Source organism: Paenibacillus sp. CB74, from assembly GCF_055687625.1.
Map to the genome: position 1 here is coordinate 806,144 of NZ_CM146009.1, position 115,343 is coordinate 921,486.

The 115,343-nt window shown below is 46.2% G+C and carries 117 protein-coding genes and 1 riboswitch (2 of these 118 running past the window's edge); of the genes, 101 read left to right on the forward strand and 16 right to left on the reverse strand.

Annotation, left to right across the window (positions count from 1 at the left end; all coding sequences use genetic code 11):
• The 4 genes from ACX9NY_RS03680 to ACX9NY_RS03695 form a co-directional block, all read left to right on the forward strand.
• Positions 1-25: the 3' end of a ThuA domain-containing protein gene (locus tag ACX9NY_RS03680; RefSeq protein ID WP_017687549.1), read on the forward strand. 704 nt of this gene lie to the left of the window's left edge; 25 of the gene's 729 nt are visible here — the last part of the coding sequence; the start codon falls outside the window, past its left edge; it ends in the stop codon at positions 23-25.
• Between the two features lie 331 nt (positions 26-356).
• On the forward strand, positions 357-653 hold the full coding sequence (locus ACX9NY_RS03685; protein WP_253442681.1) for a winged helix-turn-helix transcriptional regulator: 297 nt from the start codon (positions 357-359) through the stop codon (positions 651-653).
• Positions 654-847: 194 nt separating this feature from the next.
• The gene (locus tag ACX9NY_RS03690; protein ID WP_472477131.1) at positions 848-1,579 is read left to right on the forward strand and encodes a hypothetical protein; all 732 of its coding nucleotides are present in this window, start codon (positions 848-850) and stop codon (positions 1,577-1,579) included.
• A 197-nt stretch (positions 1,580-1,776) separates the two neighbouring features.
• A complete protein-coding gene (locus tag ACX9NY_RS03695; RefSeq protein WP_017687552.1) occupies positions 1,777-2,490 on the forward strand; it encodes a hypothetical protein in 714 nt (237 codons plus the stop codon).
• An 86-nt stretch (positions 2,491-2,576) separates the two neighbouring features.
• Here ACX9NY_RS03695 and ACX9NY_RS03700 read toward each other — a convergent pair whose 3' ends face one another.
• Positions 2,577-3,293 carry a Crp/Fnr family transcriptional regulator gene (locus ACX9NY_RS03700; protein ID WP_339235547.1) on the reverse strand — a complete coding sequence of 239 codons (717 nt, stop codon included), beginning with the start codon at positions 3,291-3,293 and terminating at the stop codon, positions 2,577-2,579.
• 430 nt (positions 3,294-3,723) lie between these two features.
• Here ACX9NY_RS03700 and adhE point away from each other — a divergent pair, with 430 nt between their 5' ends.
• From adhE to ACX9NY_RS03785, 17 genes are all read left to right on the forward strand, one after another.
• Positions 3,724-6,336, forward strand: coding sequence for a bifunctional acetaldehyde-CoA/alcohol dehydrogenase (gene adhE, locus ACX9NY_RS03705; protein WP_472477134.1), 2,613 nt, complete (start codon positions 3,724-3,726; stop codon positions 6,334-6,336).
• Positions 6,337-7,203: 867 nt separating this feature from the next.
• A complete protein-coding gene (gene pflB / locus ACX9NY_RS03710) occupies positions 7,204-9,462 on the forward strand; it encodes a formate C-acetyltransferase (protein WP_339235542.1) in 2,259 nt (752 codons plus the stop codon).
• An 89-nt stretch (positions 9,463-9,551) separates the two neighbouring features.
• Positions 9,552-10,304 carry a pyruvate formate-lyase-activating protein gene (gene pflA, locus ACX9NY_RS03715; protein ID WP_339256232.1) on the forward strand — a complete coding sequence of 251 codons (753 nt, stop codon included), beginning with the start codon at positions 9,552-9,554 and terminating at the stop codon, positions 10,302-10,304.
• Positions 10,305-10,496: 192 nt separating this feature from the next.
• The gene (locus ACX9NY_RS03720) at positions 10,497-11,864 is read left to right on the forward strand and encodes an ABC transporter substrate-binding protein (RefSeq protein WP_472477136.1); all 1,368 of its coding nucleotides are present in this window, start codon (positions 10,497-10,499) and stop codon (positions 11,862-11,864) included.
• A 51-nt stretch (positions 11,865-11,915) separates the two neighbouring features.
• The gene (locus ACX9NY_RS03725) at positions 11,916-12,800 is read left to right on the forward strand and encodes a carbohydrate ABC transporter permease (protein ID WP_472477138.1); all 885 of its coding nucleotides are present in this window, start codon (positions 11,916-11,918) and stop codon (positions 12,798-12,800) included.
• Positions 12,800-13,630: a carbohydrate ABC transporter permease gene (locus tag ACX9NY_RS03730; RefSeq protein WP_472477140.1), complete on the forward strand. Its 831-nt coding sequence runs from the start codon at positions 12,800-12,802 to the stop codon at positions 13,628-13,630. The genes ACX9NY_RS03725 and ACX9NY_RS03730 overlap by 1 nt, the downstream gene beginning before the upstream one ends.
• Positions 13,631-13,662: 32 nt before the next feature.
• Positions 13,663-15,498 carry a cache domain-containing sensor histidine kinase gene (locus ACX9NY_RS03735; RefSeq protein WP_472477142.1) on the forward strand — a complete coding sequence of 612 codons (1,836 nt, stop codon included), beginning with the start codon at positions 13,663-13,665 and terminating at the stop codon, positions 15,496-15,498.
• Positions 15,495-17,126 (forward strand): response regulator transcription factor, encoded by a 1,632-nt coding sequence (locus ACX9NY_RS03740; RefSeq protein ID WP_472477144.1) that lies wholly within the window; start codon positions 15,495-15,497, stop codon positions 17,124-17,126. Before ACX9NY_RS03735 ends, ACX9NY_RS03740 begins: the two co-directional genes overlap by 4 nt.
• A 28-nt stretch (positions 17,127-17,154) precedes the next feature.
• Complete coding sequence (nagZ, locus tag ACX9NY_RS03745) at positions 17,155-18,792, forward strand: beta-N-acetylhexosaminidase (RefSeq protein ID WP_472477146.1); 1,638 nt, start codon at positions 17,155-17,157, stop codon at positions 18,790-18,792.
• A gap of 274 nt (positions 18,793-19,066) precedes the next feature.
• Entirely contained in the window at positions 19,067-21,313 is a 2,247-nt protein-coding gene (locus ACX9NY_RS03750) for a stalk domain-containing protein (RefSeq protein ID WP_472477148.1), read from the forward strand.
• 294 nt (positions 21,314-21,607) lie between these two features.
• Positions 21,608-22,069 (forward strand): Fur family transcriptional regulator, encoded by a 462-nt coding sequence (locus ACX9NY_RS03755; RefSeq protein ID WP_339235519.1) that lies wholly within the window; start codon positions 21,608-21,610, stop codon positions 22,067-22,069.
• A 2-nt stretch (positions 22,070-22,071) separates the two neighbouring features.
• The gene (gene yidD / locus ACX9NY_RS03760) at positions 22,072-22,323 is read left to right on the forward strand and encodes a membrane protein insertion efficiency factor YidD (protein ID WP_091018158.1); all 252 of its coding nucleotides are present in this window, start codon (positions 22,072-22,074) and stop codon (positions 22,321-22,323) included.
• 478 nt (positions 22,324-22,801) lie between these two features.
• Complete coding sequence (gene metG / locus ACX9NY_RS03765) at positions 22,802-24,847, forward strand: methionine--tRNA ligase (protein WP_339235517.1); 2,046 nt, start codon at positions 22,802-22,804, stop codon at positions 24,845-24,847.
• A gap of 267 nt (positions 24,848-25,114) precedes the next feature.
• Positions 25,115-26,164 carry a metal ABC transporter substrate-binding protein gene (locus tag ACX9NY_RS03770; RefSeq protein ID WP_445252746.1) on the forward strand — a complete coding sequence of 350 codons (1,050 nt, stop codon included), beginning with the start codon at positions 25,115-25,117 and terminating at the stop codon, positions 26,162-26,164.
• 99 nt (positions 26,165-26,263) lie between these two features.
• The gene (locus ACX9NY_RS03775) at positions 26,264-27,022 is read left to right on the forward strand and encodes a metal ABC transporter ATP-binding protein (protein WP_339235515.1); all 759 of its coding nucleotides are present in this window, start codon (positions 26,264-26,266) and stop codon (positions 27,020-27,022) included.
• Between the two features lie 56 nt (positions 27,023-27,078).
• The gene (locus ACX9NY_RS03780; RefSeq protein ID WP_017687569.1) at positions 27,079-27,882 is read left to right on the forward strand and encodes a metal ABC transporter permease; all 804 of its coding nucleotides are present in this window, start codon (positions 27,079-27,081) and stop codon (positions 27,880-27,882) included.
• A gap of 49 nt (positions 27,883-27,931) precedes the next feature.
• Positions 27,932-28,645: a cytochrome c biogenesis CcdA family protein gene (locus tag ACX9NY_RS03785; RefSeq protein ID WP_339235511.1), complete on the forward strand. Its 714-nt coding sequence runs from the start codon at positions 27,932-27,934 to the stop codon at positions 28,643-28,645.
• A gap of 154 nt (positions 28,646-28,799) precedes the next feature.
• On the opposite strand, the gene splB is transcribed toward ACX9NY_RS03785, so the two are convergent.
• Positions 28,800-29,870 (reverse strand): spore photoproduct lyase, encoded by a 1,071-nt coding sequence (gene splB, locus ACX9NY_RS03790; protein WP_339235508.1) that lies wholly within the window; start codon positions 29,868-29,870, stop codon positions 28,800-28,802.
• 191 nt (positions 29,871-30,061) lie between these two features.
• On the opposite strand from splB, the gene mntR reads away from it, so the two are divergent.
• The 3 genes from mntR to ACX9NY_RS03805 all read left to right on the forward strand — a co-directional run bounded on the left by mntR (position 30,062) and on the right by ACX9NY_RS03805 (position 33,403).
• Positions 30,062-30,490 (forward strand): transcriptional regulator MntR, encoded by a 429-nt coding sequence (gene mntR / locus ACX9NY_RS03795; protein WP_062835284.1) that lies wholly within the window; start codon positions 30,062-30,064, stop codon positions 30,488-30,490.
• 210 nt (positions 30,491-30,700) lie between these two features.
• Complete coding sequence (locus tag ACX9NY_RS03800) at positions 30,701-32,311, forward strand: family 10 glycosylhydrolase (RefSeq protein ID WP_339235506.1); 1,611 nt, start codon at positions 30,701-30,703, stop codon at positions 32,309-32,311.
• A gap of 90 nt (positions 32,312-32,401) precedes the next feature.
• Complete coding sequence (locus ACX9NY_RS03805; protein WP_339235504.1) at positions 32,402-33,403, forward strand: patatin-like phospholipase family protein; 1,002 nt, start codon at positions 32,402-32,404, stop codon at positions 33,401-33,403.
• A gap of 58 nt (positions 33,404-33,461) precedes the next feature.
• On the opposite strand, the gene ACX9NY_RS03810 is transcribed toward ACX9NY_RS03805, so the two are convergent.
• Together ACX9NY_RS03810 and ACX9NY_RS03815 are read right to left on the reverse strand one after the other, a co-directional pair.
• Positions 33,462-33,794: a hypothetical protein gene (locus ACX9NY_RS03810; protein WP_339235501.1), complete on the reverse strand. Its 333-nt coding sequence runs from the start codon at positions 33,792-33,794 to the stop codon at positions 33,462-33,464.
• Positions 33,795-33,799: 5 nt separating this feature from the next.
• Positions 33,800-34,792, reverse strand: a complete 993-nt coding sequence (locus ACX9NY_RS03815) for a DUF1385 domain-containing protein (protein ID WP_062835280.1) — start codon at positions 34,790-34,792, stop codon at positions 33,800-33,802.
• A 213-nt stretch (positions 34,793-35,005) separates the two neighbouring features.
• Here ACX9NY_RS03815 and ACX9NY_RS03820 point away from each other — a divergent pair, with 213 nt between their 5' ends.
• From ACX9NY_RS03820 to ACX9NY_RS03840, 5 genes are all read left to right on the forward strand, one after another.
• Positions 35,006-35,584 carry a YqhR family membrane protein gene (locus ACX9NY_RS03820; RefSeq protein ID WP_339235499.1) on the forward strand — a complete coding sequence of 193 codons (579 nt, stop codon included), beginning with the start codon at positions 35,006-35,008 and terminating at the stop codon, positions 35,582-35,584.
• Between the two features lie 76 nt (positions 35,585-35,660).
• Positions 35,661-36,104 carry a type II 3-dehydroquinate dehydratase gene (gene aroQ / locus ACX9NY_RS03825; protein ID WP_339235497.1) on the forward strand — a complete coding sequence of 148 codons (444 nt, stop codon included), beginning with the start codon at positions 35,661-35,663 and terminating at the stop codon, positions 36,102-36,104.
• Positions 36,105-36,143: 39 nt separating this feature from the next.
• Complete coding sequence (locus tag ACX9NY_RS03830; RefSeq protein WP_339235494.1) at positions 36,144-37,217, forward strand: M24 family metallopeptidase; 1,074 nt, start codon at positions 36,144-36,146, stop codon at positions 37,215-37,217.
• Between the two features lie 314 nt (positions 37,218-37,531).
• The gene (efp, locus tag ACX9NY_RS03835; RefSeq protein WP_017687580.1) at positions 37,532-38,089 is read left to right on the forward strand and encodes an elongation factor P; all 558 of its coding nucleotides are present in this window, start codon (positions 37,532-37,534) and stop codon (positions 38,087-38,089) included.
• 191 nt (positions 38,090-38,280) lie between these two features.
• Entirely contained in the window at positions 38,281-39,534 is a 1,254-nt protein-coding gene (locus tag ACX9NY_RS03840; protein ID WP_339235492.1) for an aspartate kinase, read from the forward strand.
• Positions 39,535-39,621: 87 nt separating this feature from the next.
• Here the strand turns inward: ACX9NY_RS03840 and ACX9NY_RS03845 are convergent, their stop codons facing one another.
• Positions 39,622-40,371 carry a 2-phosphosulfolactate phosphatase gene (locus ACX9NY_RS03845; protein WP_339235489.1) on the reverse strand — a complete coding sequence of 250 codons (750 nt, stop codon included), beginning with the start codon at positions 40,369-40,371 and terminating at the stop codon, positions 39,622-39,624.
• Positions 40,372-40,634: 263 nt separating this feature from the next.
• On the opposite strand from ACX9NY_RS03845, the gene spoIIIAA reads away from it, so the two are divergent.
• From spoIIIAA to ACX9NY_RS03975, 26 genes are all read left to right on the forward strand, one after another.
• A complete protein-coding gene (spoIIIAA, locus tag ACX9NY_RS03850) occupies positions 40,635-41,639 on the forward strand; it encodes a stage III sporulation protein AA (protein ID WP_339235487.1) in 1,005 nt (334 codons plus the stop codon).
• The gene (spoIIIAB, locus tag ACX9NY_RS03855; RefSeq protein WP_339235486.1) at positions 41,632-42,150 is read left to right on the forward strand and encodes a stage III sporulation protein SpoIIIAB; all 519 of its coding nucleotides are present in this window, start codon (positions 41,632-41,634) and stop codon (positions 42,148-42,150) included. Before spoIIIAA ends, spoIIIAB begins: the two co-directional genes overlap by 8 nt.
• A gap of 29 nt (positions 42,151-42,179) precedes the next feature.
• Positions 42,180-42,383 carry a stage III sporulation protein AC gene (spoIIIAC, locus tag ACX9NY_RS03860; protein ID WP_017687585.1) on the forward strand — a complete coding sequence of 68 codons (204 nt, stop codon included), beginning with the start codon at positions 42,180-42,182 and terminating at the stop codon, positions 42,381-42,383.
• A 32-nt stretch (positions 42,384-42,415) separates the two neighbouring features.
• On the forward strand, positions 42,416-42,805 hold the full coding sequence (spoIIIAD, locus tag ACX9NY_RS03865; RefSeq protein WP_017687586.1) for a stage III sporulation protein AD: 390 nt from the start codon (positions 42,416-42,418) through the stop codon (positions 42,803-42,805).
• Between the two features lie 19 nt (positions 42,806-42,824).
• Positions 42,825-44,015, forward strand: a complete 1,191-nt coding sequence (spoIIIAE, locus tag ACX9NY_RS03870) for a stage III sporulation protein AE (RefSeq protein ID WP_339235484.1) — start codon at positions 42,825-42,827, stop codon at positions 44,013-44,015.
• Positions 44,016-44,046: 31 nt separating this feature from the next.
• Positions 44,047-44,877 (forward strand): stage III sporulation protein AF, encoded by an 831-nt coding sequence (spoIIIAF, locus tag ACX9NY_RS03875; protein ID WP_339235481.1) that lies wholly within the window; start codon positions 44,047-44,049, stop codon positions 44,875-44,877.
• A 15-nt stretch (positions 44,878-44,892) separates the two neighbouring features.
• Positions 44,893-45,531: a stage III sporulation protein AG gene (spoIIIAG, locus tag ACX9NY_RS03880; protein ID WP_017687589.1), complete on the forward strand. Its 639-nt coding sequence runs from the start codon at positions 44,893-44,895 to the stop codon at positions 45,529-45,531.
• A 66-nt stretch (positions 45,532-45,597) separates the two neighbouring features.
• Positions 45,598-46,416: a SpoIIIAH-like family protein gene (locus ACX9NY_RS03885; RefSeq protein ID WP_339235478.1), complete on the forward strand. Its 819-nt coding sequence runs from the start codon at positions 45,598-45,600 to the stop codon at positions 46,414-46,416.
• Between the two features lie 139 nt (positions 46,417-46,555).
• Positions 46,556-47,020, forward strand: a complete 465-nt coding sequence (gene accB, locus ACX9NY_RS03890) for an acetyl-CoA carboxylase biotin carboxyl carrier protein (RefSeq protein ID WP_036614903.1) — start codon at positions 46,556-46,558, stop codon at positions 47,018-47,020.
• A gap of 55 nt (positions 47,021-47,075) precedes the next feature.
• The gene (gene accC, locus ACX9NY_RS03895) at positions 47,076-48,419 is read left to right on the forward strand and encodes an acetyl-CoA carboxylase biotin carboxylase subunit (protein WP_339235475.1); all 1,344 of its coding nucleotides are present in this window, start codon (positions 47,076-47,078) and stop codon (positions 48,417-48,419) included.
• Between the two features lie 218 nt (positions 48,420-48,637).
• Positions 48,638-49,048: an Asp23/Gls24 family envelope stress response protein gene (locus ACX9NY_RS03900; protein ID WP_017687593.1), complete on the forward strand. Its 411-nt coding sequence runs from the start codon at positions 48,638-48,640 to the stop codon at positions 49,046-49,048.
• A gap of 146 nt (positions 49,049-49,194) precedes the next feature.
• Positions 49,195-49,734: an alkaline shock response membrane anchor protein AmaP gene (gene amaP / locus ACX9NY_RS03905; protein WP_339235472.1), complete on the forward strand. Its 540-nt coding sequence runs from the start codon at positions 49,195-49,197 to the stop codon at positions 49,732-49,734.
• Between the two features lie 14 nt (positions 49,735-49,748).
• The gene (locus ACX9NY_RS03910; protein WP_017687595.1) at positions 49,749-49,982 is read left to right on the forward strand and encodes a DUF2273 domain-containing protein; all 234 of its coding nucleotides are present in this window, start codon (positions 49,749-49,751) and stop codon (positions 49,980-49,982) included.
• A 221-nt stretch (positions 49,983-50,203) separates the two neighbouring features.
• Positions 50,204-50,656, forward strand: coding sequence for a transcription antitermination factor NusB (nusB, locus tag ACX9NY_RS03915; RefSeq protein WP_017687596.1), 453 nt, complete (start codon positions 50,204-50,206; stop codon positions 50,654-50,656).
• A gap of 117 nt (positions 50,657-50,773) precedes the next feature.
• Positions 50,774-51,631 carry a bifunctional methylenetetrahydrofolate dehydrogenase/methenyltetrahydrofolate cyclohydrolase FolD gene (gene folD, locus ACX9NY_RS03920; RefSeq protein WP_339235469.1) on the forward strand — a complete coding sequence of 286 codons (858 nt, stop codon included), beginning with the start codon at positions 50,774-50,776 and terminating at the stop codon, positions 51,629-51,631.
• 10 nt (positions 51,632-51,641) lie between these two features.
• Positions 51,642-53,006, forward strand: a complete 1,365-nt coding sequence (gene xseA / locus ACX9NY_RS03925) for an exodeoxyribonuclease VII large subunit (RefSeq protein WP_339235466.1) — start codon at positions 51,642-51,644, stop codon at positions 53,004-53,006.
• On the forward strand, positions 52,996-53,253 hold the full coding sequence (gene xseB, locus ACX9NY_RS03930) for an exodeoxyribonuclease VII small subunit (protein WP_017687599.1): 258 nt from the start codon (positions 52,996-52,998) through the stop codon (positions 53,251-53,253). The genes xseA and xseB overlap by 11 nt, the downstream gene beginning before the upstream one ends.
• Positions 53,246-54,151, forward strand: a complete 906-nt coding sequence (locus ACX9NY_RS03935; protein ID WP_445252836.1) for a polyprenyl synthetase family protein — start codon at positions 53,246-53,248, stop codon at positions 54,149-54,151. Before xseB ends, ACX9NY_RS03935 begins: the two co-directional genes overlap by 8 nt.
• A 283-nt stretch (positions 54,152-54,434) precedes the next feature.
• Positions 54,435-56,342, forward strand: a complete 1,908-nt coding sequence (gene dxs, locus ACX9NY_RS03940; protein ID WP_339235461.1) for a 1-deoxy-D-xylulose-5-phosphate synthase — start codon at positions 54,435-54,437, stop codon at positions 56,340-56,342.
• A gap of 22 nt (positions 56,343-56,364) precedes the next feature.
• On the forward strand, positions 56,365-57,210 hold the full coding sequence (locus ACX9NY_RS03945; RefSeq protein ID WP_339235458.1) for a TlyA family RNA methyltransferase: 846 nt from the start codon (positions 56,365-56,367) through the stop codon (positions 57,208-57,210).
• Between the two features lie 84 nt (positions 57,211-57,294).
• Positions 57,295-57,780 carry a hypothetical protein gene (locus ACX9NY_RS03950; RefSeq protein ID WP_339235455.1) on the forward strand — a complete coding sequence of 162 codons (486 nt, stop codon included), beginning with the start codon at positions 57,295-57,297 and terminating at the stop codon, positions 57,778-57,780.
• Between the two features lie 84 nt (positions 57,781-57,864).
• Entirely contained in the window at positions 57,865-58,314 is a 450-nt protein-coding gene (gene ahrC, locus ACX9NY_RS03955; RefSeq protein ID WP_017687604.1) for a transcriptional regulator AhrC/ArgR, read from the forward strand.
• A 54-nt stretch (positions 58,315-58,368) separates the two neighbouring features.
• Entirely contained in the window at positions 58,369-60,087 is a 1,719-nt protein-coding gene (gene recN / locus ACX9NY_RS03960; protein ID WP_339235453.1) for a DNA repair protein RecN, read from the forward strand.
• 120 nt (positions 60,088-60,207) lie between these two features.
• The gene (gene spoIVB / locus ACX9NY_RS03965) at positions 60,208-61,536 is read left to right on the forward strand and encodes a SpoIVB peptidase (protein ID WP_339235449.1); all 1,329 of its coding nucleotides are present in this window, start codon (positions 60,208-60,210) and stop codon (positions 61,534-61,536) included.
• Positions 61,537-61,730: 194 nt separating this feature from the next.
• The gene (gene spo0A / locus ACX9NY_RS03970; protein WP_062835258.1) at positions 61,731-62,537 is read left to right on the forward strand and encodes a sporulation transcription factor Spo0A; all 807 of its coding nucleotides are present in this window, start codon (positions 61,731-61,733) and stop codon (positions 62,535-62,537) included.
• A gap of 419 nt (positions 62,538-62,956) precedes the next feature.
• A complete protein-coding gene (locus ACX9NY_RS03975) occupies positions 62,957-63,913 on the forward strand; it encodes a GGDEF domain-containing protein (RefSeq protein ID WP_472477162.1) in 957 nt (318 codons plus the stop codon).
• Positions 63,914-64,178: 265 nt separating this feature from the next.
• On the opposite strand, the gene ACX9NY_RS03980 is transcribed toward ACX9NY_RS03975, so the two are convergent.
• Entirely contained in the window at positions 64,179-64,904 is a 726-nt protein-coding gene (locus tag ACX9NY_RS03980) for a hypothetical protein (protein ID WP_339235444.1), read from the reverse strand.
• 289 nt (positions 64,905-65,193) lie between these two features.
• On the opposite strand from ACX9NY_RS03980, the gene ACX9NY_RS03985 reads away from it, so the two are divergent.
• The 5 genes from ACX9NY_RS03985 (at position 65,194) to ACX9NY_RS04005 (ending at position 72,509) form a co-directional block, all read left to right on the forward strand.
• Positions 65,194-67,158, forward strand: coding sequence for an ABC transporter substrate-binding protein (locus ACX9NY_RS03985; protein ID WP_472477164.1), 1,965 nt, complete (start codon positions 65,194-65,196; stop codon positions 67,156-67,158).
• A 191-nt stretch (positions 67,159-67,349) separates the two neighbouring features.
• Positions 67,350-69,320, forward strand: coding sequence for an AraC family transcriptional regulator (locus ACX9NY_RS03990; RefSeq protein ID WP_472477166.1), 1,971 nt, complete (start codon positions 67,350-67,352; stop codon positions 69,318-69,320).
• Between the two features lie 159 nt (positions 69,321-69,479).
• Positions 69,480-70,517: an NAD(P)/FAD-dependent oxidoreductase gene (locus tag ACX9NY_RS03995; protein WP_472477168.1), complete on the forward strand. Its 1,038-nt coding sequence runs from the start codon at positions 69,480-69,482 to the stop codon at positions 70,515-70,517.
• A 331-nt stretch (positions 70,518-70,848) separates the two neighbouring features.
• Positions 70,849-71,499 (forward strand): hypothetical protein, encoded by a 651-nt coding sequence (locus ACX9NY_RS04000; protein WP_472477170.1) that lies wholly within the window; start codon positions 70,849-70,851, stop codon positions 71,497-71,499.
• A gap of 533 nt (positions 71,500-72,032) precedes the next feature.
• Positions 72,033-72,509 (forward strand): hypothetical protein, encoded by a 477-nt coding sequence (locus tag ACX9NY_RS04005; RefSeq protein WP_017687614.1) that lies wholly within the window; start codon positions 72,033-72,035, stop codon positions 72,507-72,509.
• A 119-nt stretch (positions 72,510-72,628) separates the two neighbouring features.
• On the opposite strand, the gene ACX9NY_RS04010 is transcribed toward ACX9NY_RS04005, so the two are convergent.
• Entirely contained in the window at positions 72,629-73,228 is a 600-nt protein-coding gene (locus tag ACX9NY_RS04010; protein ID WP_339235429.1) for a thymidine kinase, read from the reverse strand.
• Between the two features lie 175 nt (positions 73,229-73,403).
• Between ACX9NY_RS04010 and ACX9NY_RS04015 the strand changes: the two genes are divergently transcribed.
• Complete coding sequence (locus ACX9NY_RS04015) at positions 73,404-73,616, forward strand: hypothetical protein (RefSeq protein WP_472477173.1); 213 nt, start codon at positions 73,404-73,406, stop codon at positions 73,614-73,616.
• An 8-nt stretch (positions 73,617-73,624) separates the two neighbouring features.
• Here the strand turns inward: ACX9NY_RS04015 and ACX9NY_RS04020 are convergent, their stop codons facing one another.
• Complete coding sequence (locus ACX9NY_RS04020; protein WP_192133999.1) at positions 73,625-73,972, reverse strand: potassium channel family protein; 348 nt, start codon at positions 73,970-73,972, stop codon at positions 73,625-73,627.
• A gap of 63 nt (positions 73,973-74,035) precedes the next feature.
• Entirely contained in the window at positions 74,036-74,353 is a 318-nt protein-coding gene (locus tag ACX9NY_RS04025; RefSeq protein WP_472477175.1) for a DUF2627 domain-containing protein, read from the reverse strand.
• A 224-nt stretch (positions 74,354-74,577) separates the two neighbouring features.
• Here ACX9NY_RS04025 and lpdA point away from each other — a divergent pair, with 224 nt between their 5' ends.
• The 5 genes from lpdA to lipB all read left to right on the forward strand — a co-directional run bounded on the left by lpdA (position 74,578) and on the right by lipB (position 80,478).
• The gene (lpdA, locus tag ACX9NY_RS04030; protein WP_339256188.1) at positions 74,578-76,002 is read left to right on the forward strand and encodes a dihydrolipoyl dehydrogenase; all 1,425 of its coding nucleotides are present in this window, start codon (positions 74,578-74,580) and stop codon (positions 76,000-76,002) included.
• A gap of 139 nt (positions 76,003-76,141) precedes the next feature.
• Complete coding sequence (locus ACX9NY_RS04035; protein WP_472477177.1) at positions 76,142-77,170, forward strand: thiamine pyrophosphate-dependent dehydrogenase E1 component subunit alpha; 1,029 nt, start codon at positions 76,142-76,144, stop codon at positions 77,168-77,170.
• A 2-nt stretch (positions 77,171-77,172) separates the two neighbouring features.
• Complete coding sequence (locus tag ACX9NY_RS04040; RefSeq protein ID WP_062835245.1) at positions 77,173-78,159, forward strand: alpha-ketoacid dehydrogenase subunit beta; 987 nt, start codon at positions 77,173-77,175, stop codon at positions 78,157-78,159.
• 48 nt (positions 78,160-78,207) lie between these two features.
• Entirely contained in the window at positions 78,208-79,659 is a 1,452-nt protein-coding gene (locus ACX9NY_RS04045) for a dihydrolipoamide acetyltransferase family protein (RefSeq protein WP_339235415.1), read from the forward strand.
• 111 nt (positions 79,660-79,770) lie between these two features.
• Positions 79,771-80,478 carry a lipoyl(octanoyl) transferase LipB gene (gene lipB / locus ACX9NY_RS04050; RefSeq protein WP_339235412.1) on the forward strand — a complete coding sequence of 236 codons (708 nt, stop codon included), beginning with the start codon at positions 79,771-79,773 and terminating at the stop codon, positions 80,476-80,478.
• Positions 80,479-80,504: 26 nt separating this feature from the next.
• Here lipB and prli42 read toward each other — a convergent pair whose 3' ends face one another.
• Positions 80,505-80,606, reverse strand: coding sequence for a stressosome-associated protein Prli42 (gene prli42, locus ACX9NY_RS04055; protein ID WP_017687624.1), 102 nt, complete (start codon positions 80,604-80,606; stop codon positions 80,505-80,507).
• Between the two features lie 78 nt (positions 80,607-80,684).
• Between prli42 and ACX9NY_RS04060 the strand changes: the two genes are divergently transcribed.
• Positions 80,685-81,818 carry a tripeptidase T gene (locus tag ACX9NY_RS04060; protein ID WP_472477180.1) on the forward strand — a complete coding sequence of 378 codons (1,134 nt, stop codon included), beginning with the start codon at positions 80,685-80,687 and terminating at the stop codon, positions 81,816-81,818.
• Between the two features lie 145 nt (positions 81,819-81,963).
• Here the strand turns inward: ACX9NY_RS04060 and ACX9NY_RS04065 are convergent, their stop codons facing one another.
• A complete protein-coding gene (locus tag ACX9NY_RS04065; RefSeq protein WP_253438738.1) occupies positions 81,964-82,110 on the reverse strand; it encodes a Z-ring formation inhibitor MciZ in 147 nt (48 codons plus the stop codon).
• 122 nt (positions 82,111-82,232) lie between these two features.
• Here ACX9NY_RS04065 and ACX9NY_RS04070 point away from each other — a divergent pair, with 122 nt between their 5' ends.
• The 11 genes from ACX9NY_RS04070 (at position 82,233) to sigF (ending at position 90,944) form a co-directional block, all read left to right on the forward strand.
• Positions 82,233-82,826, forward strand: a complete 594-nt coding sequence (locus ACX9NY_RS04070; RefSeq protein WP_472477182.1) for an NUDIX domain-containing protein — start codon at positions 82,233-82,235, stop codon at positions 82,824-82,826.
• Between the two features lie 2 nt (positions 82,827-82,828).
• The gene (locus tag ACX9NY_RS04075; protein WP_339235403.1) at positions 82,829-84,049 is read left to right on the forward strand and encodes an endonuclease Q family protein; all 1,221 of its coding nucleotides are present in this window, start codon (positions 82,829-82,831) and stop codon (positions 84,047-84,049) included.
• 174 nt (positions 84,050-84,223) lie between these two features.
• Positions 84,224-84,853, forward strand: coding sequence for a stage II sporulation protein M (spoIIM, locus tag ACX9NY_RS04080; protein ID WP_339256176.1), 630 nt, complete (start codon positions 84,224-84,226; stop codon positions 84,851-84,853).
• A 107-nt stretch (positions 84,854-84,960) separates the two neighbouring features.
• Complete coding sequence (fur, locus tag ACX9NY_RS04085; protein ID WP_090922447.1) at positions 84,961-85,428, forward strand: ferric iron uptake transcriptional regulator; 468 nt, start codon at positions 84,961-84,963, stop codon at positions 85,426-85,428.
• A gap of 159 nt (positions 85,429-85,587) precedes the next feature.
• Complete coding sequence (locus ACX9NY_RS04090; protein WP_017687632.1) at positions 85,588-85,830, forward strand: DUF4227 family protein; 243 nt, start codon at positions 85,588-85,590, stop codon at positions 85,828-85,830.
• Between the two features lie 75 nt (positions 85,831-85,905).
• The gene (locus tag ACX9NY_RS04095) at positions 85,906-86,796 is read left to right on the forward strand and encodes a tyrosine recombinase (protein ID WP_339235398.1); all 891 of its coding nucleotides are present in this window, start codon (positions 85,906-85,908) and stop codon (positions 86,794-86,796) included.
• Positions 86,797-86,974: 178 nt separating this feature from the next.
• Positions 86,975-87,799, forward strand: coding sequence for a purine-nucleoside phosphorylase (locus ACX9NY_RS04100; protein ID WP_062835238.1), 825 nt, complete (start codon positions 86,975-86,977; stop codon positions 87,797-87,799).
• 304 nt (positions 87,800-88,103) lie between these two features.
• On the forward strand, positions 88,104-89,225 hold the full coding sequence (locus ACX9NY_RS04105) for a D-alanyl-D-alanine carboxypeptidase family protein (protein ID WP_472479207.1): 1,122 nt from the start codon (positions 88,104-88,106) through the stop codon (positions 89,223-89,225).
• A 143-nt stretch (positions 89,226-89,368) separates the two neighbouring features.
• A complete protein-coding gene (spoIIAA, locus tag ACX9NY_RS04110) occupies positions 89,369-89,722 on the forward strand; it encodes an anti-sigma F factor antagonist (protein ID WP_017687636.1) in 354 nt (117 codons plus the stop codon).
• Positions 89,719-90,174, forward strand: coding sequence for an anti-sigma F factor (spoIIAB, locus tag ACX9NY_RS04115; RefSeq protein ID WP_036672324.1), 456 nt, complete (start codon positions 89,719-89,721; stop codon positions 90,172-90,174). Before spoIIAA ends, spoIIAB begins: the two co-directional genes overlap by 4 nt.
• Before the next feature lie 14 nt (positions 90,175-90,188).
• The gene (gene sigF / locus ACX9NY_RS04120; RefSeq protein WP_036607856.1) at positions 90,189-90,944 is read left to right on the forward strand and encodes an RNA polymerase sporulation sigma factor SigF; all 756 of its coding nucleotides are present in this window, start codon (positions 90,189-90,191) and stop codon (positions 90,942-90,944) included.
• 101 nt (positions 90,945-91,045) lie between these two features.
• Here the strand turns inward: sigF and ACX9NY_RS04125 are convergent, their stop codons facing one another.
• Positions 91,046-91,960: an EamA family transporter gene (locus ACX9NY_RS04125; RefSeq protein WP_472477186.1), complete on the reverse strand. Its 915-nt coding sequence runs from the start codon at positions 91,958-91,960 to the stop codon at positions 91,046-91,048.
• A gap of 107 nt (positions 91,961-92,067) precedes the next feature.
• Between ACX9NY_RS04125 and ACX9NY_RS04130 the strand changes: the two genes are divergently transcribed.
• The 17 genes from ACX9NY_RS04130 (at position 92,068) to ACX9NY_RS04210 (ending at position 108,880) form a co-directional block, all read left to right on the forward strand.
• Positions 92,068-92,967 carry a helix-turn-helix transcriptional regulator gene (locus ACX9NY_RS04130; protein WP_472477188.1) on the forward strand — a complete coding sequence of 300 codons (900 nt, stop codon included), beginning with the start codon at positions 92,068-92,070 and terminating at the stop codon, positions 92,965-92,967.
• A gap of 578 nt (positions 92,968-93,545) precedes the next feature.
• Positions 93,546-94,202, forward strand: coding sequence for a stage V sporulation protein AA (locus ACX9NY_RS04135; RefSeq protein ID WP_339235392.1), 657 nt, complete (start codon positions 93,546-93,548; stop codon positions 94,200-94,202).
• A complete protein-coding gene (locus tag ACX9NY_RS04140; protein WP_339235389.1) occupies positions 94,183-94,611 on the forward strand; it encodes a stage V sporulation protein AB in 429 nt (142 codons plus the stop codon). The genes ACX9NY_RS04135 and ACX9NY_RS04140 overlap by 20 nt, the downstream gene beginning before the upstream one ends.
• Positions 94,612-94,635: 24 nt before the next feature.
• Positions 94,636-96,303, forward strand: coding sequence for a spore germination protein (locus tag ACX9NY_RS04145; protein WP_339235387.1), 1,668 nt, complete (start codon positions 94,636-94,638; stop codon positions 96,301-96,303).
• Positions 96,304-96,407: 104 nt separating this feature from the next.
• The gene (gene lysA / locus ACX9NY_RS04150) at positions 96,408-97,739 is read left to right on the forward strand and encodes a diaminopimelate decarboxylase (protein WP_472477191.1); all 1,332 of its coding nucleotides are present in this window, start codon (positions 96,408-96,410) and stop codon (positions 97,737-97,739) included.
• A 246-nt stretch (positions 97,740-97,985) separates the two neighbouring features.
• A complete protein-coding gene (locus ACX9NY_RS04155; protein ID WP_253438709.1) occupies positions 97,986-98,417 on the forward strand; it encodes a peptidylprolyl isomerase in 432 nt (143 codons plus the stop codon).
• Between the two features lie 183 nt (positions 98,418-98,600).
• A complete protein-coding gene (locus ACX9NY_RS04160) occupies positions 98,601-99,905 on the forward strand; it encodes a hypothetical protein (protein ID WP_472479209.1) in 1,305 nt (434 codons plus the stop codon).
• A gap of 190 nt (positions 99,906-100,095) precedes the next feature.
• Positions 100,096-100,262, forward strand: a riboswitch (FMN riboswitch).
• A gap of 319 nt (positions 100,263-100,581) precedes the next feature.
• On the forward strand, positions 100,582-101,685 hold the full coding sequence (ribD, locus tag ACX9NY_RS04165; protein ID WP_339235382.1) for a bifunctional diaminohydroxyphosphoribosylaminopyrimidine deaminase/5-amino-6-(5-phosphoribosylamino)uracil reductase RibD: 1,104 nt from the start codon (positions 100,582-100,584) through the stop codon (positions 101,683-101,685).
• Positions 101,686-101,711: 26 nt separating this feature from the next.
• Positions 101,712-102,380, forward strand: coding sequence for a riboflavin synthase (gene ribE / locus ACX9NY_RS04170; protein WP_150364570.1), 669 nt, complete (start codon positions 101,712-101,714; stop codon positions 102,378-102,380).
• A gap of 31 nt (positions 102,381-102,411) precedes the next feature.
• A complete protein-coding gene (locus ACX9NY_RS04175) occupies positions 102,412-103,644 on the forward strand; it encodes a bifunctional 3,4-dihydroxy-2-butanone-4-phosphate synthase/GTP cyclohydrolase II (RefSeq protein ID WP_339256167.1) in 1,233 nt (410 codons plus the stop codon).
• Between the two features lie 102 nt (positions 103,645-103,746).
• Complete coding sequence (ribH, locus tag ACX9NY_RS04180; protein WP_017687651.1) at positions 103,747-104,214, forward strand: 6,7-dimethyl-8-ribityllumazine synthase; 468 nt, start codon at positions 103,747-103,749, stop codon at positions 104,212-104,214.
• A 104-nt stretch (positions 104,215-104,318) separates the two neighbouring features.
• A complete protein-coding gene (locus tag ACX9NY_RS04185; protein WP_472477195.1) occupies positions 104,319-105,119 on the forward strand; it encodes a segregation and condensation protein A in 801 nt (266 codons plus the stop codon).
• Positions 105,088-105,744, forward strand: coding sequence for an SMC-Scp complex subunit ScpB (gene scpB, locus ACX9NY_RS04190; RefSeq protein ID WP_339256165.1), 657 nt, complete (start codon positions 105,088-105,090; stop codon positions 105,742-105,744). Before ACX9NY_RS04185 ends, scpB begins: the two co-directional genes overlap by 32 nt.
• Before the next feature lie 416 nt (positions 105,745-106,160).
• Complete coding sequence (locus ACX9NY_RS04195; RefSeq protein WP_342570558.1) at positions 106,161-106,898, forward strand: DUF2953 domain-containing protein; 738 nt, start codon at positions 106,161-106,163, stop codon at positions 106,896-106,898.
• 148 nt (positions 106,899-107,046) lie between these two features.
• Entirely contained in the window at positions 107,047-107,529 is a 483-nt protein-coding gene (gene ytfJ, locus ACX9NY_RS04200; RefSeq protein ID WP_307534717.1) for a GerW family sporulation protein, read from the forward strand.
• Between the two features lie 161 nt (positions 107,530-107,690).
• On the forward strand, positions 107,691-108,116 hold the full coding sequence (locus ACX9NY_RS04205; RefSeq protein WP_339235365.1) for a phage holin family protein: 426 nt from the start codon (positions 107,691-107,693) through the stop codon (positions 108,114-108,116).
• On the forward strand, positions 108,113-108,880 hold the full coding sequence (locus ACX9NY_RS04210; RefSeq protein WP_472477198.1) for a peptidoglycan recognition protein family protein: 768 nt from the start codon (positions 108,113-108,115) through the stop codon (positions 108,878-108,880). Before ACX9NY_RS04205 ends, ACX9NY_RS04210 begins: the two co-directional genes overlap by 4 nt.
• Before the next feature lie 25 nt (positions 108,881-108,905).
• Here ACX9NY_RS04210 and ACX9NY_RS04215 read toward each other — a convergent pair whose 3' ends face one another.
• The 4 genes from ACX9NY_RS04215 to ACX9NY_RS04230 form a co-directional block, all read right to left on the reverse strand.
• Positions 108,906-109,094, reverse strand: coding sequence for a hypothetical protein (locus tag ACX9NY_RS04215; RefSeq protein ID WP_339235359.1), 189 nt, complete (start codon positions 109,092-109,094; stop codon positions 108,906-108,908).
• A gap of 187 nt (positions 109,095-109,281) precedes the next feature.
• Positions 109,282-109,509 carry a hypothetical protein gene (locus ACX9NY_RS04220; RefSeq protein WP_472477200.1) on the reverse strand — a complete coding sequence of 76 codons (228 nt, stop codon included), beginning with the start codon at positions 109,507-109,509 and terminating at the stop codon, positions 109,282-109,284.
• Between the two features lie 174 nt (positions 109,510-109,683).
• Positions 109,684-109,953 carry a hypothetical protein gene (locus tag ACX9NY_RS04225; protein WP_339235354.1) on the reverse strand — a complete coding sequence of 90 codons (270 nt, stop codon included), beginning with the start codon at positions 109,951-109,953 and terminating at the stop codon, positions 109,684-109,686.
• 183 nt (positions 109,954-110,136) lie between these two features.
• On the reverse strand, positions 110,137-110,877 hold the full coding sequence (locus tag ACX9NY_RS04230) for a GT-D fold domain-containing protein (protein ID WP_472477202.1): 741 nt from the start codon (positions 110,875-110,877) through the stop codon (positions 110,137-110,139).
• A 189-nt stretch (positions 110,878-111,066) separates the two neighbouring features.
• On the opposite strand from ACX9NY_RS04230, the gene ACX9NY_RS04235 reads away from it, so the two are divergent.
• The 6 genes from ACX9NY_RS04235 to ACX9NY_RS04260 all read left to right on the forward strand — a co-directional run.
• Positions 111,067-111,726 carry a glycosyltransferase family 2 protein gene (locus tag ACX9NY_RS04235; RefSeq protein ID WP_472477204.1) on the forward strand — a complete coding sequence of 220 codons (660 nt, stop codon included), beginning with the start codon at positions 111,067-111,069 and terminating at the stop codon, positions 111,724-111,726.
• The gene (locus ACX9NY_RS04240; protein WP_472477206.1) at positions 111,704-112,795 is read left to right on the forward strand and encodes a glycosyltransferase; all 1,092 of its coding nucleotides are present in this window, start codon (positions 111,704-111,706) and stop codon (positions 112,793-112,795) included. Before ACX9NY_RS04235 ends, ACX9NY_RS04240 begins: the two co-directional genes overlap by 23 nt.
• On the forward strand, positions 112,779-113,417 hold the full coding sequence (locus tag ACX9NY_RS04245) for a hypothetical protein (RefSeq protein ID WP_472477208.1): 639 nt from the start codon (positions 112,779-112,781) through the stop codon (positions 113,415-113,417). Before ACX9NY_RS04240 ends, ACX9NY_RS04245 begins: the two co-directional genes overlap by 17 nt.
• 255 nt (positions 113,418-113,672) lie before the next feature.
• Positions 113,673-114,494 carry a hypothetical protein gene (locus ACX9NY_RS04250; RefSeq protein WP_472477210.1) on the forward strand — a complete coding sequence of 274 codons (822 nt, stop codon included), beginning with the start codon at positions 113,673-113,675 and terminating at the stop codon, positions 114,492-114,494.
• Positions 114,495-114,621: 127 nt separating this feature from the next.
• Entirely contained in the window at positions 114,622-115,101 is a 480-nt protein-coding gene (locus ACX9NY_RS04255) for a hypothetical protein (RefSeq protein ID WP_339235341.1), read from the forward strand.
• A 20-nt stretch (positions 115,102-115,121) separates the two neighbouring features.
• A protein-coding gene (locus ACX9NY_RS04260) for a hypothetical protein (RefSeq protein ID WP_240768054.1) crosses the window boundary here: on the forward strand, positions 115,122-115,343 show its 5' portion. The gene runs 111 nt beyond the window's last position; only the first 222 of its 333 coding nucleotides appear in the window; it begins with the start codon at positions 115,122-115,124; its stop codon lies off the right edge, out of view.

Below are 115,343 nucleotides of genomic sequence, written 5' to 3' on the forward strand. Positions count from 1 at the left end.
ACCATTTGGTGGCGTGCTGGTTTAATTCACAATTTGCTTTATTCCTAGAAAGGAATCATAAAATCTGGGATAACATATCCATACCAAGGAACCCTTCTGCAAGTCGATGATGACTGTGGCAGTTGGGTTCCTTTTGGGTAAGATAGTATTATGGGGAAGTTATACGATATTTCCCATGGTTACGAGGCGGGCTGTAAGGTATACTGGGATATAACAAGTAATACTTCTAAAATTTAAACTTTTTAGGGGCAGACGTTTTCTTTAATGCTTAAATATGTTATTATGAAATATACTAACAAAATGTAAGTTGAGTGATCTCTAAAGAGGTGATTAATGTGGAAGGTCAAGACTTGCGGATGTGTCCGCGTTTTGAGACGGCGTTTTCCTTTTTGGGCAAGCGCTGGAATGGTTTAATTATTCAAACGTTGATGAGTGGTTCGAAGCGATTCAAGGATATCTCCAATCTGATTCCATCCATGAGTGATAAGATGTTATCCGAACGGATGAAAGATCTGGAGGGTGAAGGTATTCTGGTTCGTCACGTCTATCCTGAGACGCCGGTTCGTATTGAATATGAACTGACGGATAAAGGTAGAGCGCTCCAGCCTGTCATGAACCAAATTCAAGACTGGGCTGAGAAGTGGGTTGACTAACGTCTAAGCAACATCACCCACTTTCGTTGCATGAATGACATAGACTCCTGATTTCTGTGGAAATCAGGGGTTTTTGTCTTAAAAATAACGTGGATCGGCGTTTTTCTCTTGGGCGTTGCACATGTTGTCATGAGTTGTAGTATAATCTATAGAAAATGGCCACAGACGGCCGGAGCGAAGGAGGCCCACTTGTCATGAGAGAAGAAAGCTTATCCCGTGAAGTACGCTACGGCAAGAAAGATATTGCAGAACTTGAGAGCGCATCCATTCAGGTCCATCTAATATACAAAAAAGCTGCAGAGTTATTTAAGCGCACAGCATACTCCCGTTCGGTTAAAGATGATCTGACCGAAGTGAATACACATTCTGTGAACAGCGATGGCCCGAGATTAGCTCCGGCTGTGCTGCAAAAATGGATTCAAACGTCCAGGGGCTGGAAGTGTATCGGATGTGAACTGAGACAACCTGATTCAACGATGTCTCAGATGGAAGAAACAATCGATGAAAAGCAGTTGCTTCTGGATATTGGAGAAGGTCGGTTGGTTCAAGCAGAAATGCTGATTCAGGCGGTTGTCTGGTCTCAATATGAGAAGATTCGAATGTTTGCACCCTGGCTTGGGGATGACGCCTTCTATAGCGTTCAGGAACTGGATGTCATCGCCCGTTATATTGTGCCTACCTATTTCTCTGAACGGCCTTTGCATGAGCAAGGCAAGGTGTTCAAGATACATCAACAATATGGGCAGATTCCGTTATATCAGGAGTATGTAGACGCACCTTCATGTTGCGTGCAGGTGGACGGAGGCTTGCTTGAAGGGCGATTGCTGACAGGTGTATATGTGTCTGAAGAACAGTTCTTCGGACTTAATCCATATCTGAAAGATGGAGATGGAGGACGGACATACATGCAGGCTAATGTCCAGTAACAGCATAACCAATGAAATCGAGAAAATGATTTAGATTGGAGAGCCTGTGTGCAGGCTCTCTTTCTTGTACAAGCCTTATTTGGAGAGGCACTCCCTTAAAAGTAACGGCTTTGACACTTTTTTTTGCTGAAGGTTGTGCCATAATAGAGGTTATGGACAACAGGGTGAATGATTTTACGCAGGGTGGTGTTACCTACATGATGAAGAAAATCCCCGGTTACATAGGTGTATGTTTGCTCTTACTGGCGATCTTGGCTGGTTGTAGTGAGACACAGCCTTCTGAACAGCCAATTGTCAAAGAGACAGAAACAGCGAATACGATTACAGTGGCTGTAGATGGCAGTACGTTTTTGCCTGATGCAACCAAGTCCATTAAGCGAGATTTTAGCGAGGGTTTGACACTCAAAAAGGCATTACTCAATAGCGGACTGGTTGATTTTACGGCAGATGGGAAACGGATACAATCCGTTGGTGAAGTTTCTCTGGATTCTTCGCTTAGCTGGGCTGTCAAATTGAATGGCAAGGACATTGAACAGGAAGATTGGGACATGGAGCTTCATGCCAAAGATGAAGTGATCATTTACGTGAAAGCCGCTGACAGTGGGGGGGATGGCGTTGCATATCAGACAACGTTACTCAAGGTGAGCGGTGGAAACATTATGCCAACCCTCAATCGTCAATATGCCGGAGTCTACGTTCAAGAGTGTACCGTTCGCGATGTGTTGAAGTCCAGCGGAATTGTAAGAATGTCAGAGAATAACAAATTCGTCGTTTCCGTCGAGAATGTCACACCCCGCATGAATGAGCGGTGGGTCATTATGGTGAATGACAAAGAACTAATGGAAAATGGTTTGGACATGAAATTGAATCCACGTGATGCGGTGAAGCTTGAATTGACCAATGCATCCTAAGCATACCAACAAGCCCAATCTCTATTTAGGAGAACTGGGCTTTTTTCATTAAAATTAAAGCAACATTCGATTAGCATAGTCAATTATTAAATACGACAGATCTCGTTCGGGCAAAGTTCACAGTGACAGATCCCTTGCAGCATCTTCAGATCTTTGATGACGATCATGCCATTGTCATATTCGATCGCATCTTTCTTGCGCAGATCGCTTAACATGCGGTTTACACTTTCACGGGTAGCTCCAATCATATTGGACAGGTCCGTGTGGGTAATTTTTTTATGAATAATGACATGCTCTCCATGAGGCTCACCATACGAATTCGACAATCGAATGAGGGTGGAGCAAAGCGCACCTGGTTTGCCATATAACATGAGATCCCGGAACTTCGTCTGTGTCAACCGGTGGTGGATGCCCATCCATTTCATAAAGTCGATCGCGAAGTCACAATGCTGGCAGATTAGCATCTCCAGGTCCTTATGCTCCAGTACACCGATCTCACTATCCTCCAGTACTTCCGCTGAGAAGGTGTGTTTCGAGCCAAAGAAGGGATCAGCCTGACCAATCATATCACCGGACTGATACATGTACATGATTAGTTCCTTGCCTTCATCCGTGGATTTGGTGATCTGGGCACGGCCCCGTTTCATATAATAAAGTTTGTCAGAGACGTCTCCTTCCCAGTACAGATGTGTACCTTCCGGATAAGTTCTATCTTTCATGGTAACCAGCAGATGGTTGAAATTCGCTTCCGAGAAACAGTTCGTATTGCCGCGTTTTTCCAGTACAGTTGTTAGTTCTAACATAAGTCTATCTCCCCTTTGTGTCCGTCGGATGGACTCCTGTAGTCTGCAGTAGCCTCCGAGGTTTGCCGCAAACCGTTGCCGTCCTGATCAGGGTCATCTCGGCCGGGAGGAAGGACGGTACAAATTGCGGTGGTTCAATTTTTAAGTTCAGTATATACCTAATCTTACCGTTTGAGGGGGAAGGAAAGGGGGCAAAAATGACGAAATTTCAAACATTGTGATTAAATTCACTTTTATTGGAGAGCATGATTTTTACAGCCCTATACTTTAAATAGGAAGTGAAAATGGTTGGATGAAGGACACTACAAAACTTAAATTAAATTTGTTATACTTTGTGAAAAAAATCACATAATTAAGTTTATGGTCATGTTACGATGTGAATGTAAAGAAGAGAGACAAACCAATACGAACCTTTAGGAGGATGAGGGAGATGGCTGTAAAGAACGAAGTCGCCCCAGCAAAAGAACCGACAGCAGGTCAGTATATTCAAACGTTAATCGACAAAGCGAATAAAGCACACGCCGCATTCATGAAGATGGATCAGATGCAGATTGACCGGATTGTGCAAGCGATGGCGCTTGCGGGTCTGGATAAACACATGATGCTCGCCAAGATGGCCGTAGAAGAAACAGGCCGCGGAGTATATGAGGATAAAATCACCAAAAATATATTTGCAACAGAATATGTCTACCACAGCATCAAGTATGACAAAACCGTAGGTGTGATTGAAGATAACGAGTATGAGAGCTTCCAGAAGATCGCGGAGCCGGTCGGTATTATTATGGGGATTACACCCGTCACGAATCCAACATCAACGACGATGTTTAAAGCACTGATCTCCATCAAGACGCGTAACCCGATCATTTTCGGTTTCCACCCATCTGCACAGAATTGTAGCCGCGAAGCTGCCAAAATCCTGCGCGATGCAGCGGTGAAGCATGGTGCTCCAGCGGATTGTATCCAATGGATTGATGATCCTTCCATGGATCGTACAAACGAACTGATGAATCACAATGATGTGGCTCTCATTCTGGCAACAGGCGGATCCGGCATGGTACGTGCAGCGTACAGCTGTGGTAAACCCGCACTGGGCGTAGGACCGGGTAACGTTCCTTGCTTTATCGAGAAAAGCGCGGATATCAATCAGGCAGTGACGGATTTGATCCTGTCCAAGTCCTTCGACAACGGTATGATCTGTGCTTCCGAGCAAGCGGTCATCATTGAAGAACCGATCTTTGATCAAGTGAAGAAAAAAATGATCGCGAATGGCTGTTACTTTGTTAACAAAGATGAAGCAGCAAAATTGACAGCAGGTGCAATTAACGCCGAGAAATGTGCAGTGAATCCGGTGATTGTGGGTCAATCTGCGGTGAGCATTGCGAAGTTGTGCGGTATTGAAGTTCCTGCAGGCACCAAAATTCTTGTAGCCGAGATTGAAGGGGTAGGTACCAAATTCCCATTGTCGGCAGAGAAATTAAGTCCGGTACTGGCTTGTTACAAAGTTAAAACGGCAGCAGAGGGAATTGAACGTGCAGCAGAAGTGGTTGCTTTTGGCGGTATGGGGCACTCCTCGGTGATCCACTCCACGAATGAAGAAGTGATTGGCAAATTCGCAGATCGTCTGCAAACTGGACGGATCATTGTGAATTCACCATCTACACATGGTGCCATCGGGGATATCTACAACACGAATATGCCATCATTGACACTGGGATGCGGATCATATGGACGTAACTCGACTTCTTCCAACGTAACCGCTGTGAACTTAATCAATGTGAAAAGGGTGGCTCGCCGTACCGTGAATATGCAATGGTTCAAAGTGCCGAACAAAGTCTACTTCGAAAAAGGGGCAACGCAGTATCTTGCCAAAATGCCTGACATCACACGTGTGGCGATTATTACGGATGCCATGATGGTGAAACTGGGATATGTTGAAAAGGTAGAACATTATCTGCGTCAACGCCAAATGCCAGTAGCAATCGAAGTATTCTCCGATGTAGAGCCAGATCCATCCACAACAACGGTAGATCGTGGAACCGAAATGATGCGCCGCTTCCAGCCAGACTGCATTATCGCACTCGGCGGGGGATCACCGATGGATGCTGCGAAAGCCATGTGGTTGTTCTATGAATATCCGGACACGGACTTCAACGATCTGAAACAAAAATTCATGGATATCCGCAAACGGATCTACAAATATCCACGTCTCGGCGTAAAAGCGAAATTTGTAGCGATTCCAACGACATCCGGTACAGGTTCTGAAGTAACATCGTTCGCGGTTATCACAGATAAAAATCAAGGGAATACTAAATATCCATTGGCCGACTATGAGCTGACACCAGACGTAGCGATTGTCGATCCGGAATTCGTATACTCTCTGCCTAGAACAGCCGTTGCAGATACAGGTATGGACGTACTGACTCATGCGATTGAAGCTTATGTGTCTGTCATGGCGAATGATTACACGGATGGCCTTGCAATCAAAGCGATTCAACTGGTATTCCAATACCTGGAGCAATCGGCACTGCAAGGTGACAAACTGGCACGTGAGAAAATGCATAATGCTTCCACCATTGCCGGTATGGCGTTTGCCAACGCATTCCTGGGCATTAACCACAGCTTGGCGCACAAATGGGGCGGTCAGTACCACACTGCACACGGACGCACCAATGCAATTCTGATGCCACACGTTATTCGTTACAACGCGAAAAAACCGACCAAATTTGCTTCGTTCCCGAAATATTCGCACTTTGTAGCGGATGAGCGGTATGCCGAAATTGCCCGGATTCTAGGATTGCCTGCACGTACAACAGAAGAAGGCGTAACCAGTCTTATTAATGCCATTCGCAAACTGAACAAAACATTGGGCATTGAAGAATCGTTCCAAGAAATCGGATTTGATGCCAAAGACTTCGAAGCACATGTAGATTATCTGGCAGACCGTGCCTTTGAAGACCAATGCACAACCGCCAATCCGAAGTTGCCGCTGGTAACTGAACTGGCTGATGTGTACCGCAACGCTTTCTACGGAAAGTTTGAATAATAAAGAACGAAGCCTGCCTTACGGCAAGAAGATCAGGGTTCCCCGAGAGGGGAGCCCCGATTGCCGTCTTTATAGAGGTTACACGAAGTTAAGTGAGCAAGTGAGACACTAACACGATGACGAACAGAGCAGAATGGGCAGAAAAACAGAAAAGCGAAGCATCTGTTTTTCAGGAGTATTTTAAGATTTGGTTTGCTCCGAGCATAGAGGAGCAAACGGGTTTTATAGAGGTTACACGGAATCCGTGATGTGGCCGTTTGAACTATTCCCTTTACACAACAACAGAGGGGCAGAACAAACCTAAAAAGCGTAATGCGTCTTTAAAATAAATTTTGAACTTTGTTGTTTTATCAGTTGAACTACACATGTACACGATAACGGAGAGGAGAGAAAAAACCTGAAGAAGCGGAGCGTTCGCCTTTATCAACGGATTTTCACCTTTGAAAAAGTGATCAAAAAATCCGGGGATAACAGCGATCGGAAGGTTGTTCTCTACTTGCAGTGGCCAGTGTACGGCACCTAATGTTCATTCGCTTTTTCAGTAAATTTAAATAGTGAGCAGCGATTGGAAGATTGTTCTGCCCGCGCAGTGGCTAAGTGTGAATCAACAGGGTTCAATAGGACACAGCGCAGGTGGAGTGAGTTAGTTCACTGACTTTGTGACAAAAATCACAGATGATGAAAGCCTCAAGACGTATACTGAAAATGTAAGAAAAACATTCATCCCGCGGTTCCGGTTCCCAAGTAGAGAGAACATGATCCGGTTTATGTGAAACAATTCACATTAATCGCGGCTCTGGGCACACAATGCTACGAATGAAGCAAGATGTTATGTGTCCAGAAATCCAAATTAGTGGAGGGATTAAGATGTCGGTGATTGAAAAAGATGTCAAACAACAAACAGGCTGGAGAAACTTTACCAAAGGAACATGGACCAAATCCGTAGATGTGAATGATTTTCTGGCACACAACTTGACTCCGTATTACGGTGATGAAGCATTCCTAGCAGGTGCAACCCAGAATACCAAAGAATTGTGGGAGATCGTATCTGATCTGACCAAAAAAGAACGGGATAACGGCGGTGTACTTGATGTTGATGTGAACACACCAGCGACTATTGTGTCTCACCAACCAGGTTATCTGGATCAATCCAAAGAACAGATTGTCGGCGTTCAGACCGATGCTCCATTCAGACGTTCCATTCAACCAACAGGCGGAATCCGGATGATGATTGATGCATGTGAAGCATATGGCTTCGAATTGCCTCAAGGCGTCATTGATATATTTACAAACATTCGCAAAACACATAACCAGGGTGTATTCGATGCTTATACTTCCGATATGCGTGCAGCGCGTAAAGCAGGGATTATTACAGGTCTGCCAGATGCTTACGGCCGTGGCCGGATCATCGGTGACTATCGTCGTGTAGCTTTGTACGGGGTAGACTTCCTGATCCGTAACAAAAAAGGCGAATTGAACGCACTCGAAGTTGATGTTATCGATGAAGATGTCATTCGACTGCGGGAAGAATTGTCTGAGCAGATTCGTGCATTGCAAGAATTGAAACAATTGGGTGATATGCACGGGTTCGATATTTCCTTGCCAGCGACTACAGCAAAAGAAGCGTTCCAATGGTTGTACTTCGGTTATCTCGCTGCCATCAAAGAACAGAATGGTGCTGCGATGTCACTGGGACGTGTATCTTCTTTCCTGGATATCTACATTGAACGTGATCTGCAAGAAGGCATTCTGTCCGAAGAACAGGCCCAGGAACTCGTTGACCATTTCGTAATGAAACTGCGGATTGTCAAATTCCTGCGTACACCGGATTACAACGAATTGTTCAGTGGAGATCCAACATGGGTGACGGAGTCCATTGGCGGTATGTCTGTGAATGGTGAAACACGCGTAACCAAAAACAGCTTCCGTTTCCTGCATACCCTGCACAACCTGGGTCCTGCACCAGAACCGAACCTGACTGTACTATGGTCCACGAAGCTTCCAGAAGCTTTCAAAGATTATTGCAGCAAAGTATCCATTGAAACCAGTTCAATCCAGTATGAAAATGATGACCTGATGCGTCCAATCTATGGTGACGATTACGGTATTGCATGCTGTGTATCGGCGATGAAGATCGGGAAACAAATGCAATTCTTCGGCGCTCGTGCCAACCTGGCAAAAGCTCTCCTGTATGCGATCAACGGTGGTCGTGACGAGAAATCCGGAGCACAGGTCGGACCGGAGTATCCTGCCATTACCAGTGAAGTGCTGGATTACAATGAAGTCATGAAACGCTTCAAACCAATGATGGAGTGGCTCGCGAAGCTGTATATGAACACCCTCAACGTCATTCACTACATGCATGATAAATACAGCTATGAGCGTATCGAAATGGCATTACATGACCGTGACATTGTACGTACGATGGCTTGTGGTATCGCGGGTCTCTCGGTTACAGCAGATTCACTGAGTGCCATCAAATATGCCAAAGTAAAACCAATCCGTAACGAACAAGGCATCGCTGTTGATTTCGAAATCGAAGGCGACTTCCCTTGTTACGGTAACAATGAAGATAGCGTGGACAGCATTGCTGTTGAACTGGTTGAGAGCTTCATGGGCATGATTCGTAAGCACAAAGCATACCGTAACGCAATACCAACACAATCCGTTCTGACGATCACTTCCAACGTGGTATATGGTAAGAAAACAGGGACTACACCGGACGGTCGTAAAGCAGGTGAACCATTTGCTCCAGGTGCGAACCCTATGCATGGTCGTGACAAAAAAGGTGCACTGGCTTCCCTTGGCTCTGTAGCCAAATTGCCTTATGAACACAGTCTTGACGGGATTTCCAATACCTTCTCCATCGTGCCAAAAGCATTGGGTAAAGAGGAGACTACACGTAAATCCAATCTCACTGCGATGATGGATGGCTACTTTGGTCAAAACGCTCATCATCTGAACGTTAACGTATTTGATCGTCAGCAACTGATTGATGCGATGGATCACCCGGAAAACTATCCGCAACTGACTGTACGGGTATCCGGATATGCGGTTAACTTCATTAAACTAACTCGTGAACAACAGTTGGATGTCATCAACCGTACGTTCCATGGCTCGATGTAAGTAATATGCAAGTAGAAGACCGCTAGAGCAAGACATTCCAACTCATATTAAACGCACAGCGGATGCGGATACAGAAAGGAAGAGGCAGCATGGTTAACGGACATATTCATTCACTCGAAACTTTCGGGACGGTTGACGGCCCAGGCATCCGCTTCGTGCTTTTTATGCAAGGATGTCTACTCAAATGTCAGTACTGCCATAACCCTGATACATGGGCGCTGGATGGTGGAAAAGAAATGACGCTAGAGGAGGTATTGGCTGAAATTGAGCCATATCTATCCTATTACCGCAGCTCAGGAGGCGGACTCACGATATCTGGTGGAGAACCAACGTTACAGGCCCACTTTGTAGGCGAAATCTTCAAAGAAGTGAAGCGGCGCTGGGGATTGCATACGACACTGGACAGCAACGGATTTAACGAACCGGAACGGATTCACGATCTACTGGATCACACAGACCTGGTTCTGCTGGATCTCAAACATATTGATGATGAGAAACATATCAAGCTGACAGGCAAGTCGAACGAGAGAACGTTGAAAACGGCCAAGTGGTTATCGGAGCAAGGTCGGAAAATGTGGATACGCCACGTGTATGTGCCTGGCATTCATAACGAGGAAGAGGATCTGCTTAACCTCGGACGGTTTATTGGAACATTAAATGGCGTCGAGAAGTTCGAAATTCTTCCATACCATCAGATGGGGATCTACAAATGGGAAGCACTCGGCAAAATATATCCACTGGATGGCGTTCCTTCACCAAGTGAAGAAGAAGTGGAGCGGGCGTATCGCCTAATCGAACAAGGTCGCCAGGAAACGGCTGGCGTGGCTTGTTCCGATAAGTGATCAACATTTATATATAACGTAAAAACCAAGAGCCAAGCAGCCCTTGCGAATATACTTCGCAGGGGCTGTTTTTTGTCCAGTGAAGGATTTTATCCCTCCATTGATGAATTGTCATCCTTACGATGTAAGCTCCGGCTTTTTATAATCAGAGTGTAAAGCCAAATGCTCAATATCTTGAGGAGGGTCAAACCGATGAAAAAAAGAATGACATTGCTGCTTTCATTATTGCTTATCACTTCATGGACTTTGGCGGGATGTGCAAGCTCAAGTAACGAGCCACAGCAAGGCGCAGGCAATACACCTGTGGAGGAGACAAGCAAGGAACCGGTTGAGATGCTCCTTCGGCACACGCAGGTGGGGGCTGACAAACAGAAACGATTGGCCATTCTGCAGGACGTTGTGGACAAAGTGGAGGGTGAGATACCCAATCTGACCTTTACGCTGGATGGTGTCGAATCCGATGTGAATCGCAAGGAGAAGCTTCGCGGGGAGATGGCGGCAGGTAACCCGCCGGATATATTTGAACTGTTCGGCAGCCCGGATTCCAAAGTGTATGCCAAGGAAGGTATGCTGCTTGATCTGACGCCGATTCTGCAAGAGTTGGGTATTCAGGACCAGTTTACATCCCTTGAGCCGTTTACGTATGAAGGTAAAGTATATGGACTGCCGATTGGCGGTTCGGGCGAAGGTTTTTTCTATAATAAAGAGTACTTTGAACAAAAAGGATGGAAAGCGCCAACCACCATGGCCGAACTGGACAATATACTGGCCGAGATTAAGGCTGATGGCAAAGTGCCGCTTGCTTCTGCATCCAAGGCAGGCTGGGTTCCGCTTATGTTAACCAACCACCTGTGGTCCCGCTATGCCGGGCCGGAGATTACCGCAAAGTTTGCAACAGGTGAAGCGAAGTGGACTGATCCGGGTGTTGTCCAAGGTTTTGCCAAACATAAGGAATGGGTTGATAAGGGTTATTTCAAAAAAGGTGAACTGGGCTTCGAATATGCCGAATACACCACGCAATTTACCAGCGGAGAAGCGGTATTAATGTATGACGGAACATGGAAATCATCTGTGTTCAAGGAAGGCCAAAGCGGGGAATCGCTCATTGGCAAGGTTGGATTCTTTAATATGCCTCCGGTAGAGAACGGAGCAGGTGATCAGACGTCCTTGATGCGGGATGTGAACAATGGATATGGATTCTCGGCAGCCGTGGCGGATGATCCGCAGAAGCTGGAAGCCGTTAAAGCTTTTATCAAAAATTTCTACAATGAAGATATGCAGGTTCGCGGCCTTGTGGAAGATGGTGTATTGCCTGCCATGAAGCTGGATGAAAAAGTGTTAACCGATAACATTACCGATGATCTGATGAAAGAAATTGTGGCCGTGCTTAATGCGTCCAAGACGTCGTTCCCGGCATTTGATGCACTCGTTCAGGCTGATGTGACGACAGAGATCAGTAATCTGCAGATTCAGAAGTTGATCGGTGGGCAGACTACGCCAGAGAAAATGGCAGAAGAACTGCAAAAGGTACAGGAGGAAGCAAACGCTTCAGTGGAATAAATCAATCTAAGTTGAAACTGCGATCGTTGAAGTGACTGAAGGAGGCTGACCATGAATACTTCACTCCGCAGCCCGTTAATCTATACGCTGTTTGTAATGCCAGCCCTGATTCTGTTTATCATGTTCTTTCTATATCCTATTGGCAGCTCCTTATATTACAGTCTGACGAGTTGGAATGGGGTTTCCGCTGAGCCACGTTTTGTGGGCTTATCCAATTATGTGAAGGCACTGACTGATGAACGATTTTGGATTTCCACACGGAATAACGGCTTTTTCATCGGATTTTCGGTACTGATTCAGGTACCTCTAATCGTCCTGTTTTCGCTACTGATTGCCAATGTGAAAAGGCTGAAAGGTCTGTATAAAACAGCTGTTTTTTTACCATCCATTATGTCGACAGCCGTGATCGGTATCTTATGGGGGTTCATCTATGAGCCCAACATCGGATTATTAAACAAAATGCTTCATGTGCTGGGCATCGATCCAATCTACTGGTTATCCGATAACCGATTTGCCATGTTGTCCATTTTGGTTACCAATGCCTGGCAGTGGACGGGATTTTACATTGTCATGGTACTGGCTGCCATACTGGCGATTCCCCGTGATTTGGATGAAGCAGCTGCAATCGATGGTGCAACGGCGGTACAACGTGCAATGCGGATAACACTGCCGCTGATTCGTCCGATCATTTCCGTCGTTATCATGTTGTCCATTGCAGGAGCTATGAAATCAGCTGACATCGTGATTGTCATGACCAAAGGTGGGCCCGCTGGGTCCACCGAGGTTCTGGCGACATACATGATCAAATATGCGATTACCAATTTCAAATATGGTTATGGCAATACCATTGCGGTACTGATCTTTGCTCTGACGCTTGTGCTTACTGCGATGTATCAACTGCTGGTGGCGAGAAAGAGCGAGAAGGTGGAATATTGATGGCGAAAAACATAAAAAGTAGTATACCTCATGTGTTGTTAATGTTGTATTTAATCGCGATTTTGTTTCCCTTTTTATTTGTGATTTTCTCGTCCTTCAAGCAGGATAACAATGAAATTGCCTTGAATCCGTTCGGTCTGCCGACAACATGGGAGTTTAACAATTATGTGGAGGCCTGGGTGAATGCGAAGATTGGCACGTATTTCTGGAACAGCCTATACATCTCAATTCTGTCTTCGGCGTGTACAATTGCACTAGGTGCGATGTTTGCTTTTGCCGTAACCCGGATGAGACACCGGAAATGGAGTGTATTTCTGTACAGCTTGATTCTGGCGGGCATGCTTATTCCCAACAATGCACTCATGCTGCCGATCTATCTACTTGTACGCAAAATGGGCATATTGGATACACATCTGGCATTGATCGTTCCCTATGTGGCGAATGCGATTCCCTTTACCATTATTATACTGGCGGCTTTTATGCGATCTCTGCCTGGTGAAATTGAGGAAGCGGCGGTTATGGACGGCTTGAGGGCTCCGGGTATCTTTGCTAAAATAGTGATACCTCTTACGGTTCCGGCTATTGTTACCGTTTTTATCGTTAATTTCCTCGGGAACTGGAACGAATTTTTACTCGCTAACTATTTCTTATCCACCGATAAATTGCGCACGCTGCCCGTAGGCATGGTCCAGTTTCGGGATCAATATCAGATGAACTATGCTCAGATGTCGGCAGGTATTGTATACAGCGTTGTACCTGTACTTGTGATCTACGCCATACTCCAGGAGAAAATTATAGAAGGAGTAACTGCAGGCGGTGTCAAAGGTTAATACCATGAACCAGTGAATAGGGAGAACGGGATATGAACTTGCGAATGAAGCTGGCCTTGGCATTTCTGCTGCTGATCATTGTACCGATGTGTGCGCTGGGCATTGGCATGTTTCTGGTCACATCACATACGATTGAGAAAAAATACAATCAACAGGCCGAATATGCGCTTCAGGCCATTAGTTACAATATCGAGAATGTATTTCAGCAGATTAATAATGTGACCGACAACGGGATAGCGACATCTGTTTTCCAGATGGCATTGAACGCGAAAGACCCGACTAAGCAGGATCTGGGCACCGGTAATCAGTTATCCCTGAATGCCAGCCAGCGCAATTTCCGTTCCCTTCTATATAATTATCCGTTCATCAGTTATGCCTTTTTATATGATTTGCGTTCTTCTGAGAACAACCAGATTGTCTCCATTTTCACCAAAGAGAATTTTCAAGCCCTTCCTTTTCAGCAATTCAAAGTGCATCCCTTATTCAACGAAATTCAGCAACTTAATGGCGTGCCCAAATGGCTCGCGCCTCTGGAGTATTCCGAATTAACCGGAGTAGAACCTGTTTTCACCCAGATCAGACTGGTCAAGGAACTCAGTTATTTTCAAAATATCGGCGTGCTTGTTGTTCAGATCAAAAAAGGAGAGATCGATCGGATCTTTCGTCACCTGCAAATCAGTGATTCGGCACAGGATACATCATTCCTGTTAATTAACGAGGAAGGACTGATCGTTTATGATCCTGCAGGGCGTTATAACGGTGAGAACATGCAGAACCTTGGAGCAGAATCCGGCAGTTACGGTCCCGGCTTTCGCAGCGTCAGAACGGTCTTTGACGGCAAGGAGAGCATCATTTCGCAATATCATCTGAAGAACTATAACTGGAGTCTCGTCAGTGTGACTTCATGGGAAGCCTTATCTGCGGAAACAAATGCTTTTGCAGGCTGGTCTGTCATTATTATTCTGTCGTGCCTGTTCGCCGCCATGATCTTTAATCTATTTTTCATGAATCGCATTACGGGCAATATTGCTGTACTTGTAAGATTTATGCGCCGTGTGGATGATGGTGATTTTAACGCAAGGGTGGAAGGTAAAGGTTTTGACGAGATGCAACTGCTGGCGCAAGGGTTCAATGAGCTATTGGAACGTATTGGGGGATTATTCCGTCGTGTTCGGGCTGAACAAGAGCAGAAGGCCCAAGCGGAACTACGTGTACTCCAAGCCCAGATCAAACCCCATTTTCTGTTTAACACATTGGAATCCATTAATGGATTGGCACTACGTGGCGAGGGCCGCAAAGTAAGCGAGATGGTGACCAGGTTGGGCAATATGCTTCGTATCAGCATTCAGGATCAGGAGGAGATTCCGCTGAGTGAGGAAATAAGGCATTTGCAGAGTTATCTGGAGATTCAACAGTACAGGTTCAGTGATTTGTTCGCCTATGAGATTGACATTCCAGCTCAGCTATACAGTTCAATTCTGCTCAAACTGACGCTCCAGCCTCTGGTGGAAAATAGCATTCAACATGGGTTTGAGGGAATCACCTATCCAGGTGTACTGCGGATAAGCGCATATGCAGAACGGGATCAACTTGTGTTATGTGTTGAGGATAATGGGATCGGTATTCCCCAGGAAATGCTCGCACGATTTGAGTACATGGCAGCAGATCCGCCGGAAGACATGCTGGTCAAAGGGACGGAATCATTATCATCCATAACGGAACGCCGGGGATTGGGATTACGAAGTGTGGCAGATCGAATTCGTATTCAATACGGGACCGGGTATGGCATATTCATATGTTCTGCACCGGGGTATGGCACTGTGATTCGATGCATCATACCATTATATGAGCAGGAGGAAGCCGGATGAATCTGACTGCAATGCTGGTTGACGATGAGCTCCCGATTCTGGAGAATCTGAACTACATCTTACCCTGGGAAGAGATGGGGATTGAAATTACAGGTACAGCGAGAAGCGGGGCAGAAGCGCTGGGGAAAGTAACAGAAATTCATCCAGACATTCTCTTATGCGATATTCGGATGCCGTCCATGGATGGATTGGAACTCATTCGGTTGCTGCGAGAGCAGGGTGAAACGTGTGAAATTATTTTGCTGACCGGTTATCAGCAGTTTGAGTATGCTCGGACTGCTATTCAATATAACGTGCATGAATACATATGCAAGCCCATCGATTATTTGAATCTGGAACATAAACTGCGTGAGCTTGCCGGGCAGATCCAGAAGAGACGTATGGAAAACGAATCGCAACGTTATCGCAGCCAAGAGATGGAAAGCTGGATCAGACACAAACATTTGATTGACCTATTGCGGGGAGAAGCACCGCAGAAAATTGCCTATCCTGCCTCTGTTCCTGAGTTCATAACAGCGGCAGCACCGTATACGTTGCTGCTGGTGGATGCGGTCGGTTATTTTCGCCATTCTATCGGCTGGTCCGAGCTTCAGCATGAGCGATGGCATGAGAACTTCAGTTCAAGACTTCGGGAAGTGGCAGAGAGCATGACGGGGGACTGTCAGATTCTTTCGACTCGCAAAGGTGAGTGGTGCATCCTGCTGGAGGCATCGGGTGAGTGGAAATGTCGTTCAGAGGAACTGGCCCATCAACTGTATCATGAATTGAATGCGATCGTATCCTTGAATTCAAGTGTGAGGATCAGGGTTGTTCAGGATGATGTGCCCGTGAACCGGGAAAGTAAAATTCTGGAGCGATACCGGCATTGTAAAAAAATACTGATGTTCCATTCGGAGAGTGAAGACAGGGTGCTAAGTTCGAGTTGTCCCGAAACCGCTTTATCGTATGATCACACGGCCTCCAAAGGGGCTAACTCATGGATTACAAGAGAGGATCTGGAACTGGTTACTCGGTGGATTCGACAAGGGAACAAGCAGGGTTTACGCGATGTATTGGATCGGCTTAAACAACGAATGGGGAATTCAGGACACACCTTCAATAGAATGGATGAAACCAATCTTCGTTTTATGCTTGTACACATGCTTCGGGAACTGCGCGAAGTACAGGCCATCGCTGAAGGGCATGAAGTGAATTATTGGAATGCACTGCAAGGGGCCGTGTCCATGAGGGAACTGCTTGAACTTGCAGAGGTTCTTACCCAAGCCTGTCAGGGCAAACAAACGCAGCCACGTCCTTCCGTATCGGAACTGATCCTGTCTGCTTGTGAGTATATGGATGCACGGCTGCAACAGGACTTGGGAATAGATGAAGTCTCCGATTGGCTCGGAATCAGTCCGGGATACTTCTGCCAGCTATTTAAAACTCAAATGGGTGTTACTTTTGTGGAATACATGACCCAGAAACGGATGGAAAGTGCCGCTTTATTGTTGAGTACAACCGAATGGAGCATTACAGCGATTGGGGAAGCAACAGGGTTCAAGGAGCGCCGTTACTTCTCCAAGGTGTTTCACAAACACTTCCACATGAAACCTTCGGAGTATAGACAGAGCAAACGACTGGGTTCATAGTGGCAACGGAAACGAGAGGAGAGGTCGAATGAAACCCTTGAATGAGCTGACATTGGAGCAAAAGGTGGGCCAATTGTTGATGTGTGGATTTCATGGTCAGCACGCAGATGAACAGATTACTCATTTAATTCGTGACTATCATATTGGAGGCGTCATTTATTTCCGGCGCAATGTGCACAGTGTAGATCAATTGACAAAGCTGTCCGCCGAACTGCAAGATATGGCTGCTGCATCGGGGGCATTTCCACTCATGATTTCGGTGGACCAGGAAGGTGGCATGGTTGCACGGATTGACAAAGAGGGAATGACGCAAGTGCCGGGTAATATGGCACTTGGTGCGACAGGCAATCCGGAATATACCCTGGCGTGTGCCCAAATTCTGGGGCGTGAGTTAAAAAGCATCGGTGTTGATATGAACCTTGCCCCCGTGGTTGACGTGAATAACAACCCGCTCAATCCGGTTATCGGTGTGCGTTCGTATGGTGAACATGCTGAAAGTGTGGCCGCTCATGGCGTAGCAGCCATCAGCGGATATCAATCACAGGGCATAGCTGCTACTGCCAAACATTTTCCGGGACATGGAGATACCGCCGTAGATTCTCATCTGGGTATGGTTACGGTACCTCATGATCGAAACAGATTGGAACAGATGGAGTTGTTACCGTTCCGCAAGGCGATTGAGGCCGGAGTTGATGCTATTATGACAGCTCATGTGATATTCCCTTCAATTGAGCCCGAGCCCATTCCGGCAACGTTGTCGCGTAAAGTTTTAACTGGTCTGCTACGCGAAGAAATGGGCTTTGAGGGCATTATTATTACAGACTGTCTAGAAATGCATGCAATATCCAAGCCGTATGGGGTAGCTGAAGCTGCCATTCGTGCTGTGGAGGCAGGAGCAGATCTGATTCTGGTAAGTCATACCCTGCAAGATCAGGTTGCTGCTGTGGAAGCCATTGTTCAAGCCGTTCGAACAGGGCGAATTACGGAAGATATCATTAACAAGGCACTGGAACGTATTATCACATGGAAGGCAGCGCGCTGCGGGTACCCGGACACTGGTCTTGATTCGCCTAAAGCAAGTGAAACGATCGAAATAACCGATGTTGAACCTGTTAATGACAATGAATCCACTGAACCCAGTGAACGAAACGAATCGACGCTGTTAAAGATTGCTTCAAGCAGCATTACCATCGTTCATAATGATGGACTACTGCCGTTGGACCCAGAGAAGGACGTGCATGTCATCTGGCCTGAGGTTGTGCAGCGGACAGAGGTGGATGAACCATGGTCCCATACAGAATCGCTTGGTATAGCGTTATCGCAACTGCGAGGCAGAGTTCGTGAACACAAGATTACAACTCAGCCCACCTATGATGAAGCAGATCGGATATTGGCTGAAGTGTCGGAGAGTGAGCAAGTTATCGTATGTACGTACACATCTGCAGGTCATCTTCCGAAAGGGCAACAGTATTTGGTTGAAAAGCTGAGTGAGAATCATTCGCTGATTGTCATTGCTCTGCGCAATCCATATGATCTGCTGGAGATTTCGAGGCCGGGAAGTTATGTGTGTACTTATGAGAATACACCAGCAGTCGTCCGGGCACTGTCCCAAGTGTTAACAGGGGGACTGCAGCCAACAGGGCGCCTGCCTGTCCGTTTGCGCTAGATCTATTCAATCCTTACATCTCTCTGTGATATGGTGCTGATAGACCATATGGCAGAGAGATTTTTTTTGTTGAAAGTTGTCAATGGGTAATTTTGGAATCCCATGCCGAAATGATTATGGATAGATAACTATTTTCATAGTATTTTCCTTCTATTAAAAGTTTACAATTCTCCTCTTAACTTTTTAGCAACTTTTCCCGGTTGCAAGCGTCTAATAATATGACTTTTTGAGGGGGATATTTATAAATGGGAGCAGAAGGAGCCAAAGACAAAGAATGAATTTGAAGAAGAAATTGTCCATACTTACCGCTTTTGCTGTTTTTCAGGCGTTTGCAGTGATTCCTGCCAATGCACAATCAGCAGATCAGAGCGATACTACACCAGTGAATACAGCCAAAGTTAAATCCGTGGAGGTTGTGAAGAAAGAACAAACCATCGCGGAATCCGAAGTGAAATCCGAAACAAACACGCCAACATCAAATAATGAAACAACTGAAGAAGTGAATCCGGAAACCAATGTTCCTACTGGAACAGATGTTACTCCAGTTGATCCGGTAGAGGAACCGACGGACGAAGAAGGTACAGCTGAGGAAACACCAGCACCTGCACCAGTAGAAGTAGAGCAACCGTCTACGGGGAGTTCATCTGTTGCTGGAGGCGGAGACCTTACTCTTTATATGAACAGTAATAAAATGATGCAAGATGGCAAAACATATCTTGCCGGGCAGCCAATGGCTGTTAAAAATGGTGTATCCTATGTAGCTATTCGTGCTCTCGTTGATCGGGTTGGCTATGATGTCAAATACGATAACACAACCAAAGAAACGATCATTATTAGTGGTGAAGATGAGCTGCGTTTCAAAACCAACAGCAAGATCTATACCGTTAATGGTGTGTCCAGAACGATGAAGGGCGCGGCTTATCAACAAAAAAATACGTTCATGGTGCCGTTGACTTCAATTACACAGGCTCTGGACATTACGTATAAAGTAAATCAATCTGCCAAAACGGTTGTATTGAATCTGAGTACCAAACCGGTAGCAAGCTTCACGGTACAAAAAGAGGTCTTTGCCGGAGAGCAGGTAACCTACACCACCAGATCCAGCTCTCCCAAGGGACTCAGCATTGTAGATGAGCGTTGGACAGGCCGTCAGGATTCATTCGACCAACCAGGTGTATACACAGTAACCTATGCGGTTCAGGATTCAAGTGGTCAATGGAGCGATCCGTATTCGGTTACGATTAAGGTTGAAAGACCGAATCTGCCACCTGTCGCAATGTTTACGACAGATAAAGAAGAATACAAAATGGGTGAGAAAATCACTTATATTGATCAAAGCACAGATGATGAGAACGCAATTGTTAAAACCGAATGGGATAATAATGCACTTGCATTCTTTGTTCCAGGACCGAAGACCGTAACGATTACAGTTACCGATAAACATGGTGCTAGTGATAGCTACACCAAGATGATCAACATTACGGGCGAAACGCTGTATAGTTTGTCCGACTTCAATCAATTGTTCACACCAGTTGGTGAGAAGTTCACTTTTGACGGTGGTGGAGTACCCGCATTGGAGAAAGTACCTTTCACTTATTATGATGAACCCAGTCTGCTGATCCGCAGTAACAGCCCGGAAACCGTGAATACAGAAGGCATTGTGTACAAGGAATCTTCCTTCGGACAGACACGATTCATGATTCACCATGTGAACAACACGGGCAAAAACGTGAAAATGTATGTTGTAGCGACAAACAACAATGCATACACGGCGTCCATTGAACAACAAAACATGGGCTTTGCAGGACCATCTCCTTTTGCAACGGTAGCTGGAAAGTTGTCCATTGATCGTTGGTTCCAGTCCATGCAGAATGGCACAGGACAAAAGAAAGTGTACATCCAGCCAGGAGAAAGCAAGCTGATTCTTAATGATCTGAGCGTTCTTCCGATGAAACAGGGACAAGTCATTTCCTTGTATTCGGATGTATTCAGTGACTATGAACTGGATTATAACATTATCATGATCGAAGAAAACAAAGACCCGATGGAAGTGTTGTCGAGCCTGCCGGTTCTGGATCGTGATGGTGTTCACAACCGCGGAACGTACCCGAATGCAACACGGATCATCACGTATGATCAAGAAATAGGATCGAAGCCTGCACGTCTTCCACTTGGAGACAATGCAAGTGATCCGAACCTTGTGGGAACGGACCCTATGGCTTACACAGAAGCTTCCAACGCAGGTAACTTCGGTGTATTGTACAAAATTACATTGAATAATGTTGCTCCGCGCACGTTGATTTCATTTAACCCTCGTGGAGGCAGATACTCAGGTGTGGCACTCGTGAACGGACAAGTTGTTCAGATTTCCACAGGTAAATCTGTAACTGCACCTAATGAGCAAAGCGTAATGTATCGCACAGGTTCATACGGCGAGAGTGTAACGATTCTCTTCTCGGCGGCACCAGGAAGTAACTTGCCTGTTAACCTGCTGTTCACGCCGCTTCCGTCTGAAAAGTAATATCATGAACATGCACGGACGGTTTGGAGTGAAAGCTTATATCATATATACCCGTTCACCCCAAAAGTCGCCCGAACGATTGATCATCTGAACCGTCAGGAAGGGACTCCATTAATATGTAATGTCATTAGCTCAAAGCTAAACGTAATGGCAATGCATGTGTATGGAGTCCTTTTTATGTGTTGTTGGAATGACCTAACCCGGTGTCTTCGTTGACTCTAATCGTAATTTGATGCATTATTAGATGTATACAGAAGAGGCAAAATGCTCGTAAGACAGGAGGTGCTTTAGATCATGCTGTCGACAGAACAGATTATTTCGACTATGTCCTCACAGGGGCTCCGCATTACTGATCAGCGGAAAACACTGGCCCGGTTATTTGCCGAGTCCCCCGGGTATCTTACACCCAAGGACGTCTATGAATATATGGGTAAGACTTACAGCGGACTGAGTTTTGACACAGTATATCGGAATTTGCGGGTGATGCAGGAACTGGGTGTACTGGAACAGGTCATCTTCGAAGATGGCGTTAAATTCAAAGCACACTGTAGTGAAGATCATCATCACCATCATATGATCTGTCTGAAGTGTCAGAAGACGTATCCTATTATTTTTTGCCCGATGCAGCTTGCGGATGCGCCTGAACAATTTCAGGTTGTGGACCACAAGTTTGAGGTGTTTGGCTATTGCAAGGACTGTGCTGAGCATGCTCCTGCCAAAGCGGCGTCGGGACATCACGCTCACGGGAAGCACTGACGATGAAGTTATCGCGCAGAATCGCTCAGGCACCCATTCGTGTGTACCGCAACTATATCTCTCCATTAACGCCGCCAACATGTCGGTTCTATCCGAGCTGTTCGGCTTATGCCATGGAGGCGATTGAAGTGCACGGTGCGCTCAAAGGCTCGTTGTTAACAGCGAAACGTATTGCCAAATGTCATCCGTTTCATCCAGGTGGTGTAGATCTGGTGCCACCAAAGGCGGAGAAGTCTACTCTGGTATCCGAGTAACGTTATAACCTGAAGTATTCGGGTGGCCGTGAAGCAAACTGGAATTGAAATCGAGGCTGCTGCCCACTTGACAAAGGGGCCCGCATTTCAGTATATTTTTCCTATATGTGCAAGTTCAAAAGTCTGGTTTTACTTTTTGAACAACTTCTATATGATTTCCAGTGAAGGGATAAGTACAGACACACCCCCAGTGCAGAGAGCCGGATGAGCTGAGAACCGGTCTGGGAGGAGGATGGAACATGGTCCCGGAGGAACCTCTTTCGAGCGTGCAGACAGCGATTTCAGAGCTGCTGTCGTAAGGCTGAGGCGTGATCCAGCGTTAATGGGCGGTCGAAGGACCGACAGAGCCTGTGTTTTGCGAAAAACATGGGGAATTTGGGTGGTAACACGTGAGAGCAACTCTCGTCCCATAGGGGCGGGAGTTTTTTGTGTTCTTTTTTAGTTGTTTTGGACGAAAGGATCACTGAAGCAGGACCATTTGAAGGAGGAGAAGTCATTCATGGCTGACCAAAAAACATTTTATCTGACAACCCCGATTTATTATCCGAGTGACAAATTGCATATTGGGCACGCGTATACAACTGTGGCGGGAGATGCGATGGTTCGTTACAAGCGTCTGCGTGGTTATGATGCTCATTATCTGACAGGAACCGATGAACATGGCCAGAAGATTGAGCGTAAGGCCCAGGAGAAAGGACAGACTCCGCAAGCTTTTATCGATGATATCGTTGTGGGAATCAAGGAACTATGGAACAAGCTGGACATTTCCAATGACGACTTTATCCGTACAACTGAAGAGCGTCACAAAACCGTCGTTCAGGATATCTTTGACCGTTTGCTGAAACAGGGAGATATCTACAAAGGTGAGTATGAAGGCTGGTACAGCATTCCAGATGAGACGTATTACACAGAGACTCAACTGGTGGATGTAGAGAAGAATGAGAAGGGCGAGATTATCTCAGCCAAGAGCCCGGATAGCGGACACCCCGTTGAATTGGTCAAAGAAGAATCCTACTTCTTCCGTATGAGCAAATATGCAGATCGTTTGTTGAAATATTATGAAGAGAACCCGGGCTTTATTCAGCCGGAATCCCGTAAGAACGAGATGATCAACAACTTCATCAAGCCGGGTCTTGAAGATTTGGCTGTATCACGTACTACATTTGAATGGGGTGTCAAAGTTAAAGGCGATCCAAAACACGTGGTCTACGTATGGATTGATGCACTGTCCAACTATATTACAGCTCTGGGCTATGGTTCATCCGATGCATCCCTGTATAACAAGTTCTGGCCTGCGGATGTACATCTGGTAGGTAAAGAAATTGTTCGTTTCCATACGATCTACTGGCCAATTATGTTGATGGCATTGGATCTGCCTTTGCCGAAGAAAGTGTTCGCACATGGCTGGTTGTTGATGAAGGATGGCAAGATGTCCAAATCCAAAGGCAATGTGGTTGATCCAGTGACTCTGATTGACCGCTATGGTCTCGATGCACTGCGTTATTACCTGCTGCGTGAAGTACCGTTTGGTTCCGATGGTACGTTTACACCGGAGAGCTTCGTAGAACGTGTAAACTCCGACCTTGCGAACGACCTGGGTAACCTGTTGAACCGTACAGTTGCCATGGTAGACAAATATTTTGAAGGCAAAGCCCCTGCGTTTGCATCGAATGTAACGGAATTTGATGCTTCGCTGGAAGAAGCAGGCCATGCTACAGTAGAAAAAGTGGAACAGGCGATGGAAAACCTGCAGTTTTCCGTAGCACTGACGGCGATCAGCCAATTTGTCAGCCGCACCAATAAATACATTGATGAGACGCAGCCATGGGCGCTGGCTCGTGATGAAGCAAAACGCGATGAATTGGCATCCGTTATGGCTCACCTGATCGAAAGCTTGCGCATTGCTTCAATTCTGTTGCAACCGTTCCTGACACGTGCTCCGCATAAAATCTGGGCACAGCTTGGCATTCAGGAAGGTGAACTCACGGCGTGGGATACAGCCAAGCAATGGGGGCTTGTTCCGGCTGGAAACGCTTTGCAAAAAGGTGATCCAATCTTCCCGCGTTTGGATTCCGAACAGGAAATTGCCTATATCTCAGAAGCGATGACTGGCGGCCAAAAAGCGGCACAGCCTGAAGCAAGTCAAGCAGAGGCTGGAGCTTCGGCAGCTGTTGAACCGGTAACTGCACCTGAAGGTACGGAAGAGATCGGCATTGACGATTTTGCTAAAGTTGAACTGCGTGTGGCTCAAGTCATCTCCTGCGAACCTGTCAAAAAAGCGGATAAGTTGCTGAAATTGCAGCTCGATCTGGGTTATGAGCAGCGCCAGGTTGTCTCTGGAATCGCAAAGTTCTATTCGCCAGAAGAGATGGTTGGACGCAAAGTCATCTGTGTAACTAACCTCAAACCGGTGAAACTTCGTGGTGAACTGTCTCAAGGTATGATCCTTGCTGCATCCCATGGCGACCAGCTTACACTTGCTACAGTACCAGACAGCATGCCTAATGGCGCACAAGTAAAATAAGAAGAATCAAATCATAATCCTTTTTTTATGAGTTATGAAATTGATTCAAATATTGTCGTATCTATAACTCAAGGTGGCCCGATGTAATTCGGGTCCCTTTTTTTATTGATATAATTTCGTATCTGACGGGTAGAGAACAAGCATATACTGTTATAACTCCGTACTTCAGGAAAGAATGAATAGGAAGGTATAGCTTGACAAGTGGGTTCATGTTACCTATAATTCTTTCAGTAATGTTTACGATTAAGAGATACGGAGTGAATCATAATGACATTTTATAAAGTGCAACATCAAGTTCCGGATAACCGGACAGGGAAGACAAGCAAAAGAGGCAATATGAAGTTACTGTGGACTGGTTTCCTTATTCTCAGTTTACTGGTATTGTCTGCATGTGGGCAGGATAACTCCAAGAGTGCGACGATTGTAGAAGGTAAGGTAAACGTGGTGACGACATTTTATCCTGTGTATGCTTTTACAGCTGCAATTGGTGGTGAAGATGCCAATGTTATTAACCTGCTGCCAACAGGAGTAGAACCACATGACTGGACTCCAAAGAGTCAGGATATTGTCAATACGTCCAAGGCACAGTTGTTTTTCTATAATGGAGCTGGACTGGAAGGATGGGTGCCTAATTTCCTAAAGTCGTTGAATAGCGATACAAAGGTGAAGTCTGTTGCCGTCAGCGAAGGCGTGAAGCTGTTGACCGCAGAGGGTGACGATGGGCACGGTCACGGCGAAGAGCATGAAGACGAACATGCAGATGAGGCTACCAGTGAAGAAGATGTCGCTGATCATCATATTGATCCACATACGTGGGTTAGTCCAAAATCTGCTATGATCATGGCTGAAAACATCAAAAATAGTCTGGTTGAGGCAGATCCTGATCACACAGCAGGTTACGAACAACGTTATGAAGAGCTTCGTACCAAGCTTGAGACGCTGGATCAGCATTTTACAGATGAATTGGCTAAAGTGCCAAACAAGGAAATTGTTGTCTCGCACCAGGCCTTCGGCTACCTTGCGCGTGATTATGGACTAACTCAGCATGCCATTATGGGACTTTCCCCGGATGCTGAACCGACAGGGCAGGATATTGTGAAACTTGCGAAACTGGTTAAAGATGAAGGCATTAAGTACATTTTCTTCGAAGAGCTGGTATCTGACAAATTGGCGAAAACACTGGCAAGTGAAGCAGGAGTGGAGACTATGGTTCTTAACCCTGTTGAAGGATTGACCAAGGAGCAGGCAACCAACGGGGATGATTATTTCACCCTGATGGAGAAAAATTTGCAAAATCTGCTGATCGCATTAAAATAAGATAGAATGAAGGATTCAGGTCGAAGAGTCTTTACCGTTCGCGGTGAAGGCTCTTAGAACGCTATGCAATCCTTATATATAATGAAGGGCGGCTTTGCCATGCAGCAAATCATGCCACTATGTCATGATCCAATTATAGAGATCGAGAAACTATCATTTTCCTACGGGGACCAGCGAGTGATTGAGAATCTCAATTTTATGGCCCAGGAACGGGACTTTGTCGGGATTATCGGTTCCAATGGGGCGGGAAAAACGACATTGTTGCGTATGCTGGTAGGACTTCTTCCTCCTGCGCAGGGAGATATCAAGCTATTCGGAGAGTCGATCCGCAGGTTCAAGGACTGGGAACGAATCGGGTATGTACCTCAAAAGAATGCGTTTAATCCGTTATTCCCTGCAACTGTTCGTGAAGTGGTTATGTCCGGTTTGTACAATAACAAAAACATGTTCCGTCGTATGTCTCGCAAATGTCAGCAACAGTGCACAGATGCGATGCAGGTTATGCGGATTGAAGATCTGGCGAATAAACGAATTGGTCAATTGTCCGGTGGACAGCAGCAGCGTGTTTTTTTGGCACGAGCGCTTATCAATCACCCGGATCTGTTGATTCTGGATGAACCCACAGTAGGTATTGATGCCGAATCACAGGCCAGTTTCTTTGAATTGATTACCCATATGCATGAACATCACCGCATGACTTTTCTGATGGTGTCTCATGATATGGATCGGATGGAGAGTTATCTGGGTTCTGAAGCTGCCGTAACGAATGGCAAAATTAATTTCCATGTTCGTCATTCGCATGAGGTACAGGATTGTGCAGAAACCAATCTGCAACATACCACTGCACAGGTACGCTAGCCGTATGTATGGCCCATTAGATTAGAGTAAGTAAGGCCGAAGGAGTCGTGTTTGTTTTGGAAATATTAATGAGTGATTTTTTTCAGCGTGCGCTGGCGGGTGGGCTGCTAATCGGCATTACCGCTCCGTTAATCGGATTGTTCCTGGTCTTGCGGCGGTTATCCATGATCGGAGACACCTTGTCTCATGTGACCATTGCCGGGGTTGCACTTGGATTCCTGATTGAAGTGTATCCCATTGCGGTGGGCTTGATATTTGCCGTGCTTGCTTCATTTGCGATAGAGAAATTGCGCAAAGCGTATAAGAGTTACGCCGAATTATCGATTGCCATTATCATGTCCGGTGGCGTCGCTCTTGCTTCCTTGTTCTTCACGCTGGGCAAAGGATATAATGCAGATGTCATGAGTTATTTGTTCGGCAGTATATATACCTTAGACGCTACGGATCTGAAGCTGGTAGGTGTGGTTACGCTGATCGTGGTGATTGTAGTGGCATTGTTACATAAGGAATTTTTCCTGCTCAGCTTTGAGGAAGATGCAGCAGCGGTTACAGGATTGCCTGTAAGAATTCTGAACATGTTAATCACTGTAATGACAGCACTCGTTATTAGTACGGCGATCAAGATTGTCGGCGCACTACTGGTGTCAGCGCTATTGACCATTCCGGTAGCGGTCAGCCTGTTAATGGCTCGAAGTTTCAAATCCGCGATAATTCTGTCCGTGGTGATCGGTGAAATTGCTGTAGTCCTTGGATTGGTTGTTGCAGGCATTTGGAACCTCGCACCTGGAGCAACGATCGTATTATTGCTGATCATGATGCTGATTCTGACGATGATTGGAAAAAAAGGGTTCCGAGCCTGACGACGGAACGAGCAAGCACGTGAGCCCGGGGAAGGGAGACATCCGCTTCATGCCTGATGTTAATGTATGGATGGCTTTTGTAGCAGGTTTGGTCTCATTTATATCACCATGCTGTCTTCCGTTGTATCCGTCATATCTCTCTTACATTACAGGGATGACGGTGCAACAATTGAAGGATGACCGCAATCAGCGAGAAGTCCGCTTTAAGACCATGACGCACACGCTGGCGTTTATTCTGGGCTTTTCGGCTGTGTTTTATTCGCTTGGCTTGGGTGCCGGACTGTTTGGCCAATTTTTCAATGATAACCGGGAACTGATTCGGCAATTGTCTGCGATTTTGATTATGCTTATGGGGTTATTTTTGCTTGGTGTGTTCAAACCGCAGTTTCTAATGAAGGAACGAAAGATGGATATGAAGTGGAAACCAGCAGGCTATCTGGGCTCTTTCATATTTGGTATCGGTTTCTCAGCAGGATGGTCGCCTTGTATTGGGCCTATTCTAACAGCGATTATTGCAATGGCTGCGAGTGAACCCACCACCTGGCTGGCGCTGATTACAGGTTATACTGCAGGGTTCGCCATCCCGTTCTTCATTTTGGCGTTTTTTATTGGTTCGACACGCTGGATCTTACGGTATTCCAATGTCATGATGAAAATCGGGGGAGCATTGATGCTATTCCTTGGAATATTGCTTTTTACAGACCAGATGACGAAGATTACGATCTGGTTGCAGCAGATTACACCAGACTGGATGATTATTTAAACGGATGAACTGAAATTAGATTTTTATTATGCATGATAAAGCAGGCTACATGTTAACCAGAGTCACTCTGGGTCATGTAACCTGCTTTTTAATCGTTTGGTGTGAATGTTTATACCAACATCACTATTCGTGCAGGGCAGTCCCGTTTTTTCGTTTAGGTGAAGTAATCAATATTGGCTAGTGGAAAATGTTCAAAGATCCGTTCCGTAATGAATTCGCGCAGCGCATCTTGCTGATCATCTTTATACACATACTTGTACTGGCCCCAGCGGCCCCATTTCATCTTGCGTTTCTCGATATCCATCTCCAGCTTGGTCTTAGGATAACGCTTTTCAATGGTCGCTTTGGCCGTTTTGGTAAAACGGTGCTGGATCATCTCAAACGTAAGGTCCTTGGTTGCTTCCTCTGGAAGTGTATCTGCCAGCTTCTGCAACAGCTCGGAATATCCTTCTTCCCAGCCCTCATACCACATAATAGGAGCGATAATGAAGCCAAGAGGGTAACCTGCGTGTGCAATTTTGCCAGCAGCTTCTATGCGTTCCTCAAATCTGGAGGTAGCCGGTTCAAAGTTTTTGATGACATAATCCGAATTGACACTAAACCGGATACGGGTGTGGCCGTTATGCTTAATGTTCAGCAACGGATCAACGTGATGATATTTGGTTACGAAGCGCAAGCGTCCATATTCTTCTTCTGCCATAAAACGGATCAAGTCACTTAAATTCTCCGTGATATGCTCGAGTCCTACGGGATCAGACGTACAGGCGGCTTCAAATCGAGTGATTTCTGGCGCGCGCTCTTCGATATACCCTTTGGCAGCCTGAATGATCTCCTCGGTATTGACGTACACCCGGACATAAGGTTTGGCACCAAGTGTAGTTTGAAGATAACAATAATGGCAGTGTCCCATACAGCCTGTAGAGATAGGAATGGCATATTCCGCTGAAGGTTTCGACTGGTCGAACTTGAGTGTTTTGCGCACACCAACGACCAGAGTACGCTTCGCCATCCGGTACTTTTCTTGTTCGGTTTCACCTGGTAGATTCGTGATCCGGTTATGCGATGTGGTCATCTGATAAGGGATGTCTTTGGAAGTCACCCACTCCATAATACGTTTACCTTTATCATATTCCAGCGCACCGGGTTCAAAGTACACCAAATCGGGAATAAAGGGTTTAGTACCTTTTGCTTTGCGAACTGGCGGTTGAGCTACACTTGTACTCACGAAATCACTCCTTTCGATGCGGAACTTAGCTTAGTTTGCCTCGTTCGGTGAAAAGTCACGCCTGCCAATTACTTGTGTACCGTGCGCTGCGAAATGTGCAGGACTTGCCAATGCGTATTGATAACATGTATCATTATAAGATAGGGACCAGGCACGAATAGGGGCCGGTCAGAGAGAAAAGAGGGAAGCAGATGCCAACGCCCAGTATGGAAGATTATTTGGAGCGTATATACAAATTAATTGATGAAAAGGGCTATGCTCGTGTGTCTGATATAGCTGAAGGACTGGAAGTGCATCCTTCATCGGTGACGAAGATGATCCAAAAGCTGGACAAAGACGAGTACCTGATCTATGAGAAGTACCGCGGACTGGTGCTTACGCCAAAAGGCAAAAAGATGGGCAAACGTTTGATGGAACGCCATCATCTGCTTGAACAATTTTTGACAACGATTGGTGTTCAGGAAGAAAATATCTACAATGATGTGGAAGGCATTGAACATCACCTGAGTTGGGACTCCATTACATGTATTGAGTCCTTGGTTGAATACTTCCGTCAGGATGAGAGTCGGTTACGTGACCTCAAAAATCTTCAGGACGTCATGAGTAATACGGAGTCTTGAGTTCCAGCAGTCGTTAAACAAAGTAATATACAATGAATTGTATCCTGTGCTCAAAGGATGCTTCTTGCCGTTTTAATGGCAGGAAGCATTTTTTTTGTTTGCATGAACACCATAATTTGGCGAATTATCGCAACTAAACGATCGATAGGAGCGTCTATTAAACTAGTAGAATTTACCGCAAATTTATAATGATTTTGGAGGACTGCACTAATGAATGTTCGTAAAGGATTGATGCTGCTGCTCATTTTTGTACTTGGATTACAGACAGCAGGCATGACGGCACAAGCAGCCGGACAGAAGGAGATTGCTATTTTCCTGGACGGCAACCGCTTGGAATCGGATGTATCACCATACATCTTGCCCAAGGTCAATGTAACGATGGTACCTCTGCGTGTCATTAGCGAAGGACTGGGTGCATCTGTACTATGGTCTCAGGCTACTCGTACCGTGACCATCCAGAAGTCCGATTCCGTCATCACGATGACAAGTGGACGCCAGCAGGCGAACGTGGATAACGCTGTAGTTGGTCTGGATGCATCGGTAGAATTGAAACAGGGTCGGGTTATGGTACCTATTCGATTTGTCAGTGAGAACCTTGGCATTCGGGTGAATTGGAACCAATCAGCCCAGACCATTGATTTGTACACAGGAGACGTTTCAACACCAACACCTGAACCAACTCCGGCAATCCCGGCAGAGCCTGGAGGCACAGGCACTGTACCGGCATCTGAAGAGATGCGGGGAGCATGGATCTCCACTGTAAATGGAGACTGGCCTTCATCCGGGGCGAAGGGAAATGTAGAGAAGCAAAAGCAAGAATATACGAAACAGCTTGATACATTACAAGGCATGGGCATTAACGCCGTATTTGTCCAAGTCAGAGCAAACGGGGATGCCATCTATCCTTCAGGTCTGGTACCTTGGAACAGTGTGCTGACAGGGACACAGGGTAAAGATCCAGGTTATGATCCCCTCGCCTTCATGATTGAGGAAGCTCACAAGCGGGGCCTGGAGTTCCATGCCTGGTTTAATCCGTTTAGGGCGACCAACTCAGCGAGTACATCCAATCTGGCTGCAAACCACATCTCCAAGCTTCATCCCGACTGGATTGTGAATGCATCCGGTAAAATGTACATTAACCCGGGCATCCCGGAAGCCAGACAGCATATTATCGATACAATCATGGAAGTGGTCAATCAATATAATATTGATGGTGTACACCTGGATGATTATTTCTATCCATCCAATGTGACGTTTAATGATGATGCAGCCTTCAAAACCTATAACACATTGAATACGAAAGACCGTGCTGAATGGCGTCGGGACAATATTAATCAGTTCGTCAAGCAGCTCGGACAGAGCATTCATAGGGTAAAAGCGAACGTTGAATATGGAATTAGTCCATTCGGTGTATGGCGTAATAAATCTGTTGATCTGACCGGCTCTGATACCAAAGCAGGAGTAACCGCGTATGACAGCATGAATGCAGATGTGCGGACATGGATCAATCAGGAGTGGATCGACTATGTCGCTCCTCAGGTGTATTGGAGTATGACACTAAGCGCAGCTCGATACGACAAAGTTGTGGACTGGTGGGCGAATGAAGTGGCTAATACAAATGTAAAATTGTACATTGGTCACGCTCCTTATAAGCTGGGCACGCCGGAAATTGGCTGGCAGACATCACAGGAGATCATCGATCAGCTGAACTACAACAAAAAGTATGGCTCGGTCAAAGGAGACATTTTCTTTAGCTCACAGTACCTGACGAAGAACCCTCTTGGGTTGATTGCCAAATTGAAAGCCTACTATGGTCTATAAAACATTTTAACAACATAGTGATAAGACAAACCCTTGTTCTCATAGAGTGGCAGTAGAAATGTGCTGTTCGGAGAACGGGGGTTTTTTGTGATGTTAATTAACGCGGTATTTGAAGGTGGAGGCGTCAAGGGAATATCGCTTGCAGGTGCTGTTCAGGGTGCTCAAGATTGTGGCATTCAGTTTAATCGGGTAGCTGGCACGTCATCCGGCTCCATTGTAGCTGCGCTGCTGGCCGCCGGTTATCGGGCCGAAGAGATGAAAGACATTATTGAGAAAACACCCTTTATTTCATTGCTGCGTCGTTCCCCCATTTTTAATACCCGATGGATCGGACCCGCAGCAAGGCTGTTCTTGAAGAAAGGACTGTATTCAGGAGAAGCGCTGGAATCATGGATTCGCAAGATGCTGGAGCAAAAAGGGATTCGCACATTCGCTGACTTGCCGCAAGGCAAGTTGCTTATAACCGCATCGGACATATCCAATGGGACCATCTTGGTGCTGCCGGACGATATTCGGCGGTTTGGCATTGATCCTGCCAAGCTGGATGTGGCAAAAGCGGTACGTATGAGTTGCAGTATTCCGTATTTTTTCGATCCGGTTGTCATACGCAAATCGCCAGTATTCTCCAAAGGGCTTCCTTTTCAAGATCAGTTCGTGTACGTAGTGGATGGTGGGTTGCTTAGCAATTTTCCGTTGTGGCTCTTCGATGGTGATCGTACGGGACAGGGGGGAGATGTTATTCCAGTCGTCGGATTCAAAATGGTGGGCAAAACGGAGGTGGAACCTGCCCGGATTAAAGGACCGCTAAGCATGCTTCAAGCCCTTGTGGAGACGATGCTCACAGCACATGATGAACGCTACATCGAACAGATTAACCGGTTTCGTACCGTGAAGATACCAACGCTTGGCATTAAACCAACACAATTTCATTTATCGTTACAGGACAGCACGGCTTTATACCGTTCAGGTGTTACCGCAGGAAGCGAATTTTTCAACGGGTGGAATATGAAAATGTATGATGAACAGCTGGACAAACAAAGAAAAGAATTACGCAAGAAACAAGCAGAAGCTCCACCGCTGATTCCTGTATAAACGTGAAAAAAGCAATTCTCCGCATGGGGAGAATTGCTTTTTGTATATTCAGTAACTTTTAGTGATATTTCGGTATATCTTCATCGCTTTTCCCTTTTTGCCCCTGAATCACCTGGAAAGGATAATCCTTGCGTTTCTTTGAAGAACCGCTGCTCTTTCTGGCACTGGACTGTGCATTGACTTTCGCCATGGTTCGTGCGGATGGTTTAATCTTTGGTGATTTGGTTTTGCTTGCCCAGCGACGAGGCGGATATCTGTACAGCAGGAATACGGCTCCGAACACGACCAGAGGAATAATGATCCTGGATGGACTAGCATTTCCCAGCCAAGTCAAGACTCCAACAGCAGCTAGTGCGATGAACGTCCAAAATAAGATTGCCTGCTTGTTCATATCATTCACCCTTTCACAGGATCGAGTGTTGCAACAGGTACTTCTGATGTAGCAGAGACATTGGCAAGCTTGGCATCCAACTCACGCATACGGTTAAACGAAGCAATGGATACTTCTACCTGTTCGTTGGTCGGTTCTTTTGTTGTCAGCAATTGCAGCCACAATCCCGGATAGCCGAGATAACGCAGTACAGGAATATCGCGTACAGAATTCGTGAGCTTTAACAGTTCAAAAGAAATGCCTAGCACAACTGGCAATAACAACAGACGCTGACCCATACGTTCCCAGAGGTTATCGTACGTGAAGAGGGAGTATAGAAACACGCCAATAATGACAGTCAACATGATGAAGCTGCTTCCGCAGCGGTAGTGCAGACGGCTGTACTTTTGCACGTTCTCCGGTGTCAGTTCTTCACCAGCTTCATGTGCGCTAATGACTTTGTGTTCCGCTCCATGATACTGGAAGAGACGTTTAATCATCGGCGTCTGTGAGATTAACCACAGATAGGCCAGTAACAGGATCAGCTTAATGCCGCCTTCCAGTAAATTATGCAAAAACTGATTGTCGAATGCATTTTTGAATAGAAAATTCTCGATAACAACAGGAAGCAATGTGAGCACAACTTTACCAAAAAGGAATGAGAGGATAGCTACGGCGGTCACACCAATGATCATGCTAAGGCTCCACCCCGAACCTTCTTTCTCTTTTTGCTTGGCTTTCTCTTCCGGTTCCAGTTCATCATCAGCATAGGCGTCAGCAGAATAATTGAGATGTCTGCTACCTTTGACACTTGAATCTATAATGCTGACAATTCCGCGTAATAAAGGAATCCGCCGCAATTTCGTGACCCAGGACTTGTCTTGCTTGGGAACTTCCAGATACGTAATTTCGCCGTCTTTTCTACGAACAGCTGTAACGTTGACATGTTTCCCACCAAACATTACGCCTTCAATGACAGCTTGCCCCCCATAGCTGACAGGCTTGGATTGTTGAGGCAAATTATTCACCTTCCTATTCTGTTCTTGGCCTTCGCAATCAAAGGCAGTTTAATAACCCTATTGTATCGAATTTTAAGACCAATTTCTAGTTTGTGAGTCAAAGCTTGAAGGATGTTGTTAAGATTGTCCTGTTTTGAACATACTACCTCGTAGAATCAGACAGGAAATTCGGGGCAGAACGCGGGATTATCAACTGAATGAAGGAGAATATCGATGACAGAACGTACGCATGAAGATACATCACATCATGAAGGTCAACGACCGAGAGAACGGCAGCCAAAAGACAGGGGCAGGCGCCCTACCCAGAGGCAGGGTCAAGCGCACTACTATACCAAGCCATTTTCCTTTGCTTTGGAGCTTGGTTTCTTTGCAGGTCTAATCTGGGGAGGGCTACACTGGCTATTCTACCTGTTGCACTTTACGATTGTGCCTGTAGGATTTCTCGCAGAGCCTTTTTTCAAACATCAATATATATATACCGCAGCAGGGCATTTGACAGGGTGGCTGTTTTTTATTGTCTTTTCGGTCTTGGCTTCCTTGCTCTACACGTTTACGATTAGAAAATTGAAAGGGCCGTTACCCGGCATGGTGTATGGACTTGTCTGGTGGCTGATTCTCTTTGTACTGGTCGGACCAAAACTGGGAATGATGAAGCCTTTGAAGGGTTTAACATGGGATTCCATCATCACGGAAATCTGCTTCTTTTTGCTATGGGGGCTGTTCATTGGATACACGGTAGCCATGGAGTACACGGATGAACGCAAACGCGAGCCAGAGCAAGCAGGGGCATAGCGCAAAAAAGCTTCTCAATCCGGCAATGCCTGTGTTAAAATAGCAGATGGTTATTTGCAGAGAGGGTGGAGCAGCGATGAAACGAATTATTGTGATCAATGGTCCGAACCTGAACATGCTTGGCGTACGCGAACCAGGCATCTATGGAACGCTTAGTCTGAAGGATATTGAGGACAAAATTCGCAGACAGGCTGATGAACTTGGCGTCTCCATCGCTTTTTATCAATCGAACCATGAAGGGGATATCATTGATCGTATTCATGCAGCGATGGGCGAAGCAGACGGAATGATATTGAATGCCGGAGCATTTACTCATTATAGCTATGCTATACGTGATGCAATCAATGCTGTAAAAGTCCCTACAGTGGAAGTACATCTATCCAACATTCATGCACGCGAAGCGTTCAGACATCATTCAGTGATTGCAGCGGAAACAATCGGGCAGATTGCCGGATTTGGCGAAGTAAGCTATGAACTGGGATTGCTGGCTCTTGTGCGTCATCTGGACAAACAAACCTGAGCCGGGAACCCGGGAATGTGAGAGAAAGAAGGGTTACCGATGGAAAACAAACGAGTTAATAAATTGCGTGAAGCCATGCGTGAGCGTGAACTCAGAGCAATGCTGATTACAAACCCGATTAACCGTCGTTATATGACGGGTTTTACAGGCTCGGCGGGATATGTGCTGATTACGGAACAGGATGCTTTCTTGTTGACTGATTTCCGTTACATGGCTCAAGCGCCTCAGCAAGCCAAAGGATTCACTGTTGTGGAGCATGGAGCTAAGCCGATGGATACGGTGCGCGAACTGCTTGCGTCCGCGAATATCAAAGAAGTAGGCTTCGAGCAGGATAGTGTTACATTCGGCACGCACTCTGCTTATGCTGAAGCACTTCAATCTATTGAACTGAAAGCTGTATCCGGGATTGTGGAACAACTTCGCATGTTCAAGGATGAAGACGAGATCGCGGTCATGCAGAGAGCGGCAGATCTGGCAGATGCCACATTCAGCCACGTTTTGCAGTTTGCAAAACCAGGCATGACGGAGCGGGAAGTGGATCTGGAGATGGAGTTTTTCATGCGCAAACATGGAGCAACGTCCTCTTCGTTTGACACCATTGTAGCATCGGGTGAACGTTCTGCTATGCCTCACGGGGTAGCGAGCAGCAAGGCTATCGGGCAAAATGAGTTAATTACATTTGACTTTGGTGCACTTTTGGACGGATACTGTTCAGATCTGACACGTACCATTGCAACAGGTACACCTGTACCTGAACTGCGCAAAATTTATGACATTGTACTGGAAGCTCAGTTACATACGCTGGAGAACCTGAAACCGGGCATGACCGGACGGGAAGCAGATGCATTGGCTCGTGATATCATTGCAGGTCACGGATACGGAGATCAATTCGGACACAGCACAGGCCACGGTCTGGGTATGGAAGTTCACGAAGCTCCTCGTTTGTCCAAGCTTAGCGACGATGTATTGAAACCGGGTATGGTTGTTACCGTTGAACCGGGTATATATATTGATGGGCTTGGCGGCGTGCGTATCGAGGATGACGTAGTGATTACCGAGACGGGTATTCATATTCTCACGAAGTCGGACAAGAAGTTCACCGTAATCGGCTAAATTACAGCCACAAGGGATATAAGACGATTTTTAATATAAAGGTACAGGTTATTGCTGAATGTTTTGGACCATATGCAAAAGTAGTGAAGGGAGCGGAATCGATTCTGAAGAAGCGAAGCGCTCGCCTTTTTCTCCTCATTTTAAACCTTATTAAAATCTAGTCGGGAAAATGAGGAGACAACAGCGATCGGAGGAACGATTCGAACCCGTAACGGTCACATCGCACATGGTCATCAATTCAGAATAAACCCACCTTTACATTAACCCATCGTCTTATATCACCTACTTTTCAACCATATCAGGAGGGATTTTTTGTGATTTCAGTAAACGATTTTAAAACAGGCTTGACCGTGCAAGTAGACAACGATATCTATACCGTGCTTGATTTCCAACACGTTAAACCAGGTAAAGGCGCTGCCTTCGTACGTTCCAAATTGAAAAACCTGCGTAATGGTAACACCGTTGAAAAAACATTCCGCGCAGGCGAAACCATTGGTCGTGCCATCATCGAAAACCGCGGCGTATCCTATCTGTATGCGAGTGGTACAGAGCACACGTTCATGGATAACGAAACTTATGATCAGTTCACATTGACTAGTGATCAACTGGAATGGGAATTGAACTTCCTGAAAGAAAACATGGTCGTTAAAATCGTTAGCTACCAAGGTGAAATCCTCGGAATCGACTTGCCAACAAGCGTTGAGTTGAAAGTCATCGAGACTGAGCCAAGTGTTAAAGGTAACACTGCACAAGGCGCTACCAAAAATGCCAAAGTGGAAACAGGCTTGAACGTACAGGTTCCTTTGTTCATTAACGAAGGTGACGTTCTCCTGATTGACACACGTGAAGGTAAATACTCTTCCCGTGCGTAACTTTCACAAGCTGTAAGCTAATAAACGGTATTAACAACCCTTTGCCATTCCTTTGGCAGAGGGTTTTTTTCGAAAAAAGATTAGCCTATCAGACGCTTTCGTAATATACTGGGTTAAAGTCATTTCTCGTAGAGAATAATGACGATGGACATCAATTATGCATACTGCACAAGGTAGGGAGTGGATTTGCGTTGTCATTGTACGTCATGAAATTTGGGGGCAGCTCGGTCGGAGATACAGAACGCATGAAGCGTGTAGCCGGACGTGTTGTAGAAAAAGCGGATGAAGGACATCGGTGTGTAGTCGTGGTTTCGGCCATGGGGGATACAACAGATGATTTGATTGATCAGGCAAAACAACTGAATAGTGAGCTGCCTGCTCGTGAGATGGATATGCTCTTAACCACAGGAGAACAGATTTCGATCTCTTTGTTATCCATGGCTATTCAAGCGCTTGGGCGCAAGGCAGTATCGTTTACAGGCTGGCAAGCGGGTTTCCGCACAGAGCCAGTTCATGGAAAAGCACGTATTCATGATATTCATCCAGACCGTGTGAATGCAGCACTTGCTGAAGGCAACATCGTTATTGTTGCAGGCTTCCAGGGCATGACGGAAGACGGCGAGATCACAACATTGGGTCGTGGTGGTTCGGATACTACAGCGGTAGCGCTGGCAGCAGCCATTAAGGCTGATGCGTGTGAGATCTATACGGATGTAGACGGAATATATTCTACGGACCCGCGGATCGTTAAGGTAGCGCGCAAGTTGAAGGAAATATCGTACGACGAAATGCTGGAGCTCGCTAATTTGGGGGCAGCGGTGCTGCATCCGCGTGCTGTAGAGTACGCGAAGCATTCCGGTGTACCTTTAATTGTAAGATCCAGCTTTAACCATAATGAAGGAACGGTTGTGAAGGAGGAAGCAGCAATGGAACAAGGCGTAGTGGTTAGTGGAATTGCCTATGACAAAAATGTGGCTCGCATCAGTATTTTGGGTGTGCCGGATGTACCAGGAGTTCTGGCCGAAGTATTTGGTGCACTTGCGGCAAATCAGCTGGATGTGGACATTATCGTTCAGAGCGGAGTGATGGATGGAAAAGCGGACTTTTCTTTCTCTGTGGCGCTGTCTGATCGTGAGAACGCATTGCGTGTCATTGAAGGCCTTCACAGCCGTTTGCCTTACCGTGAAGTCACATCAGAGGAGAACCTCGTTAAAATCTCCATTGTTGGTGCAGGCATGGTCAGTCACCCAGGTGTAGCTGCGAAGATGTTCAAAGTCATCTCCGCTGAAGGCGTGAGCATCAAAATGGTGAGTACTTCGGAGATCAAAGTATCTTGTGTTATTGATGGAGATAAGCTGCATGACGTCATTAAGGCATTGCATACAGCATATGATCTCGACACTGCCGAGCAAGCCGTTATCGGTGGACCACAAGATCGCAGATAAGTTGTTTCTGTGTATATAAATTAGCAAAGGTGTACTGTTGCCAACGGGCAGCAGTACACCTTTTTTTTGTTTTACTCATCGCCATTCTCACATTAACTTGAACATCTTCCCCCCACGTATGCCTCTATAAGGTTGCATGCGGTTCCCCTCCCCCATCTCGGGAACGCAATCCAGCAGGTTTAATTGAGAACAATACGATATATCATGAACTCTGCCTAACTTTTCAAGCCTCCGTCCGCTAACCGATTTTTGCACCAGATCCGGGATGCTCTCCTGTTTTTGGGATACCGCTTGATGAAGCACTGTGCCGAGATCGTTTAGTTGGAGGGGAGAACAGGATTGACGGTGCAGTTCATCGATGATACATCCGGCACATAAAGCGTCCTCCAGTGCAAATTCATCCTGGTTCCCCGCACATAACAGCAATACATCTCGTTGAAGTTCACATAGAACTGCTGCAACAGCCTGCACATTGAGGAATGAACCAGCGAATACATGTTTCCCCTTGGAAGCCTTGATCAAAGCTCGGGTTCCATCGGTTGTGGTTAGAATAATGGTTTTATCTGCAATGCCTGCGGTCATATATTCATAGGGGGAATTTCCCACCTCAAATCCGGTGATTTTTTTGTCAAAACGCTCTCCGCCTCGAATGCAATCTTTCACTTCCATTTGTTTGGCTTGTGGAACCGTCTCTACGGCAATCACAGCCGAAGCGTCATACGCCAGAGCCGTAACAATTGTACTGGTCGTACACAATACATCAATGACAACTGCACTTCGCCCTGCAATATCAATGGTACGTACTTCATTCACATTGCCAACGACATCGACTCGCACTCCCCACAGCTCCTTTCTGTATCTGGGGATCGGTAGTTCTGTTTTGAACCCGAATGGAACTTACCTATCTGCCATTACTGTATGCATGCGCATCTAGACGGGTGCCTAGAACAGAAGGTGGATCTATGCTTTCAACTCTCAACCGTATTCTGAAGAATTGATAGATTTCAGCGTCATAAATTAAATGTACAGGCATAAACTTGAGATATGAACAAGCGCCAGAAGCGTGAACCAAATGATCTCAAGGTTGGAGGAGCCTACTCATGAAGGTGAACTGGAAGGAACTTTTTCCGGAACCGATTCGAACCATTCTCGGAAGGATGCCACCCGCTCTATTGGAACAAGTGGAGGAAGTACGTATTCGTGAAGGCAGACCCCTGGAGATTAATGCAGACAACACATACCACTTCCTGACACCTCAAGGTTGTCCGACCGGGAATCCTGATGAAGCGTATGTCCCTCAGAAAGAAGTGACCCACAGGTTGCTGGATCTGATCAGTAATCATTCACTTTATACATTGGAAGAGGAGCTGCGCAAAGGGTTCATCACCATACCTGGCGGACATCGAATCGGACTTGCTGGCCGGACGGTACTAAGTGATGGGCGTGTTGAATACTTGCGCGACATCAACGGGTTTAACGTTCGGATAGCCCGTGAGGTACATGGAGTGGCTGATCGTATCCTTCCTTACCTTCTCGACATGAAGAGCGGACAGGTCCTGCACACGTTAATCCTGTCACCACCACAACAAGGAAAAACGACGTTGCTGCGAGATCTGGCGAGACAAATTAGCAGTGGTACAAAGCTTACAGGGGGCAATGAACTGGTTCAAGGCATTCGTCCACGTCTGAAAGTAGGCATTGTGGATGAAAGGTCCGAAATCGCTGGTAGCTACAAAGGAGTACCTGGCTTCGACGTAGGTCCCCGAACTGATGTGATGGACGGTTGTCCGAAGGCTGAGGGCATGATGATGATGCTTCGATCCATGTCGCCCGATGTCCTGATTGTGGACGAGATCGGTCGCCCGGAGGATGCTGAGGCGGTGATGGAAGCCCTGCATGCAGGAGTCTCTGTGATCGCGACTGCTCATGGCCGTGACCTGTCGGAGCTGTCGGCCAGACCCGCCCTCAGAACCTTAATTACAGAACAGATGTTTCAACGTTATGTCCAGCTGCAACGGACGAGCCGGGGCATGACCTTTCGGCTGGCTGATGGCAAAATGCGTGGGTTGCAGCAGAGCGGGGCAGGAGGTGAAGGATTTGGTTAACATGCTTGGTGCGGTAATCATTCTATTAGCCAGCACCCTCGCCGGTTTTTACAAGGCCAGACAGTATGCATTAAGACCGAGACAGTTGCGCGAACTCATTGCGGCCCTCCAGCGACTAATGACGGAGATTAACTATGGGCTCACTCCACTTCCCGATGCCATGGGCAAGATGGGAGCCCAGACCAAAGAACCTGTTAAGACGCTGTTCCTTCATGCAGCCACACAGATGGAACCTCCCCATGGACTCACCGCCCGCGAAAGTCTGCAGTCAGGCGTGGATGTGGCATGGGGAAGATCAGCCATGAAGGCTGACGAGCGTGAGGTCATGATGCAATTAAGCTTCAGCCTTGGCACAAGTGACCGTCAGGATCAGACCAAACATATATCGTTAGCCATTCAACAACTAATGCATGAGGAATCCCGTGCTCAGGCGGATCAAATGAAATATGAACGAATGAGCCGAAGCCTCGGGATGCTTGTCGGAGCGTTAATCGTCATTCTGATCTTCTGAAATAGCCGGGATAGTGAGGTGCCAAGGTCATGAATCTAGAAGTGAACGCAATCTTTCAAATTGCGGGTATCGGAATCATCATTGCCATGATTCACACGGTACTGAAACAAATGGGAAAGGAAGATATGGCTCACTGGGTGACCGTAATCGGATTTGTCGTTGTATTGTTCATGGTGGTCCGTATGTTGGACAGCCTGCTGCAAGAGATCAAATCGATATTTCTTTTTCAATGAAAAACGGTCATAAAGCCGGATGGTGGTGACCTGTGGAAATTATACAAGTTGTAGGTTTGGCGCTCATCGCAACAGTACTCATTCTGGTCATTAAGGAACAGAAACCGATGTTTGCCTTTCTGATTGCAGCCGCGACCGGCATTGTCATCTTCATGTTGTTGATTGGCAAAATCGGTGCAGTCATCGAAGTGTTGAAGCGGCTTGCCGAGAACTCAGGCATGGAAAGTATCTATCTGAAAACGGTGCTGAAAATTATTGGCATAGCGTACATTGCTGAATTTGGAGCGCAGATTGTCAGGGATGCAGGTCAGGAGAGCATTGCGTCCAAGATTGAACTGGCCGGTAAGGTATTGATCCTTGTACTTGCTATACCGATCATCAGCATTATTATCGAAACCGTCATGAAGCTGATGCCGGTGTAGAAGGGGTGTGCGGACTTATATGAAATTAATGCATCATAAGCCGCAGTGGCGCCTTACGGTTGTGCTGATGCTCTGTTTTCTGTTCGGAGTCCTGGGACAGGTGACTGCAAGTGCACCTTCCGGTGAGTGGATGGAGCAACAGGCGGATCAGCTTCCCAAGGATCAGGTGGAGAAATACTGGGACCAACTGATGCAACAATACGGTGGTTTCTTCCCGGATGGGAAGACCCCTTCCTTCATGGATATGTTAATCCCCGGCAATGAAGGGTTCAGCCTGAAATCGGTGTTTGTAGCCATAGGCACCTTCATGCTGCATGAAATTTTATATAATGGCAAGCTTCTGGTCACGATTGTGATGTTAAGCGTACTCAGCATGATTCTGGAGACCCTTCAGACCGCATTTGAGAAAAATAATATTAGCAAAATCGCCTATTCCATCTGTTATATGGTCATCATCATCATTGCAATCAACAGCTTCAGTGTGGCGATTGGATACGCCAAGGATGCCATTACCGGCATGATCAACTTCATGATGGCCATGGTTCCCTTGTTATTCACACTGCTCGCGTCCATGGGGAATGTCATCACCGTCTCCGTGACCCATCCACTCATCATTTTCATGATTCATCTGGTGAGTACATTGATTCACTTGCTGGTATTCCCGTTACTCTTCTTCTCAGCTGTTCTGCATCTCGTCAGTTCATTGTCTGACAAGTACAAGCTGACACAGCTGGCAGACCTCCTGCGCAATATTAGTGTGGCATTGCTGGGTATCCTGTTGACCATGTTTTTGGGCGTAATCTCGGTTCAGGGGGCATCGGGTTCCGTAGCGGATGGAGTCAGCCTGAAGGCCGCCAAGTACATCGCAGGTAACTTTGTCCCTGTTGTGGGCAGAACATTTGCGGATGCGACGGATACGGTCATTACAGCTTCTCTACTGGTGAAAAATGCAATTGGACTCACCGGGGTGATCATCATTTTGTTTCTATGTGCCTTTCCGGCACTCAAGATCCTGGCTCTTGCCTTGATATACAACGTAACGGGAGCCATCATGCAACCGCTAGGAGACACCCCGATTGTAGGATGCCTGCAGGCCATTGGTAAGAGCATGATTTATGTATTTGCGGCGCTCGCAGCCGTCGGACTGATGTTTTTCCTGGCAATTACCATCCTGCTGACCGCGGGCAATCTGACTGTCATGATGCGCTGAATGTATGTTGGCAAGAAAGGGGATGGAAAGGATGGGGTGGCTGAGCAACTGGCTCCAGGAATTGATTATGATCGTTCTGCTGGCGACTTTCGTGGATATGCTATTGCCGAATCGATCCATGGAACGTTACGTCAAGCTTGTGCTGAGCCTTCTCATCCTGCTGACCCTTTTATCACCCATAACCAAGCTGCTCAAAAGTGATCCGGTTGGCGAACTGAAACGGGCAATGTCGGCAATGGATGCTCCATCGGATGGGAATGCAACACTTGAACAGATTTTGGCTCAGGGAAAACGACTGCAAGCGGGTGAACAGGAACAATCCCTGCAATGGACAGCAAAAGAACTGGCTAATGTCATGAAAGGCCAGATTGAAGAAACCACAGGAGCGAGGGTTCGATCCGTAGAGGTACAGCTAGCAATGAGTAAATATGAAACCGAGATGGAAGCTGCCTCATCCGTCGAACTGCCTGTGATCCAGCGTGTGTTGGTTGAGATGGCAGGAGAGGACGCAGGAAGTGAAGTGAAAGCTACACAGCAAGAAGTCGCTGTAAATACACAACCCATATTCGGTACAGACACAGCAACCGACAAGGATAAGTCATCTCAAATGCAGCAGCCCATCCAGATCAGTCAGATTGAAGTACCTGATGTACAGATTGATGTAAATAAAGGACAGCGTGATGGAAATGAAGCGTCTTCCGAGCCTGTTATACGTGATCAAGCAGATGAAACTAAGCAACAAGGTGAGACATCCACAAGGTCTGAACATGCAGTGCAGATTATTACCTTGTTGACTGAAAAGTGGGATGTTGATGCAAATAAAGTTCAAGTGACAGAACCGAAAAGTGCTGAAGTGCTCTGAGAAGGAGGGTATCCGATGAAACAATGGTTCAAAAAGATGGAAACCTGGATGGGTGGCGGAGAGGGTGGGGCAAGGCGGAGTCAAACCTTCCGTTGGCTGATTATCCTTGGTTTGATCGGCGTGGGAATCATGCTGTTCAATTCCTTTGTCAATGTCAAAAAAATTGATTCCGAAAATATCGGTCGGGAACCACCGGACCCGGCAACATCCATGGCATCCATACAGAGTGATCCGTCGGAACAGAATCCTTTTCAGGCGATCGAAATTGCATTTGAAGACAAAATCAAAGGTGTGTTGGAAAACATCGTTGGTGTGGGGACAGTTGATGTGATGGTTACCGTGGACTCCACAGAAGAACTGGTCGTTCAGCGGAACGTTAAGGATTCTCAGCAACTTACCGAAGAAACGGATGCCAGCGGGGGCAAACGACATATGACGCAATACACCCGTGATGGTGAGATTATTACGTACGAAATATCAGGGGATCAGACACCCATAGTGACCAAAAAGCTCAAACCGCAGATCCGTGGTGTGCTTGTGGTTGCGAGGGGTGCAGAGAACAAGGTTGTGAAGGACCTGATAACCGATGCTGTAGAAAAAGGACTGAATGTGGCAGCCTACCGGATCTCGGTTGTACCACGCAAACAAGACTAATTTGGTTTGTTGAATCACAAGATTCAATTCTCATAAGATTGAAGCTAATTTGAGGAGGAAGTTCTAATGAATAACAAACGTCAAACGGTATGGCTCGTTTCCATGCTGAGTCTGATGGTCATTTTGTCCGCGTATTATCTGTTCACTGAAGATTCCGGTCCAATCAACGCGCCGGTGGCTGACAGTCAGCAAGTCGATGGAATCAAGCAAGGGGAAGCGAAGGAGACGGCAGGCATTCTTGATCCTACAGAAGGATTGGTTGTGAATGAAGTAGTAAGTAGCGGCGAAGTTGAAAGTGATCCAAGTGCGGCTGGCGCTGTGGAAGAACCGGCGGCTACGGAAGGTAAAGAAGCTGGAAATACAGAGAAAACACCTGCTGCCGAACCGGGAGAGAATAAGGGTGAAACAGGCAAAGAGACCGACAAAGGGGCAGCAACCACACCGGAGACAGACGGTCAGGCTGGGGGCACTGCAACCAAGACTGATGAGGAAGTCCTCAAGGAAATGGAAGAGCAGAATACGGCAGCATCTGCGAGCAGCCAGTTCCAGAACTATCAATGGCAGCGTGAAGAGAGCAACAATCGCAAGTATGAGGAACTGATGACTGTGGCAGGCGACTTGAGTAAAACACCAGAAGAGAATGCAAAAGCAACGGAGCAGCTCCGTACCTTGGAAGAAAAAGAAGCCAAAATCACAGGCATTGAGGAGACCCTCTCCCAACAGTTCGCCAATGCGATTGTTCAAGAAGAATCCGACAAGTATAAAGTGGTGGTCCTCAGTGACAAACTGGATGTAAAACAGGCGGTATCCATTGTGGATCTGGTGATGAAAGAATTAGCCGTTTCACAGAACAAAATCAGTGTGCAATACGTCACAGAGCAGTAATCCAAATCATGGAAAAGCAGTCCCGGGAGCTTGTTCCACTCTCGGGCTCTTTCCATTTTTAATGATTATGATATAATACATAAAGCCATATGACCGTCCTAGTGAGACTGGCATGATGCCGAAGGAGTGAATAATGGAAATGTTTAAATTGAGTGAGATTAAAGAACTGATCAAACTGGTAGATGAAAGTTCCGTTCAAGAGTTGGAAATTGAAAATGAAGGATCACGGTTATCGATCCGCAAACCGGGCAAAACGGAGTATGTTCAAGCAGCTGCTGTGCAACCGCAAATGATTGCTGCTCCGCAAGTACAGCCGGCAGCAGTGGTAAGTGAAGCTGCACCGCAGGTCGATACTACAAGTCATTTACATAAAATTGTATCTCCGATGGTAGGTACTTTTTACAGAGCTTCCTCGCCGGAAGCGGGTCCTTTTGTGAGCGCAGGTGATAAAGTTGTTGAGAAAACAACGGTATGTATCATCGAAGCCATGAAGCTGATGAACGAGCTTGATGCGGACATCAAGGGAGAAATCGTTGAAGTGCTGGTTGAGAACGGACAGCTGGTCGAGTATGGGCAGCCCCTTTTCCTGGTGAAACCGGAATAACCGTTATAGCTGGTTAACAGCTAACCGCATGAGCTTCGAAGGAGGACAAAACGAAATGAAATTTCAAAAAATATTGATTGCGAACCGTGGAGAGATTGCGGTACGTATTATTCGTGCCTGCCGCGAAATCGGCATCTCAACGGTAGCCGTCTATTCGGAAGCGGACAAGGATTCTCTGCATGTTCGTCTTGCAGATGAGGCTTACTGTATCGGACCGACACTGTCCAAGGACAGTTATCTGAACTTCACCAACCTGATGAGTGTAGCTACCCTGACGGAATGTGATGCAATCCACCCTGGTTATGGTTTTTTGGCGGAGAATGCTGACTTTGCAGAAATCTGTGGTTCCTGCAACATTACATTCATCGGCCCTTCACCCGAAGCCATTACCAAAATGGGGGACAAGGCTGTTGCCAAACAGACGATGAAAGATGCAGGAGTACCTGTTATTCCTGGATCAGACGGTCTCGTCGAAAGTATGGAAGAAGCCATCATGATTGCTAGAGATATCGGATATCCTATCATTATCAAAGCTACTGCCGGTGGCGGAGGTAAGGGGATTCGTATTGCCGAAGATGAAGAGACGCTGATTAAGCAGATTACGGCTGCTCAGCAGGAAGCACAAAAGGCATTTGGTAATGCAGGTGTGTATCTGGAGAAATTCCTGACAGGCATGAAACACGTGGAAATTCAGATTATTGCTGATAAACACGGAAATGCAGCACATTTGGGAGAGCGTGATTGCTCGGTTCAGCGTCGCCGCCAGAAATTGGTAGAAGAAGCTCCATGTCCGATTCTCTCCGAAGATGTGCGTACACTTATGGGCGAAGCTGCGGTACGGGCTGCCCTTGCTGTGGATTACTCTGGAGCAGGTACATTGGAGTTTCTGCTCAGCCCGAATGGCGAGTTCTATTTCATGGAGATGAATACGCGTATTCAGGTAGAGCACCCGGTAACTGAGATGGTTACTGGCGTGGATCTGATCCGTGAGATGATCTCTGTAGCGGAAGGCAACCCACTTTCATTCCGTCAGGAAGACGTGGTTATCAATGGCTGGTCCATCGAATGTCGTATCAATGCAGAAGATCCGGACCGTAACTTTATGCCATCACCAGGCAAAATCGGATTCTACCTTGCACCAGGAGGACCTGGCGTTCGTGTAGATAGTGCTGCGTATCCTGGTTATACCATTTCACCTTTCTACGACTCCATGATCGCAAAATTGATTGTGTGGGGAGCGAATCGTGAAGAGGCGATTGCCAAGATGAAGCGTGCACTTGGGGAATTTGCGATTGAGGGCATATCTACAACCATTCCTTTCCATCAGAAATTGCTGGAGCACCCAACGTTCATTCGTGGTGACTTTGATATCAAATTTCTTGAGGAAAACGAGATTTAATAGGTATATTGGGCTTGTTTGTCATAATGTAGCCCAAATGATATAGTATGTAATAATAAGAGCGCATGTCTCCTGCAAAGGATAAGCCCGCACCTCGCGGATGTTTGCAGGAGTTCCGGTAAAGCCGGACCGGAAGGGTTCTGAAGGTTATCTAACCTGAGTCCAGCGCCCTGACGGATGGCCGCAAACTTATCTCGCGAAAGGTGTGTTGAACAGTTATGAGTACACTACCGACTGAATTTGAACGAACGGATATCGGTGAAATCCAAATCGCACCTGAAGTTATTGAAGTGATTGCTGGATTGGCAACCCTTGAAGTAAAGGGTGTTGCAGGCATGAGTGGCGGATTCGCTGGCGGATTTGCTGAATTGCTTGGCCGCAAAAATCTTTCCAAAGGTGTTAAAGTTGAAGTGGGCCAACGTGAAGCTGCAGTTGATGTTTCCGTAATTATCGAGTACGGATACCGTCTGCCACAGGTAGCTACGGAGATTCAACAGAACGTGAAACGTTCCATTGAGAACATGACAGGATTGAATGTGAATGAAGTGAATGTGCACATTCATGACGTTCAGTTCAAGAGCACCGAGAAAGTGGAAGAGATCGACCTGAACAGTCAGCGCGTAAAATAAAAGAAGACAGATTCCCCCGGCATATTCTGCCGGGGGTTATCCCCGTCTTGGACAGGTCTTCATTATAGTGAAAGCTAGATGACGATCTCATTTTTGCTAGTGAACAGGTTAAGTCATGTTAGTGAGCAAGGGAGGCTGTGCAGTTCGTGGCTAAAATACTGGATCGGCTTCTGTTGTTTATATACAGCATAAGCGTTGGAGCAATATCGGCAGCCGTCATTCTTCTGATCAGCGGTGTGCTGCCTTACGAATTGAATTATCAGCAGGAACAAAACGTTATTGTTGCATCGGTTATTGCAGCAGCCATTTTGTTTGTCCTGAGTTTGCGATTTTTCTACATCTCGGTTCGGCGTGAGCGTGCATCGTTGCCGTCTGTAGATCAACGTACGGAGTTTGGTGATGTACAGATTTCGATGGAGACGATTGAGAATCTCTGTTTGAAGGCAACTTCCCGGTTCCGGGGAGTACGTGATGTCAAGGCACGCATACGCGTGGTTGAGTCAGGACTGGAGATTATGATTCGTGCGGTAGTGGATGGTGAGACACCTATTCCTGCGCTGACTTCTGATCTGCAAAAGGCGATACATGATCATGTACAAGAGATCACGGGCATCCCGGTTTCTTTTGTAACGGTGTATATCGCCAATGTAACCCAGTCGCCTAACTACAAGAGTCGAGTGGAATGAGGTGAGTTTCACTGATGCTGTGGAAAGAGATTTGGGATAGTCATAGAGGCCGAATTACCGGAATTATCGGCGGCATCTTTTTTGGATTTCTTTATGTATGGATCGGTTTTTGGGATATGTTGTTCTTTGCACTTTTGGTGTTCATCGGTTATACGTTAGGCAGACGAAGCGATTCGAAGCTGGGTTCGTCCATTCCCTGGAGGGAGTGGGGACAATGGCTGGGCGATCGCTGGCGTCCGTTTAAATGACCTACCTGAACCCTGCAATATGTTTCTTCCGAAAATAGAGCTGTAGTTTAGGTTGCCCGTTTTTTGGAGGAGACGTATTGCAGGTTTTTTTGTGAAAAGAGATAACAATAACAATACCGTGGAAGCCATCGACTAATCCCTTGAGGACTTGATGAGATGGTTGCATGGATTATAAAATAAGCATGATGACGCTCCAGAAGGAGCGCTGCAGGAGGCAGGACATGAAAAGACGTTTGGCAAGGGAAATTGCAGTACAAAGTCTGTATCAGATGGAAATGAATGAGGTGGGTGCAGCAGAAGCTGTAAACATGTTGATCAATGAAGCTGCTGAAGATAATGAAACCGAAGTGGTTATTCGCGATGCAGATGTAATGCGTACTTATGTTACTGAGATTGTACAAGGAGCTTGGAACAATAAGGAAGCCATCGACGGATTGCTCGTGGATTATTTGAAAGGTTGGCAGATTAGCCGTCTTTCGCGTGTAGATCGCCAGATTTTACGACTGTCTACGTATGAAATGGTGTTCCGTGATGACATTCCGGCAAAGGTTTCTGTCAATGAAGCGATTGAACTGTCCAAATATTTTGGTACAGAAGAATCCGGCAAGTTTGTCAATGGCGTACTTGGACGCATGATTCAGGAAGTTGATGCCATTAAAGCAAAATTGTCTTAAGTTATGATTAACCATAGTGCGTGTTCAAAAGGACCGGTTTTCAGTGCTCCTCGTAATCAAAAGCGGTTTTTTTGAACAACCTCTAATTTTATATTCACATAAGGGAGAGAGAGTACAATGACAGCATCTATTATTAACGGTAAAGAAGTATCCCAAGAGATCCGCGCAAGCATGACAGCAGAAGTAAAACAGCTTAGCGAACAGGGGGTAGTACCTGGTCTGGCTGTTGTGCTCGTCGGGGAAGATCCGGCATCCCAAGTATATGTGCGTAATAAAGAAAAAGCATGTCATGACCTCGGATTCTACTCCGAAGTGCATCGTTTGGATGCAGACACATCCCAAGAAGATCTGCTCGCGCTGGTGGACAAGCTGAACAATCAACAATCCATTAACGGAATTTTGGTTCAACTCCCACTGCCGAAACATATCGAAGAGAAAGCGGTCATTGATGCGATTGCTGTGGATAAAGACGTAGATGGATTCCATCCAGTTAATGTTGGTAATCTCGTGATTGGAGACGATAGTCTGCTTCCATGTACCCCAGCAGGTGTCATTGAACTGATCAAGCGTACTGGACTCGAAATGTCTGGTAAACATGCAGTGGTTATCGGAAGAAGCAATATCGTTGGCAAACCGGTATCGCTGTTGCTCCAACGCGAGAATGCAACGGTAACCATGTGTCACTCCCGCACAGCAAACATGAAAGAAATCACGCGTCAGGCTGATATTTTGGTGGTAGCTATCGGTCGTGCAAACTTTGTGGATGCTGATTTTGTTAAACCGGGTGCTGTGGTCATCGATGTCGGCATGAACCGTTTGGAGAACGGCAAACTGGCAGGAGATGTAGACTTTGAGAGCGTGAAGGCAGTATCTGGTCCAATTACACCGGTTCCTGGTGGTGTTGGTCCAATGACAATCACAATGCTGATGCAAAATACACTGATCGCTGCCAAACGCGCTCACGGATTGGCCTAGGGCTCTGTCTGTGGCAGATCAAAAGATCTACTCCATCAAAGACCTGAACCGATACATTCGGATGAAACTGGAATCGGATCAGGTCCTGTCGGACGTTTGGTTACGCGGAGAGATATCCAATTTCACACATCACTCCAGCGGCCATATGTATTTTACATTGAAGGACAAGGACAGCCGGATTAAGTCGATTATGTTTGCCTCCCATAACCAGCGATTACCCTTTGTACCGAAGGAGGGTGCAAGGGTTATTGCCCGTGGTAATGTCTCGGTGTATGAACGGGATGGGCAGTATCAATTCTACGCTACTCACATGCAGCCGGACGGGATCGGCAGTCTGTATCTGGCTTACGAACAGCTGAAGAAAAAGCTGGAGGATGAAGGCTTATTTTCACCTTCGCGCAAAAGAGAGATCCCGCGTTATCCGCAGACCATTGGTGTTGTTACTTCACCGACGGGAGCAGCGGTACGGGACATCATGATTACACTTCAGCGCAGGTATCCATCTGCTAAAGTGGTTTTATATCCTGTGCTGGTTCAAGGCAAAGGTGCTGCGCCTTCCATTGTTAAGGCGATTGGCAACTTGAACCGGATGGGAGAAGCCGACATACTCATCGTTGGACGTGGAGGCGGCTCACTAGAGGAATTGTGGGCTTTTAACGAGGAGATAGTGGCAAGAGCGATTGTCGCTTCGGATATACCTGTTATTTCTGCAGTTGGACACGAAACGGACTTTACGATTGCGGATTTTGCGGCTGATCTGCGTGCGGCGACGCCAACAGCTGCTGCGGAGCTGGCTGTACCTAATCGAGCTGAGTTGCTGGATCAGATTGCACAACGTCAGCGCCAGTTACAACACAGCTTGCGTCAGCGTGCTATCCACAATCGTGAACGGCTCGCAAGATTACAGCGTTCGCCGGTGCTTGTTCATCCAAGACGTACCTTGATGCAGCACACGGAACGACTGGATATGATGCATCAACGGCTGTTGAGAACAGTGGATACGCGTATGAAATGGACTGGAGAGAAGCAGGAGCGTCTTCGGGCGGCACTGCAACGATTCAATCCTCGTGATCAGGTCAATGCAGCACGCCGCGAGAATGCGGCAGCACGCAGACAACTGGAACTTGCGATCAGATCCATAACCAGATCGAAGCAGCAACAGTGGAAATCATCTGTGCGGCATCTGGATGCGCTTAGCCCGCTTAAAGTCATGTCTCGAGGATACAGTCTTGTCTATGACGAGCAGGAACAGCAGTTGATCAAGTCGACGAAGGATGTACAGCCTGGAGATTCAATTAAGATTAAATTAACAGACGGACAGCTGGACTGTCAGGTTTGGGGAATGAAGGAGGACGACAATACCCATGGCGAATGAACCGGAATTGAATTTTGAAGAAGCAATGGCGGCGTTGGAAGACATCGTAGGGCAGCTTGAACATGGTGATGTTCCGTTGGAGCAGGCCATCGATCTATTTCAGCGCGGGATGAAACTTTCGCAACTTTGCGGTCTGAAGCTGGAACAAGTGGAACGTAAGATCGAGATGATCGTAGAAGAAGATGGAGAGCTTCGCAAGAAGCCTTTCGGAACTGCTGACGATGAGAGCGGTGAAGTCCATGAGTAATCGTCCTTCGTTTCAAGCATACCTCGAAGAGGTCACAGCTGAGGTGACAGAAGCGTTGAAACAGACGCTTCCTGATCACTGGGATGTACCCCAATCGCTGACTGATGCGATGCAGTATTCACTTATGGCCGGAGGCAAACGCCTTCGTCCTCTTCTGGTCGTTGCTGCGGCGGAAGCCTTCGGTGCACAGCGTACAGCTGCAATGCCGGTAGCCTGCGCCGTGGAGATGGTTCATACCTATTCACTGATCCACGACGACCTGCCCGCTATGGATAATGATGATTACCGCAGGGGAAAATTAACGAATCATAAGGTTTATGGTGAAGCAACCGCCATATTGGCAGGCGATGCACTGCTAACTCATGCTTTTTATAGCATTGTTCAAGCTGGACGCCGTAGTGGTGTGGCAGCAGATGCATTGCTGTCTATCGTGGAGGACATGTCCGAACTCGCTGGAGCAAGAGGTATGGTAGGCGGCCAGGTTGCGGATATGGAAGGCGAACAAGGCATGACGGATCTTGCACAGCTTCAATATATTCATCTGCACAAAACGGGTGACCTGATTGTTTTTGCCCTCATTGCCGGAGCACGAATTGGTGGAGCAACGGAAGGACAATTGGAAGCCTTGCGTGTATTTGGCCGTGATCTTGGCCTGGCGTTCCAGATTCAGGATGATATTCTCGACCTGACGGGCGACGAGCAGAAGATGGGCAAGAAAACACAAAGCGATGTGAATCAGCAGAAGGTAACGTACCCTTATTTTATTGGTATGGAGGCTTCTGTAGACGAAGTAAAATCCCTTACCCAATCTGCTAAAGATGCACTTGAAAGAGCCGAGTTACCTGATGCATCGAGATTGCTGGAGATTGCAGATTATTTGATGAGTCGAGACCATTAGATTCTGACAAATGCGCTGTTTCAAACCCTGTATAACCGTGTAATAAATGTAATGTCCTTTTTCCGAGTGGATGGGATAAGTCTGTCCCGAGTGGATGCGGGAATACATATGGAGAAGAATTCTAAATAACTTGCTGGCGAGAATGCTCGTTATCGGGAGTATAGTGCAGGAAATTATGATTCTTATTCTTTTATGTTATAATGATTTAATGTTATTTGATTCATAATGTATATATCGATTTACAACAATAAACTAAACAATCTAGGAAAGCGGGGAGATTCTCGTGCTGCTTCCACAAATTAAACAACCCAGTGATCTAAAGTCGATGTCTCAGGATGATCTTGCCCTTTTGTCGGCAGAGATCCGGCAGTTTCTGATTGAGAAGCTGTCCGTTACAGGGGGGCATCTCGCACCTAACTTAGGCGTGGTTGAGCTCACGGTAGCCCTGCATTACTGCTATAACAGTCCGGCAGACAAAATGATTTTTGATGTAGGGCATCAGGCTTATGTGCACAAAGTTCTGACAGGACGTATGGACCGCTTTGATACATTGCGTCAACATAACGGACTGTGCGGGTTTGTCAAACGCAACGAAAGTGAACATGATGTATGGGAAGCCGGGCACAGCAGTACCTCATTGTCTGCTGCGATGGGGATGGCCCTTGCACGTGATCTGAAGGGTGAGGACAACCAAGTTATCGCGATGATTGGTGATGGAGCGCTTACTGGTGGTATGGCTTTTGAGGCTCTCAATCATATCGGTCATGAGCAGAGAAAACTGATGGTTATTCTGAATGATAATGAAATGTCCATTGCTCCAAACGTTGGGGCCATGCATAAATATTTGAGCAAAATTCGTTCGGATCGTCATTATCTGAAAGCAAAAGATGATGTCGAGGGCATGCTTAAAAAAATTCCTGCTATTGGAGATCGTTTGGCCAAATCGGCAAGCTGGATTAAAGACAGTGTCAAATATATGATGGTACCAGGTGTTCTTTTTGAAGAACTGGGCTTCACATATTTGGGACCGATTGATGGGCATGATATTCCCAAATTGATTGAAACCTTTACACAGGCGGATAATGTGGATGGTCCAGTCATGGTCCATGTACTTACAACCAAAGGTAAGGGCTATCAGCCAGCAGAAGCCGATTCGCACAAGTGGCACGGGATTTCTCCGTACAAAATTGAATCGGGACAAGTGCTGAAAGCAGTCGGAAAACCGATGTACACAGAAGTGTTCGGTCAAACGCTGATTGATCTTGCGAAGCAGGATAAGCGGATTGTAGCGGTAACTCCGGCAATGCCTACGGGATCTGGTCTCATTCCTTTTAGTAAGGAATTTCCTGATCGCATGATTGACGTAGGGATTGCAGAACAGCATGCGGCCACCATGTGTGCTGCACTCGCTATGGAAGGCTTGAAGCCGGTCTTCGCGGTGTATTCCACATTCATGCAACGTGCATATGATCAGATTGTACATGATATATGCCGACATAACGCCAACGTGATGTTTGCCATTGACCGTGCCGGATTTGTTGGACCGGATGGGGAAACACATCAAGGGGTATACGATGTGGCATTCATGCGTCATATTCCGAATATCGTGCTGATGATGCCAAAAGACGAAAATGAATTGCGCCATATGATGAAAACGGCGCTTGATTATAATGAAGGTCCAATTGCTTACCGTTATCCACGAAACAATGTGGTCGGTGTACCTCTGGATGATGTACTTGTTCCGATTCCAATCGGATCATGGGAGCAACTGCGTCCATCGGAGGGATATGCTGTCATCGCTTCCGGGTCGATGGTACAGCTTGCTGAAGAAGCAGCGGAGATGGTGAAGCGGGAAGGTATCACAGCAGGCGTAATCAACGCACGCTTCCTCAAACCTCTTGACGAGCAGATGCTGCGTGATCTGGCTGTTCGCGGAACCAAATTGATTGTACTTGAAGAAGCATCCCAAGCAGGTAGCATGGGTAGTGCAGTGCTGGAGTTCTATGCAGAACAGGGACTGCATGATGTTCATGTACAATTAATGGGGATTCCGGATCGCTTCATTGAGCATGGCAGTATTAAGGAACAACGTGAGGAAGTGGGTCTTACCGTGGAGAATGTATGTGCTGAGCTGCGCAAGATGGCCGTTCAATCATCTTACGGCATCCCCAAAACACGTTTTCCTTCGTAAATCTACATGATAGGAGAAATACATGTCACTCCCGAAAGAACGAATTGATGTTCTGCTGGTTGAGCAGGGCTATTATGAAAGCCGTGAGAAGGCAAAAGCTGCAATCATGGCTGGACTGGTGTATGCCAATAATGAGCCGATCGAAAAGGCGGGCATGAAAATTCCAAGGGAAGCCGAGCTGAAAGTTAAAGGCTCGGTACATCCCTATGTCGGCAGAGGCGGATTGAAGCTCGAAAAAGCGATCCGTCATTTCGGCCTTGATATGAATGGATTTGTCATGCTCGACATTGGTTCATCCACCGGTGGATTTACGGATTGTGCACTACAGCATGGTGCGTCTCACGTTTACGCTATTGATGTGGGTTATAATCAGCTTGATTGGTCTTTGCGTAATGATGAGCGGGTGACGGTTATGGAACGAACCAACTTTCGCTATGTCACTCCTGAAGATCTGACGGGACCGGTGCCGAACTTTGCGAGCATTGATGTGTCGTTCATTTCACTGCGAATCATATTACCGCCACTTCTGGCTCTGCTGAGACAACCTGCAGATATCGTTGCATTGATCAAACCTCAATTTGAGGCAGGACGTGAAAAAGTAGGCAAGTCCGGTGTGGTACGTGATACGAAGGTGCACAAGGATGTATTGCAGACGATGCTTCATTTTGCCAGTCAACTTGGTTTGCATCTGAAGAGTTTAACTTTTTCCCCGATAACCGGTGGAGAAGGGAACATAGAATTTCTCGCACATTGGCGTCTGGAAGAACCAGATGCATCACAACCAGAGAACGATCCAGCTTCACTTGATGCACTTGCGGAGCAAGTCGCCAAGGAAGCAGCTCATACATTTACGGGAAACTCATCATAAGATGGGTTTCTTTTCGCTGGAAAGATGATTGGTGTAAAGGGAAATCGGGAATGAACCTCGAATATGTCTTCGAGGTGAGCGATAATGGATGGTCAATATGACACAATCGTTATAGGTGTACTTGCTGTCTGTTTGATCTTGTGGTTGTTCTTCGGCTTGCGTAATTGGGTAAACCGACCGATACCGGTAAGCTTGTCTGGAATGCAACTGAACGTGAAGATTCAGGATTCTCCTGCATTGGATTTGCTTGAAGCACAGGGTTACGAAGTTATCGGTGGCAAAATGAAAGTCCCTCTGGCTTTTGAAGCCAATGAATCCGTTTATTACAGCAGATTATTTATCGATTATGTTGCAGAACGTGAGGATCTCAGATACCTGGTGAAAACATCACGTCGCAGACAGCCACTTGAAATGACCGGCCCTGCGCTCAGGGATCGCTTTCTCAATTATCTGTTGTTATATCCTGGCTGTGAAGGATTGCTGTATGTTGACTTGGAGGATTCCGATATTAAGTTAATCAGGCTCATGGACTATCAGGAAGATGTTTATGATGGGGATGATCTGGACTAATATAAAAGAATAAACATTGCAGGGCAAAGTCTGCGGCGGGTTACAATTGCTGCTTTATTGCAATACATTTAACTGGAGGCATGTATGAAAGGACAAAGGCACATCAAGATTCGTGAAATCATTAGTCAAAATGAAATCGAGACTCAGGATGATTTGGTTGAAGCACTGCGGAAATCAGGTTTTCAGGTGACTCAAGCGACGGTATCCAGGGATATCAAGGAACTACTGTTAATCAAGATCCCGATGGATGACGGACGGTATAAATATTCTTTGCCGACAGATCAACGATATAATCCGATTCAAAAATTGAAGCGTGCACTGGTTGACAACTTCCTGCACATTGATCACACGAACAACCTGGTTGTGATGAAATGTCTGCCAGGAACAGCCAACTCCATTGCAGCGCTGCTTGATAATATTGAGTGGAATGAAGTCATGGGCACAATCTGTGGAGATGATACCATTCTTATTATTTGCAGGACTGAAGGAAACAGCGTGACCGTTATTGAGCGGATCATGGGTTATATTGCTTAATGAATGATTCAAAAACATAATATCTGAGGTAGTCATCCGGAGGTGTTTTTGCAGATGTTAGTTACGTTATCGATTCGCAATCTGGCTGTGGTGGAAGAAGTGGACGTTGTATTCCATCCGGGATTCCATGTACTTTCAGGGGAAACGGGTGCAGGGAAGTCGATCATTATAGATGCTCTTGGCTTAATTGCAGGTGGACGCAGTTCGGCTGATTTGATTAGGTACGGATGCGAGAAGGCAGAGATGGAAGCTCTGTTTGAGATGGAACAAAGTCATCCGGTATGGCAGACATTAGAGAAGCTTGGTATCCATTGTGAGCCGGAAGAGCATTTGGTTATTCGACGTGAGTTAAATACTCAGGGGAAAAGTACGTCCCGCATTAATGGACAATTGGTCAATCTGACCATGCTGCGTGAAGTAGGCGAGAAGTTAATCAATATCCATGGACAACATGAACATCAGAGTTTGCTGCGTGCAGAGAGCCATCTGGGGCTTCTTGATACCTATGGCTCGGAAGTAATCGGACCTGTCAAAGCGAAGTACCAAGAACGCTACAGCAAGTTTATCACGGCGGAAAAAGAACTTCGTGCGCTTCAGGAGTCGAGTCAGCGGGCATATCAACTCTTGGACATGTATCGCTTTCAGCTTGAGGAGATCGCAGCTGCAAGCCTTACACGTGGCGAGGATGAATTACTCGGGGAAGAACGGGTCAAACTATCCCATAGTGAGAAAATGATGGACAGTGTCGCTGGTGCATATGATCTGCTCAGTGGTCAACGCGGGCTTGAAGCTGTGAGCATTGCTCTTTCAAGAATTGAAGACATTTCTGGATATGACAGCAAAGGATTACAACCCATTGTGGAGCAGCTGCAATCCGCATTTTATCAATTGGAAGATGCGACATTCCAGTTAAGGGATTATCGGGAGAAGATTGAATTCAATCCGGCAAGATTGGAAGAAGTGGAACAAAGGCTGAATCTTATTTCTGGCCTCAGACGGAAATACGGTGACAGTGTTGAACTTATTCTGAGTTATTATGAGCAGATTAGCCATGAAACCGATCAACTGGAGAACAAGGACGAACGGCTGGAGAAATTGCGAGCTGAACGTGACAAAATGCTTAACCTTGTGATGGAGTCTGCTGAAGAACTCAGCAAGGTTCGCAAACAATGCGCGGAAGAACTTGCTGCACAGGTTGAAAGTGAGCTCAAAGATCTGCAGATGGAACGCACAACACTGCGTGTTCAGATTACCCCATTTGAAGATCCGAAGGGTATAGAATGGAATGGACGCCGTATTCGTCTGAATCGTCAGGGTGCTGACAATGCGGAATTCCTGATCTCACCGAATCCGGGCGAGCCATTACGACCACTGGGCAAAATTGCTTCAGGTGGCGAGTTGTCGCGAATGATGCTGGCGATGAAGAGTATCTTTGCACGACATGACCGGATACCTGTGTTGATTTTTGATGAAGTTGATACTGGAGTTAGCGGTAGAGCGGCTCAATCCATTGCTGAAAAATTGTTCCGTCTCTCTTCGACTTGTCAGGTTTTCTCAATAACTCACTTGCCACAAGTGGCTTGTATGGCAGATCATCAGTATCTCATTGAAAAACATGTCTACGATGGACGGACGATGACGCAAGTGGAATCGCTGTCAGACGAAGGCAGAGTGAAGGAATTGGCACGTATGCTAGGTGGTGTGGAAATTACAGAAAAAACACTGCATCACGCACAGGAAATGCTGAATTTGGCGGAAGCCAAAAAAGGGTGAAACGAACGGCTAGCGTAATGATTGACAGTAATAAAAGCCTGGGGGCAAGGTTATCTTAAAGGTACGCAATTGGCGACCACCTTTCGTCAAGCGAAAGAAGCAAAGGGAGTGTGACAGCCATTGAATTCCCCCCTCAGGAAGAAATTGCTAGGTCTTTTATTTGCCTTCTTTCTTTGTGTGATTAGCCAGGCCATTCAGCCTGTGCAAAGTTATGCTTCACTGCCGGATGAATTGCAGGTGTTTGCTGGCAGGCAAGCAGATGTCCGGCTAGCTGTACCTGCTGCTTCAAGCGCCGTTGTAGATCGTCCGGATATTGTTGGCTTGGATGATCAGGCCGCGATGCATGTTACGAGTCAACAACCTTTGCATCTTAACCCACAACAGACGGGACATGCCAAATTAACGTTGAAGTTGTGGGGGAAAATTCCGGTCAAAACAGTGCATGTGAATGTGATACCGGATTTGCGTGTTGTACCCGGGGGTCAAACGATTGGCGTCAAAGTGAAATCGGCAGGCATTCTGGTGGTTGGCCATCATCTAGTCCATTCCGGGCAGGATGAGCGTGTATCGCCAGGAGAAAACGCAGGCATTAAGCTCGGAGATCTGATCACGCATATGGATGGTAAACGTCTGGATGGCGTGGCAGGTGTCTCTGAAGCCGTTGAGCTTGCAGGGAAAAGTAAAAAAGGTATTGATGTTGTGTTGAAACGTGGTAATGAAACGGTCAAGACTCGATTGACTCCGGCTTATGACTCCGAGGATCAAGCGTGGAGGCTTGGTTTATACATTCGTGATTCCGCAGCCGGCGTTGGCACACTTACCTTCTATGCTCCCGATCAGGGCGTATACGGCGCACTGGGCCATGTCATTACAGATATGAATACACAAACATCTATTGTTGTGGGTAGTGGTCAGATTGTTCAGTCCAATGTGACGTCCATTTCGAAAAGTGAGACCGGTGATCCGGGTGAAAAACGTGCTCATTTCCTCAAGGAAAGCAAAATTTTGGGCAATATTGAACGCAATACGGCTTTTGGCATCTTTGGTAAAATGTCCGGAAATCCTGAGCACAGTTTGTATTCAAAAGGTATTCCCGTCGCTTTCTCACATGAAGTCAAAGAAGGACCGGCCGAAATACTTACCGTGGTTGACGGTCAACAAGTTGAACGCTTCTCCATTGACATTGTCCATGTGGCAGATCAAACGGAGCCAGCAACGAAAGGTCTGGTACTACGAATTACGGACCCGAAACTGCTGGATAAGACCGGAGGCATCGTTCAAGGTATGAGCGGCAGCCCCATCGTACAAAATGGTAAGTTGATCGGTGCAGTTACTCATGTGTTCGTGAATGATCCGAAATCGGGTTATGGTTGCTTCATTGAATGGATGTTACAAGATGCTGGTGTGATGATGAAAAAGGAAAACACGAAGAACCTCAAGGCTGGATAATCAGCCTGAGGTTCTTTTTTGTCGAAACGAAACATAATATATCGGATAATGAAATAAATTATTTATTATATAGGATTGAGAAAAAAAAATAAAGAAAAATAATTTTCGACAGGAGGAATTTAACTTGCTGTGTCGAAAATTTAACCTGTAAGGAAATGTACGAAACGATGTTTAATTTAAAGGAGGATACCGTTTTGCAAAAAATTGAGGTATTGCTGGCCGATGATAATCGTGAATTTACGAATTTGCTTGCCGAATATATATCTGAGCAGGAAGATATGGAAGTAACCGGTATTGCATACAATGGAGAAGAAGTACTGCAATTGCTGGAGCAAACTCGGGATGTGCCGGATGTATTGATTCTGGATATCATCATGCCTCATCTGGACGGTCTGGGTGTGCTTGAGCGCTTGCGCAACCTGAACCTGTCTCCACAGCCTAAAGTCATTATGCTGACGGCATTCGGACAAGAGAATATCACACAGCGTGCCGTGCAACTCGGAGCTTCCTACTACATTCTCAAGCCGTTTGACATGGAAGTGCTTGCGAACCGTGTACGTCAATTGGTGGGAACACAGACTGCGATGTCTACAAGCAGCGGTTCATCCATGTTTATGAAATCCAATGTCGTGCCAATGGGCAAACACAAAAATCTGGATGCAAGCATTACGTCCATCATACATGAAATCGGTGTACCTGCGCATATTAAGGGATATCAGTATTTGCGCGAAGCGATTACGATGGTGTATAACAATATCGAAATTTTGGGAGCCATCACCAAAACATTATATCCGGCGATTGCCGAAAAATTCAAAACGACGCCTTCTCGCGTCGAACGTGCGATTCGTCATGCCATTGAAGTGGCGTGGACGCGTGGTAACATCGACAGCATCAGCCACCTGTTTGGCTACACGATCAACATCAGCAAGTCGAAACCAACCAACTCGGAATTCATCGCGATGGTTGCAGACAAGCTGAGAATTGAGCATAAGGTGTCCTGAAAGGATCAGGAGTGATGCGGGGAGGAAACTTGTATTCAGATTAGTTTCCAGCCGCATGAATTTGGCGATAAATATCTGAATTGGCACATTTCATGGCGATCAACATCTGTGAGATATGCTAACGAATACCGTCATTTATTGGATGTAGTGCATCCAGTAAATGACGGTATTTTTGCTTTAAACTATTATGAAGCAAAATGATGAAATTGATCTGTATACGAATTATTCCCAGCATTTGAGATTCAGTATTAGAGTAATACGATTTAGTTAATTTTCAGTAGAAGGAAATCTTTCATAAACTTTTACCCTCAGTTAACGCTTTTTTGAGTAGAAAGTGGTACGATGTGACCATTGACAAAGACCTACATATATATTTGAAAAGTTCGGATTAGATGCTACGAACAAAGGAGTAGAATCGTATGTTTACGCAAATAGGCGAGATTGCTGAACCAATTCCTGTAGTACAATCTGATACAAAATGTGATATCGTCTATCATCTGTTCAAGTCCAATTCCAATCTGGAAGGTATAGCTGTTATGGGGGAGAAGGGGGTGTCTTTGATGATGCGCCAACGATTCTTTCAACAGATTGGGACTCAGTATGGCTATAATCTGTATATGGGACGTCCTGTAGAACTGGTGATGAACACGCAGGCACTGGTTGTGGATTATTCAGAACAGATTACAGATGTCAGTGTTCTTGCGATGGACCGAGATGAAGGGGAAATATATGACCTTGTGCTGGTCACGACGGGAGAAAGTTTCTTTGGAGCTGTGAGTATTCGCCGTTTGCTGCTTGCTGTTGCTGATGTACGCGCTGAAATGGCTATTTTTATGAATCCCCTGACTGGCCTTCCAGGTAACCATATCATAAATGAAAGGCTATCTCAGGCTCTTCAGATGGACCATTTTAGCGTACTATACGTTGATCTCGATCAATTCAAATCCTACAATGATAGCTATGGCTTCAAAATGGGGGATCAGCTTATTCAGGCGACAGCTAATTTGCTTCGTAAGCTTTTTGTTTTTCCCGAAGCTTTTATTGGACATATCGGTGGTGATGACTTTATTGTGATTCTCAATCACCATGATTACAAGCGCATTAGTGATGAAGTCATTTCGGGTTTTGAGAAAATGAAAAAGACGTTCTACAACGAACATGATTGGCATCATCAACATGTTCTGGGGGAAGGACGCTCCGGGTTGAATGGGCCTATTCCTCTCGTGTCGGTCTCGATCGCCGTTGTAACCAATAGCAAGCAAAAATATGAAAACATAGATCAGATCATTGATGAGGCCACACGCATCAAGAAAGGTTGTAAAGCGATTGCCGGCAGCATCATCTGTGCAAATGATACCGTCAGCAACCCATGTTAGAAGTGTGGAATTCACATACGAAATAAATTGAAACATACATTTATAAGAGAATATAGAGGACAGAATGAACCTCAAGAAGTGAAGCATCGTTTTAATACCCATACCATTAATATGCAGAAATGCAGAAAAACCACTACTTATCAGGAGTTATTCACCTGTAATAGTGGTTTTTCTATCGTTGGATGCGAGTTGAGAACTTTGCTGTGAAAACAAAACACCTCAACCCTAATATGTATACATATAAGTATGTTTGAGCAAAAGGTACTCAGATTCGAATATCTACAGATGGATATGACGCGGCTGGAGAGGCGGAAGCCGGAGTTTGCGTGCCGTTTCCGGATTTCTGATTCGTGGCTCCCACATCTGATGGCTCCTTACTTTCCTTTTTCTTTCCTTCATTTACTTCCTGATCTTTTTCTCCAGATGTTGCAGAGATCGGAGGTTGTGTTGTTTCTTTAGGTGCAGGCTGATGAATTTCTTTCACCAGATCGCCAATCTTTTGATTGACCTTGCTGAGCTGAGAAGTGATGTCCTGAACAACCTCTCGTTTTGCCTGAAAGACGGTGCGCTCTGAGTTTTCCAACATCATTGATTTGCCGAGATCAGAACTATTTGCAGGAGGATTGATCTCCAGAACGAGTCGGTCGAAGCGGGTCTCCCCTTCAGTGGTCTGAATGGAGCCCTGCATGCGATCACGCAAACCGACGAGCTTACCCAATTGATCATAAGTCTGACTATGTTTGATTAGATGATCCAGTGAAGGGGCTTGTGTCTCATCGCTTGGTTTGGGTTGTTGCTGTTGAGTCTTTTCGGGCTGTCTTAATTTGTTCTTCTCTTGCAATTCCTCTGCTTTAATCTGAGCAATTTGGCTATCGATCTGGGATATGGAGCTTGTTAAGGATTTAATCCGCTGAGCTTTGGTTTTGGTATCCAACTCATCATTGGTTTTTACCCCTTGTATTTCTTCATTGAGCCGGACCTTCTGCTGCATAAGTCCCTGAATTCTTTATCCCGACTGGAGACTTGATTCCCGGGAGTGAAACTGCTTTTGGTTGCAGATGAGATTGAATTCATATTTTCTGTACTCCTTCTACTCTTAATCATGGTTCTATTTACATATATCGGATGTTAAGAGAAGGATTTGAATAGCTTTATGTCAGTCAGAATGGTCTGATTAACCTCGCTTGTATTGCATACTTCATCATATTAATTGATAATGGTTATCAATAAGTGGGTGGAAATCAAGACATAATACATGAAGACGGAGTTGGGTTAGCAAAATGTGGAATGATTATTATATCCTCTGGAACTATGCTGCGGTGAGTATTGCAGATATCCGTTACATGGAATTAGAGGCATATGAAGAGATGAAATACAAATTTCCAGCAAGTACCTTTGTGCTCACCATTCAGGGTGAAGCTGGAGTGATGATTGACAACGCAACGTATGAAGTGAGTCGCTTTTATATTCTCCATGGCGGTAAAGGGAGCAAATTGGTGATTCAAGCAGGCGAAGCCGGATTGCGCTTCTATTACTTGATGTACAAAGCTAACCTACCTAGCAGAGGAAGAACCGATCTGGGAAGGTTAATGGAGCGTATCAATCCGTTTCGATTGAACTATGGCTTTACCCCCGATATGCCAACCATTCTATATGAGCAATTGAAGCAGATGCGTTTTTTGTGGGAGCAAAAGAACCCCATTCAGCACTTTCAGGTCAAGAGTTTGTTTTATGCATTTGTGGAGCAGATATCGTCACAGGTTCCTCTTGTATCCAATCGTTATTATCCAAGTATGATGGATCAAGTCAGCAAAGTTATTGAAATTGTAGAGGCTTCCTATACCCAGCCACTTACACTTCATGTTTTGGCAGACATGATTGGCACCAGCCCAAGAAGCTTGTCACGCAAGTTCAAGCAGTCGACGGGAACCAGTCCCATCGATTATCTGATTCAGTTTCGGTTGTTCAAAGCCAAGGAGATGTTGCTGCAAACGGACGCCACGTTGGATGAGATTGCAGCCGGTATCGGTTATCCGGATGGTTATTATTTGGGACGTATGTTCAAGAAACATACAGGTCTTTCTCCTTTGCAATTCAAAGAGAAGACCTCAGAACCCTTATATTGGCCTGATCTGACATCAAGCGTGGCGCGAAATGACATTTTCAGAGGCGGAAGTGGAAGGTATGTTTATAGTGATGGTGATAATCATTATCAATATAAGCATGGAGGGTCAATCAAAATGAACAGACAGACAAGAACGGGAATGCTGCTGAGTATTCTACTAAGTCTTACATTACTGTTAAGTGCCTGCTCTACAGGCACTGCGAGTAATTCAAACGTGGATGCATCTGGAAACAATAGTGCGTCAAGTTCCACGAAAACAGCAACAGGAGAGAGTGAAAGCAAAACATCTGAACCACGTACAATCTCAACGGTGAAGGGAAATGTTACAATTCCTGCTGAACCTAAACGGATTGTGGTTGACTTGTATCTAGGGAGCCTAATTGCCCTGGGGATCAAACCTGTGGGTACACCCGAGTTGAACCTCAAGAATCCTTATTTTATCAAGTCACTTGAGGGTGTGCAAAATATTGGCGAATACGAAACGATCTCTCTCGAAAAAGTGTTGGAACTTGAGCCGGATCTGATTGTGACAGGTAATCCTGATTTATTTGATTCCTTTAGCAAAATTGCACCTACGTTAGTTATTCCATTTGGCGAATTGAAAAACACCCACGAAGAGATTGCCTATTTTGGTAAAGTGCTGAATAAAGAAAAAGAAGCTGAGGCATGGTTAGCCGATTATGATGCAAGAATTGCAGATGCCAAGAAGCGTGTCGGTGAGGCGATTGATCAAGCAGCCGAGGTGTCGGTCATGCAGTTCAATGATAAAGGCCCATTAGCTTTTGGTGATAATTTTGGTCGGGGAGGTCAAGCAGTCTACAGTGCGCTTGGTTTGAATCCTCCTGCAGATAAAAAAGAGATCTTAATGAAGGATCAACTAGTGGAAGTATCCTCAGAAGCAATTCCTGAATTTGCTGGTGACTACATCATTCTTACAGCAGATAATCTGACTCTCGAAGAGTTGAAATTAATACCGGTCTGGAGCTCATTGGATGCGGTTAAAAATGATCGTGTGTTTATCTGGAGCCCCGATCGTTCGTGGTACTTTGATCCCATTGCAACATTGGATCAAACAGAGGAATTGGCCGCGTGGTTTACGAAGATCTCTGAACCAAAATAAGCGTAACAAGTGCTTGATGAGATGAAATCCAACTCCACTCTAAAATTACAGTTGATAATGAAAATTATTATCATTTATAATAAAAGTATATTATTAGTGAAACTCTGCTCCGCATATGTTGTCGGATGTGTGACAGAATGATGCCTTGTAAGGTCTTTGTTCCGGATGAGGCTGGGATTGGAGAGTAATTGATGCAAATAGATGAACAGATAAAATGCTGGAATCTTGCCGCTGTTAAGGTTCTGGATATACGCCGGATCGTTATGGAGGCGGGGGAACAACTGAGTTCCTACACACTTCCGGCAAATGGTTTTATATATACAATCCGAGGATCGGCTGTGCTTCAATTGGATGGACGAGCATACAAGGCAGAGCGATTTTTCATGCTTCATGGGGCCAAGGGTGCTTCATTGGATATTCAAACCAATGAAGATTTGGAATATCTACTGCTCTATTACAGAGCATTCCTTGCCTTTCCTGGTTATCGCAAAACGTGGTTGTTGACACAGCCTGAGGTTGCACCGTTCTCTTTGCAATATGGTTTTACGCCGAATAGTCCGCTTGGACTGTTACGTTACCTAGATGAGCTTGAAGATGCATGGGCACAGTCCGGCAGTCTGGATCTGCTTCATACGAAAAGTTTATTTTACCAATTCATTCATGAAATGCTGATTCAGCTAACAGAGCAAGAGATCAAAACAGAACATGCTGATCCGGTGAAACAAACACTTCGTTACATACAGAACCATTACAGGGAACAGGTCACGCTTGATTCTCTGGCTGAACAATTCAACTACAGCTCTCGTCATTTATCCATGCAATTCAAACGAAAAACGGGTTACAGTCCGATTGATTATCTAATTCAGACTCGACTTGCCAAGGCTCGTACTCTGCTTGTACGATCTGATGCAACGCTTGGTGAAATTGCAGCAGAAGTGGGTTATTCGGATGTGTATTATTTTAGTCGTATCTTCAAAAAACATGTGGGGATCTCACCAATCCAGTATCAACGAAATAGGAGAGAAGAAGCGAGAGCAGAGGATCATCCATTACAAATATCTGAATCGTCCATTGGCCGTAGATGGAAGTCAGGATATATTGATTATGAGAATCATTATCAATATATAGACGGAGGGTCTACACCAATGAAAAGAAGAAAAACAAGTTCAAGTATGATTATGGTGGCTCTATTGAGCATCACGATGCTGCTCTCAGCCTGCTCTTCAGGTACAACCACACCAACAGCTGGCGAAGGAACGGGTGCCAGTTCCAATAACAGCAGTACGACCGTGTCATCAGACACAGGAAACCAGACCAACAAAGACAATGAAACACGCACGGTCTCGACGGTTAAGGGTGAGGTCGTTGTCCCAGCTGACCCCAAACGGGTTGTTGTTCTGTATCTCCAGGGAGATGTCGTTGCCCTTGGGGTTAAGCCGATCGCTACCTCAGATGTATATGAAGGGGCTGCGTACAAGAGTGAGCTTGAAGGTGTAAATGCACTGGGTACCTGGTTTGAACCGAATCCTGAAGCTGTCATTGATCTTGATCCGGATCTGATCATTGTTCCTTCTGAAGAGACATATACGTTATTAAAGGATATTGCACCTACTGTATATATTCCGTACGAGAAAATGACAACAGAAGAAAGACTGCATAGTATAGCGAGTATTTTTGGCAAAGAGCAGGAAGCCGAGAAGTTACTCCTCAATCTCAAAACCAAAGTAGAAGAGAGTAAGAAAACTCTTGCAGATGCAGGCATACTGGACAAAACGATCTCCATTGTGGAGGGCGGTTTGAAAGGCATGGTCATTGTAGAGAGCAAACAGTTTGGCCGAGGATCTCAGGCGGTATATGAGTACTTGGGAATGAAAGCGCCTGAGGTTGTACAGAAAAAAATTGATGTGGTTTCGGAGGCAGCTGGCTCCAGTATTTCTATGGAAGTACTGCCTGAATATATCGGTGACTATGTATTTCGCTCTGTATACGATGGGGCAGATAACTTGACGGATAATCCAATTTGGAGCAGCATCCCTGCGATCAAGGAAGGTCGTCTGATTGAAATTGATTTTGATTTCTTCTACTATTCAGATATCTATTCAATCAATAAACAACTTGATTTTGTCGTTGAAAAGCTGTTGGCGGCTCCAAGAGCGCAATAGTGGAGTACAGAGTAGTTCGTAAATGTTTTGTACAAGAAATGTTTGTTTTTTAGCCATTGTATTTTGATAAGATTACCATTACACTAGGATTTAAGTGATAATGAGAATCGATATCAAATACTCGATGTTCTGGATCGAATTAACGGAGGTATTTTTAATATGAATCAGCAGTTGGAACTCTATGATGTAACCATTATCGGCGGTGGCCCTGCGGGCATGTACTCTGCCTTTTATAGCGGCATGCGGGATATGAAGACCAAGTTAATTGAGGCACGGGACAGATTAGGCGGTCGCATGTTATTTTATCCGGAGAAAATGATCTGGGACGTCGGGGGTGTGACACCAATCCTGTGTGAGGATCTGATTAAACAATTGGAAGTACAGGCACGAACTTTCGATCCAACGCTTGTGTTCGAACAACAGATCGAAGGATTCGAGCGTCAACCTGATGGCACAATTCTGTTAACTTCTGCAACAGGTGAACAACACTGGACACGTACCGTCATTATGGCAATCGGATATGGTATATATAAAATGGCCAAGCTGGAGCTTGAAGGTGCTGACCGTTATGAGGTTAGCAATCTGCACTATACCGTGCAGGAACTCGAGCCATTCCGGGGGAAACGGGTACTGATCTCGGGTGGAGGCGACTCTGCTGTAGACTGGGCGAATGAACTGGAAGCATTGGCAGAGCAAGTGACAGTTGTGCATCGTCGTGACCGTTTTGGTGGGTTGGAGCGTAATGTACTGCGCATGAGAGAATCCTCAGTAGATGTCCGTACACCTTATGCGGTAGAGACATTGCATAGTATGAGTGGCGATGTGATTGAACAAGTGACCATCTCACATGTGGACACGGGCGAGACTGAACTGCTTGAAGTAGATGCTGTCATTGTGAACCATGGCATGAAGAGTGACTTTGGTCCAATTCGGGATTGGGGACTTGACCTTGGCGAATGGCACGTCACTACAACGGAGAGATTACAAACGAATATACCGGGCGTATTTGCTGCAGGTGATTTTGTAGATTATGGTAGTAAACTTTATCTGATTGCGGGTACTTTCACTGATGCTGCTCTTGCGGTGAATAGTGCAAAGCTTTACATGGACCCTGAAGCGGAAAAAGTGGCTTATGTTTCTTCCCATAACAGTCGCTTTAAGGAGAAAAATAAAGCCCTTGGTGTTGTAGAAGAATAGAGGGTTACATTAAGATACGAGTAAGATGACTTCGGGTTAATCCCGAAGTCATCTTTTTTGCATAAAATGGGTAATAAGAAGGCATAATTTCAACAGACACAATGGTTGCCGAATTGAACATGTGCTACCAAATGTCTATAATAAGCCTGAGATACATTAGAATGACAAAAACATCATCTGAAATAATCATTTACACAATAACGGAGAGGATAGAAAAAGTCTGGGGATTATAGCGATTGGAAGATTATTCTGTCATCGTAGTGGCAGTGAAAATAATTTTTATATATAGATCCAATAAATCCAATAAATAGATGAGAGTGGAGTGCAGCGTATGAAAAAGGGATCACAGCCACAGCGAGGTTTCACCTTCATCCAGCAGTGGTTCAAACGATCTGATAAAAAAAAGATCAAATGGTCTGAAATATATCTTGCACTTGCCGGGGCACTTCATCGCTTGTTGGTTGAAGGACGGCGTGAACGTACAGCAGCCAAACGGCTGCATCAGGACTTGCCCATTAACGCATTAGGCGAGATGAAGCTGGAGCCTGGAGATATTGTGTACACACCAAGTTCGGAATCAACGTATTACGCCGGGCATATGGGGATTATTGGGCTGGACGGCAAAGTGTATCATGTGCATCCTTATGGGCCTGTATTTGCTGATTCATTAGAGTGGTATCTCACACGTTTCTATGAAGGAGATCGCTTCATTGTATTCCGTTCCAGGCTGAGTGAGGCAGGCATGAAAGCAGCCGGTTGGGTACAGGACCATTACAAGCAGGTGAAATTCTACCGTTTGCAGACCAATCTTCGCAGTATTGAGCGTAATTACTGTTCCAAGTTTATATATCAGGCCTATCAGTTCACATCCGGACTGGATCTGTGGAGTCGCAAATTTACCCGAATGAATCAGGGGTATATCTACCCGTTTCGAATTGAGCGCTCACCAGAGCTGGACGTTCTGGGAACTTTTTATAAATAAGGTGGGAACCGACTAAAATACTGTTCTTCCAAAAGGAAGGAAAGCAGGTTATGTCGGTTTTTTTTATATGTGTAGAGATTAAAAACAGGAAAAACGCCCAAAACGTCGAATAGATTATGAGATAGGCATGCACAACTTGGAATCGTATACATAACAGAAGGCGCGATAATTTTTAACCAAAAGCGAAAAATGACTACGAGGTAAGCGAACAAGAGAGAGTGAAGCGAGATGAAATGGCTGGGCTTCTTACAACGATTCCGACAGAACCAAAATGTAGTGAAGCTATCGGACTATATCCCAAAAAAAGAAAGGAGGCACTACTGTTCCATATGTAAGAAAAACGTCAGATCGGTCGTGCATTATGCGGCACCGCAGGGAAATGTTTCAGGTGTATGCAGTTCTTGTAAGTCTTTGGCGGATGAAAGAGGAATGTTTCCCATTTAATAAGAAGAGATGCGCTCAGGAAATAAGAATTTTTTGATTTATGCGCGTTTTTGTAGTACATTAGCAAATGTATTCGAAGGAGGATTCTAATGTACTCAGGTAGACAAGACGATACTTTATACATCATGACCTACACCTTAAACAGCGGTATCAAGGGTACGGTTCCACTGTCTAATAAGCAGATTATTGAGTGGCTGGATTGCTACAGAAATGAGAAGCGCTTCGTGACCGAAATCGGCAAGGAGTTTTTTGGATTGAATGCAGGATTGGTAGCAGACTTTAAGGTTCAGAATCATCTATCGGATTATCAGCAGACCATTATGCCTACACAGCAACAGGATAACCTGGAACGCCTGTCCAGTGCTTATAAATCAACCGAGTTATTAATGAAGATTGATTGTAAATGCGGCACGGCTTACGTGACGGAATCTCCATACAAGCGCACGAAATGGTACTGCACAAAGTGTAAAGAGATTGTATTTTTGGATGCCAAAAAAGGAATGGTGGAAACGTCGCGTGGTGACGCTTACTACATGACCAACAAATATTTTGTTTCCCGGGACTAGCGGGAAGTGATCCTGTAAGCATCGCTGCAAAGCGGTGCTTTTTTGTGCAAAAGTTCGCTGCGATAATCAAAAAAAGCCCAAAAAGGGCTTTTTGGAGGATCTTAGAGATCATTTAGAAACTATGATGAGCATTCAACTTTGTGAGGAGGAATGAAGCAGCAACGACAGCGCGGCTCGTAAGCTTCTGAATCGCCAATCATAACAACCGGACCCAAGGTAACGGGTTCCCCATTGACGATACGTTGCGTAAAGGCAGCATCCGGGCTACCACATACGGCACAGAAAGCCGAGAGTTTCTCAATGTCATCTGCCATGGCAAGCAAACCGCCGATATATCCGAATTCCTTACCACGGTAATCCATATTAAGTCCGTCCACAATAACATGTTTGCCACAATAGGCTAGCTCCGAGACCAGTTCCATGATGGCACTGCTGAAAAATTGTACTTCATCAAATGCAACAACATCAGCATCTATGGTTTGATTCAGGATCATTTCTACGGATTCCGGGGTTAATTGCCGGGGAATGGAATGAGCAGGCAATCGATAACCAATTCGGCTCACGATTTCATCTTGGGCAAACCGATCATCCTCGGCTGGTTTGTAGGCCACAACCTTTTTACGGCCAAATTGAATTAATTTCTGACAACGGCGAATGAGTTCACCGGACTTTTCACTGAACATGGGTCCAGTAATTACGGTAATACGTCCTGTTTGCACGGTGCTGCTACTCCTCTCACATACGGGATTCAACAAAAAAAGCGACCATTACAGAGTACCACAAAATCTTTGGTAAGAGCCAGAACTAATCTGTGCAGCTTTGTGTTACTATATGGAATGTTAAGCCGTTGGTTCCGGCAGCTGTTACTAGGAGTTATGAAAAGAGGTGTTTACGATGAGTGAAGTATTAACATCACTTCAAGAACGATATGAAAGCCTGAAAGAGCAGGCATCACTGGATGAAGCGACGCAGGCCTTATTTGCAGAACTGTTCGCAGAAGCGGAGCGACTGCAGGCAAGTAACCTGATGCTGCGCAGAACGATCCTGAAGTCTTCTTCCAAAGAATCACGTATGTCTACCAAACTGAGGGATGCCTTATACGAATGACCCGGAGATTACTCCGGGTCCTCTTCTGTCTTTAATTTGCGAGGGAATAGAATACCTGCTGTAATTCTGGCAATCATGGCAAAGGTGAGACCTATGCCTGCAAACATGTAGATGACAGTAAAGGCTTTACTGAATCCGGTGGATGGCACAAATTCAGGATGTCCAACCGTAGTCAGAGTAACCGCACAGAAGTATAATGCATCGATCCAGTGCAAACCTTCAACACGAGTGTAAAACAAAGTGCCTGACAGCAACGTTGCTGCCGTTAACGCGAACAAAGCCAGAAACTTGGGGTCTTTGAACGCATGGAAAATGCCTTTGAGCAGTCGTTGTAACGTGATTAAAAATGATACCATGATGATCCATCCTGTCTATGTAAAGTAGGCGGTGTGTTGTAAAAACACACAAAAAGCCCGGACTCAACGAGTCCTTCCGGGCGTCTCTGCTTTTTCGGGTACATTTTTGGATCGGAAACGGGGACCTACATAATTACGCTTGCGGTCACGGAACAAGATCCAGCCTCCCAGAAAACTCATACCTGCGGCAAACAGGACAAGTCCACCGCCAAAGGAAAGCCACTGGAATCCTGGTGAAATCAGTTCGTTCCCGTGCTCGGCATAATATAGGAACAGGGCGTCTTTCATCATCAGAAAACCCTTCATTGCCATTAAACCGGGGATGACCAGAACAACAATCGCCAAAAATCGCGCAAATACCAATCTTGTATTCATGAGCATTATACCCTTTCTGCCAAAGTCGACATTAAATAAAGGTTACGCTTACAGATCATACCTGATTCCATCATAGCTTGGAATGCTTGGGCTGTCCATGTGTGATTGGTTCAAACTTTGAGTTGACCGCTCAAGGAGAGTACAATGGCATATAGAGGGTATAAGCCAAACCATGATTCAAGCCATCATAAATGATACTGAAATTTGATTCATAGAGGAGAGCATGAGAGATGCCAATTACATGTGATGTAGCAATTCTTGGAGGAGGAACTGGTGGATATGTAGCCGCAATCCGAGCTGCACAGCTAGGAAAACAGGTCGTTATTATTGAGAAGGACAAGCTCGGCGGAACCTGTCTGCATCGTGGGTGTATTCCGAGCAAAGCTTTGCTGAAAAGCGCGGAAGTGTACGCCGAGATTCAGGAGAGCGAGACGTATGGTATTGAGACAGCTGGAGCCACACTTGTATTTCCCAAAGTACAGGCGCGTAAGGATGCGATTGTGGAGCAGCTCCATCAGGGCGTTCAATATTTGATGAAAAAAAATAAAATCCAGGTCGTACACGCGAACGGTCGCGTGATCGGACCTTCCATCTTCTCCCCGCAGAGCGGAGCGGTCGCTGTAGAGTTTGAAGATGGGGAGATGGATACGGTTGTGCCGACCAATCTCATTATTGCTACTGGTTCACGTCCACGTGTGCTGCCAGGGCTGGAACCGGATGGCAAGTTTATTATGAGCAGTGACGAAGCACTGCGTATGGACGAGCTTCCTGCATCACTTATTATTGTCGGCGGTGGTGTGATTGGACTGGAGTGGGCATCCATGCTGAATGACTTTGGTGTAGACATCACGGTGGTAGAAGCTGCTGCTCACGTGCTGCCTGCAGAGGATGAGGATGTTGCAAGAGAGATGCAACGATTGCTTGGTAAGCGGGGGGTTCGTTTCCTGACAGGAGCCAAAGTGCTAACGGAAACCTATAGCACGGATACAGATGGCATCCAGATTGATGTGCAGCTTGGTGACGAAAAGCAGGAAACGCTGAAAGCGGAGAAAATGCTCGTGTCGGTTGGACGTCAGGCCAATGTCGAAAATATCGGACTCGAAAATACAGATATCAAGCTGGAGCGTGGCTTCATTGCTGTGAACAAACAGCTACAGACCGGTGAAGGTCACATCTACGCCATTGGCGACTGCATTGGTGGTCTACAGCTTGCGCACGCGGCAAGTCATGAAGGCATTCTCGCTGTCAATCATTTGGCAGGGGAAACGGTACATGCCGTTGAATCCCACCGTATACCGCGATGTGTGTACACACGTCCGGAAGCAGCCAGCATTGGATTCACCGAGCGTGAAGCCAAAGAACGTGGCTATGACATCAAAACAGGCAAGTTCCCGTTTCAGGCGATTGGCAAATCGCTCATTCACGGAAGTCGTGATGGATTCGTGAAGGTGATCGCAGATGCCAAGACGAATGATATATTGGGGGTACATATGATTGGCACCCATGTGACGGAATTGATCGCTGAGGCTTCACTGGCTCAGATGCTGGATGCGACACCTTGGGAAGTCGGCCAAACCATTCATCCACACCCTTCTCTGTCGGAAATCATGGGTGAAGCCATGCTGGCGGTCGATGGAAAGGCCATTGGAATGTAAGCCAAAGAGGCTTATGAGAAAGGTTCTTTCCTTTTTTGGGTAAAAGGGATTATAATAAGGTTAAGCCAAGTCTTAGTACCAGGTTATAAGATCGGGTAGTAAGAGTGGCACAGGCTCTGATTAAAAGGAGGTACCTCATATGAGTTCACAAGGTACTGCAGACGCGGTCCATCGGCATCAACAGCTGGGACTTAGCGATGGTGAAGTATTGGATATGTACAAATACATGCTGCTCGCACGCAAGTTTGACGAGCGTTGCTTGCTCTTGCAACGGGCTGGCAAAATTAACTTTCACGTATCCGGTGTAGGGCAGGAGGCTGCGCAAGTAGGCGCTGCTTTTGGTCTGGACCGGGATCACGATTATTATTTACCGTATTACCGCGATTATGGTTTTGTACTGGCGGTAGGCATGACTCCGCGTGAGTTGATGCTGTCTGCTTTTGCAAAAGCCGAAGATCCGAATAGTGGCGGTCGGCAAATGCCGGGTCACTTCGGTCACAAAAAGCTGCGGATTGTGACGGGCTCCAGCCCGGTTACAACACAGGTTCCGCACGCTGTCGGGTTTGCGCTGGCTGCCAAAATGAAGAAGCAAAAATTTGTTTCTTTTGTTACGTTTGGTGAAGGATCAAGCAATCAGGGTGACTTCCATGAGGGAGCCAACTTTGCAGGTGTACACAAGTTGCCTGTCATTATTATGTGTGAGAACAACCAGTATGCGATTTCGGTTCCAATTCACAAGCAGCTTAGCGGTAAAATATCGGACCGTGCACTCGGTTACGGTTTCCCCGGACTGCGTGTAGATGGTAACGATGCGCTCGAAGTATACGCTGCTGTGAAGGAAGCACGTCAACGTGCCATAGCAGGCGAAGGACCCACACTGATTGAAGCGATGATGTATCGTCTCTCTCCTCACTCCACTTCTGACAATGATCTGGCTTACCGGACCAAGGAAGAAGTTGAAGAGAACTGGAAGAAGGATGGCGTGCTTCGCATGAAGAACTATCTGATTGATTGCGGCATCTGGGACGACGCCCGGGATGCGGATCTGGCTTCCCAGCTTGCGCTGGAAATGAAAGAAGCGACTGAATATGCAGACAACGCGCCATATCCGAAACCTGAGGACACTCTGACGCACGTTTATGCGGACAGCGAAGAAGGGGGACGGTAAGTATGGCAGTGATGGAATATATTGATGCAATCCGTCTCGCGATGAAAGAAGAGATGGAGCGGGATGAGAATGTCTTTATCCTCGGTGAAGATGTAGGGGTCAAAGGTGGTGTGTTCACCACAACCAAAGGGTTGCAGGATCAGTTTGGTGAAATGCGTGTCATGGACACACCTTTGTCCGAATCCGCTATCGCAGGTGTAGCTATTGGTGCAGCGATGTATGGCATGAAGCCGATTGCCGAGATGCAATATTCGGACTTCATGCTGCCAGCAACAAACCAGATCATTAGTGAAGCGGCGAAAATCCGCTATCGCTCCAACAATGACTGGAGTTGCCCGATCGTTATCCGCGCGCCGATTGGTGGCGGAATCTTCGGTGGGTTGTATCACTCCCAATGCCCGGAATCGATTTTCTTTGGTACACCTGGTCTGAAAATTATAGCGCCTTACTCGGCATACGATGCCAAGGGTCTGCTCAAAGCGGCCATTCGCGACCCGGATCCGGTACTCTTTTTTGAAAATAAAAAATGCTACAAGCTCATCAAGGAAGATGTGCCTGAGGATGATTACATCGTTCCGATCGGCAAAGCCAACGTACTTCGTGAGGGTGCGGATATTACGGTGATCGGCTACAGCCAGCCGCTGCATTTTGTCATGCAGGCTGCTGAGGAGCTGGAACGTGAGGAAGGCATTACCGCACACGTTCTGGATCTGCGCACATTGCAACCGCTGGATCGTGAAGCGATTATTGCTTCCGCTCGTCTGACAGGCAAAGTGCTGATCGTTCACGAAGATAACAAAACGGGTGGTGTAGGTGCCGAAGTTGCCGCGATTATTAGTGAGGAATGTCTGTTTGAACTGGATGCGCCGATTCAGCGTCTCTGTGGACCTGACGTGCCAGCCATGCCAATTAGCCCAACATTGGAGAAATTTTACATGCTGAGCAAGGACAAAGCCAAAGCAGCAATGCGTACACTTGCCGAGTTTTAATTTCGTTTTATTGGATCGTTTAAAAGTAAAGTTTGGAGTGATAATCAAATGGCTGAACGTATGAAATGGATCGAGGTCATTATGCCGCAATTGGCGGAATCGCTGGTCTCGGCTACCATAGGCAAATGGTTGAAAAAACCGGGCGACCGTGTGGAACAGTACGAGCCGATCTGTGAAGTAATCACGGATAAAGTCAATGCCGAGATTCCATCCACGGTGGATGGAATTATGGGTGATCTTTTGGTGGAAGAAGGCACAACGATTGCTGTTGGTGAAGCAATCTGCCGCATGCAGGTCGCAGCTTCTGACGAAGAAGCGGCTGAGCAGGTAACACAAGTATCGCAGCAACAGGAGCAAGTGCAGCATAATACGGCCCATACTCCTGTTGCCGTCTCAAATACAGCAGCACATGACCTTAATCAGCCGATGCGTAATCGGTATTCCCCGGCAGTGCAATCTCTGGCAGCAGAGCATGGTTTGAACTTGCAAAGCATCCAAGGTACTGGAGCAGGTGGTCGTATTACCCGCAAAGATGTGCTGGCATTTGTTGCACAGGGAGGTAATGTGGCTGGATCGTCTGCGTCTGCACAAGCATCATCTCCAGTTGCACAGCATACACCTTCTGGTGTGCCGTCTGCTTCTCCATTCAGTGGCGTAAATCGTGGAAATGGAGACATGGGTTTAACCGCTGGAGAAGCGATCTCAGCGTCCGATGCAGGTGTTCCTGTGAGACATTCAGGTATTCATCTAACCGAAAGCCCGAAAATTCCACAGATCGAAGTAGAAGGTGGCGGCCAGGGAAGATCGGAGTATTTCATTGATGTTACCCCTGTGCGTAATGCGATTGCGCGGAATATGCGTCAGAGCGTATCCGAAATCCCGCATGCATGGACGATGATCGAAGTGGACGTGACGAATCTCGTGATGCTGCGCAATAAACTCAAGGATGAGTTCAAGCGCAAGGAAGGCATCAATCTGACATATCTGTCCTTCATGATGAAGGGTGTCGTTAATGCGATTAAAGACTACCCGATTATGAACTCGGTATGGGCAGTGGACAAAATTATCGTCAAACGGGACATTAACCTGTCCATGGCGGTAGGGACCGAAGATTCCGTACTTACACCGGTAATCAAACATGCCGATCAGCGAAATATTGCAGGTCTGGCCCGTGAAGTAGATGAACTGGCTCGCAAAACACGTGAAGGTACGCTGAAGCTGGACCATATGCAAGGTGGTACGTTCACAGTGAACAACACCGGTTCATTCGGTTCGATCCTGTCCCAGCCAATCATTAACTATCCGCAGGCAGCGATTCTTACATTCGAGTCGATTGTCAAGAAGCCCGTGGTTATTAATGATATGATCGCTGTTCGTTCGATGGCTAATCTGTGTCTGTCGCTGGATCACCGAATCTTGGATGGCGTAATCAGCGGACGTTTCTTGCAACGTGTCAAAGAAAACCTTGAAGGATATACCATGGAGAGCACGGTGTATTAAGTAAATAGTAGACGGGAAAGTGTATGTGCCGGAGGCCGTGCACTTTTCCTGTTGTCTATGGACAAGTGCTCAATTGTACATTGAACCTGAAGCAGAAGGGTGTGGGGAATCATGAGCAAGCCGCTGGATGTTGCATACATACCGATGCTTGATTATGAAGAGGCTTGGAACCGCCAGAAAGCGATTGTGCAGCGATTGGACGAGGGCGAGGGAGCCGAGCAGATGCTGCTTTTACAACACCCGCCAACGTATACGATTGGTTCACAAAATCATCCGGAGCATCTGCTTCTCAGTCCGGAAGAATTGCGTGAGCAAGGGATTTCTTTGTTTCAGATTGATCGGGGCGGTGATATTACTTATCATGGCCCGGGCCAGTTGGTAGGTTACCCGTTATTGATTCTTGGTCGGGATGAAGACTTGGATCTACACGGATATTTGCGGAAACTTGAGCAGGTACTTATAGATTATCTCGCAGACCAAGGCATCGAAGCCGGACGCAAAGAGGGGTATACGGGTGTGTGGATCGGCGATATGAAGATTGCTGCGATCGGCATTAAGTTTAATCGCTGCAAACATCGCCGCGGTTTCGTGACCAGTCATGGGTTTGCCTTTAACATCAGCTCAGGCATTCAACATGCTGGTTTTCAGGGGATTGTTCCTTGTGGAATTGAGCAATATGGTGTTACTTCACTGGAGGATATCACGGGCAAGTCTTATACAGTGGAGCAGGTAGCACGCGAGATTGTTCCGTACTTTAATCGCATTTTTCCATATCAAATCAATTGGATTAGCGAAAAAGAAGCCCTTCAACGTCTGTAAACAGTTCGTCGAAAGGCTTCATGTGGCTATCCGAACAGCAACGGTTCGAGAGCGATGAAAAGGGTGGACCCGATCATGGCGATCAGCATGAGATAGATGATGATTTTGAACCATTTCTTTTTTTGCATGATGAGAGAACTCCTTTCAACATAAAGTAAGCCATAGTAATTGTATTGTACCGTATCCACGAGAGGGAGGAAAGTCCTATGATTAAACAACAACGTGTTATCGATCAGTTCATGGAACTGGTCCAGATTGATAGTGAAACGAAAAATGAACAGAACATCTCCAAGGTGCTTCAAGAGCAGTTTGCAGATCTCGGCCTTCATGTCTATGAGGACGACACCATGGAACAAACCGGACATGGCGCGGGAAACCTTGTCATTACCTGGGAGGCCGAAGGAACAGATGGTGTTGCACCGATCTTTTTCACATGTCATATGGACACCGTAACGCCGGGACAGGGCATTAAACCTGAACTGGGTGAAGATGGCTGGATTCGCAGTGATGGAACAACGATCCTGGGAGCTGATGACAAGGCAGGGATTGCGGCACTGTTCGAAGCGATTCGTGTGATTCAGGAGAACAAGATTCCACATGGTAAAATTCAATTCGTCATTACGGTGGGCGAAGAGTCTGGCCTGGTGGGCGCACGTGCCATGAATCCGAAGGATATCGATGCCGAATTCGGCTATGCGTTGGATTCCAACGGAGCTGTAGGGACGATCTGTGTAGCTGCACCGGCCAGAGCCGAAATCCAAATGAGCATCTATGGGAAGTCCGCACATGCGGGCGTGAACCCAGAAGACGGGATCAGCGCCATTCAGGTTGCTGCCAAAGCCATTGCAGCGATGAAGCTTGGACGAATTGATGATGAGACAACAGCAAACATCGGCAAATTCCAGGGTGGATCAGCACTCAACGTGGTATGTGACTTTGTACAGCTTGAAGCGGAAGCTCGCAGTATTGTGCAGGAGAAAGTGGAGTTGCAGGTTGCACAGATGCGCGATGCGCTGGAAACGACATGTCGCAAATACGGTGCAACGGCTGAATTCAGAAGTGAAATCCTTTATCCGGCATTTGGTTTCCATGATGAACACGAAGTTGTGCAACTTGCACAGCGTGCCATCCGCAGTATGGGTCTCGAGACTCGTACGTTCGCCTCTGGTGGGGGCAGTGATGCCAACATCTTTAACGGATTTGGTATTCCAACCGCGAATCTGGCGGTAGGGTATGAGGATATTCATACAACCAAAGAACGTATTCGTGCCGAAGACATTGTGAAGTTGTCCCAAGTGGTGGTGGCAATTATTCAGGAAACGGCAGCTGGCAAGAAATAAGATACTGCACATGTTACCTCACATGTTCTTAGACAAAAGTCCGAACCCGGTCTGTACGGATTCGGACTTTTTGTAAATTCATGTTATATTTCAAGGGAGAAGACTCGTTAATATTGGATGAAACATGTGTCTATGGCTGAATAGATCAATGCCCCATTGATTTGCGTCCAGCGAGCAGATCACTTAATTTGGCATCCGGTCCCCACTCGTGCAACCATTGCTTAAGGATGAGCTGTACTTGCCGGGCTTGTCCTACCACGTGTACGGATTTAGGCGTCAAATAACTGTTCATCAAAATTCCCCCTGATTTGTTTATATTTGCTGTGAGAGTTCTATACGCTCACCATATGCCCAAAATCAGAGATTTATACATTAAACGAATATATAATCCAACGATATGGAGTTGAAGAACGAATGAAACCAAACCAATCTGCTCAATCCATCCACGCGGCGCAACCTGCCAATCCAAAACTAGATGAAGTGACCGTATCCACCAAGCCCATCTTCGAGGGGAAAGTGATTTCACTACAGGTCGATACGGTTAAACTGCCGAACGGTGAGACGGCTACACGTGAGATAATCCGCCACCCTGGAGCAGTAGCTGTACTCGCTCTGAATGGGAATCGCATGCTTGTAGTGGATCAGTATCGTCAAGCAATGGGGCGCACCGAAGTGGAGATTCCTGCGGGAAAACTGGACCCGGGAGAAGAGCCGGAAGTGGCTGCCGCACGTGAATTGCGAGAAGAGACGGGATATGTGGCCAAGTCACTGCGTCATCTGCGTTCGTTCTACACCTCACCAGGCTTCGCAGATGAGATCATTCATCTATACATCGCTGAAGAGTTGGAAGCCGGAGATATGGAACTGGACGAAGATGAATTCCTTGAAGTATCCGAGATCACACTGGAGGAAGCCTACGCACTCATGGACGATAACCGGATTAGTGATGCCAAAACGATGATGGCTGTGTACGCGTGGGACCTCTACCGAACGACAGGACGGTTCTAGGGATGAATGACCAACTGAAAACGTCCACGATGTGGGAGCCCTGTTATACAGACCTGCATATTCACATCGGACGAACCTCTCGCGGCGAGGCCGTAAAAATCAGTGGCAGTCGAGATCTGACATTTGAGAATATTGCCCGGGAAGCATCGGATCGCAAAGGAATTCATTTGCTGGGTGTGATTGATTGTCATTCGCCGGTTGTACAGATGGATATCGAGCAATTGCTGGAGAACGGTACGATGTCCGAGATTGAGGGGGGCGGTATTGCCTACCAGGACACCACCATTCTGCTAGGTACAGAGATTGAGCTGCGCGAGCCTGAAATGCGTGAGTTCCATATGCTCGCATACTTCCGTGATCTGAAAACGATGAAGTCCTTCACGGACTGGATGAAACGTTATATGAAAAATGTGAATCTCAGTTCTCAGCGGGTATACGTGCCCGCTCTAGAGATGCAGGCCGAGATTAAGGCACGTGGTGGACTAATTGTGCCTGCACATGTATTTACACCGCATAAAGGCATCTATGGCAGTACAGCCCCCCGTATGGGCGATGTGCTGGATACCCGTCTTGTGGATGCGGTAGAGCTGGGGTTAAGCTCAGACTCATCCATGGCCAGTTATATTCAAGAGTTGGACCGTGTACCGTTCCTGACCAATTCGGATGCTCATTCACTTGGTAAGATTGGACGGGAGTATAACGAATTACTAATTGCTGCCCCTTCTTTTGATGAATTCCGTATGGCACTTCAAGGAGAAGATGGCAGGAGCATTGCTGCCAATTATGGACTGAATCCAAGGCTCGGCAAATATCACCGTACCTACTGTGCGGCGTGTGGCAGTATCATGGATGAGCAAGCGATGTCGGCAGAGCGTTGCCCTCACTGTGGCAGTCTGAAGCTTGTTCAAGGGGTATTGGATCGCATTCTGGCCATCTCTGATCGGGAGATTCCTCATGTTCCTGCAAACAGACCCGCCTATCATTATCAGGTACCACTGGAGTTCATTCCGGGACTTGGCAAAGCCAAATTGCGCCAGTTACTGGACCATTTTGGTACAGAAATGAATGTGCTTCATCGTACGCATGAGGAAGAACTTGCTGCGGTTGTTGGACCTGTGCTGGCTGGCTTGATCGTGGCTGCGCGGAATGGGCAACTGGAATTGTCCTCCGGAGGTGGAGGAACGTATGGTAAAGTTGCTGTTCAGGAAAGAGCCACGGAGTGACTCGTGTAAATATGCTGTAGTTATATTTCGAGGTTCAACTCATATAGCTTTCACCATACAGGGAACCAATCTGGACAAGAAGTCATACAGGTGCATTCCGGTTCATAAGAATGACTATGAGGATGTAACTGAGAATCCTTGCAGCATGATACCGGAAAGGGGACTCGTACCTGTATGCGCTCATCCTACTTTACATTTAAAGGTCAGACTTCGTTATATGTATTCGTGGCTGTCTTGTTTCTGGTCGGCGTCATTTTTGGCGCGCTTATGGTGAATGCATTGTCTCTTGATCAACGCCAGGATCTGGAGGGTTATCTCGGTAATTTCTTCATGACCGTGCAGCACAGTGCGCAGGTGACAGAGACAGGGGCCTATTGGGACATCGCCATGCTTCATCTGAAATGGGTAGGTCTAATCTTTATTCTGGGTTTATCCGTCGTTGGACTGCCCGGTATACTGGTTCTGGATTTTCTGAAAGGTGTGCTCATTGGATTCACTGTGGGTTACCTGGTTGGACAGTATTCTTGGAAAGGGCTGCTGTTTGCACTGGTTTCCGTGGCACCACATAATCTATTTGTCATTCCAATCCTTCTGATCTGCAGTGTGGCGGCGATGACATTCTCGCTATACATCATTCGCAATCGTGTTTTGATGCAGCGAACACCTGGTCGACAAAGGCCGTTTGCTTCATATATAGTGTTAACTTTGGTTATGGCTGCAATGCTGCTCGGCGTGGCGTCTTTTGAAACATGGGTTACACCTGCGATGATGCGCTGGGTCACGCCAATGCTACTACCGGCATAACGTTCATCGCATAGTGTAAAATGTTGACTTTAATTACGCACTCCCCCTATAATGAAAAGAGTGGGTTAAGTTGCAGTGTGCAGTGATTTCCTAGGGGGAGGGAGAAAATGGAAGCACGGATTGATAAAATTAAGCAGCAACTACAGTCCCAAGGATATAAATTAACGCCCCAGCGGGAAGCCACCGTAAGAGTACTTCTTGAGAATGAAGAAGATCATCTGAGCGCAGAAGACGTATTCATGCTCGTTAAAGAAAAGGCTCCCGAAATCGGTCTGGCAACCGTGTACCGTACCCTCGAACTGCTGAGTGAGCTGCATGTTGTAGAGAAAATCAACTTCGGCGACGGTGTAGCGCGTTATGATCTGCGCGGAGATACATCCAAGCATCACCATCATCACTTAATCTGTGTTCAATGCGGAAGTATGGATGAAATACGTGAAGATTGGCTTGGACCGCTTGAAGAGCGTTTGGAGCGGGAATTCAACTTTTCGGTAGTAGATCACCGACTGGATTTTCATGGAATTTGTTATCGTTGCAAAGCTAAAAATGAACAGAAACCCAAAGATGAAGAATAACATAGCATATCTTCAAGCTCTCACCGGCGGTTTTGACGGGAGAGCTTTTTTGGCACCGGACGTGATCTGGAGTTTACCCCGAATGGCATAAACTTGTGTTTATGGACATACCCTGATTCAAGGACGTTACCGGATTTGAATCAGAAGGGGGATATACCCATGATTATATCAGTGCGGAGAGGGCTCCGTTTTATTCGATTTATTATATTTTTTGCTGCACTAGTCTATCTGTTCTATCATGTTCTGGATCTGTTCAATGGCTGGATCTCACCTGTGGACCAGTATCAGATGCCGACTGGCAATGCAATCAAAGTATTTCAGGAAACGGATTGGCCGGGTAATGGAGAAGGACGTCCTACGATGGCAGAGCGTCTCCGTTTGTTCTATTGGTACGGGGAGTAGCTTCGAACAGTCAGGGATGCAAATACGGGAGCAGTCTGCCAGAGCGGCAGATCTGTCAGTTGAGGAGCGTTGTACATGAAACAGACGATACACGCCTATGCCTTATACTTGGAAGATGATAAAGGGATGTCGAGCAGCACGCTTGAATCGTATCTCCGAGACGTGGACAAGTTCATTGAATTTGCAGATAAGGAATTTGGCATACGCAAAGCCGATCAGGTCAGACGCACGCATGTCGTCCTGTTTGCAGGTCAGCTCAAACAGGCAGGACGTGCTAACGCAACCATTGCCCGCAGCATCGTATCTCTGCGCTCCTACTTTCACTTTTTGATGCGCCGGGGGGAGATTATACAGGACCCTACGTTTGATGTGGAAGCTCCCAAGGCGGACAAGTCGCCACCACAGGTATTAAGTATACAGGAGATCGAACAACTGCTGACAGCGCCTGATATTCGTTCACCGCAGGGTGTGAGAGATCGAGCGATGCTTGAACTGTTGTATGCTACAGGTATTCGGGTCTCGGAACTGATTGCGCTGGACATTCGGGATGTACAGCCAGGCATGCGTTTTATACGATGCGGTGGAGCGGGCAAAGAACGCATTCTTCCCATCGGTGCACCCGCTGCACATTGGGCAAGTGTATATGTGGAGGAATTCCGCAACAAATTGCTCAAAACCGATTCGGACGAGCAGGCACTGTTCGTGAATGTATCTGGCAGACGTTTAACCCGGCAGGGCTTCTGGAAGCTGCTCAAAAAAGCGGCAGTGGACGCAGGAATCTCGGACGAAATTACACCGCATACGCTGCGTCATTCCTTTGCGGCGCACCTGATTGCCAATGGGGCGGACACACGTGCGGTTCAGGATATGCTGGGTCACGTAGAGCAGCCGGGGCAACAATATGGCAACCATGGTCGCAAAACCATGAAAGAAATCTATGAAACCCATCACCCGAGGGCAAAATAGATTTTGACGCATGGCATTCACAAATAAATGCGGAACATCGCGACAATTTAGGATAAAATAAATTGAATACATCCAAACGCCGTTATACATAAGCAGTTTGCATAAATTCGGATTGAATAGATTTTGCAAAATGCGTCTATAGACGGATCGTTTCAACTCAAGGAGGAACATACATCGCATGACAGCATTAAACCAACAAATGATTTCGGAAGCAGCCTCTTATATTCAAAGTAAAAGCTCCATCAAGCCGGAAGTCGGTTTGATTTTAGGTTCGGGTCTTGGCGTACTGGCAGAACTGATTGAAGATGGCGTAAGCATCGCTTATCAGGATATTCCACATTTTCCGGTGTCCACAGTAGAAGGGCATGAAGGTGAGCTATTGGTCGGCACCATTAAAGGCCGTCCAGTCGTGATGATGAAAGGCCGCTTCCACATGTACGAAGGATATGGTCCGGAATTGACAGCTTTCCCGGTACGAGTAATGAAAGAACTGGGTGTAAGCAGCTTACTTGTAACCAATGCAGCGGGCGGCGTGAACACGTCGTATGAAGCTGGAGATTTGATGCTGATCTCTGATCACTTGAATCTTACAGGCAAAAATCCACTGATCGGACCCAATGACGCTGCCCTGGGCGTGCGTTTCCCTGATCTGTCCGAAGCCTATAGCCGCCGTTTGCGTGCGCTGGCAAAGGATACGGCGGCTTCACAAGGTTTTAACGTACGTGAAGGGGTATACGCAGGTATGCTTGGTCCGAACTACGAGACACCAGCAGAGATCAAAATGCTGCGTACATTGGGCGCAGACGCCGTGGGCATGTCCACTGTATCTGAAGTGATCGTGGCACGCCATGCAGGTCTGGAAGTGCTCGGTATATCCTGTATCAGTAACATGGCTGCCGGAATTCTGGACCAGCCGCTATCACATGATGAGGTGATGGAAACGACGGAGCGTGTTCGTGAGTCGTTCCTGGCGCTGGTATTGGCTGTTATTCCACAAATGTAAGCAAGAGTTGAGTAGAGAAGGTTACCTCTTCGAATGAGAAATCATCGGGGGTAACCTTTTTTTTGTTGTGTTGAACGTCCACTTACTCATGCGTTGAGTAAGCGGACGTTTTTTTCGCTTTGATCACATTTTCAATAAAAGTTCGGGAAATCATGCTTTACATGGAATAATTTACTGGAAACGGGCCGACAATGATTAGCAGTACATGCATGGAACATGCAGTAAGCAAGTCATTTGAGGAGGTAACCTTGTGAAGAAAAGAATAATGGCATCGTTCATGACCCTTTGTATCCTGCTGTCCCTTATGGCATCAACGGCATTAGCTGAAGAAACACCGAAGACAGCGGGAGGGACGGATCTTGCCCCGTCGGCACGCTCTGCGATCCTAATGGATGCGGACACAGGAACCGTCATATATGAGAAAAACAGTCATGATCAGCTGCCTCCGGCGAGCATTACAAAAATTATGACCATGCTGCTTACAATCGAAGCGATCGACTCCGGCAAGCTGAAGCTGACAGATAAAGTAAGAACGAGCGAATATGCAGCTTCCATGGGCGGTTCGCAGATATTCCTGGAGCCTGGGGAAGAGATGACCGTTGATGACATGTTAAAAGGGATCGCGATGGCTTCAGGAAATGATGCCTCAGTGGCTATGGCTGAGAAGATTGCTGGTTCGGAGGAAGCCTTTGTACAGCTAATGAATGAGCGTGCGAAGGAGCTTGGCATGAAGGATACTCATTTTGCCAACTGTAACGGTCTGCCGGTGGATAATCATTATTCGTCAGCCCACGACATTGCCGTCATGAGTCGTGAACTGCTGAAGCATTCCGGGATTACGAAGTACACCGGTGCCTATCAGGATTATCTTCGCAAAGACTCGGAAAAGCCATTCTGGCTGGTGAACACGAACAAGCTGGTTCGTTTTTATGAAGGGGCAGATGGTTTGAAAACAGGTTATACATCCGAAGCGAAGTTCTGCCTGTCCGCAACAGCGTCTAAGGACGGACTGCGTGTCGTTTCCGTGGTACTTGGTGAACCCAATACCAAAACACGAAATAGCGAAGTGTCATCGATGTTTGATTATGCCTTTAGTCAATATACGATGAAGGCTCTCTACAAGGCAGGGGATCTGCTGGGCAGTCTGAAGATCGAAAAAGGTGAAGTTGCCGAATTGCCTTTGAATGCCACGCAAAATTATAGTGTGCTGATGCGCAAAGGAGCGAAATCCAATGACATCCGGCATGAATTGCTAGTTGCCAAAGAATTGAAAGCTCCGATCAAGGCTGGACAAAGTATAGGTAAACTGGTGGTGTACCAGGGCAATGACGTCATTAAGGAATTCGACATTCAGGCTCCACAGGACGTGAATAAAGCTGGCTGGTGGAAGCTGTTTAAACGGACTACGTCCAACCTGTTTGATTAAAAGGCGAATTACGCGAGTTGTTCGCATCCTTCGAACATATTTTGTAGTTAAATAGGGGTTTTCTTCTAGTTTTGTCGGGGGGCAGGAAAAGCCTTTGGATACGTAGAAATCCTTGTTCAAGACAGGGAGGAGAGTGGGCAAACGTGAACTTGCATGTGGAAATGGAACACCATCGCGGGATTCTGATTGTACGATTATCCGGGGAGCTGGATCACCATACAGCTGACATGGTACGGATGCAAATGGATGAAGCCATCCAGCGGAGACAAAGCGAGCATCTGGTACTCAGCCTGAAAGATCTGCAATTTATGGATAGTTCGGGCCTGGGTGTCATTTTGGGAAGATACAAGCTCATTAAGAACAAAGGCGGCAAGATGGTGGTCTGTGACGTCAATTCGCCGGTGTACCGTTTGCTGGAAATGTCGGGTCTGTTCAAGATAATGCCGATATACGAAAATGAGGGAACTGCTCTCTCAGGTCTGGAGGTCGTCTCATGAATGAAGGAACAGGGACAAATTTCATGAATCTGCAATTCGCGGCCAAGTCAGAGAATGAATCGTTTGCACGGGTAACCGTTGCTGCATTTATCTCCCAGCTTGATCCAACAATGGACGAGCTCAGTGACCTGAAGACGGTCATTTCGGAAGCCGTGACCAACAGCATCATCCATGGATACAACAACAACTCTGAAGGTGTTGTCTCTATCCAGGCCGAGATTCGGGAAGACATGATCACGATTATTGTGGAAGACCGCGGTGAAGGTATCGAAGATCTTGAACTGGCCAAGCAGCCGTTATATACGTCCAAACCCGAACTTGAGCGGTCGGGCATGGGCTTCACCATTATGGAAAACTTTATGGATGAATTCGAAGTCAGCAGTGAGCCCGGCAGAGGCACCTCCATCAAGATGAAAAAAAGGATTGAATCCAAGAAAGCATTGTATAATTAGGGGTTGGTGTTCTTATGGATGCTGAAGTGAAACCATCTTCACAGACCTATTTGGACGATGCCGAGGTCAAACGGCTGATTGCGCTCAGTCAGTCGGGTGACCATGTTTCGCGGGATACGCTGGTGAACTGCAACATCAGACTCGTCTGGTCCGTCGTACAGCGTTTTATGAACAGGGGATATGATCCGGAAGATCTGTTCCAGATTGGTTGTATCGGTCTGCTCAAGTCAGTAGACAAATTTGATCTCAGTTATGACGTGAAGTTCTCAACCTACGCGGTACCGATGATCATCGGAGAAATCCAGCGATTCCTGCGAGATGACGGTACCCTGAAGGTCAGTCGTTCACTGAAAGAGATGGCGAATAAAGTCCGCAAAAAAAGGGACGAACTGTCCAAACACCTGGATCGACTGCCAACGATTAAGGAAGTTGCCGCAGAGTTGGGAGTAACCCCGGAGGAAGTCGTATTTGCCCAGGAAGCCAACAAACCGCCGACCTCTATCCATGAGACGGTATTTGAGAATGACGGTGATCCCATTACATTAATGGACCAGATTGCCGACGAGTCTCAGGAACGTTGGTTTGACAAACTGGCTCTGAACGAAGCCATCGGTGGTCTCAGCGAGCGGGAGCGTTTAATCGTCTATCTACGGTATTACCGGGATCAGACGCAGTCCGAGGTTGCCAGCAGGCTGGGGATATCTCAGGTGCAGGTATCCCGTCTGGAGAAAAAAATACTGCAATCCATCCGCGACCAGATCGCGCAGTGATTCGGGGATTGCAACAACAATATTGGCGCTTATGCACCAATATACGACAACTAACAACCTTCTATCGCGCGTTATGGCGAGGGAGGTTATTTGTTGTTAATTCAGTGAGATCCCGAACGATTGGACTGCATGACCAGCATCATGCCAAGAATACATGCCGTACCGATCCATTGATAGATGCCAAAGGGTTCATGAAGCCATATGACGGTTGTTCCAACCGCAGCAAGGGGCTCTGCGCTCCCGAGTAGACTGGTCTCTTTGGGAGAAAGCCTTTTGAGACTTGCGATATAAAACCAAAAAGCAATCATGGTTCCAAAAAGGATCGTAAATATCAAATAACCGTAAGTTTTAAGGCTGATGCTCGCAAAATTCATGACCCAGGGCGGGTGAATAAAACTCATTCCCAGACCACCGATGATCATAGCCCAGCCAACCACAACAAGTGAATCGAACCTTGTAATTAATTGCACGGCATACAGCGTATAAAATGCAGCGGAAATCCCGGATAACAACCCCCATATAACTGCAAGCCAGGAGACAGATAACTGCGTAAACGAGCCGTTCGTTAGCAGGAGGAAACACCCTCCGAGAGCCAGTACGGCGCATGCAACATCATTTCGTGTAAGGACAGACTGTTTCTGGAGGGCGATGTAAATCATGATCATAACAGGGGACAGGTATTGCAGCAGTGTAGCTACTGCGGAATTGCCATGTTTAATGGATGCCATGTAGGTATATTGAACGGCAAGCATGCCCACCAGTCCAAAAATGATCAGCTGTATTGCTGTTTTCTTATTTCTCCACACATCCCAAATCTGAACTCTTCCACGTGTAAACGATTGAATAACCAAAAGGAGTAGCCCAGCAATCAGCAATCGAACAGTTACATACCAGTTGACCTCAATGCCATCCAGTTGAAACAGTTTTTGAGATACCGTACCTCCGACTCCCCAACATATTGCTCCCGTCAGGACGAGTAAAATACCTGAATATTTGGATTTTGCAAAAGTTATCATGCTTGTCGCCTCACCTTAAATATAAGAATAGTGTTATATTAAGGAGAAATTCAGTACATTAATATCAATATCGCACTTAAAAATATAACAATATTGAGATGAGGCCTATGCAGAATATTGAATTTATCATTGATCACAATTTGAAAGAAATGACGGAACACCGCACCGATGCATTATCGGTAGCCTGTTATGAGACAACCATTGTTCAACATGTTCACGGACATATTCCTCTCCACTGGCATGATGAATTGCAGTTTGTTGCTGTTCTTCAAGGTAAGGCATTGTTCCATATCAACGATCAAAAAATAGCAGTACCCAAAGGTGACGGGATTTTTATCAACAGTGGTATGATGCATATGGCCGAAGATCACGGTGTGAGCGAGAACTGCATTTATTTATGTCTGAATTTGTCCCCACACGTTATCATGCCTTCGGAATTGTATATGAAGTATGTACATCCATATGTAACAGCAACTAATTTGCCTTTTCTGTATATCGAAAGAACGGATGTGTGGGGAGAACAGTTCCTGGACACAATTGCACGGATTAGAGGAGAGTTTGTGGACCAAGTTCCGTTTTATGAAGTGAATGTTGCTTCTGCGGTGCTGGATATGTGGAAAATGTTGATTATGAATGGATATTCCCTGGAACATGATCCATCGGAGATGAGCAGAAACAAGCGAATGAAAGACATGTTGCAATGGATTCATCTCAACTATGCTGACCCGATCAGGCTGGAAGATATTGCGAGGATGGGACAGTTAAGTCGATCAGAGACATGTCGTTACTTCAAGCAAATATTGAGAACAACACCCATGCAATATGTGATAGAGTACCGTATCCAAAGAAGCATTGAACTTTTACAACTCTCCGAACGAAGTATTACCGAAATTGCCTATGAAGTCGGTTTTAACAGCACAAGTTATTACATTAATCAGTTTCGCAAAACAATGAATTCAACCCCTTTACAATTCAAAAGGAAATTGAGTCAACAAAGGAATCCGTAATATTTTTTAAAGTAATTCTTGAGCTGTAAGTCTATCAACCAACACCGGAGAGTCGCCCATAAGGCGACTCTTTTGATATGGAATACAATGCTCCACACTCAGTTTCCCTCAACCTGATCAATAGCCGCTCCCCGTCTAAGCAAAAATAACCTCAAAAACTCATCTTATAAATCCCTTCCTTCCCACTCCCTAGCATATTTATTACAACGTTTGGAAATGGGAGGACGATGGGTAGCGGAGGGATGGATTCGGTCAAAAGGAGCAAAGCGTGAGGGCTTGCCTAATGATACAGATGCAACGCAGACGGCAGATTAAACCTGAAGAAGCGAAGCGTTCGCCTTTGTCTCCAAATTTCTAACACTTAGAAATCAATCAGAAGAATTTGGAGACAACAGCGATCAGAAGGTTGGTCTGCCGTCGGAGTGTCTGCGTGTATCCTCCCCCGAGCAACAGCGATCAATGACCGATCCATCCCGCAGCGCCCGCACCATCCTCCCGATCTTTTTCCAACCCGTTTGTAATAAATTTGCACATTCTTCAAATACTAACCTAAATTACGCAGCAAAGGAGTGTTATGGATGTCTCAGACGCCCACTCCAATGGTCTACGTTCGACTGCGCAGCCGCATTCGCATCCAGAGGGGCAGGGCAGTCAAGCTTGGAGACATTGCACATGTACTGACCACTTCTGAAAATCAGGAGAGCAGGCTACTGGAGCTTGAACTTTTGCGTCCTGGACCGGAGGATGGCAATCTGATCCTCATTGATATATTACAGATTATTCCCCGAATTCGGCACATCTTGCCGGAGGTCAGTGTTGAACTGATGGGATCAGGTCATACGTTGGTTGAAGTCATCGCGGGAAATGGTCAACCTTCCAAGTCCCTGTTCATTTTGGTGTGGTTACTTCTTTTCTTCGGATCAGCCTTAACCATAATGAATTTTCATGCCGATGTGAACATGCAGGAAGTTCAGATTCGAATTGTGGAGATGCTCACTGGGCATCGGGACGAACATCCCTACCTGTTCCAAGTGGCATATTCGATTGGCATTGGATTCGGAATGGCAGTATTTTTTAATCACTTGTTCAAGAAAAAGTGGAATGAGGAGCCTACCCCGCTGGAAGTGGAGATGTTCCTATACCAGCAAAATGTAGATCAATATGTGGTCATCGAGGAAAGCGAACGGATGCATGAGCAGGAACGCAGGGAGATGAATGCGGATGAGCGTTCTTAATGGAGCAATCAGCATTGTATTGGGTATTGCCGGAGGAATTGCCGTAGGAAGCGGCGTAATTGCGCTTATTCTGGTGCTCGATATGATTCCCAGGTTGGCTCAACTTACGCAAACGTATGACAAGACTCACTGGTACGAAGGGGCGCTAATCGGTGGTTCACTGCTCGGAACGGTGGCGGACTTCTGGCATTGGAAAATGCATGGGGTGCTGCTGCTTAGCCCGATCGTAGGGTTGTTCTGTGGTGTGTTCATCGGTCTGCTCGCCGCAGCACTCACCGAGGTGCTTAATGTACTGCCCGTGCTAGCTAAACGATTAGGCATGAAACCTTATTTGTTTGGATTACTGCTCGCTATGATTTTGGGTAAAATGACAGGTTCCCTGTTTGATTTCTTTATATATCAACGGTAACTGGTGGCCATAGGAGGATGGAAGATGGATGAACGAACGGAGCACACAGGCCAGGAACATAGTGAAGGTATAACGGAAGAGATGCTGCACAAGTCTGCATATGAGATTCAGAAGGAAGAAGAGGAGAAAGCGTACAATAAGAAAAAACAAAATGAGATGTCCGACAGTATTGAGGAATCCGTACAGTATTGGCAGGAAAATGATGATATTTCCCCTCGGATGAGTGAAAACAAAAATACGCTCAAGCAAGTTCTCGGACTTGGGGAATCCTTTGATGTGGATATGAGAGAGATGGTGCTGGGTGGCAAACATGTGGGATTGCTTCTTTTGACGGGTTTTGCCAAGGATGAGATCCTACTGGAAGTATTAAAAAGGTTAACCTATCTCACGCCTGATCAGGTATCCGAGCACGCACTAAAATCTTATTTCGACTGTTACATTCCCCATATACAGGTGGAAAAAGTCGAGAAGATGAGTGCGGTCATTAACAAGGTTCTTACAGGTATGAGTGCATTGTTCGTTGAAGGGGATCGCTCGGTCCTAGTAATGGATACCCGGAGTTACCCGGTTCGTTCACCAGAAGAACCTTCATTGGAAAGGGTAGTCCGAGGTTCCAGAGATGGCTTTACGGAAACCCTCCTGACTAACGTAACCTTGGTGCGCCGCAGAATACGCGACCCTGGACTTAAGTTTGAGATCATGCAGGTGGGGCGGAGAACACAAACCGATGTCTGCGTGGTATACATTGACGATATTGTGGATAAAGTGCAGGTGGACTCAGTCCGTGAGAAAATTCAGCGGGTGGATATCGATGGTATTCCCGCCGCAGATAAACAGCTGGAGGAAGCGATTATCAACAAGGGATGGAACCCATTCCCACTCGTTCGATATTCGGAGCGGCCGGATGTAACAGCATCCCATCTGCTGGAGGGCAGAGTCGTCATTTTCGTTGATACTTCTCCCAGTGTAATGATTTTGCCAACGACGTTCTTCGACCTGTGTGAACATGCAGAGGAAAATAGACAGACGGCATTGATGGGGACGTATTTACGATGGGTTCGTTTTGCAGGGATTCTCATATCGCTGTTTTTGCTGCCCCTATGGCTTCTCATGGTAATAGAACCTTCGCTCAAACCGATGGGGCTGGACTTCATTGGTCCACAGGAAAATGTGAAGTTGCCCCTGATTTTGCAGTTTCTTCTCATAGAGCTTGGTGTCGATCTATTGCGGATGGCTGCGGTTCATACACCTACACCTCTGGCATCGGCCATGGGTTTAATCGCGGCCATTCTCGTTGGAGATATTGCTGTGAAAACGGGATACTTTGTTAATGAGGTTGTACTCTATATGGCCATTGCAGCCATTGGAATGTTTGCCACACCAAGTTACGAGTTGGGACTTGCCAACAGGTTAGTCAGACTGTTTTTACTCATAGCAGTAGCGATATTCAAAGTTCCGGGATTGGTTGTTGGCTGTACATTGCTCATATTGGCACTCACCGTTCACCGGTCATATAATTCTTCGTATCTATGGCCTTTTATACCGTTTAATGCAAAGGCCTTGGGCAACTTTTTATTCCGGCTGCCTTTACTGGAAAATAAAAAACGTCCATCATTCAACAAAACCCGTGACAACACCAAAATGTCCGATGATCCGGACGGTGAACTGCGAAAAAGTAAAAAACACAAATGATCTTCCGAAAAATCCATTCATCTCGCCGCCTAATTTGATATACTGGTGTAAAATCATTGGAATAGCAACTGTTCCAGTATACAAAAAAGTGAGGAATGCAGATTATGTATTTACATGGTACAAGTAAAATAAATGCGCAAGGGCATCTGGAGATTGGCGGAGTGGATGCAACAGATCTGAAAGAACAATTTGGAACTCCCCTGTATGTTGTGGACGAGCAATTGGTTCGCGAGCGTTGCAGAGAGTACATGGAAGCATTCCGCGCTTCCGGCTTGGGTTTCCAGGTTGCATATGCAAGTAAAGCATTCTGTGTAATGGCGATGTGTGCACTTGCAGCTGAAGAAGGACTTTCCCTGGATGTTGTATCTGATGGTGAACTGTTCACTGCACTGCAAGCAGGATTCCCGGCTGAGCGCATTCACTTCCACGGTAACAACAAAACGCTGGAAGAAATCGAAATGGCTCTTGATGCAGAGATTGGATGCTTTGTTGTTGATAACTTCAATGAATTGCATCTGTTGCAGGCTGTAGCTGCGGACAAAAATCGTAAAGTAAACATTTTGCTTCGTGTGACGCCTGGTGTTGAGGCCCATACGCATGAATATATTTCCACTGGTCAAACGGATTCCAAGTTTGGATTCGATATCGACAATGGTACAGCATTTGAAGCGATTGAACTGGCTTCCAAGCAGTCTAACCTGGTATTGCTCGGTGTGCATTCCCACATCGGTTCCCAGATCTTCGAAGTTGAAGGCTTCCAGATGGCTGTTCAACGTGTTGCTGAATTTGCAGCAAGCGTATATGAACGTCTTAACGTTGCTTTCAAAGTGGTTAACCTTGGTGGTGGATTCGGAATCCGTTATATCGACGGAGATACACCGCTTGAAGTTGCGCAATACGTGAAGGCTATTACAGACGCAGTTAAAAATCATTTTGCCCAAATTGGCTATGCCGTACCTGAGATCTGGGTTGAACCAGGCCGTAGCATCGTGGGTGAAGCGGGAACAACGCTGTATACCGTTGGAACAAGCAAAGACATTCCGGGCGTGCGTAAATACGTTGCTGTTGACGGTGGTATGACCGATAACCCTCGTCCTGCTTTGTATGAATCCAAGTACGAAGCTGTTCTTGCTAACCGTGCGAATGAGGCTGCTCAGGAAACGGTATCCGTTGCGGGTAAATGTTGTGAGAGTGGCGATATGCTGATCTGGGATCTGGACCTGCCAAAAGTGGAAAGTGGTGATCTGCTCGCTGTAGCTTGCACAGGTGCGTATAACTACTCCATGGCGAGCAACTACAACCGGATTCGTCGCCCAGCTGTTGTGTTTGTCAAAGACGGTCAAGGAGATGTCGTGGTACGCCGTGAGACGTATCAGGATATCATCCAGAATGACCTGGTACCAGCGCGTATTGGCAAACAACCAGTAACTCGCTAATTCGTCAAAGATAATGCGTTTCTGGATGATTCAGGATATAGAGATTCTATAGTTGAAGCAGATGAAAAGGGAACTTCCTTTTTCGTCTGCTTTTTACGTATTCGGACTAAATTGTGAAAAAAGTTGCCGTTTTTTTGCGATCCAGTCATTTTCGGTGTACACTAAGAAAAGTGCTGTAATGCTTGACCCAGGGTCATGCGTTTTGGCACCATTAACGATGGTCAATACGAAAGGAGTCATTTACATATGGCGAAACAAGCGAAAATTAAATTGGCAAACGGCGGAGAAGTTCTGATCGATCTGTTCGATCAAGAAGCTCCCAACACAGTAGCAAACTTTGAGAAACTGGCTAACTCCGGTTTCTACAATGGTCTTACATTCCACCGCGTTATCCCGGGCTTCGTAGCTCAAGGCGGATGCCCTAACGGTACTGGTGCAGGTGGCCCAGGTTACACAATCAACTGTGAAATCAACCCGAACAAACATGAGCGTGGAACACTGGCTATGGCACATGCTGGCCGTAACACAGGTGGAAGCCAGTTCTACATCTGCTACCAACCACAACCACATTTGGATGGACAACATACTGTATTTGGTAAAGTAACTAAAGGTATGGAGTTCGTGGACGCTTTGGAAGGTAAAGACAAAATGGAGACTGTTGAAGTTGTAGAAGCTTAATAAGCTTTGTAACGTTGACTTACTTGATTTAAACTCGGAGTGCTTCTTTTTATAGAAGCACTTTTTTTATTTTCATCATGAAATAGTGCAAAATGAGCATAATGGATCTGGCGAAAGTTCTGGCATGGGGTTATTCTGTCGTTAGACGAAGCGACAAGGGAGGATGAAGAACCTTTGAATACAGTGGATCAATTACGTTTGTTAAAACAAGTCTATAGCGGACCCACACGATGGGACGAGGAACTACAGGCATCCCGACATGATGTTTCTCAGAGTATATCCACACCGGATTTAGAAGCGCTTGAGACAGCGGGGCATGAACCGAACAGGTTTGTACGTCCGGGGCATGATGAAACGATCAGTGAGCTGAAACAACTTGCAAATCAATGGACGATAAATGAAGCAGCACAGGCCTTTGTCGCATCGATGTGGTCAGCACCCATGATCTGGCGCTCGCTGATTACGGGCAAGCTTATTGCAAGCGGTATGCCAAGCCATGAACACACGCCATATCCATCTTCGAGTACTTGTCAGATCTGCGGATTAAGCGTAGATCAAGCAACCGACTCGACGTTGCAATGGTATTGGCGCATGACCAATGGAACACCTTTGGATGGTGATCCCTTTGGGCAAGTACTGGCACTCCGAGAGCTAGCTGCCGCGCAGGAGCTTCCAATACCTAATGATTACGACCGCTGTACACTCCGTGCGGTGTTAACGGTGCTGCGCCAATTACCTCCAAAAACACGCTACAGCAAAGCAGCAATAGCACTCAAGAAGGAACGTCTTTTGCCTACACAAAAGGAATATGCCTATCGTGACTTGCTTGAGACATTAGCTCTGATTGGCATACTGGATACGCCGGAACATCCCGGAATGATCACGGAATTTACTTCTTACATACAGCGTGACGCGCGCCCCAATGTGCGGGTTGAGGTACAGGCGCCTCTGGCGTGGTGGGACTCATCTATCGGAATCAATGAGAACAACCTGAACAAGATATTCCATGATTTTGATCTGAGTAATATATCTCTTGCGGATAAGCCTGAAGAGAGTCCACCTGTAAAGGAAACGATCCTGGGAGCATTGGAGAAGATGAGAAGTGTTCGAGGGAAAGTGCCAAAGAAATCTCCTGATGCAGGCACAGGGGAGGCAGAAGCTGGAGATGTGTATGCTGTTCGGGTCAGGGAAGGTGTATGGGTGACGGTATACTGTCATGAAGTCAGAGACAAACGCGTTATCGTTGAATATCTCGATGGTGTCTTTCCTGACATGCCGGGAAAAACCGATTTGCAGAGAACGTTTCGACCGAGGACGACTGGACGCTGGCAATGCTCGGCTATCGCGATCGATTCCACAAGTTGGGTCAGAAGAGTTGCGAGAGGTATTCCGCTTCCCAGTTCGCCGCTGCCAGAACCTGACCGCTTGCCCTTTCACAATGCCAAAGATTTGAAGCATATGGTGCGTTGGTGTTTTCCTGATATGTAGAATGCTGTGATGGAACTGAGAAGGATGTAAACTAAAATCTAAAATCTAAAAACTTAAAAATCGTGTCTCTTAGTGAGATGCGGTTTTTTTTGCTGTATCTTAGCTTATTAAAAGTTAGTATGTGACAAAAAGGAACAAAAAACAATTGATTTTTTGGCATTAAAGTGCTAACATCCAATTAATAACGAAAGCAATCCTTCAGGGCAGGGTGCAATTCCCTACCGGCGGTGATGCAGGGAGTGTAAGGACACATGTCCAGCACTTGATGCAAAGTCCGTGACCTGTCTGCCTGTGGCAGATGGCTGATCTGGTGTAATTCCAGAACCGACAGTATAGTCTGGATGGGAGAAGGAGAGGTGCAGACCTAACAGGTTTGCATTCAGCAGGAGTTGGCTGTACAGTCACGATGTGTTTGTCATTCACTGTGCAGGGAAGATCCGGTTAGGCCGGACAGTTCCATACATATGCCACACGATAAAGCTCTTTACCTGTAATTGATGTTCATTAAGGTATGTGTCTATTTTCACTTGCCCGAAATGAAGTTTTGGGCAAAGTGTTGGCGTGCTGTATCCATTTGACTCCTGTTGTTGACATTTGTCTCTCATCATCCCCATCGAACGGTTGTTCGACGGGGATTTTTTAATAAACAAGACTTTAAACCGCGGGGTGAACGGATTTGGAAATGATCAATGATGAATTTTATATGGCACTGGCACTAGATATGGCGGAACGAGCACAGGGACAGACGGGAATTAATCCGGTTGTTGGATGTGTGGTTGTGAAAGAGGGGCGTATTGTAGGCCTTGGGAGCCATCTGAAACGTGGAACCGGTCATGCGGAGGTACATGCACTGAACATGGCGGGCAGCGATGCAGAAGGCAGTACGGTATACGTTACACTTGAGCCCTGCAGTCATTATGGCAAGACGCCACCTTGCAGTGAACGCCTGATTCATGAAAAGGTAAAACGTGTTGTGGTATGTTGTGAAGATCCAAATCCGCAAGTATCCGGCAGAGGCATAAGCATGCTTCGTCAACAAGGCATTGAAGTTGAAGTTGGCGTACTGCGTGAGCGTGGAAGACGCATGAATGAAAAATTCATTAAATTTATTACAACAGGCCTTCCTTTCGTGACACTGAAAACGGCTACGACTTTGGATGGGAAAATTGCCACTCGCAGCGGAGACAGTAAGTGGATCTCCAACGAGTCCGCTCGTGAGATTGTGCATGCCCTTCGTCATCGTCACCAAGGCATTATGGTTGGTGTCGACACGGTGATCGCAGATAATCCGGAGCTTACAACCCGCTTGCAAGTGGAAGGCATCAGCCCGGTACGAATCGTGGTGGATTCCAAGTTGCGTCTTCCAGTAGGTTCCAAAATGGTTAAGGATGGTCTTGCTCCAACATGGGTATTGACAACAGACGAAGCCAGTCCTGAAGCTGCTGAACGTTTGGAAGCCTACGGTGTTGAAATTATCCGCTGTGGTCCTGGACCACGTGTGGATCTGTTAAACGGACTTAGCAAGTTGGGTGAGCGTGAGATTGGTTCGATTTTGCTTGAAGGCGGAGGCACTCTGAATGGAGCGATGCTGGAGGCACGGTTGGTCGATCGACTGCTCATGTTTATCGCTCCTAAGATTGTAGGCGGTTATGATACACCTGGCAGTTTCCGCTTCGAGGGTGTGGAACGTATGAATCAGGCAATTCAATTGAATCAGTTGGAGATCGAACAAGTTGGAGATAATATCAGCATTGGCGGTATTCCGGTGTGGCCTGAATAAATAAATTAAACAAGGGAGGCGGCAGCATGTTTACCGGTTTGGTGGAAGAAGTTGGTCAGATCCGGCGTATTGGTCGGAAAGGCGAAGCGATGGTCCTGAATATCGGAGCTTCCGCCATCATGGACGATCTGAAGATAGGTGATAGTGTAGCAGTGAACGGAGTATGTTTAACTGCGACAACGTTGGAAGGTGGCGGCTTTACCGCCGATGTCATGCCTGAAACGTATCGCCATACCAATCTCAGTCAGCTGCAATCCGGCAGTAAAGTTAATCTGGAGCGGGCCATGCAATCCGGTGGCCGTTTTGGCGGACATATCGTTCAGGGCCATGTCGATGGTACTGGAGTGATTGGCAGTATAACACGTGATCAGAATGCGATTGTGTTTGAGATCAAGCCGGATGATCACCAGTTGTTCAAATACCTGATCCCCAAAGGATCGGTTACACTGGATGGCATTAGCTTGACCGTTGTCCATACATCGGATACCGCATTCACGGTTTCCATTATCCCGCATACCATTGGTGAAACTGTACTAAATGTGAAAAAGACAGGGGATACCATTAATATCGAATGCGATATTTTGGGCAAATATGTGGATCATCTGCTCCAGTATGGGAGAGGACATCGAGAGACGGGTGCTGGCAAGCCGCGCAGTATCAGTGAAGATTTTCTCGCCAATCACGGATTTGCATAAATAGAGAAAGAAATAAACTGGAGGTGGGACAATGTCAGAACAATCCATTTTGGACACGATAGAAGCAGCCATATATGATCTCATGCGTGGCAAACCCGTCATTGTTGTGGATGATGAAGATCGGGAGAATGAAGGCGATTTTATCGCTTTGGCTGAAAAGGCGACACCTGAAGTCATTAATTTCATGATTACTGAAGGTAGAGGTCTGGTCTGTGTTCCGATTACACAACAACGTGCGGATGAACTTAACTTGAAACCAATGGTTCAACAAAATACGGATTTCCACGGAACTGCCTTCACGGTCTCTGTGGACCACAAAGATACCACAACCGGTATCTCGGCACATGAACGCTCTATTACTGTGAAAGGTCTGATCGATCCTGAGGCGAAAGCCGGGGACTTCCGTAAGCCTGGTCACATGTTCCCGCTGATTGCAAAAGACGGCGGTGTACTTCGTCGTGCGGGCCACACAGAAGCGGCAGTAGATTTGGCCATTATGTGTGGTTCGTATCCCGCAGGCGTTATCTGTGAAGTGATTAAGGAAGATGGCACAATGGCCAGACTTCCGGATCTGCAGGAGATTGCCCGCAAACATGATCTGAAGCTGATCAGTATTCAGGACATGATTCGTTACCGTAATGAAAAAGAACAGCTGGTTCAACGTGAAGTGGCTGTACGTATGCCAACAGACTTTGGCGAGTTTCAAGCAGTGGCCTATACAAATGCTGTAGACAACAAGGAACATGTGGCTCTGGTTAAAGGTGAGATTGATGGTTCCAAACCTGTACTTGTACGGGTACACTCTGAATGTCTGACAGGCGATGTATTCCATTCCCATCGTTGTGACTGTGGTCCTCAGTTTGATGCGGCACTCAAACAGATCAATGAAGAAGGCAACGGCGTACTGCTTTATATGAGACAGGAAGGTCGAGGCATTGGACTCATCAACAAACTCAAAGCTTACAAGCTGCAAGAGGAAGGTCTGGATACGGTGGATGCAAACCTGAAGCTGGGATTTGCTGCCGACTTGCGTGATTATGGAATTGGCGCCCAAATTCTGAAAGACCTTGGGGTTCGTCAGATCAGACTGCTAACCAATAATCCTCGTAAAATTAAAGGTCTTGAAGGATATGGACTTGAAGTCGTAGAGCGTGTTGCGATCGAAATGAAAGAGAACGAGGACAATACGGTGTATCTTCATACGAAGCAAGCCAAGCTGGGGCATATGCTCAAGTTTGATGATATCGAGCAGAACGAACAGTAAATGCGTTTTAGATGAACAACGTTCACCATGTAATTTATGGAATTGATTACTTAGGAATTTCCGTTACTTACATTACATTATACCGTTAGGGAGATGATTTGAATGCCACAATTTTTCGAAGGACATTTAGTATCAGAAGGATCCAGATATGGAGTTGTCGTTGGACGTTTCAACGAATTTATCACCAGTAAATTGCTTAGCGCAGCGCTCGATGCATTCAAACGTCACGGTGTGCAGGATGATGAAGTAGATGTAGCCTGGGTTCCAGGAGCGTTCGAAATCCCTTTGATTGCGCAGAAGATGGCAGAGAGCGGCAAGTATGATGCAGTGATTACCCTGGGAACCGTTATCCGTGGATCAACTACACATTACGATTATGTGTGCAACGAGATGGCTAAAGGGGTAGCAGCAATTAACCTGAAAACTGGCGTGCCTACGATCTTCGGATTGGTTACGACAGAAAATATTGAACAAGCGATTGAACGTGCCGGAACCAAGGCGGGTAACAAAGGTTGGGATGCAGCTACGGCGGCAATTGAGATGGCAAACTTGACGAAACAGCTAAAATAGTGCTTATTTAATAGTAGTGCCCTGCTATGCGCAGACGAAGACGGGAGACCGGATTCGGACGGCTTGGCAGGGTTTTGTATTTTTCTGGCGGGAGGATTCGTCTAGTGACGGTAGTTACATACAAACTGGAGACTTTTGAAGGGCCTTTGGATCTGCTGCTTCACCTGATTGACAAGGCTGAAATTCATATCCAGGATATTCCCATCAGCGATATTACCGATCAATACATGGCGTATCTGCATTCGATGCAGGAACTGGAACTGGATATTACAAGTGAATTTCTGGTCATGGCTGCTACACTGCTGTCGATCAAGAGCAAACTTCTACTGCCCAAACCACCGGTAATTGAAGACTTCGAGGATTATGATTTTATGGAAGAAGAAGATTATGATCCACGTGCAGAGCTCATTGCACGTCTGATAGAATATCGCAAGTACAAGGGAATTGCGCGACATCTTCATGAACGTGAGTGGGAACGCAGCCTTATATTTTCCAAAGAGCCCGAGGATCTGCGCCCTTATATGCCTGTAGAAGCTCCTTCGAACCCGGTTGAGGGATTACATACCTCTGACCTGATTGCAGCATTTCAGATGGCGCTACGCAAGGCTGAGAAGCGTACAACCGTAACCCGTATCAAACGGGATGAGATTTCGGTTAAGGACCGGATACGGGATGTCATCGGCGCTTTGGAAAGTATGGGGCCGGGAGGCAGACTGTTATTCTCCAAATTGATGGATGAGCATATCTATCGCCATGAGATTGTTGTCACTTTTCTGGCGGTGCTGGAACTGATGAAGATGAAGCAGATTGTCTGTTATCAGGAACGGTTGTTTGAGGATATCGTTATGGAGTGGAGAGGGGAAACAAAGAATCATGGATTTTCCGAAATTGAAATCGATTATTGAAGGCCTGCTGTTTTTGTCCGGAGAAGAGGGTCTAAGCATCAAACAAATTGCCGAGATCGTCGACCAGCGAGTGGAGCTTGTAACGGACGCGATTGAGGAGATGATTCATGAATTTTCACAGCAGGGTCGAGGTGTACAGATTCTCAAGATTGCTGGCGTAGTTCAGCTGGGTACCTTGCCTGAGCATGCTGTGTATTTTGAGAAACTGGCGTATTCACCAGCACGAACCTCCTTATCCCAGGCGGCGCTGGAGACGTTGGCCATCGTGGCGTACCGGCAGCCGATTACCCGGGTTGAGATTGAGGAGATTCGCGGTGTAAAATCGGAGCGGGCTATTCATACACTTGTGAATAAGGATCTGATCATTGAAGTGGGACGAGCGGAGGCAATCGGACGCCCCATTTTGTACGGAACGACCAAGTCATTTCTGGATTATTTCGGACTAGCTTCAATCAAAGACCTTCCGGAACCAGGGTTGTTTGAAGATTCGGAAAACCTGGAGGAAGAGACACAACTGTTGTTCAACAAACTGGATTTGCAACAATTGGAACCGGAAAGCGCTGATCCGACAGATGATGGGAGTCAAATAGACAACGAAGACGATAATACGGATTCATCATTCTAATTTGCAAATTCATGATAACCGACACCCAGCAGTGGAGTCGGTTATTTGTGCATTGTTTTAGATAGATTGAACTAAAGATTTTACACATAACGGAGAGGACAGAAATAATCTGAAGAAACGGAGTGTTCGTCTAAAAGCTTTCTGAAAGAAAGCTGCATCGGAAGCATACGCTTATCCCCGGATTTACCCTTTAGAGAAGGGAATCAAAAAAATCTGGGGATAACAGCGATCGGAAGGTTATTCTGTCATCGGAGTGACCAGTGTAACTAATCTTAAGTCCAAATTTGTCTATATAAAAGGTTACGGACCGGTTCCAAATAAATCTGAAATGGGATTTTTAGGTCAGACGTGAATTTTTTCCTATCCAGAGTGCCATACTAGACGAGAAAAGAATTGAGGGCTTGGAGGTAAGGCCTGTGTGGATTTGGCTTGGAGGAATCGGTTTATTGTTCGCATTGCTGATTGCCGCAGTCCTCATCTCAAATGTTCATGTACATTTTACATTCAGTAAGCATAAAAGTGATGATTACGCCAATATTAATGTTCGTATTCTTTATGGAATTGTGCGGATTAACTATGAGATCCCGAGTATTGTTTTTCGCAATATGAAGGAAGGTTTTCTGGTCAAGACTGAACAGTCCATGAATCATTCCAGAGGGGAAGCCCAGGGTAGTGAGCGGGTGAACAAACGTAAAGTCAAAAAGTGGGCCAAAGATGTAAAGGTTATGCTAAGAGCGACTGATGCACTCAAGCTGTGGCTCAAGCAAACACTCATGCATGTGCATATGACTCAACTGTCCTGGTCTACCCACATCGGCGTTGGCGATGCAGCATACACCGCGGTGCTGACGGGCTGGGTGTGGAGTATCAAGTCCATTATTGTTGGTTTTCTCACCTATCAGATTCGGTTCGATGAGACACCCGTGCTTCAGGTGATGCCGGTGTGGTCAGACGAAATGGAGTTCAGAACAGAGCTCGATTGCAGAGTAAAGATTCGGATTACAGCTCTTTTGATCGCTGGATTTACACTGCTAACCCGTGTGCTCCAAGTCGAAGGCGGATGGCGGATGTGGCTTCAGCTTCTTCAAGAACAACGCCGTAAGCGTAAGGAGAAGCGAAAGCAAAAGAAAAAACTTAGTGGGACAGCACTGTAGATGTCCATCTTAGTCGGTCTGTTTTTGGGAGTGTGAGGTTGGAGTTCAGTGAGTGTACTTAAATTGCTTATTTACATAAGTCCCTTCAAGTTTGGGGATGATATGGTTAGATCAAACCTAGCTTACATTGAAACTGGAGGGAATTAAAATGTCAGATCATCCAATTCAAGGCTTAATGGAAACCGCTATGGAGAATATCAAGGCCATGGTGGATGTCAATACAATTGTTGGCGATGCAGTAGAAACACCGGATGGTACCGTGATTCTGCCAATCAGTAAGGTGGGATTCGGATTTGCTGCCGGTGGTAGTGATTTTCACGTCAATGGAGAAAGTAATGGCAAAAGTGGTGCCACGGGGACTTCTACTGAACATGCCAGTTCAGCAAAAGTGGCTTCTCCATTTGGTGGCGGTAGCGGCGGCGGTGTATCCATACGTCCTATTGCGTTCCTGGTGGTAGGTAAACAGGGGGTACACATTGTGCCACTTGATAACTCCACACATCTGTTTGAGAAACTCATTGACTCTACGCCTTATGTTCTTGATCGAATTCAAGGCATGTTCCAACGTAATACAACACCAACGAATACAACAGATGTACCGGTTACACCAGATCCTTCAACCTATAGCTGAATAAGTTGGTCATGATCCCTCCCGCATCCAAGCGTGAGGGATTTTTGCTGTTTGTTTGGTGAATGGTGAGTGGTTTTTTGAAGGTTTTTGTATTGTATGAGACTTATGTCTATGATCCGCCTAACCTAGACATGAAATAGGTTATGGAAGGGGGAACGTTAATGCACAGAGACACCGTTTTTATGGTTTTGTTTGGCTGGCTGCTATCGGCAGTCGTGTATTTGGTAGGAGGGATTGATCACCTGTTTATTGCAGTGACCATCTTTGTGGGGCTGGATTACATCACAGGCGTAATGTCTGCATGGTATAGGAAGGAGTTATCCAGCAGGGTTGGATGGTGGGGGCTTGCTCGTAAGTCATTGACATTTGTTTTTGTCATTATTGCACATCAACTGGATATGGTTGCAGGCAACTCCAATGATTTTATGAGAGATGCGATGTTAATGTTCATTATCGGTACAGAAGGAATCAGTATATTGGAGAACCTGGGGAAATTGGGCCTGCCTGTACCAAAGTTTATTACCTCAGCTCTCTTTAAGCTTCGAGGCAATGAAGATCAAGTTGAAGACGAGGGGAAGATGTCATGATACAAATCACCAAAGACTACATCCCGGTTAATAAATACAGCCGAGTCGGACTGAAATTAAAAGCGAAACGTGGAATTGTGATGCATTATACAGCTTCTCCCGGAGCGCCCGCCAAGAATATTAGCAAATACTTTGCGAGCTTGGCACAGCAAGATTCCAACAAAGCAGTTAAAGGCCGCTATGCAAGTGCACATTACTCGGTAGATCGAACTTCGATATATAACAGTCTGCCGGATGATGAATTGGCCTACCATTGCGGGAGCGCAACATACACGAAGGAAGCTCTAGCCAATCTTGGGACATATCCGAACAATAGTACAGTGGGCATTGAGATGTGCATAGAAAAGGATGGCAGTATCCATGAAGATACATTCAATAACGTTGTAGATCTTGCGGTATACCTGATCAAGGAACGAGGCTTCCCACCTGTCTTCTTTACACATAAAGAAGTGGTTGGATGGAAGGAATGCCCACTCCCATGGATTAAACAACCAAACGAATATGAAAGATTCAAGCAAGCAGTACATACAAAATTAAACCCACTACAACCAATAGCAGTCACGGAGGATGATGACATGAATACCGTTTTGGATTACGCACAATGGGCCTGGAATGAACTTGATCAGTACATTGGAGATGCCTATAACGACAAAGTAATCGATGATTGGGCCTGGGTAGAGAAGGTACGCAAAAAGAAGTTAACGTATGGAGAGTTGCTGTTACTGAAGGTCTTGATTGATGAGCGCAGACGCAAAAAGTCCTAACCGTGAGATTCATGTGGATTAGGAGCTAAGGATGCCTGCCGATTAACCATGAGTTAAAGTGTGCTTGATCTTTCAGAAAATAAAAATCTTGTATAATCACGATATGATCAGGATACTCAAGTTCATACTGGATCTGAATCGAGGATTCATCGACGATTCCAATAACCGCGAGTTGATTTGTTTTAATCACATGTGTTGTTGCGGGTGAGCTCATACAACCATCCTTTCGTATATTAAGTCAGAGTCAATAGGGGCGATGAAGAGGTCCATGGTCCCTAGATGACCTATACGAAGCAGGATGGAGAAGATTAAGTTGATTTGATCAAAATGCTTCCGAATTCATAAATATAAATAAAAGCAGAACCCCACGTTGAATGTAATGTGAGGTTCTGCTTATGTAATTATTCTTTTGAGAACTTGTCTAGGGCCTCATCAGTAAGATGGAGTTCTGCAAAAGCCCTGCATATCTTTTGGAAAGATCTAATCGTATTCGTTTCGTACAACATCTCAATGGGATCAAAACCTAACATAACAAGCGAATCCACAAGTTCTGTCTGATCTACTTCAGTATGGTGTAGCGCTTCAAGCAAATTTTCAATAACTGCTAAAAATAAAATGGCCTTATTCACTGTCTCGATCGGTGTCCCCTCCTTCGTAATACTACTAGAATAAGCGGAGGAGGACATAAAATAACGAGAAAGGCCAATTTCTCATTAGTTAATCTATTTAATCTAAAAGTGTGGAGAGAATAATGGGTTGATGTAATTAAAATCTGATGGTAAGCTCTCCCCTTGTATGTAAGATTAAGCTTTTTTGTTTACTTCGTGGAGAATGGAATCAATTAATTCATCATCAATCAGCGTGCTAGCTTTTTCGAGTGCCAACAGAATACCTTGTGGTTGTTCAAAAAAGACTGTAGAGAGAATAGGTGCAACCTCATCTAGATTAATCTTTTCAGCTTTGACCATACTGATCAAGGCAACAACGATCTCATGTCCTTCCACATTACCTTCCATAAATCTTGTTCTTAAATGAGTTGCTACTATTTCAGTCTTTGACTGCGAGTACGCCATTACATTTCCCTCCAACGGTTCGAATATCTTAGCAGAGCTCCTCTTCATGCAAGTTTAAACCAGGTTAGATTAGGAGTTATCTTAACAATAATAAGGCAGATAGTTTAATTTATCAACAGCCACTAAGTCAATAAAATCGGATTGGAATCACCGTTTTATCCAATAAAAAAGACCCGGATAGGGTCATTTTTTGGGTCTGCCTTCCCAATAATCAGGGAATCCGTTGTAATCCCAGGCGTTCAGATTTTCGTTGTCGGCTTGAATGGCAACATCTGCTCCGGAACCTAAGTCAACACCAACGGTATGCAGTTCTTTGGCCTTAATAGCCAGTACCTTGCCGGGAGCACCTGCACATACCAGAGCAAGCTTCCACGGTGTCTGTTGATAGATATGTTCCATTTGCTTGGAAGCTGTGCTCACATGAGACCATGAGGGACAGTCCACCGTTCCCACGATGCTTGTCCACCCGTATCTCCGCTCCAGAACTTCTCGATATTGTTCGGCTTTGGCCCCACAGATCAGAATAGGCATGTTCTTGAATGTTTCATAGAATAACTTGAATCGGGCGATGTAATTATTCTCAAAAGCATAGAAGGTCTCTTTGGGTTCCACATTGTAATAGGCAAGGCACATATCAAATAACGGTTTGAAATACCAGTGATCTGTCTGGATCAGATGTCCGACGTAGTCCGCTTTTCGCAGGCAGTGTACGATAATTTCTCTTGCACTTGCATTGGGTAAGGTTATCCCACAATAGGTAGGATCGTTCAGCCAGCCGTAATGAGACTTGATGAAATCCATAGTCAGAACGGTGTCGTGAGCCAGAATGGTGTTGGAAGCATCCCCAAATCGAACAGAAGCATGGGCTTCTCCATCAGAGGCCATTTGGAACCAGTTGCGGATTAAATCTACACTCCCCAGCATGCATATCACCTTCTTTCCATCTGTGAATAATGGTTTCTTTGGTATACATATTCATCAACTCCTTCTGTACTAGAATAGGAAAAATGCTTCGTTCTCTCTCTTCTTTTGAAGAATCACTACATTTTGTTCAACGCGCGAAGGTTATAAAGGAACAGTCTAGACTATGTAAAAAGGGAGAGGGGATAGACTGTGAAAAAGGTATATATAGGTAGTCCTGTGCGAAATCGGGCTTGGATTATGGAAAGGCACTTTCAATCACTTGAGCAGCAAGCAGTGCAGAAGCAATATATGTACATCCTGAATGATAGTGAAGATCAGACGGAACATATCCTTGATCGTCATCAGATTCCTTATTTGACTCACAATCTGGGGAGAACATATGGACATATACGTGGACAATATTCCTATCACAACCTGGCGTTGTTGAGAAATATGCTTCTGGATGAGTTTCTTAAATCGGACTGTGATTATCTGTTCTCAATCGATACGGATATCATCATTCCCGAGGGTAGCCTACGGCAGTTAATGGATAATGACAAGGATGTATGTTCCATGCTTATACGGAATCATCCAAAGTTGAAGGCTCATAATGCCATGATTGGTGGAAAACATATACCTGAATTCAAAGCGGGTTTGTTTCCGGTAGATCTGACAGGTGCCGTATATTTGATTAAGCGTGAAGTGATCGAAGCAGGCGTTCGATATGGTTCTCATCCAACAGGTGAAGATGCACCATTCTGTGAGCAAGCACGAGGATTGGGGTTTGAACTGTATGTAGATACTCGGTTGCGCCCCATTCATGCCTATGCGGAAGGAGTGGAGTTGATTGCTCAATTGGCTGCTTCGTAGAAAACAACGAGAAAATCCGGGTTTGGAAAGTATGGAAATGACCATCGTCTACCCGCCTGCACTTGACTGGAACCTCTTGTTCCAACGTCCTCAGCAATTGATGACCGCCTTCTCCAATATTCCAGGTGTACGGGCTATCTTTATCAATGAAGAAACGTATAAAAAGCAGAGCCGCCCGATTGAAAAGTTAAATGAGGATCTGTTCCTTGTGCAAAAAGGCGTGAACTACGATCACTTGGTCAAAGGGAAGAAGGTACTCTGGTTCTCGAATCCAGGCCAGTACAATTATTCGGATGGGCGGAAGTTTGATTTTACCGTATTTGATTACCTCGATAATTCAGCTGATGAGTTTGCTGTGTGGAAATCCTACATCCCGAAATGTTTTGACCGTGCAGATCTGATCGCTACAACTGCCAAGGTGATGTATGAAGCCCATAAACATGACGGCAAACCAATCTTTATGTGCCCCAATGGGGCAGATGTTCATCATTTTGAGAAAGCGCGAGCGGATCTGCCGAAACCCGCGGACTTCCCCGAAGTTCATGATGGGCAAAAGGTGGTGGGTTTCCATGGGGCAATGGCATCGTGGGTAGATTATTCGCTGATTACCGCTATTGCAGATAAAGGTTATCGTGTCGTTTTGATTGGAAACAATGCCCTTTATCAAAAAAATATTGTGCATCCCCATGTGACTTGTCTTCCGCACAAAGATTATAAAGTGCTTCCAGCCTACATTGCTCAATTCGACGTCTGTATCGTGCCATTCAAGCTGACAGAGATGATCCGTGGCTGCGATCCAATCAAGTATTACGAATATTTATCTGCGGGCAAGCCTGTGTTAACGACGCGTATGGAGGAAATTGTTCATAAATACAGCGATGTAACTTACTTTATGAATCAGCATAATTGCGGAGTGATGTTGGAGAAAGCCATTCGTGAGAATAGTGCTTCCAGAATTGCTGCGCGAGTAAAAGTGGCTAAGTCTAATAGCTGGGATGGCAGGGCAATGGATGCCGTGAGGATGATTAATCAGGTGATGGGAGGCAGAAATCATGAAAAAGATATTTAAACGAATATTTGGTAGTCAATCAACGACTCCGCCAATGGAGCTTCCAAAAATAGAGATTGATGCGATGGAGTTCAATGTTACGACATACACCCCAAACACGAATACAACGATTGTATATCTGCCTGCGATCGATTTCCATAGTGAACGATTCGGGCGTCGACCACAGCGGCTGTTAAAAGCACTCGCGGAAGTAGGCTACAATGTAATATATATCAACTCCAGTGATGAGTTCTATCAGGTAGATGCCTTGGAGTATCCTCATCCGGAGCTTCCAAACTTTGTCGTAGCTCGTGTGGGCCAGAATGTCCGTACGCTGTTTCAGGGGGATCGCGTAATCTATTGGGTGAACGATAGTCGGCTGGCAAGTTCGGTCGAGACAGCCTATCCTGATCTGGTCGTATTTGATTCGTTGACCGATCCGGATCAATATGAGAAGCACAAGCACAAGATGGAAGCTGTTGCTGACGTTGTCTTTATTACTCCCGAGAGAATCTATGAGCATGGCAAATATTGCTCGCATGTTCATCTGGTTACTGCCGATGAATTTGAGATCAAAGAACGTGCAGAACAGGTAGCGCAAATTATAGATGCTTTGCCAAACAGAACGGCCCCTCTGATGTAGGGGTCTTTTCTTTGATTAGATATAGGGCTATTCCTTTTGCAAGGATGACAGGGCAATTCGTACTTCAATATATTTCGTTTACATTATCGTTAGGGAATGAAGATAGCGTTCTACACTATAAAAAGCAGAGACGACAAACAGCCAGACGGGTTAAACGAGGGATCTCCCGATCATCACGTCTTTTAACCTGATCCCGGCTCAAGCCAAGTCTCCGTAGCTAAAATTACATAATTATCCTAAGGAGTGGACTATTCAATGGCTAAAAAAATGATTATCAAAGGTGTAGGTACGTTTATGGCTAAACGCCTCCCAAAAGATCCGATGGGCGAAATTGAGGTAGTTACCCTGGGTACCCTGCAAGATCTGAAAATTGATCTTAATGTGGAGCTTGAGGACATCTTTGGTGGTGACGGTCTATTCGCCATTGATGTACTGGTGAAGTCCAAATCGATTGAAGTATCGGCAACAGATGCCAAATTCGATCTGGATGCGATCCAGCTGATGATGGGTTCAACGGTACAAGAGCAAGTGAAGTCTTATGTATGGGTACTGAATGAGCAGTCTACAGTGGCTGCAGGCGTATCCAATTCTGGATTTGCTGAAGCCAAACCGAAGCATGCGAGTGATATCTATGGAAGTAACGGTGACATTACGGTTCGTCTCAAAGATTCCAACACGTTGCTGAAACAACTCACTTCCAAAGGAACGGCCGTGGAACCCAATGCGTTCTTCTACGACGAAGTGAATGGTGTAGTCATCCTGAATGCGGTCCATATCGGTAAAGAGATTGTGTTGAACTACAAGCGAGATCAGATTGTAGACATGGTTGATCTGTTGGTTGATGAAGTCCCATTCCCGATCTCTGTCATTCATCATGGTACGTTCCAGCAAAAAGATGGTTCGTATGCAGGGGTTGAAACTGAACTGTACATGTGCCGTGCAAAAGGAACATTCAGCATCAATGCCCAGCGTGCTGCCGCTTCTGCATCTGCCATCTCCTTGCAGATTCTTGATCCGGAACGTGCTGACGGAAAAATTGGCAGTATCAAACGCTTCAGTGCACCAAGCAAGATCTAATATCTAAATAAGGTTGATTGCTCCTGGCAAGGTATCATACGGCACTGTGTCCTCCCCTTCACAGCGCCTTGCCTTGCCGGGTTTTTTATTATATGGGGGAGAATGTCCTGGGGAGGTCTTTAAATTCATGGAAACAGAACAAGAAAAAGCTGAGCGTGAGCTTGCGGAAAAGCTGAATGAGGAAGCGGCACAACGAATCAAGGATGATCCGGAGAACAAACGAGTGACGCCAGAGGAAGTGGAAGCAGCTGAGCGAGCATTCTTTGAAGATGATGAGATTATTACGCTGCGGGATCGACGGAAATATCGTATTCCGCCGTGTAACCTGAAGGATGCCCGTCGTCTGATGAAATTGCTGAAGACGGTGAATATCGATGCCATTATTCTTAACTTCATCCCGACGGAGAATGATGAACTGGACGAAAAGCGGCAGCAGGATTTATTTGATGTATTGGCAATGGCATTCAAAAACTATCCACATATCGTGACCAAAGATGAGCATGGTGAGTATATCATCAATCGAGAATATCTGGATGAGTACCTCGATCTGAACACAGCTCGTAAAGTCATTGATATGCTCATTGGACTCAATGGTTTAAAAAAGTAGAACGCACCGAGGGGGAGTCTTTGGAGGGAACCGAAATCCGTGATACGGAAACACAAGAACCCGTTCACTGGGGAGAGATCTTCTTCACCCTCCATAAACACTGTGGGCTGAACAAGTGGGAGATTTGGGAGTACACACTCCCTCAGGTTGCGGAGCTGTGCAAGTCAGCCGAGAAATATATTCAATTTGAGATTGAACTTATGACAGCACCTCTTCGCATGTTCGGTGGCGGTGGGGGCGAG

Excerpts from the sequence above, each read along its gene's own strand:
- ACX9NY_RS03750 (WP_472477148.1), top strand. The coding sequence starts at position 19,067 with ATGAATTTGAAGAAGAAATTGTCCATACTTACCGCTTTTGCTGTTTTT.
- spoIIIAG (WP_017687589.1), top strand. The coding sequence starts at position 44,893 with ATGAAACAATGGTTCAAAAAGATGGAAACCTGGATGGGTGGCGGAGAG.
- ACX9NY_RS03775 (WP_339235515.1), top strand. The coding sequence starts at position 26,264 with ATGCAGCAAATCATGCCACTATGTCATGATCCAATTATAGAGATCGAG.
- ACX9NY_RS04090 (WP_017687632.1), top strand. The coding sequence starts at position 85,588 with ATGATTATATCAGTGCGGAGAGGGCTCCGTTTTATTCGATTTATTATA.
- spoIIIAF (WP_339235481.1), top strand. The coding sequence starts at position 44,047 with ATGGGGTGGCTGAGCAACTGGCTCCAGGAATTGATTATGATCGTTCTG.
- ACX9NY_RS03805 (WP_339235504.1), top strand. The coding sequence starts at position 32,402 with ATGTTAATTAACGCGGTATTTGAAGGTGGAGGCGTCAAGGGAATATCG.
- fur (WP_090922447.1), top strand. The coding sequence starts at position 84,961 with ATGGAAGCACGGATTGATAAAATTAAGCAGCAACTACAGTCCCAAGGA.
- ACX9NY_RS03985 (WP_472477164.1), top strand. The coding sequence starts at position 65,194 with ATGTGGAATGATTATTATATCCTCTGGAACTATGCTGCGGTGAGTATT.
- ACX9NY_RS03910 (WP_017687595.1), top strand. The coding sequence starts at position 49,749 with ATGCTGTGGAAAGAGATTTGGGATAGTCATAGAGGCCGAATTACCGGA.
- ACX9NY_RS03945 (WP_339235458.1), top strand. The coding sequence starts at position 56,365 with ATGTCACTCCCGAAAGAACGAATTGATGTTCTGCTGGTTGAGCAGGGC.
- ACX9NY_RS04015 (WP_472477173.1), top strand. The coding sequence starts at position 73,404 with ATGAGTGAAGTATTAACATCACTTCAAGAACGATATGAAAGCCTGAAA.
- ACX9NY_RS04155 (WP_253438709.1), top strand. The coding sequence starts at position 97,986 with ATGGCGAAACAAGCGAAAATTAAATTGGCAAACGGCGGAGAAGTTCTG.
- ahrC (WP_017687604.1), top strand. The coding sequence starts at position 57,865 with ATGAAAGGACAAAGGCACATCAAGATTCGTGAAATCATTAGTCAAAAT.
- mntR (WP_062835284.1), top strand. The coding sequence starts at position 30,062 with ATGCCAACGCCCAGTATGGAAGATTATTTGGAGCGTATATACAAATTA.
- folD (WP_339235469.1), top strand. The coding sequence starts at position 50,774 with ATGACAGCATCTATTATTAACGGTAAAGAAGTATCCCAAGAGATCCGC.
- ACX9NY_RS03755 (WP_339235519.1), top strand. The coding sequence starts at position 21,608 with ATGCTGTCGACAGAACAGATTATTTCGACTATGTCCTCACAGGGGCTC.
- ACX9NY_RS04025 (WP_472477175.1), bottom strand. The coding sequence starts at position 74,353 with ATGCTCATGAATACAAGATTGGTATTTGCGCGATTTTTGGCGATTGTT.
- ACX9NY_RS04145 (WP_339235387.1), top strand. The coding sequence starts at position 94,636 with ATGGATGAACGAACGGAGCACACAGGCCAGGAACATAGTGAAGGTATA.
- nagZ (WP_472477146.1), top strand. The coding sequence starts at position 17,155 with ATGAAACCCTTGAATGAGCTGACATTGGAGCAAAAGGTGGGCCAATTG.
- yidD (WP_091018158.1), top strand. The coding sequence starts at position 22,072 with ATGAAGTTATCGCGCAGAATCGCTCAGGCACCCATTCGTGTGTACCGC.
- sigF (WP_036607856.1), top strand. The coding sequence starts at position 90,189 with ATGGATGCTGAAGTGAAACCATCTTCACAGACCTATTTGGACGATGCC.
- ACX9NY_RS04045 (WP_339235415.1), top strand. The coding sequence starts at position 78,208 with ATGGCTGAACGTATGAAATGGATCGAGGTCATTATGCCGCAATTGGCG.
- ACX9NY_RS03820 (WP_339235499.1), top strand. The coding sequence starts at position 35,006 with ATGACAGAACGTACGCATGAAGATACATCACATCATGAAGGTCAACGA.
- spoIIAB (WP_036672324.1), top strand. The coding sequence starts at position 89,719 with ATGAATGAAGGAACAGGGACAAATTTCATGAATCTGCAATTCGCGGCC.
- ACX9NY_RS04175 (WP_339256167.1), top strand. The coding sequence starts at position 102,412 with ATGTCAGAACAATCCATTTTGGACACGATAGAAGCAGCCATATATGAT.
- pflA (WP_339256232.1), top strand. The coding sequence starts at position 9,552 with ATGGTTAACGGACATATTCATTCACTCGAAACTTTCGGGACGGTTGAC.
- spoIIM (WP_339256176.1), top strand. The coding sequence starts at position 84,224 with ATGCGCTCATCCTACTTTACATTTAAAGGTCAGACTTCGTTATATGTA.
- prli42 (WP_017687624.1), bottom strand. The coding sequence starts at position 80,606 with ATGCAAAAAAAGAAATGGTTCAAAATCATCATCTATCTCATGCTGATC.
- ACX9NY_RS04130 (WP_472477188.1), top strand. The coding sequence starts at position 92,068 with ATGCAGAATATTGAATTTATCATTGATCACAATTTGAAAGAAATGACG.
- adhE (WP_472477134.1), top strand. The coding sequence starts at position 3,724 with ATGGCTGTAAAGAACGAAGTCGCCCCAGCAAAAGAACCGACAGCAGGT.
- ACX9NY_RS03800 (WP_339235506.1), top strand. The coding sequence starts at position 30,701 with ATGAATGTTCGTAAAGGATTGATGCTGCTGCTCATTTTTGTACTTGGA.
- spoIIIAE (WP_339235484.1), top strand. The coding sequence starts at position 42,825 with ATGAAATTAATGCATCATAAGCCGCAGTGGCGCCTTACGGTTGTGCTG.
- ACX9NY_RS03830 (WP_339235494.1), top strand. The coding sequence starts at position 36,144 with ATGGAAAACAAACGAGTTAATAAATTGCGTGAAGCCATGCGTGAGCGT.
- ACX9NY_RS04065 (WP_253438738.1), bottom strand. The coding sequence starts at position 82,110 with ATGAACAGTTATTTGACGCCTAAATCCGTACACGTGGTAGGACAAGCC.
- ACX9NY_RS03810 (WP_339235501.1), bottom strand. The coding sequence starts at position 33,794 with ATGAACAAGCAGGCAATCTTATTTTGGACGTTCATCGCACTAGCTGCT.
- ACX9NY_RS03950 (WP_339235455.1), top strand. The coding sequence starts at position 57,295 with ATGGATGGTCAATATGACACAATCGTTATAGGTGTACTTGCTGTCTGT.
- xseB (WP_017687599.1), top strand. The coding sequence starts at position 52,996 with ATGGCGAATGAACCGGAATTGAATTTTGAAGAAGCAATGGCGGCGTTG.
- ACX9NY_RS04250 (WP_472477210.1), top strand. The coding sequence starts at position 113,673 with ATGGCTAAAAAAATGATTATCAAAGGTGTAGGTACGTTTATGGCTAAA.
- ACX9NY_RS03695 (WP_017687552.1), top strand. The coding sequence starts at position 1,777 with ATGATGAAGAAAATCCCCGGTTACATAGGTGTATGTTTGCTCTTACTG.
- spoIIIAA (WP_339235487.1), top strand. The coding sequence starts at position 40,635 with ATGAAGGTGAACTGGAAGGAACTTTTTCCGGAACCGATTCGAACCATT.
- nusB (WP_017687596.1), top strand. The coding sequence starts at position 50,204 with ATGAAAAGACGTTTGGCAAGGGAAATTGCAGTACAAAGTCTGTATCAG.
- ACX9NY_RS03995 (WP_472477168.1), top strand. The coding sequence starts at position 69,480 with ATGAATCAGCAGTTGGAACTCTATGATGTAACCATTATCGGCGGTGGC.
- ytfJ (WP_307534717.1), top strand. The coding sequence starts at position 107,047 with ATGTCAGATCATCCAATTCAAGGCTTAATGGAAACCGCTATGGAGAAT.
- accB (WP_036614903.1), top strand. The coding sequence starts at position 46,556 with ATGTTTAAATTGAGTGAGATTAAAGAACTGATCAAACTGGTAGATGAA.
- recN (WP_339235453.1), top strand. The coding sequence starts at position 58,369 with ATGTTAGTTACGTTATCGATTCGCAATCTGGCTGTGGTGGAAGAAGTG.
- ACX9NY_RS04215 (WP_339235359.1), bottom strand. The coding sequence starts at position 109,094 with ATGAGCTCACCCGCAACAACACATGTGATTAAAACAAATCAACTCGCG.
- ACX9NY_RS03720 (WP_472477136.1), top strand. The coding sequence starts at position 10,497 with ATGAAAAAAAGAATGACATTGCTGCTTTCATTATTGCTTATCACTTCA.
- aroQ (WP_339235497.1), top strand. The coding sequence starts at position 35,661 with ATGAAACGAATTATTGTGATCAATGGTCCGAACCTGAACATGCTTGGC.
- ACX9NY_RS04075 (WP_339235403.1), top strand. The coding sequence starts at position 82,829 with ATGAATGACCAACTGAAAACGTCCACGATGTGGGAGCCCTGTTATACA.
- ACX9NY_RS03980 (WP_339235444.1), bottom strand. The coding sequence starts at position 64,904 with ATGCAGCAGAAGGTCCGGCTCAATGAAGAAATACAAGGGGTAAAAACC.
- lysA (WP_472477191.1), top strand. The coding sequence starts at position 96,408 with ATGTATTTACATGGTACAAGTAAAATAAATGCGCAAGGGCATCTGGAG.
- ACX9NY_RS03685 (WP_253442681.1), top strand. The coding sequence starts at position 357 with ATGTGTCCGCGTTTTGAGACGGCGTTTTCCTTTTTGGGCAAGCGCTGG.
- scpB (WP_339256165.1), top strand. The coding sequence starts at position 105,088 with ATGGATTTTCCGAAATTGAAATCGATTATTGAAGGCCTGCTGTTTTTG.
- ACX9NY_RS03690 (WP_472477131.1), top strand. The coding sequence starts at position 848 with ATGAGAGAAGAAAGCTTATCCCGTGAAGTACGCTACGGCAAGAAAGAT.
- ACX9NY_RS03975 (WP_472477162.1), top strand. The coding sequence starts at position 62,957 with ATGTTTACGCAAATAGGCGAGATTGCTGAACCAATTCCTGTAGTACAA.
- ACX9NY_RS04225 (WP_339235354.1), bottom strand. The coding sequence starts at position 109,953 with ATGGCGTACTCGCAGTCAAAGACTGAAATAGTAGCAACTCATTTAAGA.
- ACX9NY_RS03935 (WP_445252836.1), top strand. The coding sequence starts at position 53,246 with ATGAGTAATCGTCCTTCGTTTCAAGCATACCTCGAAGAGGTCACAGCT.
- ACX9NY_RS04230 (WP_472477202.1), bottom strand. The coding sequence starts at position 110,877 with ATGCTGGGGAGTGTAGATTTAATCCGCAACTGGTTCCAAATGGCCTCT.
- ACX9NY_RS04060 (WP_472477180.1), top strand. The coding sequence starts at position 80,685 with ATGATTAAACAACAACGTGTTATCGATCAGTTCATGGAACTGGTCCAG.
- ACX9NY_RS04105 (WP_472479207.1), top strand. The coding sequence starts at position 88,104 with ATGGCATCAACGGCATTAGCTGAAGAAACACCGAAGACAGCGGGAGGG.
- ribE (WP_150364570.1), top strand. The coding sequence starts at position 101,712 with ATGTTTACCGGTTTGGTGGAAGAAGTTGGTCAGATCCGGCGTATTGGT.
- ACX9NY_RS03740 (WP_472477144.1), top strand. The coding sequence starts at position 15,495 with ATGAATCTGACTGCAATGCTGGTTGACGATGAGCTCCCGATTCTGGAG.
- ACX9NY_RS04070 (WP_472477182.1), top strand. The coding sequence starts at position 82,233 with ATGAAACCAAACCAATCTGCTCAATCCATCCACGCGGCGCAACCTGCC.
- ACX9NY_RS04035 (WP_472477177.1), top strand. The coding sequence starts at position 76,142 with ATGAGTTCACAAGGTACTGCAGACGCGGTCCATCGGCATCAACAGCTG.
- spoIIIAC (WP_017687585.1), top strand. The coding sequence starts at position 42,180 with ATGAATCTAGAAGTGAACGCAATCTTTCAAATTGCGGGTATCGGAATC.
- ACX9NY_RS04135 (WP_339235392.1), top strand. The coding sequence starts at position 93,546 with ATGTCTCAGACGCCCACTCCAATGGTCTACGTTCGACTGCGCAGCCGC.
- ACX9NY_RS04020 (WP_192133999.1), bottom strand. The coding sequence starts at position 73,972 with ATGGTATCATTTTTAATCACGTTACAACGACTGCTCAAAGGCATTTTC.
- ACX9NY_RS04125 (WP_472477186.1), bottom strand. The coding sequence starts at position 91,960 with ATGATAACTTTTGCAAAATCCAAATATTCAGGTATTTTACTCGTCCTG.
- ACX9NY_RS03900 (WP_017687593.1), top strand. The coding sequence starts at position 48,638 with ATGAGTACACTACCGACTGAATTTGAACGAACGGATATCGGTGAAATC.
- lpdA (WP_339256188.1), top strand. The coding sequence starts at position 74,578 with ATGCCAATTACATGTGATGTAGCAATTCTTGGAGGAGGAACTGGTGGA.
- accC (WP_339235475.1), top strand. The coding sequence starts at position 47,076 with ATGAAATTTCAAAAAATATTGATTGCGAACCGTGGAGAGATTGCGGTA.
- ACX9NY_RS04205 (WP_339235365.1), top strand. The coding sequence starts at position 107,691 with ATGCACAGAGACACCGTTTTTATGGTTTTGTTTGGCTGGCTGCTATCG.
- ACX9NY_RS04005 (WP_017687614.1), top strand. The coding sequence starts at position 72,033 with ATGTACTCAGGTAGACAAGACGATACTTTATACATCATGACCTACACC.
- pflB (WP_339235542.1), top strand. The coding sequence starts at position 7,204 with ATGTCGGTGATTGAAAAAGATGTCAAACAACAAACAGGCTGGAGAAAC.
- ACX9NY_RS04245 (WP_472477208.1), top strand. The coding sequence starts at position 112,779 with ATGAAAAAGATATTTAAACGAATATTTGGTAGTCAATCAACGACTCCG.
- ACX9NY_RS03770 (WP_445252746.1), top strand. The coding sequence starts at position 25,115 with ATGACATTTTATAAAGTGCAACATCAAGTTCCGGATAACCGGACAGGG.
- ACX9NY_RS03990 (WP_472477166.1), top strand. The coding sequence starts at position 67,350 with ATGCAAATAGATGAACAGATAAAATGCTGGAATCTTGCCGCTGTTAAG.
- ACX9NY_RS04095 (WP_339235398.1), top strand. The coding sequence starts at position 85,906 with ATGAAACAGACGATACACGCCTATGCCTTATACTTGGAAGATGATAAA.
- ACX9NY_RS04040 (WP_062835245.1), top strand. The coding sequence starts at position 77,173 with ATGGCAGTGATGGAATATATTGATGCAATCCGTCTCGCGATGAAAGAA.
- ACX9NY_RS04210 (WP_472477198.1), top strand. The coding sequence starts at position 108,113 with ATGATACAAATCACCAAAGACTACATCCCGGTTAATAAATACAGCCGA.
- ACX9NY_RS04255 (WP_339235341.1), top strand. The coding sequence starts at position 114,622 with ATGGAAACAGAACAAGAAAAAGCTGAGCGTGAGCTTGCGGAAAAGCTG.
- ACX9NY_RS03725 (WP_472477138.1), top strand. The coding sequence starts at position 11,916 with ATGAATACTTCACTCCGCAGCCCGTTAATCTATACGCTGTTTGTAATG.
- lipB (WP_339235412.1), top strand. The coding sequence starts at position 79,771 with ATGAGCAAGCCGCTGGATGTTGCATACATACCGATGCTTGATTATGAA.
- ACX9NY_RS03735 (WP_472477142.1), top strand. The coding sequence starts at position 13,663 with ATGAACTTGCGAATGAAGCTGGCCTTGGCATTTCTGCTGCTGATCATT.
- ACX9NY_RS04000 (WP_472477170.1), top strand. The coding sequence starts at position 70,849 with ATGAAAAAGGGATCACAGCCACAGCGAGGTTTCACCTTCATCCAGCAG.
- ACX9NY_RS03885 (WP_339235478.1), top strand. The coding sequence starts at position 45,598 with ATGAATAACAAACGTCAAACGGTATGGCTCGTTTCCATGCTGAGTCTG.
- ACX9NY_RS03785 (WP_339235511.1), top strand. The coding sequence starts at position 27,932 with ATGCCTGATGTTAATGTATGGATGGCTTTTGTAGCAGGTTTGGTCTCA.
- ribH (WP_017687651.1), top strand. The coding sequence starts at position 103,747 with ATGCCACAATTTTTCGAAGGACATTTAGTATCAGAAGGATCCAGATAT.
- ACX9NY_RS03730 (WP_472477140.1), top strand. The coding sequence starts at position 12,800 with ATGGCGAAAAACATAAAAAGTAGTATACCTCATGTGTTGTTAATGTTG.
- ACX9NY_RS04140 (WP_339235389.1), top strand. The coding sequence starts at position 94,183 with ATGCGGATGAGCGTTCTTAATGGAGCAATCAGCATTGTATTGGGTATT.
- ACX9NY_RS03700 (WP_339235547.1), bottom strand. The coding sequence starts at position 3,293 with ATGTTAGAACTAACAACTGTACTGGAAAAACGCGGCAATACGAACTGT.
- ACX9NY_RS04100 (WP_062835238.1), top strand. The coding sequence starts at position 86,975 with ATGACAGCATTAAACCAACAAATGATTTCGGAAGCAGCCTCTTATATT.